Source organism: Shumkonia mesophila (assembly GCF_026163695.1).
GTDB classification, from domain to species: Bacteria; Pseudomonadota; Alphaproteobacteria; order Rhodospirillales; family Shumkoniaceae; genus Shumkonia; species Shumkonia mesophila.
In genome coordinates, this window is record NZ_JAOTID010000001.1 from 397,516 (window position 1) to 509,648 (window position 112,133).

Sequence of the window (112,133 nt, forward strand, 5' to 3'; positions counted from 1 at the left end):
GCGCGAAAAACGCCTTTCGCCCGCCGGCACGTGACGATCCGGCGAAACTGGCGTACGGTGCGGGGGTGCGTGGGTGCGGCCGGGTTGGCGTCAGGCGATGAGCGAGGCTGGGCGAAGATTTCCGTTGCGGGTGGCACTGGCCGTCCTCGCGCTGGCCGTCCTCGCGCTGGCCATCGTCGCCAGCTACGGCGTTTACCGTCAGGCCTGGCCGCCCGAACGGCGGCCCCTGGCGACGGCCGACCTGGTGGCCATCGGCGGCCCGTTCAGCCTGATCGACCACACCGGCCGGGCGGTGACGGAGAAGGATTTCGCGGGCCGGCTGCTGCTCGTCTATTTCGGCTATACCTACTGTCCGGATCTCTGTCCGACGGCGCTCACCACGATGGGCCAGGCGATCGGCCTGCTGGGCAACGACGGGGCGCCGGTGGTGCCGCTGTTCGTCACCCTCGACCCGGCCCGCGACACACCCGAACACTTGGCAATGTACGTCGGCTATTTTCACCCCCGCTTGGTCGGCCTGACCGGCACCGCCGAACAGGTCGCCGCTGCCGCCCAAGCCTACCAAATCGATTTCGTCCGGCTGCCCGGCAAGAGCGGCGACGACGAGGACTACCTGATGGACCACACAGCCATTATCTATCTGATGGGACGGGACGGCCGTTTCCGCGCCCACTTCACGCTTGAAACCCCGGCGGCGGACATCGCCGCCCGCATCCGCGAGTATCTTTGACCCATGGCCGACGTCCCCTTCTGGAAGCGCAAGACCCTGACCGAGATGACCCGCGAGGAGTGGGAATCGCTCTGCGACGGCTGCGCCCGCTGCTGCCTGGCCAAGCTGGAGGACGAGGACACCGGCGAGATCGCCTACACCAACGTCGCCTGCCGGCTGCTCGACCACGAAACCTGCCGGTGCACCAAGTACGCCAAGCGCAGCCTGTTCGTTCCCGACTGCATCACCCTGACGCCCGAAAACGTCACCCGCCTGCGCTGGATGCCCTCCACCTGCGCCTACCGCCTGCTGGCCGAGGGCAAGGATCTGCCGGCCTGGCATCCGCTGGTGTCGGGAGATCCCGACAGCGTCCATTACGCCGGCATCTCGGTGCGCGGGCGGGCGGTGCCGGAGCGCCGGGCCCTCGACCTCGAAGATTACATCGTCACATGGCCGGCCTGAGCTTTTTCCGGGCGGGGCGGCGCAAACCCCGGCCCATCCGCGAGGAGCGCACCGTCGTCGAACTCGACGGACGCGAGGTGCCCCTGTGCATCCGCCACCACCCGCGGGCCCGGCGGATGACGCTGCGAATCGATCCGGTGGGCGGCGGCGCCGTCGTCACCCTGCCGGCCTCGACGCCGGCCGACGAGGGAATGGCCATGGTGCGGCGCAAGGCCGGCTGGCTGATCGGCCGTCTGGAGGCGCTGCCGCCGCGTTCGGTCCTTGCCGACGGCGCGATCGTCCCTCTTTTGGGCGCCGAACTCACCGTCCGCCACCGTTCCGAGGCCCGCGGCGTGGTGCGCCGCGAGGGAAATGCCCTGATCGTCGCCGGCCGCCCCGAGCACCTGGCCCGCCGCCTGACCGACTGGCTGAAGGCCGAAGCCCGGCGCGAGTTCGCCGCCCGCGCCCGGGTCAAGGCCGAAGCCCTGGGCTGCCCCATGGGCCGGGTCACCGTGCGCGACACCCGCACCCGCTGGGGGTCGTGCTCGGCCAACGGCAACCTGTCCTTCTGCTGGCGGCTGGTTCTGGCGCCCCCTTTCGTCGTCGACTACGTGGTGGCCCACGAGGTCGCCCATCTGGCGGTGCGCGACCACAGCCCGCGCTTCTGGAAAACGGTGGCGACGCTGACCGGGGAAGCCGAGCGGGCCCGCGCCTGGCTGAACAGCCACGGCGAGGCCCTGCATCGTTTCGGCTAGGCGGTTTGAGCGCAGGGTTCGGATAGATTTTCTCCGCCGGCGGCCTAGATTGAGGGTCATGAGCCAGAACCCATCCCATCCCGCGACGACCAACGCCCAGCGCTGGCGGGCCGTCGCCACCCGCGACGCCGCCTTGGACGGCGCCTTCGTCTATGCCGTCGCCTCGACCGGCGTCTTTTGCCGGCCGTCCTGCCCAAGCCGGCGGCCCAAACGCGACAGGGTACGCTTCTTCGACGACGCCCCCGCCGCCATGGCCGCCGGCTTCCGCGCCTGCCGGCGCTGCCGGCCGGAGGCGCCGGCCGCCGCCGACCCCGAGCGGCGCATCGTCGAGGCGGTGTGCAAGGCCATCGCCGAGGCCGAGGACGCGATCCCGACGCTGGACGCCCTGGCCGCCACGGTCGGCGTCAGCCCGCATCACCTGCAACGCGTCTTCACCCGGGCCACCGGCCTGTCGCCCCGCCGCTACGCCGAAGCCCGGCGGCGGGAGCGCTTCGCCGCCGGCCTGCGCCAGGGCGTGCCGGTGACGGCGGCGCTCTATGACGCCGGCTACGGCTCCTCCAGCCGGCTTTATGAAAAGTCGAACGCCCATCTCGGCATGACGCCGGCCTCCTACGCCAAGGGGGGCGCGGGGGCGACGATCGCCTTCAGTTTCGCCAATTCGCCGCTCGGCCGCCTGCTGGTGGCGGCGACGGACAGGGGAGTGTGCGCCGTCTGCCTGGGCGATGCCGACGACGCGCTGGAGGCCGAATTGCGCCGGGACTTCCCGGCCGCCACGATCCGCCGCGACGACGGCGCGCTCGCCGCCCACCTGGCCGCCGTGCTCGACCATCTGGCCGGCCGCCTGGCGCGCCTCGACCTACCGCTCGACGTGCGGGCCACCGCCTTCCAGTGGCAGGTGTGGCGGGCGCTGGCCGCCATCCCGCGCGGCGAGACCCGCACCTACGGCACCATCGCCGCCGGTCTCGGCAGGCCGACGGCGGCACGCGCCGTGGGAAGGGCCTGCGGCCTTAATCCGGTGGCCCTCGTCGTGCCCTGCCATCGGGCGGTCGGCGGCGACGGGACGCTGACCGGCTATCGCTGGGGCATCGAGCGCAAGCGCCGTCTGCTCGACCTCGAAAAAGTGAAAAAGGCGGGCAAAGCGCGCTGATCGCCTTTGCCCGGCGGGCGCCATTCCGCCTATAAAGCGCCATGGCTTGGCCACGCACCCAACCCGATCCCGCGTCCATCGCCGTCGGCGGCCTGCTGACGGCGATGATCGCCATGGGCCAGATTTCGACGGCCATCTACGCCCCGTCGATGCCCTCGCTGGTCGCCGGGCTTTCCACCACGCCCGAGATGGTCAGCCTGACGCTGACCGTCTTCCTGGCCGGATTCGCCGTCTCCCAGATGGTCTTCGGCCCGCTTTCCGACCGCTTCGGCCGGCGTCTCGTGCTGATGGCCGGCGCCGTCATCTTCGTGGCGGCCAGCCTGGCCTGCGCCCTGGCGCCGACCATCGGCGTGCTGCTCGTCGCCCGCTTCTTCCAGTCGATGGGAGCCTGCGCCGGCGCCGTGGTCGGCCGCGCCGTGGTGCGCGACGTCTATGGCCGCGAGCGGGCCGCCCGGGCGCTGGCCTTCATCGGTGTCGCCTTTTCGGTGTCGCCGGCCATCTCGCCGATCATCGGCGGCTATCTGCAGGTGTGGTTCGGCTGGCGCTCCAGCTTCACCTTCCTGGCCCTGGTCGGCCTCATCCTCGGCGCCGCCACCTGGACGATGCTGGCCGAGACCAACCGCCACCCCGACCCCCACGCGCTCAATCCGGTGGCCATGGTCCGCAATTTCGCCACCCTGTTGAAAAGCCCGGTCTACATCGGCTACATGCTGGCGCTGTCTCTGGTGTTCGCCGGGCTGATGGCCTTCGTCACCGCCTCGCCGTTCCTGCTGATCGACGGGCTTCGCCTGTCGCCCGCCCATTATGGCCTGCTGGTGGCGCTGCCGACCGTCGGCACCTTGGCCGGCAACCTGTCGGCCGGCGTGCTGACCTTGCGGCTGGGTGTGGACCGCATGGTGCTGATCGGCACCCTGCTGGCCTTCGCCGGCGGCGTCGCCATGGCCGCCGGCGGCTGGACCGGCCATTTCGCGGTGATCCCCATCCTGGCCGCCGTCGCCGTCTTCCTGCTCGGCATGGGTATCGTCATGCCCAACGCCATGGCCGGCGCCATGGCCCCCTTCCCGCGCATGGCGGGCGCCGCCTCGGCGCTGCTGGGCTTCGCCCAGATGGGGGTGGGCGCCCTGGCCAGCCTGACCGCCGGTTCCCTGCCGCACACCGCCTCGCAACTGCCGCTTGGCCTGGTGATGACGGGGCTCGGCGCCGGCGGCCTGGTGGCTTTCCTGACCTTGGTCTGGCCGCGCCGCCATGGCGCGACCCCACCGCCAGCGGCAGCCCCGCCGGCTGCGGGCGGTTGATTCCACCGGCCATCGGCGTATATCACACCCGGCGCCGCCAGCCGGCCGCCATATTTTTTCTCTCGATCAAGGACACGCCTCCGTGCTGAAAGTCGTCCGAGCCAAGCTCCATGGAATCCGGGTGACCGGCGCCGACCTCGATTACCACGGCTCCATCACGCTCGACCCCGAACACTGCGATGCCGCCGGGATCTACCCGCTCGAATTCGTCGAGATCTGGAACAAAAATTCGGGTGCCCGGCTTTCGACCTACGTCATCTTCGGCGAGGCGGGGTCGCGCTGCTGCGTGCTCAACGGCGCGGCGGCCCGCACCTGCCAGGTCGGCGACGAGGTGATCATCGTCGCTTCCGACTACATCGAGGCCAAGGCGCTGCCGGAGGTCCGCCCGAAGGTCCTGACCTTCACGCCGGACAACCGCATCGACCAGGTCCTGCGCTACGATGTGTTCGCCAGCGACAAACGAAAGTTCGATTTCCGCATCCTCGACGAGACGCCATGAGGCAGACGCAGCAGACGATCACCGTTCGCACCCCCGGCCAGGGCCTTCACGAGGTCACCGGCGAGATCGCCCGCTGGGTGGCCGATCAGGGCATCGAACAGGGGCTGCTCACCGTCTTCTGCCAGCACACCTCGGCCAGCCTGACCATCCAGGAGAACGCCGACCCCGACGTCAGGGCCGATCTCGAAAGCTTTTTCAAGCGCCTGGTCCGCGAGGACCCGGCGCTCTATCGCCACACCGTCGAGGGCCCGGACGACATGCCGGCCCATATCCGCGCCGCGCTGACCGCCGTGTCGCTTTCCGTGCCGGTGACCGCCGGGCGACTGGCGCTCGGCACCTGGCAGGGCATCTACTTGTTCGAGCACCGCCGAGGGCAGCACCAGCGCCGGCTGGCGCTTCATCTTGCCGGCGATTGAACGCGCTCTCGCTTTGCATCGCCGATGGAAATCGGGGTAAAAGGGAGGCCGGCGGCCGAACCGACGGCGGGAGGGAAAAGCGTGGCGGCACGGACAGGCATCGACCTGGAGGCGTATTTCACAGCCGAGATGGACAGCCACCAGCGCACCCTGGAGGCGACCCGCCAAGTCCTGTTCGAGCCCTTCGCCCGGCTGGTTGCGGCGTGCGCCGAATCGATCCGGCGCGGCGGCAAGATCCTTTTCTTCGGCAACGGCGGCAGCGCCGCCGACGCCCAGCACTTGGCCACCGAGCTGGCGGTGCGCTATCAGCGGGACCGCGCGCCGATCGCCGGCCTGGCGCTGACCACCGACACTTCGGCCTTGACCGCCATCGGCAACGACTTCGGCTTCGAGGCGCTGTTTTCGCGCCAGATCGAGGCCTTGTGCCGGGCCGGCGACGTGGCCATCGGCTTCTCGACCTCGGGCAACAGCGCCAACGTGAACAACGCCCTTAAGACGGCCCGCGCGCTGGGCGCCGTCGCCGCCGGCTTCGGCGGGCGCGACGGCGGCGCCATGCGCGGGCTGGCCGATCCCTTCCTGTGCGTGCCGGCCGCCGAGACCGCGCGCATCCAGGAAATGCACATCACGCTGGGCCACATGCTGTGCGGGGCCCTGGAGCGGGAGCTGGGGCTGCTATGACCGACCGCGCCCAGCTGGTTCCCCTGGTCGAGGCGTTCGGCGCCGCGCGCGTGCTCGTCGTCGGCGACATCATGCTGGATCGTTTCGTGACCGGCGCGGTCGAGCGCATTTCGCCGGAAGCCCCCATCCCGGTGCTGCGCGTCGAGGCCGAGTCGGCGATGCTGGGCGGCGCCGGCAACGTGCTGCGCAATCTGGCGGCGCTCGGCGCCTCCTGCCGCTTCGTGGGCGCCATCGGCGACGACGAGGCCGGCCGCGAGGTGCTGGCGCTCCTGGCCGAACACCCGACCGTCGCCCCCGAGCTGGTGGTCGAACCGGGCCGGCGAACGTCGATCAAGACCCGCTTCGTCGCCGGCACCCAGCAGATGCTGCGGGCCGACCGCGAGGATACGGCGCCGCTGTCGGCGACGGCCGGCGAGGCCGTGGTCACCGCCGTCAACCGGTCGCTGGGCGAATGCGACCTGGTGGTGCTGTCCGATTATGGCAAGGGCGTGTTGGGCGGCGGCATTGCCGCGCGCATCATCGCCGCCGCCCACGAGGCCGGAAGGCGGGTCATCGTCGATCCCAAGGGCACCGATTACAGCCGTTATCGCGGCGCCCACCTGCTGACCCCGAACCGCGCCGAGCTGGCCCAGGCTACCGGCATGCCCACCGCCACCGACGCCGACATCGTCGCCGCCGCCCGCGCGCTGATCGCCGGCTGCGGCGTCGACGCCGTGCTGGCCACCCGCAGCCGCGACGGCATGACCCTGGTGTTCGCCGACGACGCCCATCACCTGCCGACCGAGGCGCGCGAGGTGTTCGACGTGTCGGGCGCCGGCGACACCGTGATCGCCGCCGTGGCCGCCGCGCTGGCGGTCGGCGCCGACCTGGCGAAGGCGGCGCGCCTCGCCAACGTCGCCGCCGGCATCGTGGTCGGCAAGGTCGGCACCGCCGCCGCCTACACCGCCGAGGTCGTCGCCGCCCTGCATCGCCAGGATCTCTCCAGCGCCGAGGCCAAGGTCCTGAGCCTGCCCCAGGCCCTCGATCGCATCGCCGTGTGGCGGCGCACCGGCCGCAAGGTGGGCTTCACCAACGGCTGCTTCGACCTGCTGCATCCCGGCCACGTGGCGCTGCTCGCCAAGTCGCGCGCCGCTTGCGACCGGCTGGTGGTGGGGCTCAACAGCGACGCCTCGGTGGGCCGCCTCAAGGGCCCGGAACGCCCCATTCAGCCCGAGGCGGCGCGGGCCGCCGTGCTGGCCTCTCTGGCCTCGGTCGATCTGGTGGTGATCTTCTCCGAGGACACGCCGCTGGCCCTCATCGAGGCGATCAAACCCGACGTCCTGGTCAAGGGCGCCGACTACACGGTGGAAACCGTGGTCGGCGCCGACGTGGTGCAGGCCAACGGCGGGCGCGTGCTGCTGATCGAGCTGGAGCCCGGCCACAGCACGACGGCCACCATCGCCCGCATGAACGGCAAGGCGGCTTCGCCGTCGTGACGCCGCTGGCCGGCCACCTGGCCTATGCCCTGGCCTGGCTGTCCTTCGGCGCCCTCCATTCGCTGCTCGCCCGTTCCTTCGTCAAGGATCGTCTGCGCCCGCTGTTCGGCCCGTGGTATCGGCTTGCCTACAACGGCCTGTCGGTGGCCCATATCGCCGCCGTGTGGGCCGTCGGCTGGTTTGCCTTCGCCGGGGCCGGGGCCTTCGGCCTTCCCGGCTGGGCGCGGGGCCTGCTGCTCGCCGTCGAGATCGCCGGCTGGGGACTGATGGCCGCGGCGCTCGCCGGCTACGACCTGGGGCGCCTTGGCGGCATGAGCCAGATCCGCCACCATCGGCGGGGCGTCGCCGAGCCCGAGGACGAGCCGTTGCGCACCGACCGCCTGCACCGCTTCGTGCGCCATCCCATCTATTCGGCGGGATTCCTGATCCTGTGGGGACGCATCGGCAACGAATTCGAACTGGCGACCGCCATCTGGGGGTCGCTCTATCTGGTCATCGGCGCCCTCTTCGAGGAACGCTGGCTGCTGACCCATTACGGCGCCGCCTACGCCGACTATCGCCGCCGGGTGCCGGCCTTCGTGCCGTGGAAAGGCCGGGCCATCTAGCCGGCTTCAGCCCTGGACGCCGAGGGTGGAGAGCAGGCGGCTCCAGAAGCCGTCCTGGGGCGCTTTCGGCGCCGACTCGCCGCCGCCGTCCTGCAGCGGACGCGCCGGGACGTCGCGGTGGGCGGCCGTCATGAAGGCCTGCCAGACCTTGGCCGGCAGGCCGCTGCCGGAAACCTTGCGCATCGGCGCGCCGTTGTCGTTGCCCATCCACACCCCGGCCACCAGCTGGGGGGTGTAGCCGACGAACCAGGCGTCGCGGAAGTTCTGGCTGGTGCCGGTCTTGCCGGCGGCCGGGCGGTCGAGCGCCGCCGCCCTGCCGGTGCCCTCGGTCAGCACCCGCTCCAGCATGCGGTTCATGGCCGCCACGTGGGCGGCGGAGGCCACCGGCCCCGGCCCCGAGCCGGCGCGCCGGTAGAGTACGGCGCCGCGGCTGTCCCTGATCTCGCGGATGCCGTAAGTCCAAACCCCGCGGCCGCCGTTGGCGAACGCCGCAAAAGCCGCCGTCAACTCTGAAAGCGTCACCTCGCCGGTGCCGAGCGCGAGGTCGAGGGTCGGCTGCAACGGACTGGTGATGCCGAGCCGGCGGGCGGCGGCAACCACCGCCGGCGGACCGGCCCGCTGGGCGACCCGGACCGAGACGGTGTTGAGCGAACGGGCCAGCGCCTGGGTCATCGACACCTCGCCCATGAAGCGGTTGTCGAAATTGCCGGGAGTCCAGCCGTCGATGGAGATGGGGGCGTCCATCAGGCGGCTGTCCGGCGTCAGCCCGGCCTCGAGGCCGGCCAGAAAGACGATGGGCTTGAAGGCCGAGCCCGGCTGGCGCAGGGCCTGGGTGGCGCGGTTGAACTGGCTCACGCCGTAATCGCGGCCGCCGACCATGGCGCGCACGGCGCCGTCCGGGGCCATCGCCAACAGGGCCGCCTGGCCGATGTCGAGCCCGGCCGCCGGCCCGTCCAAAGCCTCGCCAACGGCACGCTCGGCCATTCCCTGGAGCAGCGGGTCGAGCGTGGTGAAGACCATCAGGTCGCTGTCGCCCGGCGCCACGAAGCCCGACACCTGTTCCATCAGCCAGTCGGTGAAATAGCGGGCGGCCGGCCCGTTGGCGGCGATGGTGCCGCGCCCGGTCTTGGCCGCCCGTTCGGCCTCGGCCTCGCTCAGGGTGCCGGCGTCGACCATGGCGGCCAGCACCACCCGGGCGCGCGCGCCGGCCTTCCCGGGATCGTTGGCCGGGTTGAAGCGCGACGGCGCCTTGAGCAGGCCGGCCAGCATGGCCGACTCGTAGACGGTGAGGTCGCGCGCCCTGTGCCCGAAATAGCGCCGCGCGGCAGCGTCGACGCCATAGGTGCCGGCCCCCAGATAGACGCGGTTGAGATAGAGGGTGAGGATCTGGTCCTTGCTGAAGCGCTGTTCCAGCCACAGCGCCAGCAGCACCTCCTGCACCTTGCGCTTGATCGAGCGTTCCGGCGTCAGGAACAGGTTCTTGGCCACCTGTTGGGTGATGGTGCTGCCGCCCTGGACGATGCGCCCGGCCCTGGCGTTGGCGACCATGGCGCGCGCCAGACCGATGACGTCGAGGCCGAAATGGTCGCGGAAGCGGCGATCCTCGATGGCCAGCACGGCGTCGGGCATGGAGGCCGGCAGGTCGGACAGGCGCACCGGGGCGCCGTGCACCTCGCCCACCGTGGCCAGCGTGGTGCCATCGGCGGCGATGAAGGTGACGGTCGGCTGGCGGGTGGCCTCCAGCGCGGCGTCGATGTCGGGCAGGTCATAGGCATAGAAGGCGGCGACGCCGGTGGCGGCGATGACCCCCCACACGGCGGCGATGGCCGTCCACTTGGCGGCGAACAGCACCAGGCGGGCCGGCAGCGAGGGCCGCCGCGAACGCGGCGACGCCTGCCGGGCCGCCTTGCGGCCCCGCGGGGGGTGAGGTCGTGCCATGGCCGATTATGCGATCCGTTATGGTTAGGATTGGGTTAACGGCCGCCGATTTCCGCCGCTCTCCGCCCCCTCAGACGTCCAGATTCGCCACCTTGAGCGCGTTTTCCTGGATGAACTCGCGGCGCGGCTCGACCAGGTCGCCCATCAGGGTGGAGAACACCTCGGTGGCCTCCTCGGCGTGGGCGACGCGGACCTGCAGCAGCGAACGGACGTTGGGATCGAGCGTGGTTTCCCACAGCTGCTCGGGGTTCATCTCGCCCAAGCCCTTGTAGCGCTGCATGGCGATGCCCTTGCGGCCGAGCTCGGTCACCGTGTCGACCAGGGCGACCGGCCCGGCGATGGTGAAGTCCTGCCCCTTGGCGGTCAGCTTGGCGTGCAGGCGATAGGTCTTCTGCAGGCTGCCGGCCAGCTCGTCCAGGCGCCTCGCCTCGCTGCTGCGCACCACCGCCGAACCGACGACGTGGCGCTCGGCCACGCCGCGCAGGGTGCGGATGAACTCCAGCCCGCCGTCGGGAAGCGGCGCCCCCGTCCAGCCGCGCTCCAGCAGCGGCTCCAGATGGTCGAGGCGGCGCGCCACATAGGTGGCGGTTTCCCCGGCATGCGCCGGATCGGACAGGATTTGAGGGTTCAACGCGCCGGTAATGGCGACCTGCTCGACCACCCGCACGGGCACCCGGTGCGACAGGTTGGCGAGCAGGCCCTTGACCATGCGCGCCTCCTCGACGAGGCCGCGCAGGTCGTTGCCGGCGACCTGGGCGCCGTCGTGCAGCGTCAGCACGCACTCCTCGTCGAGCACGGCGCCGAACAGATAATCCTCCAGCGCCCGCTCGTCCTTGAGGTAGACCTCGGAACTGCCGCGTTTGGCCCGGAAGAGCGGCGGCTGCGCGATGTAAAGATAGCCGCGCTCGATGATCTCGGGCATCTGCCGGTAGAAGAAGGTGAGCAGGAGCGTACGGATGTGGCTGCCGTCGACGTCGGCGTCGGTCATGATGATGATTTTGTGGTAGCGGCATTTCGAAGCGTCGAAATCCTCGGGCCCGATGCCGGTGCCGAGCGCCGCGATGAGGGTGCCGATTTCGGCCGAGCCCAGCATCTTGTCGAAGCGCGCCCGCTCGACGTTGAGGATCTTGCCGCGCAGCGGCAGGATCGCCTGATGGGCGCGGTCGCGCCCCTGCTTGGCGGAACCGCCGGCCGAATCGCCCTCGACGATGAAGATCTCGGAAAACGCCGGGTCGCGTTCCTGGCAGTCGGCCAGCTTGCCGGGCAGCGACGCCATGTCGAGCGCGCCCTTGCGACGCGTCAGCTCGCGGGCCTTGCGCGCCGCGTCCCGCGCGGCGGCGGCCTCGATGATCTTGCCGATGACCTTGCGGGCCTCGCCGGGGTTTTCCTCGAAATAGCGGTCGAGGCCCTCGGCGACCAGATTCTCGACCACCGGGCGCACCTCGGAAGAGACCAGCTTGTCCTTGGTCTGCGACGAGAACTTGGGGTCCGGCACCTTGACCGACAGCACGCAGGTCAGGCCCTCGCGGGCGTCGTCGCCGGTCAGGCTCACCTTGGCCTTCTTGGCCAGCCCGCTGTTGGTGGCGTAGGAGTTGATGGTGCGCGTCAGCGCGGCGCGGAAGCCGGCCAGGTGGGTGCCGCCGTCGCGCTGCGGGATGTTGTTGGTGAAGCACAGCATGGTCTCGTGGTAGCTGTCGTTCCACTGCAACGCCAGCTCCACGGTGATGCCCTGGCTTTCGCTGCTGACGTAGATCATCGGCTTGTGCAGCGCGGTGCGCGAACGGTCGAGATAGGCGACGAAGGCCATGAGCCCGCCCTCGTAGTGGAGATCGACCTTCTTGTCGTCGACATGCCGGGCGTCGGTAAGCGCCAGCGCCACGCCGGAGTTGAGGAAGGCCAGCTCGCGCAGCCGCCGCTCCAGGGTGGCGAAGTCGTATTCGGTCATGGTGAAGGTTTCGGTCGACGGCAGGAAGGTGATCTCCGAGCCGGTAAAGGTCCCGCCATCGGCTTTCGAAGGCGCCTCGCCGACTTCCTTCAGCGGCGACTCGGTTTCGCCGTGGCGGAAGCGCACGAAGTATTCCTTGCCGTTGCGCCAGATGCGCAATTCCAGCCATTCGGAAAGCGCGTTGACCACCGAGACGCCGACCCCGTGCAGGCCGCCCGACACCTTGTAGGAATTCTGGTCGAATTTGCCGCCGGCATGGAGCTGGGTCATGATGACCTCGGCCGCCGAGACGCCCTCCTCCTTGTGCAGGTCGACGGGGATGCCGCGGCCGTTGTCGCGCACGGTGACCGAGCCGTCGCCGTTCAGCGTGACGTCGACGCGGTCGCAATAGCCGGCCAGGGCCTCGTCGATGGCGTTATCCACCACCTCGTAGACCATGTGGTGCAGCCCCGAACCGTCGTCGGTGTCGCCGATGTACATGCCGGGCCGCTTGCGCACCGCGTCGAGGCCGCGCAGGACCTTGATCGATTCGGCATCGTAGACGTTGCCGGGGACGGGAGAGGTTTCCTTGGTTTCGTCGGTCATCATTGATCTTCCGGTCGTTTTCAGGACGCCGGCGCCACTTGGGCGTCGGCCACGCGGAAAAACTGCGCTTCGCCGGCCAGGGGCCGGAACACCTCGGTCTCGGTGCCGGTCATCCAGACCTGGGCCCCGAGGCCGAGCAATTCCTCGAACAGCGCCTGCCGGCGCCGCTGATCCAGATGCGCCGCCACCTCGTCCAGCAGCAGCAGCGGCACCGAGCCGCGTTCCAGGGCCTGCATGCGCGCGCTCGCCAGGACGATGGCGATGAGCAGCGCCTTCTGCTGGCCGGTGGAGCACTGGCCGGCCGCCACCCCGGTGGCGACATCGTGCACCACCAGATCGCTGCGGTGCGGCCCCACGCCGGTGGTTCCGCTGTCGGCGTCGGCGGCCCGCCCGGCGGCGAGCGCGGCGCGGAAACGGTCCTCGGCGGCCAGCGCCGGACCGTCGTCCAGCCACCCCTCGACGGCGCCCGCGAGCCCGATGCCGGCGGCCGGGAAGGGCCCCGGCGACTCGGCGCAGAAGGCGGCCAGGCGCGCCGCCATGTCCTTGCGCGCCGCCGCCACCGCAACGCCGCGCGTCGCCATGGTGTCCTCCAGCGCGTTCAACCAGGCGCCGTCGGTCCGCCGTCCCGAGGCCGCCTCGCGCAGCAGCCGCGCCCGTTCGCGCAGCGCCTGCTCGTAGGCGGCGACGCGGCCGGCGTGGGCGGCGTCGAAGCCGAACACCAGCCGATCGACGAAGCGCCGGCGGGCCGAACCGCCCTCCGAGAACAGCCGGTCCATGCGCGGCGTCAGCCAGACGGCGGCGAAATGCAGGGCGAGTTCCGCCTGGCTGCGCACCGTCTCGCCGTCGATGCGCACGACGCGGCGCTCGCGCCCGCCGGCGGCGAGGCCGGCGGCATCACGCCCGGTGCCGAGGTCGACGACGCCCTGCGGGCCGCGCACCCCGGCGGCAACCGCCCAGGCCCGCCCCGAATCGTCTTCCGGCTCGCCCGCCTCGCGGCGCGCCACCTCGCCCAGCCTGGCGTTGCGCAGGCCGCGGCCGGGCACCAGGAACGACAGCGCCTCGAGCAGGTTGGTCTTGCCGGCGCCGTTGGCCCCGGTCAGCACCACCGGGCGGGCATCGGTTTCCAGGCGCAGGTGGCCGTAGGAGCGGAAATCGGTGAGCGCGAGACGCGCCACCGAAAATTTCGCCACCGCCACGGCCGCTCCGACGGAGCACCCGACCCTTGCCAAACCGCGCGATTCGCTCAGGGCCGCACCCCCCTAGACGCGCATGGGCATCAGCACATAGAGAGCGCTGGCGTCGCCGACCTCGCGCACGATGGTGGGCGAGGCCGAATCGGACATGACGAACTGCGCGGCGTCCCCTTCGATCTGCTGGGTGATGTCGAGCAGGTAGCGGGAATTGAAGCCGATTTCGATGGCATCCGCGGCGTAGGCCACCTCCAGCTCCTCGCTGGCGGTGCCGTTGTCCGGGCTGTTGGCCGACAGCACCAGATGGCCGCCGCCGACCGCCAGCTTCACCGCGCGCGACTTCTCGGTGGAGATCGCCGACACGCGGTCCACCGCCTCGGCGAACTGCTTGCAGTCCACTTCCATGATCTTGTTGTTGTCCGACGGGATAACCCGCTCGTAGTCGGGGAAGGTACCGTCGATCAGCTTGGAGGTCAGCACCGCGTCGTCGAAGGAGAAGCGGATCTTGGTCTCCGACAGGGCGATCGCGATGTCTTCGCCGGTCTCGTCGATCAGCTTGCGCAGCTCGGCCACCGTCTTGCGCGGCACGATGACGCCGGGCATGCCGGTCGCCCCCTCGGGCAGCGGCATTTCCACGCTGGCCAGGCGATGGCCGTCGGTGGCCACCGCGCGCAGCACGTCGACGCCGTCGCGCTGGCTGGCATGCAGGTAGATGCCGTTCAGGTAGTAGCGCGTCTCCTCGGTGGAGATGGCGAAGCGCGTGCGGTCGACCAGGCCGCGCAGCTCGGCCGCCGGCAGCTTGAATTCCTGGGGCAGGTCGCCGCCCGCCATCACCGGGAAGTCCTCGGTCGGCAGGCACGACAGCGTGAAGCGCGAGCGACCGGAGCGCAGCGTCAGGCTGTCGCCGTCGGCGGTTTCCAGCTCCACCTGGGAGCCTTCCGGCAGCTTGCGCACGATTTCATAGAGCGTGTGGGCCGGCGCCGTGGTTTCGCCCGGCGTCGCCACCTCGGCCGCGACCGATTCGGCGATGTCGAGATCCATGTCGGTGGCGTTGAGGCTGAGCCGGCCGTCCCTGGCCGTGACCTTGACGTTGGACAGGATCGGAATGGTGTTGCGGCGCTCGACCACGCTTTGGACGTGTCCCAGCGATTTCAGCAAAGCGGCACGCTCGATGGTCAGTTTCATGGCACCAACTTATCCAAAGTGTGGCCTTCCCCCCACGGGCGAATCCCGACGCCCGTCAGTTCCCGCATGGTGGTCGCCGAAGAGTACCGTGAAGGGCCCCCGCAGAGGGCGGCCATTATAACAAAAGTGCTTGGAATCAAAAGCACATTCGACCGCGCCCACGACCGCCCGGGCAGCCCCTTCCGGGACCCGCCGCGGGAAGGGCCGCAGGGCCCGCTCAGCCCTCCAGCATGCGGCGCAGAAGCTCGACGTCCTCGGCGAATCCGGCATCCCTCTCGCGCAGCTCATCGACCTTGCGCACGGCATGCATGACGGTGGTGTGGTCGCGCCCCCCGAACTTGCGCCCGATTTCGGGCAGCGAGCGGGTGGTGAGCTGTTTGGCCAGGTACATGGCGACCTGACGGGGCCTCGCCACCGAACGGGCGCGGCGGGCCGAGTGCATGTCGGAAATGCGGATGTTGAAATGCTCGGCCACCCGCTTCTGGATCTCCTCGATGGTCACCCGGCGGTCGTTGGCGCGCAGCAGGTCGTGCAGGACCTCCTGCGTGGTCTCCAGCGTGATCTGGCGGCCCACCAGCTGGGCGTGGGCGACGATGCGGTTCAGCGCCCCTTCCAGTTCGCGGACGTTCGAGGTGATCTTGTGGGCGAGGAATTCCAGCACGTTGCGCTTGACCTCGACGCCCAGCTGGTCAGCCTTCGACTGCAGGATGCCGAGACGCAGCTCGTAGGTGGTGGCGTGGATGTCGGCGACCAGTCCGCAGTTGAGGCGCGACTTCAAGCGCTCCTCGATCCCCTCCAGGTTGGAGGGCGACTTGTCGGCCGACAGCACGATCTGCCGGCCCTGGTCGACCAGCGCGTTGAAGGTGTGGAAGAATTCCTCCTGCGTCGAGTCCTTGCCGGCGATGAACTGGACGTCGTCGATCATCAGCACGTCGACCGAACGGAACTGCTCCTTGAAGTCGACCGTGTTCTGCTCGCGCAGCGCCCGGATGAACCGGTACATGAACTTCTCGGCCGACAGATAGATGACGTTGCGGGTGGGGTCGCTCTGGCGGATGCGCCAGGCGATGGCGTGCATCAGATGGGTCTTGCCCAGCCCGACCCCGCCATAGAGGAACAGCGGGTTGAAGGACACCTGGGTGGCGTCGGCCACCCGCTGCGCCGCCGCGTAGGCGAACTCGTTGGGCTTACCGACCACGAAGCGTTCAAAAGTGAAGCGCGGGTCCAGCGGCGCGCCGATGTCGACCACCGCCTCCTCGGCCGACCCCATGCGCCGGGCGGTCGGGACGGTCGGCAACGGCGCGACGACGGCGGGCTTCTCGACCGCCCGCGCCGGGCGATCGCTCAGCACCACGACGTCGACGCTGCGGATGCCCGGATTCTCCCCCTGCCAGAGCATGCACAGCCGGTCGGCGTAGTGGGTGACGATCCAGTCCTGCATGAACCGGGTCGGCACCGACAGCCGCACTTGGCCGTCGGCCATTTCGCGCACCGTGATGGGTTTCAACCAGCTCTGATACGCGGCTTCTCCGATCTCGGAGCGCAATCGTCCGCAGACCGCCTCCCATTGCGAATGCAATCGGATCTCCCCCATTCCGTCGTTCATCCTCAGGTGCCCCCAAACTCTCAGTCGTCGTGGCCGTCGGACTTATCGGCCCCCACCGTCATCGCCCGCCCGACCCGCGAAGAGCGAACTCCACGACGAAGCAATCACCAACATCATCCCGGCAGGGAACCCCCCGCCGAGCATTTTCGAGGAACACCACGCCCCCAGGAATTCGGGTGGTTATCCCCCTTTCAAGCCTTCGGCTCCTCCTCAGACCGGAACCCCAGCCGAACGGGCACACCCCTCAAGACCCTGTTGTATTCGCGAAATCTTTTGTCGATTTCTTACGAGCCCCGTTTTGAATTTCTTCCCGGAGCATACCTTGCTTCTAATGAAGCAAAAACATTCTTGCCGCAACTCTTAATATTGCGTCAGCTTTGTCTGTAATTTTACCTTTAAATTCTGACGCGTCCCAAATTGAATACTGAAAACACCATAAATTGTAGGGTTCCCAGTCCATCGGGGTGACCGACACTGTACCGGCCACCCTCCGGTCATGCAATAAGACCGAAAAGCGAACGTCGAAAAAAATTCGCTTGACTCACCCCACCCTGCAGAGTCCCCGAACGGCACCCCGCAGGCACGAAAAAGGCCGCGTCCCAGGGGGTCGCGGCCTGCTTGGATTCGAGAGTGGATCAGGCGGTCATCGCCTTGATCCGGCGGGACAGCCGCGACACGCGGCGGGCCACCGTATTGCGATGCAGAAGGCCCGACTTGGCGCCACGCATCAGCTCCGGCTGGACCTCGCGAAGAGTCCCCGCGGCCGCTTCCTTGTTGCCGCTGGCAATCGCTTCCTCGACCTTGCGGACGAACGTGCGAATCCGGCTGACCCGCGCGCGGTTCACCTCGGTGCGACGCTCGATCTGGCGGATGCGCTTCTTCGCCGACGAATTATAGGCCATGCGTTCAATCCTGTTCTTCGTGTTCCCGGAAAGATCGCAGGCTTATATATCCCTCAGCCCGGGCCCGTCAACCCTTGGCGTCGCGAGTCGCCCTCACGGACCGGCGGGCGACAGCACAAAGCGCACCACCACCCCGCCTGGCCTCTCGGCGATTTCCAACGTGAGGGTTTCGCGCTGACGGGCGAATGCGGCCTCGCCCTGGCGGTGCCATCCCAATTCGGGAAGCGTCGCCACGTAGAAGGCCATGACCTCGGCCCGCGACAGCGCGCCCGAGGCCTCGCTCTCGACGATCCGCCCCGAAGGCGAATCGAAAACCAGGGCGCTGCCGGGCTGCTCGACAAGACCCGCCATCAGGGGCAGGTCGTCGATGCCGCTGACGAAGGCGGTGTCGGCGGCGCCGGCTGCCGCCGTCGCCACCGTCAACAGGAACGCCAGCGCCCCCGTCTTCCAGCGTCGTCGAATGCCTGTCATCATTCCCGGTGGTACCTCATCGCTGGCGCTTCGCACAATAGAAAGTCGAACGGCCGCCCTGGATGATTCGCCGGATGCCCCCGGTCGCCGCGGAGTCGCAGTCGCAGCCCGGGCAAGCCTGCCCTTCCCGGTCGTAGACGGCGAAGCTGTGCTGGAAATAGCCGAGCTCGCCCGACGGCCGGCGATGGTCGCGCAGCGACGAACCGCCGGCGGCGATGGCCTCCTCCAGCGTCAGGCGAATCGCCCGGACCAGCCGCTCCGCCCGCCGCCCGGTCACGCTGGCGGCGGCGCGCAGCGGCGACAGCCCGGCCCTGAACAGCGCCTCGCTGGCGTAGATGTTGCCGAGCCCGGCGACCACCGACTGGTCCAGCAGCGCCACCTTGAGCGGTCCCCGCCGCCCGGCCAGGCGGGCCGCCAGGGCCGCCCCGTCGAAGCCGTCTCCCAGCGGTTCGGGGCCAAGGCCGGCCAGCAACGGATGGGCCGCCAGGGCGTCGGCGCGGGCCAGCGCCATCAGGCCGAATCGGCGGGGATCGTTGAAGCGCACCGAATAGCCGTCGTCGGTTTCGAGCACCACGTGGTCGTGGCGCTCGGGCTCCGGGACCGGTGGGGCGAACACGCAGATGCGCCCGGACATGCCGAGATGGCCGATCAGGCAGTCGCCCGAGTCGAGGAAAACCAGCAGGTACTTCGCCCGCCGGCCGAGCGCCGTCACCCGCCGCCCGGTGAGGCGCGCCTCGAAGTCGTCGGGCAGGGGCTGGCGCAGGTCGCGCCGGCGCGCCAGCACCCGCACGAGGACACGCCCCAAAAGGGCGGGTTCGAGGCCGCGGCGCACGGTTTCCACTTCGGGCAGTTCGGGCATGGCGTGAACGACTTTCGGGGTTGGCGCGGCCGGTTCTAGCGTAGCGCGTGCCCGTGGCTTAGGCTATCTTTCCGCGTCATGTCGAAGAGATCGCGATCCCCGGCCGGTTCGCCCGGCCCCGCCGACGAGGCGACCACCCATTTCGGCTTCCGCGCGGTGCCGGTGGCGGAGAAGGCGTCGCTGGTGCGCGGCGTGTTCGAAAGCGTGGCGCCACGCTATGACCTGATGAACGACCTGATGAGCTGGGGCGTGCACCGGCTGTGGAAGTCGGCGTTCGTCGACAAGCTGAACCCGCAGCCCGGCATGCGGCTGCTCGACGTCGGCGGCGGCACCGGCGACATCGCGTTCGCCTTCCTCAAGCGGGGCGGTGGCGACGTCACGGTGTGCGACATCAACGCCGAGATGCTGGGGGTCGGCCGCCGGCGCGCCGTCGACCGCGGCATTCTTTCGGGCGGCCCGGCCTGGGTATGCGGCGACGCCGAGCGCCTGCCCGTCGGCTCCTCCTCGGTCGACGCCTACACCACCGCGTTCTGCATCCGCAATGTCACCGACATTCCCGCCGCGCTCGTCGAGGCGCGGCGCGTGCTGAAGCCGGGCGGACGCTTTCTCTGCCTCGAGTTCAGCCAGGTGGTGCTGCCGGTGCTCGATCGCCTGTACGACGCCTATTCCTTCCGCGTGCTGCCGCTGATTGGACAGGTCGTCGCCCAGGACCGCGACGCCTACCAGTATCTGGCCGAGAGCATCCGCCGCTTTCCGCCGCAGGAGAAATTCGCCGCCATGATCGCCGAGGCGGGGCTGGAGCGGGTCCGTTATTGGAACCTGTCGGGCGGCATCGCCGCCATCCATTCGGGGTGGCGCCTATGATGCGGAGCCTCAGGAACGTCGCCCGGCTGCTCCGGATCGCCCGCATCCTGGCCCGCCACGACGCGCTGTTCCTGCTGGAGCGGACCGACGTGGTGCGCGGCGTGGTGTGGGCCGCCCGCCTGCTCGCCCACCGGAGCCGCCAGGGCCGTCCGGGCCAGCGCCTGGCCGCGGCGCTGGAGGAGGCGGGCCCCAGCTTCATCAAGATGGGCCAGGCCCTTTCCACCCGGGCCGACCTGATGGGCGACGAGATCGCCGCCGACCTCTCGGCGCTGCAGGACAGCCTGCCGCCCTTCCCCGGCGAATTGGCGCGCGCCGCCATCGAGGCCGAATTCGGCAAACCCGTCGATGCCCTCTTCCGCTCGTTCGACGACAAGGCGGTCGCCGCCGCCTCCATCGCCCAGGTCCATTTCGCCGTTACCACCGATGGCCGCGAGGTGGCGGTCAAGGTGCTGCGCCCGGGCATCGAGGCCAAGTTCGCCCGCGACCTCGACCTTTTCTATTGGGGCGCCGAACTGGCGCTGGCGGCCCGGCCGGCGCTGCGCCGCTTCAAGCCCGTCGAATCGGTGCGCACGCTGGCAGACACCGTGGCGCTCGAAATGGACCTGCGCTACGAGGCGGCCGCCGCCTCGGAGCTGGCCGAGAATTTCACCGACGATCCCACCTTCCACGTTCCCTCGATCGATTGGGCCAGGACCGGCCGGAGGGTACTGACCACGGCCAGGGTCAGCGGCATTCCCATCGACGACCGCGAGGCCATCCTGGCCGCCGGCCACGACCCCGAGGTGGTGCTGAAGAATGCCGGCAACGCCTTCTTCAGGCAGGTCTTCCGCGACGGCTTCTTCCACGGCGACCTGCACGCCGGCAACCTGTTCGTGCAGACCGACGGCAGCATCGCCGCCGTCGATTTCGGCATCATGGGAAGGCTCGACCGCCCCAACCGGCGCCACTTGGCCGAACTGCTGCTGGCTTTCCTCACCCGCGACTACCGGCGGGCCGCCGAGGTCCACTACGAAGCGGGATGGATTCCGCCGGTCAGCTCGGTCGACGCCTTCACCCAGGCCTGCCGCTCGATCGCCGAGCCGATTCTCGACAAGCCGCAGAACGAGATTTCCATGGGCCGGCTGTTGGGCCAACTGTTCCAGGTCGCCGAGACCTTCCAGATGGAGGCCCAGCCCCAGCTCCTGCTGCTCCAGAAGACCATGCTGGTCGGCGAAGGCACGGCCCGCCGCCTGAGCCCCGATTCGAACATGTGGTTCATGGCCCGCCCGCTGGTCGAGGACTGGATGGCCGAACTGATGGCCCCCGACGCCCGCCTGCGCGAGACGCTGGGCGAACTGGTCAAGGCCGGCGAGCGCCTGCCCCGCGTGCTCGACAGCATCGAGCGCAGCATTTCGATGATCGCGTCCGGCGAGCTCAAGCTGCATCCCGAAACCCTGCACGCCCTGCGCGGCGGCACGCCGGGCCGGTTGCCGCTGATCGCCGCCTGGGTGGCGATCGCGCTTCTGGCCGGCGCCCTGGCTTTCCTGTCCCTCCCATAGGGTGAAAACGCCGGGATCGAGCTTGCATCCCGTTACGGCGTAGACTAGGTTCTAACCACACCATTTTTTCCGTGATTTTTTTTGGAATAGGCCGTGCTTCAGGGACAACGCATTCTTTTAATCGTCGCCGGGGGAATCGCCGCCTACAAGTGCCTCGATTTGATCCGCCGGCTGCGCGAGCGCGGCGCCTCGGTGCGCTGCGTGCTGACGCGGGCCGGCGAACAGTTCGTCACTCCCCTTTCGCTGGCCGCCTTGAGCGAGCATGCGGTGCATCGCGACCTCTTCTCGCTGACCGAGGAGAGCGAGATGGGCCACATCCAGTTGTCGCGCGAAGCCGACCTCGTGCTGGTGGCGCCGGCCACCGCCAACATCCTGGCCAAGATGGCGGCGGGGCTGGGCGACGACCTGGCCAGCACCCTTCTGCTGGCGACCAGCGCGCCGGTGATGGTGGCCCCCGCCATGAACGTGCGCATGTGGGAGCATCCGGCCACCCAGGCCAACCTCGCCACCCTGCAAGGGCGCGGCATCCATCGGGTCGGCCCGGCCGAGGGCGCCATGGCCTGCAACGAATTCGGCATGGGGCGAATGGCCGAGGTCGACGACATCCTGGCGGCGATGGAGGCCTTCTTCGGCGGCCACGGCCGCCTGGCCGGGCGTCGCGCCCTGGTCACCAGCGGCCCCACCCATGAGCCGATCGATCCGGTCCGCTACATCGCCAACCGCTCGTCGGGCAAGCAGGGGCATGCCATCGCCGCGGCGCTTCGACGGCTGGGCGCCGACGTCACGCTGATTGCCGGTCCGACGCTCGAGCCCGATCCGCTTGGGGTGACGGTGGTGCGGGTCGAATCGGCGGCCGACATGCTGGCCGCCTGCCAGGCTGCCTTGCCCGCCGACGTCGCCGTCTGCGCCGCCGCCGTCGCCGACTGGCGGGTCGCGGAGCCGGCGGCCGGCAAGATCAAGAAGACCGCCGGCGGCAAGCCGCCGGTCCTCAAGCTCACCGAGAACCCCGACATCCTGGCGACCTTGGCCGCCAAGGGCCCCCACCGCCCGCGTCTGGTCGTAGGCTTCGCCGCCGAGACCGAGCAGGTGGTCGAGAACGCCCGGGAAAAGCGTTCCCGCAAGGGCTGCGACTGGATCGTCGCCAACGACGTGTCTGCGGCCGCCGGCACCTTCGGCGGCGACGAAAACCGCGTCCACCTGATCACCGCCGACGGTCCGCAGGCCACCGAGGCCTGGCCGACCCTTTCCAAGCGCGAGGTCGCCGAGCGGCTGGCCGAGCGCATCGCCACCGCCCTGGAGACGGCGTCGTGAGCGGGGTCGCCGTCGCCGTGCAAAGGCTGCCGCACGGGGCCCACCTGCCGCTGCCGGCCTACGCCACGCCGGGCAGCGCCGGGGTCGACCTGATGGCGGCCATCGCGGCGCCGCTGGCCCTGGCGCCGGGGGCCCGCCGGCTGGTCCCTTCCGGCATCGCCATCGCGCTGCCCGAGGGGTATGAGGCGCAGGTGCGGCCGCGCTCGGGCCTGGCCATCAAGCACGGCATCATCCTGGTCAACTCGCCCGGCACCGTCGATGCCGACTACCGTGGCGAGATCATGGTCATCCTCGCCAACATCGGGGCCGAGACCTTCACCGTCGAACCGGGCATGCGCATCGCCCAGATGGTGGTCGCCCCGGTCAGCCACGTCGCCTGGGAACCGGTCGACGCCCTTCCGGAAAGCGGACGGGGCACCGGCGGTTTCGGCTCGACCGGCCTCCACGCAAAGGGTTGAACCCATGTTTCGTGTGTCCAAGAAAATGCTGTTCGCCATCGAGGCGGTCCTCGACATCGCCTATCACGCCGGCAGCGAGCCGGTGCAGAGCCGCGAGATCACGCGCCGCCAGGGCATTCCCCGGCGCTATCTGGAACAGGCCCTGCAAAACCTGGTGCGCGAGGGCGTGCTGATCGGCGTCCGGGGGCCGCGCGGCGGCTATCGGCTGGCCCGCGAGCGGCGGCGCATTTCGGTCGGCGACATCGTCAGGGTGGTGCGCGCCATGGACGGTTCGGAGGACCCGCTGGAGGACGTCGGCGGCTCCAGCCTGGGGCACGACGTCATCCGCCCGATGTGGCTGGAACTCCAGCAGTCGGTGCTGGTTTCGCTCGACGAAATCACCATCGATTCGCTGTGCACGCGGGCCGACGAGGCGGGAATCGTCAGCGAAGGCCGGCGCAATCTCGATTTCACCATCTGAGGCCCCCATCTGCCTTGGATCGATGTCGCATGGCGGCCGTCGGGAAACCACATTCTCCTTGACGGAATTGCCTGGAAATAACATTTTTTTTGAGGATATTCATTAGCCACGGAAGGGCCTGACCCATGAGCACTCGCCCCAGCGTCGTTTCGGAAGCCGCTTTCACGTCGGAATTTCGCGGACGCATCTACGACAGCATCGTCGATACCATCGGCGCCACGCCCCTGGTCCGCCTCTCCAAGCTGGCCGAGGACGCCGGCAGCAAGGCGATCATCCTCGGCAAGTGCGAGTTCTTCAATCCGCTGGCCTCGGTCAAGGACCGCATCGGGCTGGCCATGGTCGAGGCGGCCGAGGCCGCCGGCCGCATCGGGCCCGGCACGCTGCTGGTCGAGCCGACCTCGGGCAACACCGGCATCGCGCTGGCCTTCGTCTGCGCCGCCAAGGGCTACCGGCTGATCCTCACCATGCCCGAAAGCATGTCGGTCGAGCGGCGCAAGATGCTGGCCCTGCTGGGCGCCGAGCTGGAACTGACCCCCGCCGCCAAGGGCATGACCGGGGCGATTGCCCGGGCCGCCGAGATCGTCGAGCAGAACCCCGTCGCCATCATGCTCCAGCAGTTCGAGAACCCGGCCAACCCGGCCGTGCACCGCCTGACCACCGCGGAAGAGATCTGGACCGACACGGCCGGCAAGGCCGATGTGCTGGTATCGGGTGTCGGCACCGGCGGCACGCTGACCGGCGTCGGCGAGGTCCTGAAGGCGCGCAAGCCTTCCTTCAAGGTCGTCGCCGTGGAGCCCGAGGACAGCCCGGTGCTGTCGGGCGGCGTGCCGGGGCCGCACAAGATCCAGGGCATCGGGGCCGGATTCGTGCCCAAGATCCTCAACGCCTCGATCATCGACGAGGTCTTGAAGATCGGCAACGAAACCGCGTTTGCCACCGCCCGCAAAGCGGCCCGCCTGGAGGGGCTGCCGGGCGGCATCTCGTCGGGCGCGGCGCTGGCCGCGGCGCTGGAGTTGGGCCAGCGGCCCGACATGGAAGGCAAGATGATCGTCGCCATCCTGCCCTCGTTTGCCGAGCGCTATCTGTCGACCGCCCTTTTCGACGGCCTCGGCGTCGAGTAGAAAGGCTTCCGGCCACGCCGGACGACACCATGGATTTCACCGAGGAACAGATCAACCGCTACGCCCGCCACATCCTGCTGCCCGAGGTCGGCGGCGAGGGCCAGGCCCGCCTGCTTTCCTCGCGCGTCCTGGTGGTCGGGGCCGGCGGGCTGGGCTCGCCGCTGCTGCTCTACCTGGCGGCGGCGGGAGTGGGGACGTTAGGCGTGGTCGACGACGACGCCGTCGACCTCACCAACCTGCAGCGCCAGATCGTGCACAGGACGGCAAGCGTCGGCCGGATGAAGGCCGACAGCGCCGCCGAGACGCTGGCGGCCGTCAACCCGGGGGTGAAGGTGATCCGCCATCCGGTGCGCTTCACCGCCGCCAACGCGGAGGAGCTGATGGCCGGCTACGACGTGGTGGCCGACGGCAGCGACAACTTCGAGACCAAGTTCCTGCTCAACGACGCCTGCTACTTCGCCAAAAAGCCCCTGGTCGGCGGCGCCATCCTGCGCTTCGCCGGCCAGGTCTATACCTTCAAGGCCTACGAGGAGGGCGACGGGCCCTGCTATCGCTGCATCTTCCGCGAGCCGCCGCCGCCCGATTCGGTGCCGACCTGCGCCCAGGCCGGCGTGCTGGGCGCGCTGTGCGGCCTGGTCGGCTCGACCCAGGCGGTCGAGGTGCTCAAGGAACTTCTGGGCATCGGCGAAAGCCTGGCCGGCTCGCTTTTGGTCATCGACGCGCTGACCACCACGTTTCGCAAGATCCGCGCCAAGCGCGACCCCGGCTGCCCGCTGTGCGGTGCCCACCCGTCCATCCGGGATCTTTCGATCCATGCCCACTGAGGCCAGCCCGGACAAGCTTTCCCTCGTCGTCTTCTCGGGCGACTTCGACAAGGTCCACTACGCCCTGGTGCTGGCCAGCGGCGCCGCCGCCATCGGCAAGGCGGTGACCCTTTTCTTCACCATGGAGGCCAGCCGCGCCCTGATGAAACCGGCCGCCGACGGTACGCCTTCGTGGCGCGCACTGCCGGTGGCGAGCGACGGTTGGGCCGACGCCGGGGCCATGGACGACGCCTTCGCGGCCAGGGGCGTCGCCACCTTCGAGGAACTGCTGACGGCCTGCCCGGAACTCGGCGTGCGCTTCCTGGTCTGCGAGATGGGCCTGAAGGCGATGGATCTCTCCCGCACCGACCTCCGGGGCGACATCCCGATCGAGGACGGCGGCGTCGTCACCTTCGTCACCGACGCCTCGGCCAAAGGCGCCATGCTGTTCATTTAGGGCCTTTCCCGCCCCAGGACCAGGCCGCCCAGCGACGCCCACACCGGGCCCGGCCGGCCCCGGCCCACCGGCCGGTCTTCGAGTCGCACCACCGGGCGGATGCCGGTGACGTTGGTCAGAAAAATCTCCGATGCGGCTTCGAGATCGGCCGCGGTCAGGCTGCGCTCCGTGGCGTTCAGCACATCGCGCGCCGCCGCCCGCATGAGGCCGGGCAGCGCCCCGTCGGCGATGGGGGGCGTGACCGCCACGCCCTCGATCACCGCGAACAGGTTGGCCGCCGTCGCCTCGGCCAGCGTGCCGGCGGTGTTGAGCAGCAGCGCGTCGTCGGCGCCGCGGCGGTGGGCTTCCATCAACGCAATGATCCCGTCCAGGTAGTTGAGCGACTTGAGGCGCGCCAGCGGGGAATGGGAATTGCGCCGCGTCGTGGCGGCGATCACCACGGCGGCCGGCGCGGGTGGGGCCAGGGAGGCCGGAGTGGCGGTGATCAATACCGTGGGCAACGGCTTTTCGGGTGGCTTGAGGCCACGCGGCGCCGGGCCGCGGCTGACGGTGAGCCGCGCGGTGCCGGTTTCCATCCCCGCCGCCACCCGGGTCAGCGCCTCGGCAAGAGCGTCATCGCCGTAGGGAAGCGGCAGGGCCAGCTCGGCGCAGCCCGCGCGCAGGCGGGCGAGATGGGCGGGCACGCGCAAGACCGTTCGATCGCGGATGGCCAGCGTCTCGAACAGGCCGTCGCCCAGGGTGAAGCCGCGATCGTCCGGGCGCAGGCGGGCCGATTCCAGGGGGATGAGCGTGCCGTCGAGCCAGATCGTCATCGGATGCCGCCGCCTTTCCGGGGGTCCAGGCATGCCATCAGGGGTCTGGCCTTGTCCAGCGTCTCCTCGTACTCGGCCGCCGGCTGCGAATCGGCGACGATGCCGCCGCCGGCCTGCAGGATGACATCGTCGCCGTCGACGACCAGGGTGCGGATGACAATCGAGGAATCCATCGCCCCGTCGAAGCCGATCCAGGCGATGGCCCCGCAATAGGGGCCGCGCCGGGCCGGCTCCAGCTCGCGGATGATCTCCATGGCGCGAATCTTCGGCGCCCCGGTGATCGAGCCGCCGGGAAAAGCGGCGCGCAGGAGATCGACCGGCCCCAGCCCGGGCTTAAGCCGGGCCTCGATGACCGACACCAGGTGATGGATGGAGGCGAAGCTTTCGAGTTCGCAGAGCGCCGGCACGCCGACGCTGCCGGTCACGGCGACGCGCGACAGGTCGTTGCGCAGCAAATCGACGATCATCAGGTTCTCGGCCCGATCCTTGGCGCTGGCCATCAGCTGGCGCGCCAAGGCCGCGTCCTCGGCGGCATCGGCGCCGCGCCGCCGGGTGCCCTTGATGGGGCGGGTCTCGATGGCGCCGTCGGCGGCGAGCCTGAGGAAGCGCTCGGGCGAGGCCGAGACGACGGTCTGCCCCGGCCCGCAGGCCAGCAGCGCCGCGAACGGAGCCGGGCTGGCGGCGCGTACCCGCCTGTGCAGCAGATAGGGCGTGAGGCCGGGCGGGCGGGGGGCGAGGAAGCGCTGCGACAGGTTGGCCTGATAGATGTCGCCGGCCCGGATGTAGTCCACCGTGCGCGCGACCTTGGCCTCGTAGTCCGGGCGCGGTGTTTCGGCCCGCCAGGAGGACGCGGTGCCCGGGTCGTTCGGCGGCGCCGGCGCGGCGGCCAGGCGCGCGGCAAGCGCCTCCAGGCGGCGGCCGGCCGGCGGCCGCGGGCCGGCCGCCGCGACGTCGGCGGCGATCGCCCAGGCCTTGCGGTCTTCGAGATCGAAGGCGGCGACGGTGTCGTAGAAGGCGAAGAAGAGATCGGGCAGCGCCGGCCCGGCGGCAGCGGGCGGCGCCAGCCGCTCGAGCGTCCCGGCCAGCTCGTAGCCGAGGAAGCCGACGGCGCCTCCCTGAAAGGGCGGCAGGCCGGGGTTGGCGGCCAACGGCCGGCCGGCCAGCCCGGCGGCGAGAAGGGCCAGCGGGTCGCCGGCATCGCCCCACCGCCAGGTCAGCACGCGAAACGGATCGGCGGCGATATAGGCATAACGCCCACGGCCGCCGGCCGGCGCCGCCGAGTCGAGCAGCGCGGCAACGGGATCGGCGGCGAAGGCGGCGAAGGCATCGGCCGGCTCGACGAAGGGAATGGCCCGGGCCAACGGCCGCGGCGGGGCGGCGGCGGACATGGAGGCGGTCGCCGGCGGGCTCAGGGCGCGTCGAGAAGGACGCGATCGGGCGGCGGGTTGCCGTCGACGAAGGACTTGATGTTGATCAGCACCCTCTCGCCCATGGCGACGCGCCCCTCGATGGTCGCCGAGCCCATGTGCGGCACCAGGACGACGTTGTCCAAGGCCAGCAGCTTGGGGTTGACGGCGGGCGCGTTCTCGAAGACGTCGAGCGCGGCGCCGGCGATCTCGCCGGCCGCCAGCATGCGGGTCAGCGCGCTTTCGTCGATGACCTCGCCGCGCGAGGTGTTGACCACGAAGGCCTGCGGCGCCAGCAGCCGCAGCCGGCGCGCCGACAGCAGGTGATAGGTGGCCGGGGTGTGCGGGCAGTTGACCGAGATGATGTCCATGCGGGCCAGCATCTGGTCCAGGCTGTCCCAATAGGTGGCCTCCAGCTCGGCCTCGATGTCGGGATGCACCCGATGGCGGTTGTGGTAGTGGATGGACAGCCCGAAGCCGCGGGCCCGCACCGCCAGCGCGCGGCCGATGCGCCCCATGCCGACGATCCCCAAGCGCTTGCCGTTGATGCGCCGGCCAAGCATCCAGGTCGGCGACCACCCCGACCATTTGCCGGCCCTGAGAACCCGCTCGCCCTCGCCCAGGCGGCGCGCCACCGCCAGGATCATGGCCATGGCCATGTCGGCGGTATCCTCGGTCAGCACGTCGGGCGTGTTGGTGACGACGATGCCGCGCGCGGCGGCGGCGGCCAGGTCGATGTGATCGACGCCGGTGCCGAAGTTGGCGATCAGCTTGAGGTTCGGTCCGGCCGCCGCGATGATCTCGGCGTCGATGCGGTCGGTGACGGTGGGGGTCAGCACGTCGGCGTCCTTGACCGCCTCGATAAGCTGAGTCCGGGTCATCTGCGTGTCGTCGAGATTGAGGCGCGCGCTGAACAGCTCCATCATCCGCGTTTCGATGGCGTCGGGAAGCTTTCGGGTAACGACGACGACGGGCTTGGTCTGCGCCATTCACGGCCCTCCGGTCTGCAACCTCCGGTCAGGCCATAGCAGCATGCCAGGGCCTTGTCCAGCCTTGCGTATTTACGACCGGCCGGCGTCCCGGCCGCGACGGCCGGCTTGACCCGGCGCGCGCGCTTCGCCCTATAATGGGCCCGCCAACCCGCCCTGAAAGGTCACCTCCCGGTGCCGAGATCGATCCGCCCGCTTTCCCTTGCGCTTGCCGTCTTTTTCCTGCTGGGGACCGGGGCGCCGGCCCTCGCCGCCGCCGAGGGAACCGGCCTGCCGCTGCCCCGCTTCGTCAGCCTGCGTTCGGAAAAGGCCAAGCTGCGCACCGGACCGGGGGTCCAGTACCCGGAGGACTGGGTCTATCTGCGCAAGGACGTGCCGCTGGAGATCATCGCCGAGCACCATACCTGGCGAAAGGTCCGCGACTGGCAGGGTACCCAGGGCTGGATGCACCAGAGCCTGGTCAGCGGCAAGCGCACGCTGATCGTCACCGGCGCCACCCGCACGCTGCGCAGCAAGCCCGATTCCGACAGCCGGGCGGTGGTCCGCGCCGAAGCCGGCGTCGTCGGCTTCCTGCTGGGCTGCCCGGGCGGCAGCGCCTGGTGCCAGGCCGAAATCGACGGCTTCAAGGGATGGCTGCGCCGGGTCGAGTTCTGGGGGGCGTACGCGGACGAGGCCGTCGAATAGACAGCCTTCGCGGCGGCCATTGACCGCCCATCGCGAAAAAGAAAACCGGAACCTCGCCTCGGAGAGGCTCAGTGCCTCTCGAGGCCGACCCGCACGATGACTTCGACGCGCTTGATCTGCTTGCCTTGCGGAACCGCCGGAAGCCGGGACACCACGATCTGGTCGCCGGGGATGTCGAGCAGCTCGCCGCCGTCTTCCATGTAGAAATGGTGATGCTCGGACATGTTGGTATCGAAGTACGAGCGCGAGGCGTCGACCACGATTTCGCGGAGCAGCCCGCACGAGGTGAACTGGTGCAGGGTGTTGTAGACCGTGGCCAGCGACACCCGCACGTTGGCGTTCAAAACCTCGGCATGCAGCATTTCCGCCGTCACGTGGCGGTCGCCGCCATCGAACAGCAGCTTGGCCAAGGCCAATCGTTGCCGCGTCGGCCGCAGGCCGGCGGCGCGCAGACGATCGATGACATGGCTGTAGGGGCGTATTTTTGTCATGTTTCTTATATAGCTATTTTGTTGTTTGAAATAAGCATAATTCGAATACGATATCGGAGTTCACTCCCGGTATCAACACAAAAATTATGGGTATTTTGCCCGGACCCGCCCCTCAGTCGCCGCTGGCCATCCGCTCGACCAGCTCGCCGACAGTGGGAATGAAGCCGTTGCCATAAAACGGATCGTCGGCGAACCGATAGCCGTTGTGCCCGGAAAACATCAGGTTGCTGTCGGTGTCGCCGCCGTGGGCGACGTCCTGCAGCGTCTTCTGGATGCAGTACGAGCGGGGGTCGGCCAGCTTGCCGGTGCTGCCGATCTCGTTTTGGGCCCAGTTGCTGAACCGGCAGGCGGAAAGGCAGCCCATGCAGCCGCTCTGATCGGCGCGGATCTGCTCGGCCTTTCCCGGGGTCACGAAGACGAGGGTCGAATCGGGGGTCTGCATCGGCGTGACGTAGCCCTCGGCGATCCAGCCCTCGGCCCGCACCTTGTCGGCGGCGGTCAGGTAGAACAGGCGGCCGCGCGCGCCCACCGACAGCGCCTCGGTATGCTCGCCCAGCGGCTCGCGGGTGAACGCCACCTGCCGCTCGCTGCGCCCGCGCAGTTCCTGGATGAAGCTGTTGTTGACGGCCGACGAATAGAAGCCGGTCGGGCTGAAGCGATTGAGGAAGACCTCGCCCTTCTTGAGGTTGAGCAGCCGCTTCTTCCAGGCCTCCGACACCGGGCTTTCGCGGGTCAGGATGGCCCGGGTGCCGATCTGGAAGGCCAGCGGCCCGATGTCGGGATTGTCCAGCCAGTGCTCCCACTCGCGCAGGTACCAGACGCCGCCGGCCATGAAGACCGGCGTCGCGTCGAGGCCGAATTCGCGCATGGTGGCGCGCAGTTCGACCACCCGCGGATAGGGGTCCTGGGGCGCCTCGGGGTCCTCGACGTTGCTCAGTCCGTTGTGACCGCCGGCCAGCCAGGGGTCCTCGTAGACGACGCCGCCCAGCCATTCGGCGTACTTGTGATAGGCGCGCTTCCACAGCGCCCGGAAGGCCCGGGCCGAAGACACGATGGGATAATAGTAGACGCCGTAGTGCGACGCGATCTCGGCCACCTTGTAGGGCATGCCGGCGCCGCAGGTGACGCCATGCACCAACCCGCGCGCCCCCTCGAGGATGCCGTGCATCACACGTTCCGTGCCGCCGGCCTCCCACAGGATGTTCATGTGGATGGGGCCGCGCCCGCCCGAAACCTCGTGGGCGCGCTGCGCCTGGACGATGCCGCCGTGGATGGCGTAGGCGACCAGTTCCTCGAAACGTTCCCGCCGGTTCTTGCCCAGATAGTCCTGGAAGATGGGCCGCCCCTGGCTGTCGTAGGTATCGGCGTTGGTGGCCGAGAAAGTGCCGACGCCGCCGGCCGCCGCCCAGGCGCCGGCGCTTTCGCCGTTGGAAATGGACACACCCTTGCCGCCTTCGACGAGCGGCAGCACCTCGAAGCCGGAAATGACCACAGGCTGAAGCGGCTTCACATCAAGTCTCCTCGCCGGACATTCCATCCCTGCCCCGGACTCGCGGCGGGACTGGCCGCGGCCGGGTTGTTTTTCATATGGGGACAATCGAGCCGGCGTCACGGATTTTTCCGCCGACGCCGGCCCGTCCGGCGGCGTCCCGCGCCGCCGGATCGCCGTCATACCGTCAGTGCGCGGCCTCCTCGGAGGACGCCTTTTCGGGCGTCACTTCGGCGCCGGTCTGCTGATCGACCGACTTCATCGACAGCTTGACCTTGCCGCGATCGTCGATGCCGATGAGCTTGACCTTCACCTGGTCGCCGACGTTCACCACGTCGGACACCTTGCCGACCCGGCGCGGCGCCAGTTCGCTGATGTGAACCAGGCCGTCGCGGCTGCCCAGGAAGTTCACGAAGGCCCCGAAGTCGACCACCTTGACGACCTTGCCGTCGTAGATGGCGCCCACCTCGGGCTCGGCCGCGATGCCGCGGATCCACTGGATCGCCGCCTCGGCCGCCTTCTGGTCGACCGCCGCCACCTTGATGGTGCCGTCGTCCTCGATGTCGACCTTGGCCCCGGTCACCTCGCAGATCTCGCGGATCACCTTGCCGCCGGAGCCGATCACTTCGCGGATCTTGTCCTTGGCGATATGGATGACGGTGATGCGCGGCGCCTTTTCGCTGACCGCCTGGCGCGAACCTTCGATGGTCTTGGCCATCTCGGCCAGGATGTGGAGCCGGCCCTGCTGGGCCTGTTCCAGCGCCGTCTTCATGATCGCCTGGGTGATCGAGGTGATCTTGATGTCCATCTGCAGCGCGGTGACGCCGCGCTCGGTGCCGGCGACCTTGAAGTCCATGTCGCCCAGGTGGTCCTCGTCGCCCAGGATGTCGGACAGCACGGCGATGCCGTCGTCCTCCTTGATCAGGCCCATGGCGATGCCCGCCACCGGGCGCGCCAGCGGAACGCCGGCATCCATCATCGACATCGACGAACCGCAGACGGTCGCCATCGAGGACGAGCCGTTGGATTCGGTGACCTCGGAGACGACGCGGATGGTGTAGGGGAAGTCCTCCTTCGCCGGCAGCAACGGACGGATGGCCCGCCACGCCAGCTTGCCGTGGCCGATCTCGCGGCGGCCCGGCCCCCGCATGAAGCTCGCTTCGCCCACCGCGTAGGGCGGGAAGTTATAGTGCAGCATGAAGTGCTCGCGGTATTCGCCGACCAGCGCGTCCATGATCTGCTCGTCCTGGCCGGTGCCCAGCGTGGTCACCACCAGGGCCTGGGTCTCGCCGCGGGTGAACAGCGCGCTGCCGTGGGTGCGCGAAAGCACGCCCACCTCGGTGGCGATCGGACGGACCGTCTTGGTGTCGCGTCCGTCGATGCGCCGCCCGGTTTCCAGGATGGCCCGCCGGACGATGTCCTTCTCGAGGTCCTTGAACAGGCCCGGCAGGACGTCGGCCACCAATTTGGCGTCCAGCGATTCGTCGGCGGCGAGGGCCTGGACGACCTGCTCGCGGATCGCCTCGATCTTCTTGTGGCGCTCGGTCTTGGCGGTTTCGCCATAGGCCTCGCGCAGGCCGGCTTCGGCCATCTCCTTGACACGGGCCGCGATGGCGTCCTTGCCGGCCGGCGCCTCGGGCACGTCGCGCGGCTCCTTGGCGCACACCTCGGCCAGGTCGATGATGGCGTCGATCACCGCCTGATAGGCCTCGTGGCCGAACATGACGGCGCCCAGCATGACCTCCTCGGACAGCTCGTGAGCCTCCGATTCGACCATCAGCACGCCTTCCTGGGTGCCGGCGACCACCAGATCGAGGTCGGTCACCGCGATTTCGTCCAGCGCCGGGTTGAGCACGTACTTGCCATCGATGTAACCGACGCGGGCGCCGCCGATGGGGCCGAGGAACGGCAACCCGGAGAGGGTGAGCGCCGCCGAGGCGCCGACCATGGCGACGATGTCGGGGTCGTTCTGCATGTCGTGCGACAGCACGGTGCAAATGACCTGGGTCTCGTTGCGGTAGCCCTTGGCGAAGAGCGGCCGGATCGGCCGGTCGATGAGGCGCGACGTCAGGGTTTCCTTTTCGGAGGGGCGGCCCTCACGCTTGAAGAAGCCGCCGGGGATCTTGCCGCTGGCGAAGGTCTTCTCCTGGTAGTGGACGGTCAGCGGGAAAAAATCGATGCCCGGCTTGGGGTTCTTGTCGCCGACCACGGTGCACAGCACGATGGTGTCCCCATAGGTGGCCAGCACCGCGCCATCGGACTGGCGCGCGATCTTGCCGGTTTCGAGAACGAGGCGGCGTCCGCCCCAGTCGATTTCCTTGCGGAATTCCTTAAACATGTTCGTCACGGTGAATTTCCTTCCATCCGTTCCCGCACCGCACTTCCATGCGGCGGTGAAGGCGCGCCAACGCCGCCACGCCGGCGGTATACCCGTCCCCATCGGGACGGGTCCGGCCGGCAATGGCGGACACGCACGCCGCCACGGCAAGCGGATTCTTGCCCGGCGTCTTCACTTGGTCTTGAATTTCGCGGGATAACCCGCTCCGGACACGGCCCCGAAGGCCCGGCCGGGAAAAGGCCGTCGACATGCGGCGGCCTTAGCGGCGCAAGCCCAGTTCCTTGATGAGGGCCTCGTAACGCGCCGTCTCCTTGTTCTTGACGTAGTCAAGCAGACGACGGCGCTGGCCGACCATCATCAACAGACCGCGCCGGGAGTGGAAGTCCTTCTTATGGGTCTTCAGGTGCTCGGTCAGATTGACGATGCGCTCGCTCAGAATGGCCACCTGGACTTCCGGCGACCCGGTATCGCCCTCCTTGAGGGCGAATTTTCCAATCAGTTCCTGCTTCTTCTCGACGGTAATCGACATCGGGATCTCCACATCTTCCGTCAAAGGTTCAAAATACGAAGGGGGCGGATTTCGGCCCCCCGGATCTGGGCCAGAGCCACAGGCCTGCCGCCGGCCATGGCGCAAACGACGACGCCCTGGCCCAATTCTGCGGAAGCCGACCGCGTCATCACCGGCAACGCCGGGACGGCTCGGCCCTGTCTGAGGCTTGACCCTTCTGCTTCGGTCAGGGCCAGCGCCGGGATGTCGTCCAGCGCGGTCTCGACCGGGAGCAGGTACTTGGAAAGCGGCGCACTATGCCCCAGGGTCATCAGGTTTTCCAGCGAAATCGCGTCCTTTTCATGGAAGGGGCCAACCGCGATGCGCCTGAGCGCCGACACGTGCCCGACGGTGCCCAGCGCCAGGGCCAGGTCGCGGGCAAGGCTGCGCATGTAGGCGCCCTTGCCCGCCTTCACCTCGAATTCGGCGTGGTCGGCGTCGGCCTGGCCGATGAGCCGGAAATCGTCGATGCGCACCCGCCGCGGCTCCAGCGTCACCGGCTGATCGGCGCGCGCCAGGGCATAGGCCCGCTGCCCCTCCACCTTCACCGCCGAATAGATCGGCGGCACCTGCTCGATGGTGCCGATGAAGGCGGGCAGGACGGCCTGGATGCGGGCCGCGTCGGGGCGCACGTCGCTGGTGGCCGTCACCTCGCCCTCGGCGTCGTCGGTCGCCGTCGCCTGGCCCCAGCGGATGGCGAAGCGATAGATCTTGGTGCCGTCCATGGCGTAGGCGACGGTCTTGGTCGCCTCGCCCAGGGCCAGGGGCAGGACGCCGGTGGCCAGCGGGTCCAGCGTGCCGCCGTGGCCGACCTTGGCGGCGCCGGTAAGGCGCCGCACCTTGCCGACGACGCCGGCCGAGGTCACGCCCAAGGGCTTGTCGATGATCAGCCAGCCATTGATCGGCGTGCCGCCGCGCCGCCTACTCATCGTCGGCCTCGCCGTCCTTGGGCTCCGTCTCGTCCGTCAGGTCGCGGGCCACCGCCGGGTCGGCCAGCAGGGCGCCGATATGGCCGGCATAGTCGAAGGATTCGTCGATGCGGAAGGTCAGGCTGGGGGCATACTTCAGGTTCACCGTCTCGGCGACGCGCCGGCGCAGGAACGCCGCGGCGCGGCCCAGGGCCTCGACGATGGCATCGGCCTCGCCGCCGCCCAGCGGCGTCACGAAGGCGATGGCGTTGCGCAGATCGGGGGTGACCTTCACCTCGGTCACCGTCACCGAGACCCCGCTCAGCGACGGGTCGCGCAGCAGCCCGCGCTCGAAGACCTCGGCCAGGGCATGGCGAACCGCCTCTCCGACGCGGAGTTGACGCTGGCTCACCGGTTTTTCGGAACGCTTGGTCATGGAATCCTCGCCGCTTGCCCGCGGCGGCCGCGCCCATCGCGGCCGTGGGCGCCGAACCGGCCGGAGGGGAGAGGGCGGCACCGCCGCCCGTCGCCCTAGAGCTCGCGCGCCACCTCTTCGACGTCGAAGCACTCGATGAAGTCGCCGACCTGGATGTCCTGGTAGTTGGCGAACGCCATGCCGCACTCCATCCCGTCCTTGACTTCCCTGGCATCGTCCTTGAAGCGCTTGAGCTGCGAGAGGCTGCCCTCGTGGATCACCACGTTGTCGCGCAGCAGGCGGACCTTGGCGCCGCGCCGCACGATGCCTTCGGTGACCATGCAGCCGGCGACCTTGCCGACCTTGGTGATGGAGAACACCTCGCGGATCTCGGCATAGCCCAGCAGGTTCTCGCGCAGCGTCGGCGCCAGCATGCCGGACAGCGCCTGCTTCAGGTCGTCGAGCAGGTTGTAGATGATCGAGTAGTAGCGGATCTCCAGCTTCTCGCGTTGCGCCATATCGCGCGACTGGGCGTTGGCGCGCACGTTGAAGCCGATGATCAGGGCCTCGGACGCCTTGGCGAGCGTCACGTCGGACTGGTTGATGGCGCCGACCCCGGCGTGCAGGATGTCGATCGCCACCTCCTCGGTGGCCAGCTTGCGCAAGGCCGTCGAGATGGCTTCGACCGAGCCGTGCACGTCGGCCTTGAGCACGATCGGCAGCCGGCGCGTCTGGCCCTTGTCGATGTTGAGGAACATCTGCTCCAGCGAAATCCGCCCGCTCGCCTGGACCCGCACCTTGCGGGACTGGCTTTGGCGATACTCGCTGATCTCGCGGGCCCGCTGGTCGTTCTCGACGACGATGAAGTCGTCGCCGGCCGCCGGCGTCGAACTCAGGCCCAGCACCTCGACCGGCACCGACGGCCCGGCCTCGTCGACCTGGCTGCCGTGGGCCGAAACCAGGGCGCGCACCCGGCCCCATTCCTCGCCGGCCACGAAGACGTCGCCGACCTTGAGCGTGCCGCGCTGCACCAGGACGGTGGCCACCGAACCGCGGCCCGCCTCGATCTTGGCCTCGATGATGGCGCCCTCGGCCGGGCGCTCGGGGTTGGCCTTGAGGTCGAGCACCTCGGCCTGGAGCAGGATGGCTTCCTCCAGCTTGTCGAGGTTCATGCGCTTCTTGGCCGAAACCTCCACCGCCAGCACGTCGCCGCCCACCTCTTCGAGGAGGACCTCGTGCTGCAACAGGTCGTTGCGCACGCGCTTGGGGTCGGCACCCGGCAGATCCATCTTGTTGATGGCGACGATGATCGGCACCCCGGCCGCCTTGGCGTGGCTGATCGCCTCGATGGTCTGCGGCATGATGCCGTCGTCGGCGGCGACCACCAGGACCACGATGTCGGTGACCTTGGCGCCGCGCGCCCGCATGTCGGTGAAGGCGGCGTGGCCGGGGGTGTCGATGAAGGTGATCTTGTGGCCGGCCTTGGTCGTTACCTGATAGGCGCCGATGTGCTGGGTGATGCCGCCGGCCTCGCCGGAGACGACATCGGTTTCGCGCATGGCGTCCAGAAGCGAGGTCTTGCCGTGGTCGACATGGCCCATGACGGTCACCACCGGCGCCCGCGGCTGCAGGCTGGCGGAATCGTCCTTCTCGCCCTTGAGCCCGATTTCGACGTCGGAGTCGCTGACGCGCTTGATGTTGTGGCCGAACTCGGTGGCGACGACTTCCGCCGTATCGGCGTCGATGGTCTGGGTGGCGGTGGCCATGACGCCCATGCGCATCAGGGCCTTGACGACGTCGACCCCGCGCACGGCCATGCGGTTCGCCAGTTCCTGGACCGTGATGGTTTCCGGAATGATCACGTCGCGAATTACCTTTTGCGGTTCATTGCCCTGGGTGCGCCGTTTCTGCCGTTCCTTCTCGCGGGCACGGCGCACGGAAGCCAGGCTGCGCGTTCTCTCCTCGTCCTCGCTCAGGGCTTCGGCGATGGTCAGCTTGCCGGCCCGCCGCCGGCGTTCGCCGGCCCGCTTGCCGGGCGCGGCCGGCCGTTTGACCTCGACCTTGGCGGCGCCGCGCTTCGATTTGGCAAGCTCGTCTTCGTCCTCTTGCTCGCCCTTCACCTTGTCGGCCTTGCGGGGCGCGACCTGGGCCTCGAGCGTCTCGTCGGGGAGCGCGACCGGGATGACGGGAGCGGCAGCGGGCGCCGCCGGCTCTTCCGCGGCGCACGGCGTCGCCGCCGCGCCTTCGGGTTCGTCGGCCTTGCCCTCGCTCCGCCGCAGGGCCTCCTCCTCGGCGCGCAGGGCCGCCTCGGCGGCCTCGCGCTCGGCGCGTTCGGCCGCTTCCTTGGCTTCCTCGGCTTCGCGGACGGCCCGTTCCTCGGCCTCCTGGACGGCGCGCTTGCGCGCCTCCTCGTCGGCCTTGCGGGCATCGTGCAGCGCCTTGAGCCGCGCCGCCTTTTCCTCTTCGGTCAGGTTGGGCACCCGCGCCAGCTGCGCGGCGTCCTCCGCGGCGTGGTCGATCTCGACCGTCTCGACGCCGGCGGGAAGCCCCTCCGTTCCCTCTTCCTCGGGCCCGACCTTCTTGAGGCGGCCGTCGGCGTCCTGCAGGTAGGTACGCTTCTTGCGCACCTCGACCGTCACCGACTTGGAGCGGCCCCGCGAAAAACTCTGACGGACCTGGCCGGCCTCAATCGTCTTGTTGAGCACCAGCTTGCCGGGTCGTGAAAGCCCCAGCCGTCCCTTCTTTTCTTTGCCCGTGGTCTCGGTCATCTCAATCCGTTCGCGTTACCGTCCGGCTCCGTGTTGCACACTCGTCCCGCCCCCGGCTCGGCGGCGCCGGGCGAACGGAACCCCGCCAGCCTCGCCGCCTCGCTCAGCAGCTTGTCGGCGATCGGTCCCGGCGCCAGCACCGCATGCACGGCATGTTGGCGCCCCAGGGCCGCCCCCAGCTCCTCGCCGGAAAAAAGCTCGATCACCGGCACGTCCGGCGCCAGCGCCGCAATCTTCTCCCGCCCGTTCGCCGCGCCCTCGGCAGCCGCCAGTACGACGCCGGCCCCGGCTCCGCGCAGGTAACCCTTCACCTTCTCGAAGCCCACCACCGCCTGGCCGGCCCGCCTGGCCATCCCGATAAGGTCGAGACACCGCCTAGCCAGGAGACGCTCGATCTCCGCATCCAAGTCCGCCGCTACCGTCACCGGCGCACGGGCGGCCTTGGCAAAGAGCTTCTTCGCGCAGGCTGTCTTAACCGTATCGCGCCTTGCGCTCAACCAAAATCCCCGACCCGGCAGACGCCCGGCCACATCCGGGACCACCGAACCGTCCGGCGAAACGACGAAGCGGATCATCGTTTCGACCGGCCGCGTCGCCCCCTCGACCAGGCACCGCCGCCACGGCCCCGGACCTTCCGGGTCGGCGGCGGGGGCAGCGTTTCGCTTGCGGGCGGAGTGCGCCATAGGCTGTGCCGCCGGACCGGTCAGGCGGCACCCTCCGCCTGTTCGTCGGCGCCGCCCTCGGCCGGTTTTTCCTCGCCTTCGAACCAGTGGGCGCGGGCCGCCATGATCGCCTTGTCGGCGGCCTCGGCGTTCATCGCGCCATTGGGCGCGATCTCCAGCAGTTCATCGCGCGCCAGGTCGGCCAGGTCGTCCAGCGTCTTGACCCCGGCCTCGCCCAGCGCCACCAGGATGGCGGCGGTCAGGCCCTCGATCTTGGCCAGGTCGTCGCTGACCTCAAGCTCGCGCCGACGGCGCGTCATCTCTTCCTCCTGGGTGGCCAGATAGGCGCGCGCCCGTTCGCGCAGTTCCTCGGCGATGTCCTCGTCGAATCCCTCGATTTCCGTCAGGTCCTCGACCGGCACGAAGGCCACCTCCTCGATCGAGGAGAACCCTTCCGTCACCAGAAGATGGGCAATCACGTCGTCGACGTCGAGGGCCTCGGCGAACAACTTGGACAGCGCGTTGAATTCCTCCTGCCGGCGCTCCGATTCCTCGGCCTCGGTCAGGATGTCGATGTCCCAGCCGGTCAACTGCGAAGCCAGCCGCACGTTCTGGCCGCGCCGGCCGATGGCCAGGCTCAGCTGGTCGTCCGGCACCACCACCTCGATGCGATGCGCCTCCTCGTCCAGCACCACCTTGGCCACCTCGGCCGGGGCCAAGCCGTTGACGATGAAGGTGGCGGGATCGCCCGACCACTGGATGATGTCGATTTTCTCGCCCTGCAATTCACCGACCACCGCCTGCACGCGCGAGCCGCGCATGCCGACGCAGGCGCCCACCGGGTCGATGCCCGAGTCGTTGGACAGCACGGCGATCTTGGCGCGCGAGCCGGGATCGCGGGCCACCGACTTGATCTCGATGACGCCGTCGTAGATCTCGGGCACTTCCTGGGCGAACAGCTTGGCCATGAACTGCGGATGGGTGCGCGACAGGAAGATCTGCGGTCCCCGCGCCTCCTCGCGCACGTCCATGATGTAGGCGCGCACCCGGTCGCCGTTCGAGAAGTGCTCGCGCGGGATGCATTCGTCGCGCCGGAGCAGCGCCTCGGTCCGCCCGAGGTCGACGATGACGTTGCCGAACTCGACCCGCTTGACCAGGCCGTTGACGATCTCGCCGATGCGGTCCTTGAATTCCTCGAATTGGCGTTTGCGCTCGGCCTCGCGCACCCGCTGAACGATCACCTGCTTGGCGGTCTGCGCGGCGATGCGTCCGAAATCGATGGGCGGCAGCGGATCGATCAGGAATTCGCCCAGCGCGGCGTCGGCCTTGCGCTTGCGGGCGGCCTCCGGGGTGATCTGGGTGGCCTCGTTCTCGACCGGGTCGGCGACCTCGAGGTAGCGGGCCAGCGCGATGGCGCCCGTCGAACGGTCGATCGTAGCCCGGATGTCGTGCTCGTGGCCGTATTTCGAACGGCCGGCCTTCTGGATCGCCTGTTCCATGGCCTCCAGAACTTCGTCGCGCTCGATGCCCTTGTCCCGGGCCACGGATTCCGCGACCTGCAGGAGTTCCGGGCGAGCGTGCACGGCATCGGTTTCAATGGTGCTTTTGCTGCTCATCGTCCCTGTCGTCCTTCTGACATCCCGAGCAATTCCTCGGTCAAAACCAGCTTCGCCTTGCTGATGGCGGAAAAGGGCACGGCGATATCCTCGCCCTCCACCGACACGCGCACGACATCCCCCTCTACCCCCAACACCCGGCCGCGAAAGCGGCGGTGGCCGCTGACGGATACGTTCGTCTCGATCCGCGCCTCGTGCCCGGCATACCGCTCGAAGTCGCGGAGCCGCACCAACGGGCGGTCGATTCCCGGCGAGCTTACCTCCAGCGTGTAGGCCTCGACGATCGGGTCCTCGACATCGAGGATCGCCGAGATGGCGCGGCTGAGGTCGGCGCAATCGTCGACCACCATGGCCTGGCCGTCCTGACGTTCGGCCATCACCTGGAGCCGCAACCTGTCGCCACCCGACAGCTGCACGCGGACGATGGAAAAGCCCATCCCCTCCACCGCCGGGGCGATCAACTGCTCGATGCGCTCCGTCACGCTCATTCTACCACAGTCCTTCCCCCAAGGGGATCGAACGTCCTTGCCTAAAACACGAAAGGCGGGCCGCCGGCCCGCCCCATCAAACCCACCTATGTACGAGTTCAACGAGACTTCTATTAAGCATCGTTGGCGCAAATATAGTCATCCGCCCCGCAAACTCAAGAGCTTTATGGGCGCGTCCGGCGCCGAAAGGTAAGGTAGACGCAGCGCCGGCCGGCAGCCTTGGCCTTGGCCTCGTAGCGGGTTTCGCACCATCCCGGCGGCGGCCGCCGCCAGTCGTCCGGCCGCACCGCCGTCCACGCGAAGGCGGGATGACCAAGAAGCCTCTCCAGGGCCCAGCGGATATAGTCCATGTCGTCGCTGGCGAAGCGCAGCTCGGCCCCGTCGGCCATGACCCGGGAGAGGGCGTCGAGAACCTCCGGCCGGATGAACCGGCGCTTGGCGTGGCGCGCCTTCGGCCAGGGGTCGGCGAACAGCACGAAGACCCGGGCGATGCCGGCGTCCGGCAGGCGGTCGATGACCAGCCGGGCGTCGTCGTCGAGCACGCGCACGTTGGCAAGGCGGCGGGCCTCGATCTGGGCCAGCAGGCTGGCCACCCCGTTGACGAAGGGCTCGCAGCCGATGAAGCCGACCTCGGGGTGGGCCTCGGCCTGGGCCGCCAGGTGCTCGCCGGCCCCGAAGCCGACCTCCAGCCACACGGCCTCGGGCCGGCCGGGGAACAGCGCCCGGGGGTCGATGCCGCCCGCGTCCGGCAAAGGAACCCTGAGCACCGGCAACACCTCGTCGAGAAGCTGCCGGCGGCTCGGCTTGAGGCTGCGGCCGTAGCGGCGGCCGTAGGACCGGTTGGCGAGGCGGGGGTCCGGAACGGCGCTCACTTGGCGCCGAAGGCCGCCTTCAGGTCGTCGACCAGGTCGGTCCGCTCCCACGAGAAGCCGCCGTCGGCCTCGGGCGTCCGGCCGAAATGGCCGTAGGCTGCGGTCCGGGCATAGATCGGGCGGTTCAGCTTCAGGCGCTCGCGGATGCCGCGCGGCGACAGGTCGACCATGTCCTGCAGCACCGTGGTCAGGCGGCCGTTGTCGACCTTGCCGGTGCCGTGGGTCTCGACATAGACCGACAGCGGCTTGGAGACGCCGATGGCATAGGCCACCTGGATGGTGCATTTGTCGGCCAGACCGGCGGCGACCACGTTCTTGGCGACGTAGCGCGCCGCATAGGCGGCCGAGCGGTCGACCTTGGTCGGGTCCTTGCCCGAGAAGGCGCCGCCGCCGTGGGGAGCCGCGCCGCCATAGGTGTCGACGATGATCTTGCGGCCCGTAAGACCGCAGTCGCCATCGGGCCCGCCGATGACGAAGCGGCCCGTCGGGTTGACGTAGAAGTCGGCTTCCGGGCACATCCAGCCCTTGGGCAGCACGTCCAGCACGTACGGGCGGACAATCTCGCGGACCTGATCCTGATCGAGCGCGTCGGCATGCTGGTGCGACACCACCACCGAGGTGGCGCGGACCGGCCGGCCATTCTCGTAAAGCAGCGTCACCTGGCTCTTGGAATCGGGCAGCAGGCCGGAAATCTTGCCGGACCGGCGGTCGTCGGCCAGGCGCCTGAGGATGGCGTGGGCGTAGAAGATCGGCGCCGGCATCAGCGCCTCGGTCTCGGTGCAGGCATAGCCGAACATCATGCCCTGGTCGCCGGCCCCCTCGTCCTTGCCCGCCGCGGCATCGACGCCCTGGGCGATGTCGGCCGACTGCGAATGGACGTGAACCTGGACCTCGGCCTTCTGCCAATGAAAGCCGTTCTGCTCGTAGCCGACCCCGCGCACCGCGTTGCGCGCGATGTCTTCCAGCCGCTGGCGGGTGATCGAGCTTGGACCGCGCACCTCGCCCGACAGCACGATCAGGTTGGTGGTGCACAGCGTCTCAAGGGCCACCCGCGACGCGGGGTCTTCCTTGAGGAAAGCATCGACGACGGAATCCGAGATCAGGTCGCAGACCTTGTCCGGATGGCCCTCGGAGACGGATTCACTGGTGAAGAGATAGTGGGATTGCGACACGGCCAAAACCCTCCTGTGCCCGGTTTCAATATCCTGGACCGAGGGCTTTGGCATCTCTTCGGCATGGGCATGAAGATGCCTTCAGGGCCCACTTAGCACCTGTTTTTTACGTGGCGGCAAGCGGTCCAAATCCATCCACGGCCGCGCGCAAGGTCGCGCGGCGGGCGATTTTGTCGCAGGGTTTAACCCATGCGTCAAGAGGTTTCGCCCGCCGCGTGCGACGGCGTTCGGTTGCCCGAAAAACGGACCCGGACCGGAACCCGGACTTACTCTTCGACCAGGGCGCCGGACAGGGACTTCGTCAGCTCGAAAAGACGCTTGCGAACCTTGGGGTCCAGGATCTTGTAGTAGGCACGGACAAGTTCCAGGGTTTCCCGTCGGGCCAGCGGATCGGGCTCGTAGGTCGACTGTTCGTGCTCCTCGAGGGCCCGCGCGCGGACCCCTTCGGGTGTCTTGATGTCGTCCGGCATGTCGTCGAAGAAGAACGACACCGGCACATCGAGAACACGGCTCAGCTCGAACATCCGGCTGGCGCCGATGCGGTTGGCCCCACGCTCGTACTTCTGGATCTGCTGGAAAGTCAGGTTGACTGCCTCGCCAAGCTTTTCCTGGCTCATGCCAAGGAGGGTTCGGCGCAGCCGGACCCTGGAACCGACATGAACATCGATGGGATTGGCGACGCCGGGCGGCAGTCTTTTTTCCTTGAAGTTGCGGCGAGTTGCCCGGGCCCCGCTTTTCGCGGTGGTAATTTTGTTGTTCATTTTATTAAAACTTTTCAATCTTGAACGGTGGTTGAAATGCCACTCTCAGGCGGCCGCAAGATAGGAGAAAAGGACGGCTCGGGTCAATACGATAATGAATCCGGAAATCTGCAAGAAACGGCGGTCTTTCTACCGAAAGTTCAAGCCGGCCGCCGCCGCGAGCCCCACCAGCCGGCGGCGGCCGCCCCACCGGCGAGGGCCAGGACCAACAGACCGCCGAAGCGGGCATAGGGCGGCGGAACGGCAAGGGCGACGGGAAGCGGCGCGTCCAGCACGCCGGTCTCGCCGAGGCCGAGGCGGGCCACGGTCCGCCCGTGGGCATCGATCACCACCGAGATCCCGCCGTTGGCCGCCCGCACCAGGGGCAGGCCCTCCTCGACGGTGCGCATGCGGGCCGCCGCCAGGTGCTGGTAGGGCCCCGAGGAGAGGCCGAACCAGCCGTCGTTGGTCAGGTTCAGCAGCCATTGCGGCCGGGCGTCGCGGCTGGCCACGGCGCCGGGAAAGATGACCTCGTAGCAGATCAGCGGGCTCACCGGCGGCAGCCCCGGCAGGCTCAGCGTTTCCAGCCCGCGGCCGGCCGAGAAGTCGGTGCGCCCGGCGGTCAGCTTCTTGAAGGGAATGAGGCCGCGCAACGGCACGTATTCGCCGAACGGCACCAGATGGACCTTGTCGTAGGTGCCGACGATGCGTCCTGTCCCGTCCAGCGCCTCCAGGCTGTTCCACACCTCGAATTGCGGCTGCGGGGCGGCCGTGGTGCGCGGCGCGCCGACGATCAGCAGGCCGCCTTCCGGCACCGCCCGGGCCAGGAAGGCCCGCCGCTGGGGGTCGTTGGCAAGGAAGAAGGGAACCGCCGTCTCGGCCCAGATGACATGGGTCGGCGGAACCGCCGGGGCACCGTTGCCGGGGCCGCGCCGGCTCATCTCGACCTGACGCACCAGATGGCGGTCGCGCAGTTCGGGGACCCACTTGAGCTGCTGGGGAATATCGGGCTGCACCAGGCGCAGCCGCACGCCCTCGACCATCGCCGCCGGGCCGGCTCCGGCCAGCCGGGCCTCGCCGCCAACCCACAGCAGGGCCAGCGCGGCGCCGCCGGCGGCCAGCAGGGCCAGGCGCCGGCGGGGCGCCAGGGCGTCGTCGCCGGCCACCGCCGGCAACGCGGCGAGAACGACGGTGATCAGGCCCAGGCCGTAGGTGCCGATGACGGCCGCCGACTGCAGCATCGGCGGCCACGCCGCCCACACGGTGCCGGTCAGGTTCCAGGGAAAGCCGGTGAAAAGCCAGCTGCGCACCCACTCGCCCAGGGTCCAGGCGGCGGCCAGCAGAAGAACGGCGCCCGGCCCCCTTCCCTTCAGCGCCCGCACCAGGGCGGCGGCGGCGGCCGGAAACAGCGCCATGCCGGCGGCGATGCCGCCGATGGCGAACGGAATCAGCCAGCCGTACGTCTCGGGTTCGACCAGAAGCGCATGGGCGATCCAGTAAAGGCCGACGGCGAAATGGCCGAGGCCGAACCACCAGCCGATGGCGAAGGCGGCGCCGACGCCCGGGCTGGCGACGATCAGCCACAGCCAGCCGGCGAAGGCCGGCACCAGCAGCGGCACGGCGTGCAGGGGCGGCAGGGCGGTCGCCGCCAACGCGCCCAACAACACGGCCAAACCCCGGCGGCGCCATCCGCCGAGGCCGGTCAGCCGGCGGCTGAGGCCGGCGCAGGCTGGCCAGGCCTCCATCCGTTCAGCCCGCCGCGCCCGGGATTTGCGGGCGGCGCACGCGCACCCGCTTGACGCGGCGCGGGTCGGCCTCGACGACCTCGAACTCGATGCCCGACGGGTGGCCGATCAATTCGCCGCGCATGGGCACGCGCCCGGCCAGGGCGAAGACGAGGCCGCCGATGGTGTCGACCTCTTCGCGCTCCTCTTCGCTGACGAAGGGGCCGACCAGCTTTTCCAGGTCCTCGAGCGAGACGCGGGCCTCGGCGTCGAGGATGCCGCCGGCGCGCTCGATCAGGGCCGGCTCGTCGTGGATGTCGTGCTCGTCCTCGATCTCGCCGACGATCTCCTCGACCAGGTCCTCGATGGTGAGCAGTCCGTCGATGCCGCCGAACTCGTCGACGACGAGCGCCATGTGGCAGCGCTTGACGCGCATCTCGAGCAGCAGGTCGGGCACCCGCATGAACGGCGAGACGAACAGCACGGGACGCATGGTCTGGGCCAGCGAGAACTCGGCCTCGCGGCCGTGCCAGGCGACGACGTCCTTGATGTGGACCATGCCGCGGGCGTCGTCCAGGGTCTCGTGATAGACCGGGATGCGCGAATGCTCCTCGCGGATCATCAGTTGGATCAAGTCCTCGTAGGGAGTCTCCATCTCGACCGCCACGATGTCGGCGCGCGGCACCATGACGTCGCGCACGTCGCGGTCCCTGAGGTCGAGGATGTTGGCCAGCAGCCGACGCTCGTCGGCGTTGATCGGCATCTCGGCCTCCTCGCGCTCCTCGATCAACTCTTCCAGGGTGTCGCGGGCCGAGATGTCGCCGTTGCGGCGAAACCGGCGCAGCCAGCCGCGCAGGGCATCGAGGAAACTGGCGTCGTGGGAGGTCCCGGGCTCGCCGGGCCGACTAGGGCACGCTTCGTCGTTCATTGGGTCATTACTGTCCTTCGGCGCCTTCCGCGTAGGGGTCGGCCACGCCAAGCCCCTTCAGGACCCGGATCTCGAGTCCTTCCATTTCTTCCGCCTGGGCCGCACTCGTGTGGTCGAAGCCGAGCAGGTGAAGCATACCATGGACGACGAGATGACTGAAATGGTCGGCCAGCGGCTTGCCCTGGGCCGCTGCCTCGGCCGCCGTGGTCTCGTAGGCGAGCACGATGTCGCCCAGCAGTACCGGCGCCCCGCCGGGGGCCGGGCCGTCGCCGTCGAGGTTGGCGAACGTGAGCACGTTGGTCGGTTTGTCCATGCCCCGATAGTCGCGATTGAGGCCCTGCACCAGCGCGTCGTCGGCCAGCACCAAACTGGCCTCGGCCGGCAGCCCGGCGCCGCGGCCGGCCGCGCGGGCGGCGGCAAAGGCGGCCAGTGCCGCGGCGCGGCCCCGCGCCTCGGCGTCGGGCAAGGCCTCGATCCACGACGGGCACGGGGCCGCGACGTCGATCTCGGGACCGTCAGTCGTCGTCGGCGTCATGGTTACCGTTCTTCTTCTCATAGCGGGCGGCGGTGCGCCGCTTGGCCTCTACCGCCTCGTAGGCCTCGACCATGCGCGCCACCAGCGTATGGCGCACCACGTCGGCGGCGCCGAAGCGCACGAAGGCAACGCCTTCGATCCCCTCCAGCACCTCCAGCGCGTCGCGCAGGCCCGAACGGGTGCCGCGCGGCAGGTCGACCTGGGTGAGGTCGCCGGTCACCACCATGCGCGAGTTCTCGCCCAGGCGGGTCAGGATCATCTTCATCTGCACGGCGGTGGTGTTCTGGGCCTCGTCGAGAATGACGAAGGAATTGGCCAGCGTGCGGCCGCGCATGAAGGCCAGCGGCGCCACCTCGATCTCGCCGTTCTCCAGGCGCTTGGCGACCTGGGTGGACGGCATCATGTCGTGCAGCGCGTCATAGAGCGGCCGCAGGTAGGGGTCGACCTTCTCGCGCAGGTCGCCGGGCAGGAATCCCAGCTGCTCGCCGGCTTCCAGGGCCGGGCGCGACAGGATGATGCGGTCGACCTCGCCCTTGATCAGCCGCTCGACCGCCTTGGCCACCGCCAGATAGGTCTTGCCGGTGCCGGCCGGGCCCAGCCCGAACACCAGCTCGCAGGCATCGATGGCCTTGAGGTAGTCGGCCTGGGTCGCCGAGCGCGGCGAGATCAGGCGCTTACGGGTATGGATGACGAGGTCGTCCTCGGGGCGCGCCGCGCCGCCGTTGCCGACCGCCAGGCGGACCGCCGCGTCGACTTCGTCGCGGCCGACCGGCAGGCCGCGCCGCAGACGGTCGTAAAGGCCGGTGAGGCCGGCCTTGGCGGTGGCCACCGCCTCGGGGGCGCCGACGATGGTGGCCTCGTTGCCGCGCGTGTGGATGGCGACGTCGAGGCGCTGCTCGATGCGCGCCACATGGGTGTTGTGATAGCCGAACAGCTGGATGACCAGGGCGTTGTCTTCGAATTCCAGGTGTTCGGTCCGGGTTTCCTCGGCGACCGGCATCGGATGGCGCGAGCGCGGGTTCACGCGGCGGCTCCCACGGCGATGGGCACACCGGCCAAGCTGTTGGCGTAGCCGGCCTCGATACGCAGATCGACGATGGCCCCCGAGAAGGCGCTCGGCACCTCGGCGTGCACCGGCTGCATGTAGGGGCTGCGCCCCAGAAGCTGGCCGGCATGCTTGCCGGGACGGTCGAAAAGGACCGGCAGCACGCGGCCGACACAGCCGCGGTTGAAATCGAGCTGCTGGGCGTTGAGCAGATCCTGCAGGGCCGCCAGGCGCTCCTCCTTGACGGTCTCCGGCACCTGATCCTTCATCGCCGCGGCGGGGGTGCCGGGCCGCGGGCTGTACATGAAGGAATAGGCCTGCGCGAAGCCGACGTCGCGAACCAACCCCAGGGTTTCCTCGAAATCGGCCTCGGTCTCGCCCGGGAAGCCGACGATGAAGTCCGACGACAGCCCGAGGTCGGGACGCGCCGCGCGCAGCCGCTCGACCAGGCGGCGGAAGGCGGCGGCGTCATGGCGGCGGTTCATCGCCGCCAGGATGCGGTCCGAGCCCGATTGCACCGGCAGATGCAGGAAGGGCATCAGCGCTGGCACCTCGGCGTGCGCCGCGATCAGCTCGTCGGTGACGTCGGCCGGATAGGAGGTGGTGTAGCGGATGCGGTCCAGCCCGGCGATTTCGGCCGCCGCGCGGATCAGCCGGCCCAGGCCCCATTCGCCGCCGTCGGGCGCCTGGCCGTGGTAGCTGTTGACGTTCTGGCCCAAGAGCGTGATCTCGCGGGCGCCGGCCGCCACCAGGCGCCGGGCCTCGGCCAGCACCGCCGCCGCCGGGCGCGAGTATTCGGCGCCGCGCGTATAGGGGACGACGCAGAAGGTGCAGAACTTGTCGCAGCCCTCCTGGACGGTGAGGAAGGCCGCCGCGCCGTCCACCCGGGCGGTTTCCGGCAGGTGGTCGAACTTCGGCTCGGAGGGAAATTCGGTGTCGAGCTGGGCGCCGCCGGCCCGGCTGGCGCGGGCCACCATCTCGGGCAGGTGGTGATAGGCCTGGGGGCCGAACACCATGTCGACATAAGGCGCGCGGGCCAGGATCTCGGCCCCCTCGGCCTGGGCGACGCAGCCGGCGACGGCCAGGATCAGGCGGCCGCGCCCGGCCGGCCTTTCGGCCTTCAGGCGGCGCAGCCGGCCCAGTTCGGAATAGACCTTCTCGGCCGCCCGCTCGCGGATGTGGCAGGTGTTGAGGATGATCATGTCGGCGTCGTCGGGCGTTTCCGTCGCGATGAAGCCAAGCGGCGCCAGAACGTCCGCCATGCGGGCGGAATCGTAGACGTTCATCTGGCAGCCGTAGGTCTTGATGTGCAGCTTTTTCGACAAGGAAATCAAACATGTCCCGGGGCGCTGGCGGCGCCCCCGTCGGTCATTCCCTCCGTAGTGCGTTCCCTCGACGGATCATCCGGCCGGGGGCGGAGCCGTCGGCCGCGGTGGATGCAATCGGCCGTCACGGCTTCTTGGCGTCGAGCGGCACCCCGTACAGTTCCAGCCGATGGCCGACCAGCCGGAAGCCGTGCTCGGCGGCGATCTTTTCCTTCAGCGCCTCGATCTCGTCGTTCTGGAATTCGATGACGCGGCCGCTTTGGATGTCGATCAGATGATCGTGGTGCGAATCGGTGATCTCCTCGTAACGGGAACGCCCGTCACCGAAATCGTGCCGCTCCAGGATGTTGGCTTCCTCGAACAGGCGGACGGTGCGGTAAACCGTGGCGATGCTGATGCGCGGATCGGCCTGGGTCGCCCGCCGGTAAACCTCCTCGACGTCGGGATGATCCTCGGCGTCCGAGAGAACGCTGGCGATGACCCGGCGCTGGCCGGTCATCTTCATTCCTTTTTCAATGCACAGTTGTTCGATTCGCGATGGCGCTGCCATATCCATTCACCTCGTCGAGGAAAACCAGTTGCGAGACATTATTACATCATGGCGCGGAGTGCCAGCCCGGACCGCCGGCACTCGGGCCCCGGCCTTTTCACGCCTTGCCGCCCTGGCCCTTCCTGGCCTTGGTGCCCAGGCCGATTTCCTTGGCCAGGGTGCTGCGGTGCTTGGCGTAATTGGGGGCGACCATCGGATAGTCGGCCGGCAAGCCCCATTTCTCGCGGTATTCCTCGGGTGTCATGTTGTAGGCGGTCTTGAGGTGCCGTTTGAGCATTTTCAGCTTCTTGCCGTTTTCCAGGCAAACGATGTAGTCCGGGAAAACGGAGCGCTTGATCGGCACCGCCGGCTTGGCGGCTTCCGGCACTTCCGGGACCTCGCCCAGGCTGCTCAAGGTCCTGTAGACATCGCCGATCAGACCCGACAGGTCGCCGACCGGGAGTGTATTGCTGCTGACATGGGCAACAACAATCTCGGTGGTCAGCTCAAGCAACTCGTTCAATGAAGGTTTTTCCGACATTCGAAATTCTTCCGCTGGTGAGGAATATACCGCGTATATAAATACTATCTCTTCCCCGGGCAACACAATCGGACACGAAATACAGCACTCGCCATGAAAAAAGACGATGTTGACTTTCACCTGGACATCACCGGCCAAGTCTGTCCGCTGACCTTCGTGCGCACCAAGCTGATGATCGAGCGCATGGCGCCCGGCCAAGTCCTGGCGGTGCGCCTCAAGGGGGCGGAACCCTTGAAGAACGTCCCGCGCTCGGTGGGCGAGCTGGGCCATACGATCCTCTCGCTGGCCCCCGAGACCCCCGGCGGCGGCGACGGCGACGTCCATCTGCTGGTGCTGCGCAAGGAAAAAGGCGCCAAGGGCGCCTAGCCGGCAAGGTCGAGGCTCAGCACGAGGGCGTCCTCGGCCGCTTCGTCCGGCCGCGCGTAATAGGCCGGCCGGCGCCCGGCCTCGCGAAAGCCGCGCGAAAGGTAGAGGGCCCGCGCCGCCCGGTTGCCGACGGCGACTTCGAGGAACACCCGGCGGATGCCGGCGCCGCCCAGGCGGGCCAGCGCGGCGTCGAGCAGACGGCCGCCGACGCCGCCCTGCCGTTGCGCCGGGCGCACGCCGACCGACAGCACCTCGGCCTCGTCGGCGGCCGCCCGGATGAGGATGAAGCCGGCCGGCCCGTCCGCCGCCTCGGCGATCAGGGCGAAGGTGCCGGGCGTGCCGAGGAGGGCGCCCAAGGATTGGGCGCTCCAGCCGCCATCTGCGAAGCATTCGGCCCGCAACCGGGCGAGGAGGGGGGCGTAGGCGGGGCCGGCCTCGACGACCGCAAGGCCGCCCCCCCGGTCCGGCGACGGCGGCGCCATGGCGTCAGCCCCTCAGGCCGCGGCTGTTGGCCGACAGCGTGACGTCGGGCGCCCGCAGGTAGAGCGGCTCGGGCGGCAGCGCCGGCCGGCCGGCCTGGCTGCGGCCGGCGGCGATGGCGGCGACCCGGGCGGCGTCGGGAAGGCCGGGGGCGGCGCTCACGCGGGCCTCGATGCCGGCCCCGGCCAGCGCCTCGGCGGCGCGGAGGGCGGCGTCGCCGGCGACGACGACGGGCCCGCCCGCCAGCAGGCCGGCGAGATCGGCGGGCAGCACGGCCCCGGGCTCGGTGAGCGGGACGAGAGCCGCCGAGAAGACCTGGGCGTAAACGTCGGCCCGCTTGGCGTCGAGCGCGACGAGGACGGCGGCGCCGTCGCGCTCGGATTCGGGCACGTTGGCGGCGACGGCCTCGAGCGTTGTGACGCCAAGGCACGGCAGATTTGCCGCCAGCGCCATGGCGCGCGCCGCCGCCAGGCCGATGCGCAGGCCGGTGAAGGCGCCCGGCCCGACGGTGGCGGCCACCGCGTCGAGGTCGGCGAAGGTGAGCCCGGCCTCGGCCAACGCGGCGACGACCATCGGCATCAGGGCCTCGGACTGGCCGCGTACCATCGGCTGCAGGCGCCGCGCGCGGATCGTCCCGTCCGCCCAGACGGCGACCGAACAGGCGGCGGTGGCGGTATCGAGGGCGAGGATCTTCATCGGCTTTGCGTCAGCGGTGGCCAAGGGAACCCCATCCTAGAGGATCGCCAGGTGGCGCGTCACCAGGATCACCGCGGCCAGCAGCGCGGTGCCGGCGACGCCGTAGGGGCCGCTGCAGAACCACGAGATCCGCCAGGCCGACAGGCCGCCGACCCGGCGCATGAAAAGCGTCGTCCCCGAGAACGGCGACACCACCGCGCCCAGACCCCACATGGTGACGAGGGTGGCGCAGAAGAGGGCCGGCGGCAAGCCGAGCAGGGTGGGCGGCAGCACGTCGCCGATCACCACCACCGGCACCAGCGGATGAATGCCGGCCAAGCTGAGCAGCAGCATGGCCGCCAGGACGAGGACGATCAGGCTGTCCGGCGACAGCTGGGCGGCCTCGATGGCCCGGCCGACCAGTTCGGCCGGCAGGGCGGCGACGACGCCGGCGCCGAACAGGTTGGCGGCCAGGAACAGCAGGATCTCGCCGCGCAGGCCCGGCAGGCCGCCGACCACGCGCCTGGCCAGGTCGGCCACCGCCGCCGCGGGCGGGGCCCGCCCGGCCGTCAGGCTCACCGTCCAGACGGCGGCGTAGACGGGCACCACCAGCCCCAGCGCCACCGGAATGGGCATGGCCCAGGCCTCGATCAGGCCGATGACGATGACGAACAGGCTGACCGGAACGGCCGCCATCCGCCAGCGGAAGCGGGGGACCGGCGCCGCCGGGCCGGGATGCGCGCCGACGCCGTCCGGCCGCCGGTAGAACAGCCGGTCCATGATCCAGCTCAGCGCCGTCAGCATCAGGGCGGCGGCAAAACCGAGGGGGGCGACGTCCGACCACGCCAGACCCGGCACCACGGAGAGGCCGACGCTCATCGCCACGAAGAAGGGCGTCCAGCACGAGGCGGCGGTGAAGCCCTGGGTCAGGGCGCGGGTGAACCGATCGCGCAGGTTCTCCGAGGTCGCGCCCTGAAGGACGCCTGCCATCAGCGAGATGCCGGCCAGGTTGAGCACCGAGCCCAGGGCGTGCGCCACCGTCAGCAGGACCGGGAAACGGCGGCCGGCCGGCTGGCCGAGGGCCAGTTCCTGGGCCGCGCGCAGGCTGGGGCTGGCGTTCGCCGGCACCCGCAGCCAGGCGATGGCGGCGAACAGCAGGAAGAACGGCTGGGTGCGGTGGATGGCGGTAACGATGGCCCGTCCCGGCTCGCCGCCGGCCACCGCCGCCGCCAGCCCGGCGGCGCCCAGCGCGCAGGCGGCGACGATCTCGGCCATCGGCGCGCGGCGCACCTCGAGGAGGACGAACAGCACCAGCAGGGCCATCGGCACATAGCCGACGGCGGCGACGCCCAGGAAATGGTCGGCGATCGTCAGCACGAAGACGAAGACGGCAACCCAGGAAGAAAGGGTGAGCGGGGTCATGGAAGGTCCTGCGCGAGCGGTCGTCCGGCCGGGGCGGGTTCGGTGCCGATCGATGCAATCGGGGCCTACCCTCGTTCCCCTACTCCGTTATACTGCGGCTCCGCAACCCCGAAACAGCAGGGAACCCGCCGGTGGACACGCATACCGACTGCCAGCTTGTCGAAGTCACGCCACAAACCCACGGCGTGCTTCTCTATCTCGCCTACGCCACGCCCGACAACTTCACCGGCCAGCCGGTCTACCGGCGCGCCGCCTGCTATCTGCACGCCGACGCCGAGAAGCGCCTGCGCCGGGCCGCCGAACTGGCCGCCGCCCTCGGATACCGGCTCAAGGTGTTCGACGGCTTCCGCCCGTCGGAAGCCCAGTGGGTGCTGTGGAACCACACGCCGGACCCCGATTTCCTGGCCGATCCCCGGCGCGGCTCGCCTCATTCGCGGGGCGTCGCCGTCGACCTTACCCTGGTCGACGAAAGCGGCCGGCCGCTCGACATGGGCACGGCCTTCGACGCCTTCACGCCGCTGTCCCATCACGGCGACACCGAAATTTCGCCGGAGGCCCAGCGCAACCGCTTCCTGCTGCTCGGCCTGATGAGCGCCGCCGGCTGGGCCTTCTACGGCAACGAATGGTGGCACTACCAGCTGCCCGACAGCCGCAACTATCCGGTGCTGTCCGACGAATCCCTGGGCCTGGGAATGATGTAGGAGGGATTTCGGGATTTCAGGGACACCATACTTAATTCAGGGGATTTCGGGGACACCATACTTAATTCCACGCCTGAATTAAGTATGGTGTCCCCGAAATCCGCGAAGTATGGTGTCCCCGAAATCCGAAATCATCAAAGGACGGCGCAGGCGTCCTCGAAGGAGAGGCGGGGCGCCCGCGGCCGAAGATGGCTGCGCTCGCCGTAGCCGAGATTGCAGAGGAAGTTGGAGCGGACGGTGCCGCCGGCGAAGAAGGCGGCGTCGACCTTGGCGTTGTCGAACCCCGACATCGGCCCGCAGTCGAGGCCGAGGGCGCGGGCCGCCAGCATGAAATAGGCGCCTTGCAGCGAGCCGTTGCGAAAGGCGGTCTCGGCGATCAGTGCGTCGTTGCCGACGAACCACGAGCGGGCGTCGTTGTGCGGCGAAAGTTCGGGCAGGCGGTCGTAGAACGCGAGGTCGTGGCCGATGATGGCGGTGGCCGGCGCCACCATGGTCTGCCTGACGTTGCCGGCCGAGAGGCACGGCCTGAGCCGATCCTTGGCCTCCGGCGACACCACGAAGACCAAGCGCGCCGGGCTGCAGTTGCCGCTGGTCGGCCCGAGGCGCGCCAGGGTCCAGACCTCGCGCAGCAGGTCCTCGCCGATGGGCCGCTCGACCCAGTGGCGGAGCGTACGGGCCTCGCGGAAGACGAGGTCGAGGGCGGTGGCGTCGGCACGTGTCGGCACGGCTTGCTCCTTCGGGAAAGACCCATGCGGCCGCGACCCGGTGGGACCGGAGGGCGCGCCGTCGCGGGTACGGCGTTTGTCTTTCCAACCAAAAATGGTTAGAAACGGAGGTCCGATCAAGCCAGGGAGGCCGGGTCCCCATGGGTTATCGTATCCGTTTCGTCGCGCTTTCGGCCGTGGCGGCGCTTTGCCTGCCCGTCCTTCCCGGCGCGGCGTCGGCGGCGGAGTCCGCCGTCATCCTGATGTATCACCGCATCGGCGACGACCGCTATCCAACGACCAACATCCGGATCGATCAGTTCGAGAGCCATTTGGCCGAACTGAAGGCCGGCGGCTATCACGTGCTGCCGGTTCCCGAGATCGTCGCCGCCATCCGCGAGGGCAAGCCGCTGCCGGATCGCGCCGTCGGCATCACCATCGACGACGCCTATCGCTCGGTCTTCGAAAACGGCTGGCCGCGCCTCAAGGCGGCCGGCTTTTCCTTCACGCTGTTCATGGCGACCGATCCGGTAGATCAGGCCTCGGCCGGCGCCAATTCGGAATACATGACCTGGGATCACGTGCGCGAGCTGGTGGCCGGCGGCGTGACCGTCGGCAACCACACGGCCTCGCACCTGCACATGGCCGACGCCAGCCCCGAGCAGAACCGCCGCGAGATCGAGCGCGCCGCCGCCCGCTTCCAGGAAAATCTTGGGATGAAGCCGGCGCTGTTCGCCTATCCCTACGGCGAGGCCGGCCTGGCCACCGCCCGCCTGGTCGCCGACATGGGCTTTCCCATCGCCTTCGGCCAGTTTTCCGGCGCCATCGGCCCCGATCCCGAACTCTATTACCTGCCGCGCTTCGCGCTGAACGAAACCTATGGCGACATCAAGCGTTTCCGGCAGGTCGCCAGCGCCGTGGCGATGTCGGTCACCGACGTCACCCCGGCCGATCCCCTGGTCGGCGCCATCAATCCGCCGGCCATCGGTTTCACGGTGCGCCGGCCGACCCAGGGCCTGGAGCGCCTGACCTGCTACATGTCGTCGGAGAAGTCCAACCTGGAACGCCTGGGCGACACCCGCTTCGAGGTCCGCGTCCAGAAGCCGTTCGCCAAGGGACGCGCGCGCCTCAACTGCACGATGCCGGCCGCCGATGGCCGCTGGTACTGGTATGGACGGCAGTTCTACGTCGGCCGATGAGGTGACGGCGGACGCCGTCAGATGGTTCCGTCGCTCCCGGCCGTCTGCATGTCCTTCGGCGCCGCCGGTTCGTCCCCGGCGACCTGCAGGCCGCTGTCCTCGTGGTCGCGCAGGCGGACCTCGTCGGCCCGGTCCAGATCGTTGATCGTCATGATCTGGTGCAGATTCCTGAGATAGTCGACGCCCCGCTCCGAATAGGCGGTCAGGGTCGGCAGCAGCGGCATTCCGGTCAACGGCCGGCCCTCGCCACGCAGGCTGGCCCGGACGCGACGGAAGTCGCGGTAGGCGCTGTGCGTGTTGAGATTGAGCGCATAGGCGCGCACCGATTCGAGCAGGTTCTCGAACGTGCGGATGCGGTGCTTCTGGCCTTCGGCGCGCTCGCGGGGCGTCAGGCCGCGACTGCGCGGCGAGAATGTCCACTGGCCGAAAATGGCGTTGCCTTCGCGGGCGAACCGCGAGGTGCCCCAGCCGCTTTCCTCGGCCGCCTGGGCCAGCGCGATGGACGGCGGCACGATGTCGATGCGGGCAAGCAGGGCGTCGAGGTCGCCGCGGCCGACCTTGTAGCGGTCGGAAGCGACGGCGATCCACAGGCGGTCGAGGGCGTCCAGTTTGCGCCCCGAGGCCTTGGCGACGCGGATTTTCCAGAGACGCTGGCGGTCCTTGAGGATCTCTTCGTTGACCTTGAGGACCAGCGGAAGGACGGTTTGCACGAAAAGGGCTTTGCGGACCTTGGCCTCGGCGACATCCTCGAGGCCGGCGGGAATGCTGGCCAGGATGAGCCGTGGCACCGGGTCGCGGCCCGACAGCACCGCATCCAGGTGATAGCCCATTTCGGCGAACGTGGTGAACACCGTCTCGACGGTGTCCCTGGGCTGGACCGGCTTGGCCTCGGGGACGGCGGCGGCCTGACCGCCGAAATCGTCGAGGCGGAAGTCGTAGCGGGGCGGAATCGGCGCCGAGGCGGCGTCGAGGAAGGTCGCCTTGGGCGCCACCGTCCTGATGTCCAGCGGTATATGCACGGCCGCCCCGATAAGCACGACAATCATCGCGCCGAGTAGCGCCACCGCGCATCGCTCGAAGTATGTCATTGCCGCACTGCCCGGCCAACCGGCCGGTTCCCCCTCGTAGAGCTGTCTAAGTGCCCGGTCTCCAACCGCCCATCGCGCGCCAATTCTTGGCCGGGCGGCGTCCCTAGTCTCCCCAGTAAAGTGTAGGTGGAGGCGCGGGTCTTCGCGAGTCGTTTTTTTCCACAGGCCCGGCCGGCTAGTCGACGGCCCTGACTTCCATGACCTGCGGGATGTAGTAGCGCAGCATGTTTTCGATGCCGTGCTTGAGCGTGGCGGTCGAGCTCGGGCATCCCGAGCAGGCGCCCTGCATGTGCAGATAGACGATGCCGTTCTTGAAGCCGCGGAAGATGATGTCGCCGCCGTCCTGGGCCACCGCCGGGCGCACCCGGGTGTCCAGCAGGTCCTTGATCTGGGCGGTGGTTTCGTCGTCCACCTCGCCGCCGGCCGCCTCCTCGCCGCCCGCCTCGATGACCGGCTGGCCGGAGGTGAAGTGCTCCATGACGGCGGCAAGGATGATCGGCTTCATCGCCGTCCAGTCCTGCTCCGCCGCCTTGGTCACGGTCACGAAATCGGTCCCGAGGAAAACACCGGTGACACCGCCGATGGCAAACAGCCGGGTGGCCAGGGGCGACCGCTGGGCAGCCTCTGCGCCGGTGAAGTTGGCCGTGCCTTCCTTCATCACCTCGCACCCGGGAAGAAACTTGAGCGTCGCCGGATTGGGTGTGGTTTCCGTCTGGATAAACATCGGGAGTTCCTTTTTGTCCTTATTCATGGACGCGCCATCCCCCGAAGATGGGTTCTTCGCGGCGCTCAATCAAGCGCGCCGGCCCATCGGAGGGCGGAGGCGGCGTTCAGGGGCGCACGAAGCCGACGATGTCTTGGACCTCGCGCAGGATGGGAGCGGCCAGCGCGCGGGCCCGCCCGGCGCCGTCGCGCAGCGCGGCGTCGACGGCGCCGGTATCGGCCAAGAGACGCCGCATCTCGTCCTGGATGGGGGTCAGCACCGAAACCGCGAGGTCGGCCAGCTCCTTCTTGAAGTCCGAGAAGGGCCGGCCGCCGAAGCGGGCGCACACCTGATCCAGCGTCAGATCGGCGAGGCCGGCGTAGATGCCCATCAGGTTGGCCGCCTCCGGCCGTCCCTCGAGGCCGGCCAGCGTCGCGGGCAGCGGCTCGGGGTCGGTCTTGGCCTTGCGGATCTTCAGCGCGATGGCGTCGGCGTCGTCGGTCATGTTGATGCGCGAGTAGTCCGAGGGGTCGGACTTGCTCATCTTCTTGGTGCCGTCGCGCAGGTTCATGACGCGCGCCGCGGTGCCGAAGATCAGCGGCTCGGGCAGCGGGAAGAAGTCGACGCCATAGTCGCCGTTGAACTTCTGCGCGGTGTCGCGGGCCAGTTCCAAGTGCTGCTTCTGGTCCTCGCCGACCGGCACGTGGGTGGCCTTGTAGAGCAGGATGTCGGCGCTCATCAGGTTGGGATAGGCGAACAGCCCGACCGAGGCGTTCTCGCGATCCTTGCCGGCTTTCTCCTTGAACTGGGTCATGCGGTTGAGCCAGCCCATGCGGGCCACGCAGTTGAAGATCCAGGCCAGCTCGGCATGGGCCGGAACCTGGCTCTGGTTGAACAGGATGTGCTTGTTCGGGTCGATCCCGGCGGCGATGAAGGCGGCGGCCACCTCGCGGATGTGGGACCGCAACTGCGTGGGTTCCTGCCACATGGTGATCGCGTGCATGTCGACGACGCAGAAGATGCATTCGTAGTCGGTCTGCAGGCGCACCCAGTTGCGGATGGCGCCCAGATAGTTGCCGAGATGCAGATTGCCGGTGGGCTGAACGCCCGAGAAGATCCGATTCATTCTTGCTTGCTCTGCAATGTTCCCTAAGAAAACGGCCGTCGTTATGGCCCGTCGGGGCGGTCGGGTCAAGCCGCGTCCTTGCGCAGCATGCGCCTGACGTCGGCAAGGGCGGCGGCGCCGGTCGCCTGGGCGAAGACGCCGAAGGCGGCCAATCCGGCGGCCACCAGGGCGGCCAACGCGGCGATGCGGGCCGGCATCGAACCGGCCAGCGCGCCCTCGAGCGCGAGGCCGCCGAGGAAGAGGACGCCGGCCATCAGGGCGGAGGCCAGCACGATGCGCGGCAGCCGGCGGCTGAGCCGGGCGTCCAGCCTGAGGAAGCCGCGGCGGTGCAGGACCAGCCACAGCAGGCCGGCGTTCAGCCAGGCGGCCAGCGCGCCGGCCAGCGCGATTCCCACGTAGGCCCACACCTGCATGAGGACGACGTTGAGCACGATGTTGGCGGCCATCGCGGCGGCGGCGATGCGCACCGGCGTCGCCGTGTCGTCGCGGGCGAAGAAGCCGGGCGCCAGCACGCGGACCAGCACGTAGGCCGGCAGGCCGGCGGCATAGGCGGCGAGCGTCGCCGCGGTGGCCGCCGTGTCGGCGGCGGTGAACTGGCCGCGCTCGAACAGTACGGCGATGATCGGCCCGGCGATGACGACCAGCGCGGCGGCCGCCGGCAGGGTCAGCAGCAGGGCGAACTCCAGCCCGCGGTTCTGGGTGGCCAGCGCCGCCTCGCCGTTGCCGGCCTTGATCTGGCGCGACAGCATGGGCAGCAGCGCGGTTCCCACCGCCACCCCGATGACGCCGAACGGCACCTGGGCGACGCGGTCGGCGTAGGACAGGTACGAGATGGCGCCCTCGGCCAGCAGCGAGGCCAGAATGGTGCCGATCAGCTGGTTGATCTGATAGAGGCTGGCCCCGAATACCACCGGTCCGATGCGCCGGCCGAGCTGCCTGACCCCGGGCGACAGGCGCGGCCGCGCCAGGGCGACCGGCAGGCCGGCCCGCTTGCAATGATGGGCCAGCCAGGCGAACTGGATGACGCCGGCCGCCGACAGCGCCCACGCCAGGGCATGGCCGGCCGCTTCGGCGGAGCGGCCGAAAACGAGGACGGCGGCGATCAGCGTGAGGTTGAGCAGGATCGGCGCGGCGGCGGCGGCGGCGAAGCGGCCGAGCGAGTTGAGCACGCCCGATTGCAGCGAGACCAGCGAGATGAACAGCAGGTAGGGAAAGCTGATGCGCGACAGCTCGGTGGCCAGCTCCATCTTGCCGGGCACCGCGTCGAAGCCGGGGGCGAGGCCATACATCGCCCACGGCATGGCCGCCTCGAACAGCAGCGTGAAGGCGAGAAGCACGAGGGCCAGCACCGAAAAGGCCTCGTCCGCGAACGCCTTGGCCGCCGCCTTGCCCTCGGTTTCGACCAGGCCGGAGAAGATCGGCACGAAGGCGGCGGAAAAGGCCCCCTCGGCGAACAGCCGGCGGAACAGGTTGGGCAGCCGCAGCGCCACGAAATAGCAGTCGGCCACGGTGCCCGCGCCAAGAACGGCGGCGATCAGGACGTCGCGCACAAGGCCGGCGACGCGGCTGACCATGGTATAGCCGCCGACGGTGGTGATGGCGCGCAGCAGATTCATGGCTTCCTGGGTTCCACCGATCGAGTCCCGACGAAGAGAGGTCACCCCCTCCCCACCCCTCCCCCGTCGAGGGGGAGGGAGATGGTCCCTCGTCCCGCTTCATCGTTCCCTCCCCCCTTTGCGGGGGAGGGATAGGGAGGGGGGCGATCCGCCCATCGTCGATTCGAGTACTAGCCGGTTTTTGCGGCGGCGGAAAGGCGCGAAAGAGGCGGCAAAACGACGGCCCGGCCGCCGGTCAGCCGGCGGCGGCCTCGGCCTTGGGTTCGGCGGTGTCGGCCGGCGGCGGCGCGATCGCCTCGCGCAGGCGCTGCTCGATCTCCTTGAGCTTGCCTTCGCGTTCGACCTTCAGCCCGAACACGTCCTTGACGTAGAAGACGTCGACCACCCGCTCGCCATAGGTGCTGATGTGGGCGCTGGCGATCTGCAGGCCCAACGCGGTGAGCGCCGCCGTGACGTCGTAGAGAAAGCCCAGCCGGTCGCGGCCGTTGACCTCGATCAGGGTGTGCTGGTTGCTGGCCTTGTTGTCGATGACGACATGCGGGGCGACGGTGAACACCCGGGTGCGGCTGGGCAGGGCCGAGGCCCGCTGCGCCTCCAGCTCGCGGGCCAGGTAGAGGCGCCCCGAGATGGCCTCGGTGATGCGCCCCTGCAGGATCTTCAGGGCCCTGGGGTCGCTGAACGGGCCGCCCTTCGAATCCTGGATGCCGAAGGTGTCGAGTGCCATGCCGTTGGTCAGCGTCACGATCTTGGCATCGACGATGGAGGCCCCGGAAAGCGCCATGGCGCCGGCGATCTGCGAGAACAGGCCGGCGTGGTCGGGAGCGTAGATGACGATTTCGGTGACGTCGCGCCCGGCGTCGATGCGCGTCTCGATGTGCAGGGCCCGCCCCTCGGCCTCGGCGGCGCGGATCATGCGCGCGTGCTCGAACTGGGCGTCGGTGTCGAAGGCCAGCCAGTAGCCGGAATAGCCGCGCGCCAGGTGGTCGGCGATCTCGGCCGGGCTCCAGTCGGCGAGGCGGGCGGCCAGCGCGGCCTTCGCCTCCTCGACGCGGGCGCCCCGCCGTTCGGCCGGCAGGCCGCCGGTCATCAGCTCGGCGGCCCGGTAGTAAAGCTCGCGCAGCAGCGTCGCCTTCCAGCCGTTCCAGACGTCGGGGCCGACGGCGCGGATGTCGGCGACGGTGAGCACCAGCAGCATGCGCAGGCGCTCGGGCGACTGCACGGCCTCGACGAAGTCGGCCACCGTCTTCGGGTCGTCGATGTCGCGCTTGAAGGCCGTGCGGCTCATGGTCAGGTGCTGGAGGATCAGCCACGAGGCGGTCTCCGTCTCCCAGGCGTCGAGGCCGAGGCGCGGGCCCAGCTTGCGGGCGACGCGGGCGCCGATTTCGGAATGGTCGCCGCCGCGGCCCTTGGCGACGTCGTGCAGCAGCAGCGCGACATAAAGCGCCCGGCGCGACTGCACCTCGCCGATCACCGAGGTGGCGACCGGATGCAGGCTGGCCAGTTCGCCCTTCTCGATGGCGTTCAGGATGCCGATCGCCCGGATGGTGTGCTCGTCGACCGTATAGACGTGGTACATGTCGTACTGCATCTGGGCGACGACGCGGCCGAAGTCGGGAATGAAGCGGCCGAAGACGCCGGCCTCGTTCAAGCGCTTGAGCGCGGTCTCGGGGTCGCGCCCCTCGGTGAGCATCTCCATGAACAGCCGGTTGGCCTCGGGGTCGGCCCTGAGCTTGGCGTCGATCAGGCCGAGGTTCTGGGTGACCAGCCGCAGGGCCTTGGGATGGATGTCGAGGTTGCCGCGCTGCGCCTCGTGGAACAGCCGGATCAGTTTCACCGGGTCGCGCTTGAAGGCGCCGTCGTCGGCCACCGTCAGGCGCTCACCGTCGACCGCGAAGCCGTCCGGCGAGCGGCGGCCGAGGCGCAGACCGGCGAGCAGGCGGAAGCGGCGGCGGGTCTTCTTGTGTTCGTCCTCCCACACCGCGCACAGGATGCGCGTCAGGTCGCCGACGTCCTTGGCGACCAGGAAGTAGTGCTTCATGAAGCGCTCGACGCCGCGCGCCCCGGCGCGGTCGGCATAGCCCATGCGTTCGGCGATGGCGCTCTGCACGTTGAAGGCGACGCGCTCCTCCGGCCGGCCGGCCAGATAGTGGAGATGGCAGCGCACCGTCCACAGGAAATTGCGCGCCTTGCGAAAGCGCCGGGCGTCCGCGGCGGTCAGCGCGCCGCGCTTGACGAGGTCGCGCACGTGATCGACGCCATAGAGGAACTTGGCGATCCAGAACAGCGTCTGGAGGTCCCTGAGGCCGCCCTTGCCCTCCTTGACGTTGGGCTCCAGCACGTAGCGGCTGTCGCCCATGCGGTCGTGGCGGGCGTCGCGCTCGGACAGCTTCTCCTCGACGAAGGCGGCGCCGAAGGGCGCCACCACCTCGGCGTGGAAGCTTTTCTCGAATTTGGCGAACAGCGCCTTGTCGCCCCACAGGAAGCGCGAATCGAGCAGGCTGGTGCGGATCGTCAGGTCGCTCTTGGCAAGGCGCACGCAGTCCTCGATGGAGCGCGTCGCGTGGCCCACCTTGAGGCCGAGATCCCACAGCGTGTAGAGCATGTACTCGGCGATCTGCTCGGCATAGGCGGTGCGCTTGTAGGGCATCAGGAACATCAGGTCGATGTCCGAGAAGGGGGCCAGCTCGCCGCGCCCGTAGCCGCCGGTGGCGGCCACCGCGATCTGTTCGCCGCGGGTCGGGTTGGCCACCGGATAGACGTATTTGACGGTGAAGTCGTAAAGGGCGCCGATGAGGTCGTCCATCAGCTCGGCGATGGCCACCACCACGTCGTCGCCGGGCAGCCGCTCGCTTTCGAAGGCGGTGCGGACGGTGGCGCGCCCCGTGGTCAGCGCCTCCTTGAGGATCTCCAGCACCCTGGTGCGGGCCTTGCCGGTGGCGCCCGACCACGACGCCAGTTCTTCGAGCTGGGCGCTCAGGGCTTCGCGATCGATGATGTCGAGCCGTTTGGTCATTGGGGTGGGTGGCTTCCGGTACGGCCGGCCGTCCATCGCGCCGGCATCCGATGCCCCTCTATATAAAGCGGCGCGATCGATCCGCCCAGGGCCTTCGCGGCACCCGCCCGACGGCGATTCGCCTCGTTCCGGGTCGTCGTGCCCCGGCGACAGTCCCTACGGGATGCACGCATCTCGGACATCGTGCTCATCTCCCTCTCCGCCCCCTGGGGGCGGAGAGGGTCGGTCCAGCGGAGCCGGATCAAGGGAGGTGAGGTGGGGATTTCGGGCATTCCCCCCGCGAACACGATGGCGGCACCTCCACCTCACCCTCCCCATCGCTGGCGCGATAGGTCCCCTCCCTCTCCCCCGCCGTGCGGCGGAGAGGGCGAATTTATGCGGCTTTCGCTACCAGCCGAGATGTGTGAATCCCGTAGGGCGACAGTCCGGGGCATCCCGACGCCGGCGCCATCGATGGCCCGGGCGGAGCCGGGCCATGACGGGCGGGAGGCGTCGGTCAAACCCGTGAGCTTGGCAATGGCGGCCTGGTGGGGCCGCTATCCCGGCTTACCGCCCGGCGCCGTCGTCGAGCAGGCTTCTGAGCTGGTAGACGAGTTCGAGCGCCTCGCGCGGGGAGAGGCCGTCGGGATTGAGGCCGGCCAGCGCGGCCTCCACCGCCGAGGGCCTGGCCGGCGCCGGTCCCGCCTTCGGCGCCGCGGCGAACAGCGGCAGGTCGTCGGCCAGCCGGGTCAGCGCCGAGGCCTGGTCGCCCTTCTCGAGCGTCGCGAGGATCTGTTCGGCGCGCTTGACAACGGCGCCGGGCAGCCCGGCCAGGCGGCCGACGTGGATGCCGTAGGAGCGGTCGGCGGCGCCCGGCGCCACCTCGTGCAGGAAGATGACGTCATCCTTCCATTCCTTGACCCGCATGGTGTGGCAGGCCAGCCCCGGCAGCTTGGCGGCCAGCGCGGTGAGCTCGTGGTAGTGGGTGGCGAACAGCGTGCGGCAGCGGTTCTCCTCGTGCAGGTGCTCGACCACCGCCCAGGCGATGGACAGGCCGTCGAAGGTGGCCGTGCCGCGCCCGATTTCGTCCAGGATGACCAGCGCGCGCGGCCCGGCCTGGTTCAGGATGGCGGCGGTTTCCACCATCTCGACCATGAAGGTCGAGCGGCCGCGCGCCAGGTCGTCGGCGGCGCCGACCCGCGAGAACAGGCGGTCGACCACCCCCAGCCGGCAGGATTCGGCCGGCACGTAGGCGCCCATCTGGGCCAGCACGGCGATCAGCGCGGTCTGCCGCAGGAACGTGCTCTTGCCGGCCATGTTGGGCCCGGTCAGCAGCCACAGACGGGCCCCGTCGCCGAGTCGGCAGTCGTTGGCGACGAAGCCGCCGGCCTGTTCGTCGGCCAGCGCCGCCTCGACCACCGGATGGCGGCCGGCTTTAATTTCGATATCGAAACTATTGTCCAGAACGGGGCGGCAGAATCGCCGTTCGACGGCCAGCCGGGCCAGCGCCGTGGCGACGTCGAGTTCGGCCAGCGCGCGGGCCGCCGCGGCCACCGCCTCGGCCCGCGCCGTCACCTCGCCGGCCAGGGTCTCGAACAGCCGCAACTCCAGGGCCAGACTCTGATCCGCCGCCCGGGCGATGCGTCCTTCCAGGTCGCCCAGCTCGACCGTGGTGAAGCGCATGGCGTTGGCCATGGTCTGGCGGTGGATGAACGGCGCCCCCTCGCCGGTGGGCAGGCGGTCGGCGTAGCGGGCCTGGATTTCGACGTAGTAGCCGAGCAGGTTGTTGTGGCGGATCTTGAGCGACGGCAGATTAGTTTCTTTAGCGTAACGATCCTGCAGAGCGGCGATCAGCTTGCGGCTTTCGTCGCGCAGCGTGCGCAGGTCGTCGAGTTCCGGCGAGAAGCCGGCGGCGATGAAGCCGCCGTCGCGGGAACTCGGCGGCGCCTCGGCGGCCAGCGCCTCGGCCAGGCGGGCCACCAGGTCGGCGTGGCCGTCGAGCGCGGCGACGGCGCCGGCAATCGCCGCCGGCATGCCGGCCAGGCTGGCCGCCTTCAGCGCCTCGTGGAGGGCGCCGGCCTCGCCCAGCCCGTCGCGCACCGCCGCCAGGTCGCGCGGGCCGCCGCGCCCCAGGGTCAGGCGCGACAGCGCCCGCTCGATGTCCGGGCAGCGGCCGAGCCCGGCGATCAGGCCGTCGCGCCTCTGGCCGTCCTCGACGAAGAACTGCACGGCGTCGAGCCTGCCGTCGATGGCGGCGATGTCGGTCAGGGGCGCCGCCAGGCGGGCGGCCAGCAGCCGGGCGCCGGCTCCGGTGACGGTGCCGTCGATGACGCCCAGCAGGCTGCCGCGGCGCGTCCCGAGGAGGGTTTCGGCGAGTTCGAGGTTGCGCCGGGTGGCGGCGTCGATTTCCATGACGTCGCCGCCGCCCAGCCGCCGGGGCGGCGCCAGGCGGGGCAGCCGGCCCTTCTGGGTCAGCTCGACATAGTCGACCAGCGCGCCGCCGGCCGCCAGCTCGGGCCGTCCGAAGGCGCCGAAGGCGTCCAGCGTGCCGACCGCGAACAGCCCCTGCAGGCGCCGGCGGCCGTTCTCGCTGTCGAAGCGGCTGGCCGGCAGCGGGGTCAGGCGCTCGCGCCAGTCGCGCCACACGGCGGCAAGGCCGTCGCGCTCCACCAGGCGGTCGGCCACCAGCACCTCGCCGGCGTCGAGTCGGGCCAACGCGGCCGCCAGATTGCGCGCCTCGATCGGCTGCATGAAGAAGTCGCCGGTCGACACGTCGACCCAGGCCAGACCCAGGCCGCCGGCCGCCTCGGCCAGGGCCGCCAGGAAATTGTGGCGCCGCGCGTCGAGCAGCGTGTCCTCGGTCAGCGTGCCGGCGGTGACCACGCGGATGACGTCGCGGCGCACCACCGCCTTGCCGCCGCGCTTCTTGGCCTCGGCGGGGTCCTCGATCTGCTCGCAGACGGCCACCCGGAAGCCCTTGCGGATGAGCCTCACCAGATAGGCCTCGTGGCTGTGCACCGGCACCCCGCACATCGGGATGTCGTCGCCCAGGTGCTTGCCGCGCTTGGTCAGCGTGATGTCCAGCGCCGCCGACGCCTTGACGGCATCCTCGAAGAACATCTCGTAGAAATCGCCCATGCGATAGAACAGCAGGCAGTCCGGATAGTCGCGCTTGATCGCCAGATATTGGCTCATCATCGGCGAGGAACGCTCGGCCGCCGGATCGGCGGCGGCGGCGGGCGCGGGGCAATTGGGATTGGCGCTCGGTGAAGTCACGGGCGGTTCCGACTGGGTCCGGCATCGATGGGCAAGAAAGGCGGGGGAACCATATCATGGCGTCCGGGCTTGGGGCTATGATTCGGCAGGCCATTGGAGCAAAATGGAGGCCTTCCCGGACACCACGCGGCATGGGAGGGGCAAATGAACCAGAACAACCCGTCCGACCCGCCGAAACGAGAGGTCGTCGGGGTCTTCGCCGATCGCGAACAGTTCGAGGCCGCCATTCGCGCGCTGCTGGCCGCCGGCTATGAGCGGCGCGATCTCAGCGTGCTGGCGTCCCACGAATCGCTGGATGCCGCCGGCAAGCCTTCCAAGCCGTGGAAAGACGCCGTTACCGCCTTGGTCGGCGAGGTGAAATACGAAGTTCCGCTGGTCGCGTCCGGCGCCATTCTCCTGGCCGGCGGTTCGGTGGCGGCGCTGATCGCCGGGCTGGTCGGGGCGACCGTGGGCGGCATGGCCGTCAAGGAGGTGCTCGACGAGGTGACATCCTCGCCCCATACCGACGACTTCGCGCGGGCGTTGAACGCCGGCAGCGTGATTCTCTGGGTGCAAATTCCACATGGCGAAAAAGAATCCATTTCCGCTACCATCTTGGAGGAATGCGGCGCCGCCAATGTGCATACTCACGCCCATTCTTCCCTTTAAACTCTCCGAACGTCCGGAAAGACCAAGAAAGATCAAAAGAGATGAACAAGGTAGTCAAACGCGATCTGAGTGAAGAGGCGCTGGAACTCCACGCCTCCGGGCGGCCCGGCAAAGTCGCCCTGCTGGCCACCAAGCAGCTGACCAACCAGCACGAGCTGGCTCTCCTCTATTCCCCCGGCGTCGCCGCTCCCTGCCTCGCCATCGCCCGCGACCCCTCGCTCGCCTACAAGTACACGGCGAAAGGCAACCGCGTGGCCGTCGTCTCGAACGGCACGGCGGTGTTGGGCCTCGGCAACCTGGGCGCGCTGGCCGGCAAGCCGGTGATGGAAGGCAAGGCGGTCCTCTTCAAGTGCTTCGCCGACATCGACGGCGTCGACATCGAGCTGGACAGCACCGACACCGAGGAACTGATCCTCGCCACCAAGCTGCTGGCCCCGACCTTCGGCGGCATCAACCTCGAAGACATCAAGGCGCCCGAATGCTTCGTCATCGAGCAGCGCCTGCGCAAGCTGATGCCGATTCCGGTCTTCCATGACGACCAGCACGGCACCGCCATCATTTCGGCCGCCGGCCTGATCAATGCCTGCCACCTGACCGGCCGCAAGCTGGAGACCGTCAAGATCGTGGTCAACGGCGCCGGCGCCGCGGCCATTTCGTGCACCTCGCTGTTCAAGCTGCTCGGCGTGAAGAACGAGAACGTCATCATGTGCGACTCCAAGGGCGTCGTCTATGAGGGCCGCACCGAGGGCATGAACGAGTGGAAGGCCATTCACGCGACGAAGACCAAGCACCGGACCCTGGCGGAAGCCATGGTCGGCGCCGATGTCTTCGTCGGCCTGTCGGTCAAGGGCGCGGTGTCCCAGGCGATGGTCAAGTCGATGGCGGCCAAGCCGATCGTCTTCGCGATGGCCAATCCCGATCCGGAAATCACCCCGGAAGACGCGGTCGCCGTGTGCCCGGATGCCATCACCGCCACCGGCCGTTCGGACTATCCGAACCAGATCAACAACGTGTTGGGCTTCCCCTACATCTTCCGCGGCGCCCTGGACTGCCGCGCCAGCACCATCAACGACGAGATGAAGCTGGCCGCCGCCCACGCCCTGGCCCAGCTCGCCCGCGAGCCGGTGCCGGAGGAAGTGAGCAAGGCCTATGGCGAGAAGCTCAGCTTCGGCCCGGGCTACATCATCCCGACGCCGTTCGATCCGCGCCTGATCGAGATCGTGCCGCCGGCCGTGGCCCAGGCCGCCGCCGACACCGGTGTCGCCCAGAAGCCCATCCAGAACATGGACGCCTACCGGCTCGAACTGCGGGCCCGGTTGGCTTCCGTGCGTAAACCGCACAGTGCCTAGGATGCGCGGCAAGACGCACGTTCTAGTTCTCGACTGACTCGGGATGGGACCCCGGCGACGCTTGGCGTTGCCGGGGTCTCGCCTTTCAAGGAGGTAGGCAGCCCATCTGCCCCAATCGTGAAACGTACGTAACAACGTGCACCACTGGTTCCGGGAGATGAAGATCATGGACGCTAAAGCCAGACAGGATCTGCAACGGGAAGCGCTCGTCGTTCACGCGTCGGGCCGTCCGGGAAAGATCGAAATCCGCGCCACCAAGCCGCTGACCACCCAGCGCGACCTCTCGCTTCTTTATTCGCCCGGCGTCGCCGCGCCCTGTCTGGAGATCCAGCGCGATCCGTCGCTCGCCTACGACTACACCGCCAAGGGCAATTTCGTGGCCGTCATCTCCAACGGCACGGCGGTCCTGGGCCTGGGCAACCTGGGGGCGCTGGCCGGCAAGCCGGTGATGGAAGGCAAGGGCGTCCTCTTCAAGCGCTTCGCCGACGTCGACGGCATCGACCTCGAGGTCGACACCGAGGACGTCGACGAGTTCGTCAACTGCGTGCGCTTCCTCGGCCCCGCCTTCGGCGGCATCAACCTCGAGGACATCAAGGCGCCGGAATGCTTCATCATCGAGGAGCGCCTGCGCGAGCTGATGGACATCCCGGTCTTCCATGACGACCAGCACGGCACCGCCATCATCTCGTCGGCCGGCCTCATCAACGCGCTCCACCTGACCGGCAAGGACATCAAAAAGGTCCGCCTGGTGGTCAACGGCGCCGGAGCCTCGGCGGTGGCCTGCACCAATCTCTTCAAGATGCTGGGCGTGCGCCACGAGAACGTCATCATGTGCGACACCAAGGGCGTCATCTACCAGGGCCGCACCGAGGGCATGAACCAGTGGAAATCGGCCCATGCCAACAAGACCAAGGCACGCACGCTCACCGAGGCGATGGAAGGCGCCGACGTCTTCGTCGGCCTGTCGGCCAAGGGCGCGGTGACCCAGGAGATGGTCAAGAAGATGGCCGACAAGCCGATCATCTTCGCCATGGCCAACCCCGACCCCGAGATCGCGCCCGAGGAGGCCAAGGCGGTGCGCCCCGACTGCATCATGGCGACCGGCCGCTCGGACTATCCCAACCAGGTCAACAACGTGCTGGGCTTCCCCTACATCTTCCGCGGCGCGCTCGACGTCAGGGCCAGCACCATCAACGACGAGATGAAGCTGGCCGCCGCCCACGCCTTGGCCGAACTGGCCCGCGAGGACGTGCCCGACGAGGTGAACGCCGCCTATTCGCGCGAGCTGCGCTACGGCTCGGAATACATCATCCCGTCGCCGTTCGATCCGCGCCTCATCGAATACATCCCGGCGGCGGTGGCCAAGGCGGCAATGGATTCGGGCGTCGCCCGGCGGCCGATCGTCGACATGGACGCCTATCGCACGGAACTGCGCTCGCGCCTCGATCCGTCGGTGGCCAGCCTCAACCTGATCTTCGAGCAGGTGCGCGCCAAGCCGCGCCGCGTGGTGTTCGCCGAAGGCGAGGAGGAGAAGAGCGTGCGCGCCGCGCTGGCCTTCCGCACCGCCGGCTACGGCACGCCGGTGCTGATCGGCCGCGAGGAACGGGTCAAGCAGACCATGGAGCGCATGGGGCTCAGTTCCGACGAGGCCCTGGAAACCCACAACGCCCGCCTGAGTTCGGCCAACAAGGCCTACACCGACTTCGTGTACGCCCGCCTGCAGCGCAAGGGCGCGCTTTATCGCGACTGCCAGCGCATGGTGAACCAGGACCGCAACATCTTCGGCGCCTGCATGGTGGCGATGGGCGACGCCGACGCCATGGTCACCGGGCTGACGCGCAACTACTACGGCGCGCTGGCCGACATCCGCAGCGTGCTCGACCCCAAGGCGGGCAACGAGGTCCTTGGCCTCACCCTGCTGCTGGCCAGGAACCGCACCCTTTTCCTGGCCGACACCGCGGTCCACGAACTGCCGACGTCCGAACAACTGGCCGACTTCGCCGTGCAGACGGCGGCGGCGGCCCGGCGTTTCGGGCACGACCCGCGCGTCGCCCTGATCTCGTTCTCCAACTTCGGCAATCCCGACATCGACCGTTCGCACATCGTGCGCGACGCCGTGGCGGTGCTCGATTCGCGCAAGGTGGACTTCGAGTACGACGGCGAGATGGGGGCCGACGTCGCGATCAACCCCGAGCTGATGCGGCTCTATCCGTTCTGCCGGCTGTCGGGGCCGGCCAACGTGCTGATCATGCCCGGCCTGCATTCGGCCCACGCCTCGACCCGCCTGATGCACGAGCTGGGCGGCGGCACGGTGATCGGGCCGATCCTGGTCGGCCTGTCGAAGCCGGTGCAGATCCTGCCGCAGGGCGCCACCGTGAACGACATCGTCAACATGGCGGCGATGGCGGCGCACGACGCCTGAATTCCGGCCTTTTCCCGGTTGGGCCCCGGCGCTCCGGCGCCGGGGTCTTTTCTTGTCCGCCTGTCGAAAAACCGCAATAAAACCGTCATAAAACTGTTGTCTTCGGCCGGACGCCCGCTTACTCAGGGCGCCCGGGACCATTGACATCACGAGAGGCATCGTCATCCTGCCCGCTCCTTCTCCCGAAGCCGGGAAGACGCCGTTCTGGGCGACCTGGCCACCGGCCGAAAGCGCCATCCGCCACGTCTCGCGATTGCGGCGCGCGGCCGGGACCGAAGGGCACGTCGCCGTCCGTCTCGGCCTGGCCGGCGCCTTTCTCCTGGCCGTTCTCGCCTTCACCGCCGTGGTCGCCGGCGGCTTCGGCGGCACCGCCGCCGCCATCGTCGGCGCCGGCGTCGTCGGCGGCTACATGGCGCTCAACATCGGCGCCAACGACGTCGCCAACAACATGGGCCCGGCGGTCGGCGCCCGGGCCGTGACCATGGCCGGCGCGCTGGTCATCGCCGCCGTCTTCGAGACGGCGGGCGCCGTGCTGGCCGGCGGCGACGTGGTGGCGACCATCGCCAAGGGCATCGTCGACCCCGTCGCGATGGCCGACGCCGGCGTCTTCGTCGTGGCGATGATGGCGGCCCTTTTGGCCGCCGCCCTGTGGCTCAATCTCGCCACCTACATCGGCGCCCCGGTTTCCACCACGCATGCCATCGTCGGCGGCGTCATGGGGGCCGGCATCGCCGCCTCCGGCATGGCCGCCGTCAACTGGCCGACCATGGGGGCGATCGCCGCCAGTTGGGTGATCTCGCCCCTGATGGGCGGCGCCGTGGCGGCGCTCTTCCTGTCGCTCATCCGCCACACCATCGTCTTCCAGGAGGACCGCATCGCGGCGTCCCGCCGCTGGGTTCCGGTGCTGATCGGCGTCATGGCCTCGACCTTCGGCGCCTACGTGCTGCTCAAGGGCCTGGGCCAGGTCTGGAAGCCGTCGGCCGGCACGGTGGCGGGCGCCGCCGTCGGCCTTTTCGTGACCGGCTGGCTGGTCGCCCGCCCGCTGATCGCCCGCCAGTCGGCCGGGCTGGAGAACCGCAAGAAGGCGGTGCACGGCCTGTTCTCCGTCCCCCTCATCTGCGCCGCCGCGCTTTTGTCTTTCGCGCACGGCGCCAACGACGTCGCCAACGCGGTGGGGCCACTCGCCGCCATCGTCTATGCCCTGTCCGCGGGCGGCGTTGCCGCCGAGGTGGGGATTCCCTACTGGGTGCTGATCGTCGGCGCGCTCGGCATTTCGGTCGGCCTGGCGCTGTTCGGTCCGCGCCTCATTCGCACGGTCGGCGAAAAGATCACCAAGCTCAACCCGATCCGGGCCTTCTGCGTCGCGCTGTCGGCGGCGATCACGGTCCTCATCGCCTCGGCCCTCGGGCTGCCGGTCAGTTCCACCCACATCGCGGTCGGCGGCGTCTTCGGCGTCGGCTTCCTGCGCGAGATCCTGCACAACCGCCTGCGCCGTCGGATGGCCCGGGAAGCGGCCGCCAAGGCCCCGCCGGCTGCCGCCACGGAGAAGGCCCCCGACGGCGACGCGGCGGCGCCCGCCAAGAAGAAGAAAAAGAAGAAGCTCAAGCTGGTGCGGCGCAAGCACCTGGGCACCATTGTCGCCGCCTGGGTGGTGACGGTGCCGCTGGCCGCCGCGCTGGCCGCCCTTCTCTTCTTCCTGCTCGCATGGGGCCGCGCGGCCCTGCTCTAGCCCCGGCCCCGGCCCGCCAGGGCGGCATCGTGCAGCGCCGCCGATCCGGCGGAAAAGCAGCAGAAGATCACCCGCTCCAGCGTGCCGTCGCCGGCCAGGAAGGCGGCGACCGTCGCCACCGCGATCCCCGCCGCCCGTTCGCCCGGAAAGCGATAGACGCCGGTGCCGATGGCCGGAAAGGCGAGGCTTTTCAGCCCATGGGCGACGGCGATTTCCAGCGGGCGGCGATAGCAGCCGGCCAGCAGGGCGTCCTCGCCGCGCCCGCCGCCCTGCCACACCGGACCCACCGTGTGGATGACGTGGCGGGCCTTGAGGTCGTAGCCGCCGGTGATCCTGGCCTCGCCCGTCTTGCAGCCGCCGAGGGTGCGGCATTCGGCCAGCAACCCGGGCCCGGCGGCGCGATGGATGGCGCCGTCCACCCCGCCGCCGCCCAGGAGCGACTCGTTGGCGGCGTTGACGATGGCGTCGACGTCCAGCGTCGTGATGTCGGCCACGATCACGCTTATACGCGGGTCCATGGGCCCTTCTCCGGCTAGTTGCCGGCCGCGGCCGCCGCGCGCTCGGGCGGGAAGCGGCGCATCATCCACAACAGCAGCGCCAGCCCCGGCAAGGCGGCAACCGTGGAAAAAAGGAAGAAGTCGATCCAGCCGACCGCTTCCACCACATACCCCCCCTGGGCGGCCAGCACGGTGCGGCCGAGGGCGGCCAGGCTGGACAGCAGCGAATACTGGGTGCCGGTGTAGGTCAGGCTGCACAAGGCCGAGATGTAGGCGACGAAGGCCGCCGAGCCCATGCCGCCCGACACGTTCTCGATGGAGATGGTGGCGGTCAGCCACAGGCGGTCGGCCCCGACGTGGGCCTGCCAGGCGAACATCAGGTTGGAGGCCGCCTGCAGGACGCCGCAGACGAGCAGGCTGCGGGCGATGCCGATGCGCGCCACCAGGATGCCGCCCATGGCGGCGCCGGCGATGGTGGCGACGAAGCCGTAGAGCTTGGAGATCTCGGCGATATCGACCTTGGTGAAGCCGATCTTGACGTAGAACGGATTGGCCATGACGCCGGCCATGGCGTCGCCCAGCTTGTAGAGCACGACGAAGGCGAGGATCGCCGCCACCGTCCAGCCGTGGCGCTTCAGCATGTCGGCGAAGGGGCCGACGAAGGCGTCCTGCGCCCACGCCACCAGGCCGGGCGCCGGCTTCACGACCGAGGCGGGAGCGGCCGGCTCGCGGCTGAAGAGGATAGTCAGGACGCCGACGCCGACCAGGGCGGCCATCGTCGCGTAGACCCAGAACCACGGCATGACGCTGGCCAGCAGCAGGGCGCCGGCCCCCGAGACCAGCATGGCGGTGCGATAGCCGAACTGCACGGCCGCGGCGCCCGCCCCGTATTGCCGTTCCTCGAGGATCTCGACCCGGTAGGCGTCGATGACGATGTCCTGGCTGGCCGAGCAGAAGGAGACGACGAGGGCCAGCGCCGCCACCCGCCACGGATCGGCCGCCGGATCGCAGGCGCCCAGCGCCAGCAGGGCGGCGATCAGCGCGCCCTGGGTGGCCAGCGCCCAGCCGCGGCGGCGCCCGAACAGCCGGGTCATCAGCGGCAGCGGCGCGCGGTCGACCAGCGGCGCCCACAGGAACTTGAAGCTGTAGGGAATGCCGACCATGGCGAACAGGCCGATGGTGGCCAGCGACACCCCCTCCTCGGTCAGCCACAGCGAGAGGGTCGAGCCGGTGAGGATCAACGGCAGGCCCGACGAGAAGCCCAGCAGCAGGACCACCAGGATGCGCCGGTCGGCGTAAACGGCGAGCGACTGGCGCCACGTGGTCACGGCCGCGACCCCGTTACGGCACGGCAACGAATCGGCGCGGCGGGAAGATGGAGCATGGCCGGCAGCCTAGCCCGCCGCCGCGCCTCTGGAAAGCATGAAAAGCCACGGATGGACACCGATGAACGCCGATAGGGGAGTGCGGCCAGGCGACCGCATACGGTGCTGCGAAGACGGGCCGAGGGATCGTCCATGTCCATCGGTGTTCGTCGGTGTTCATCCGTGGCGAAAGAACCGCCCCGCCTATTCGTCGGCCGCCCGTTCGGCCTTTTTGCGGGCGTGGGGGTCGAGGTGGCGTTTGCGCAGGCGGATGTATTTCGGCGTCACCTCCACCAGCTCGTCCTCGGCGATGTAGGCGACGGCCTGTTCCAGCGCCAGCCGCTTGGGCGGGCTCAGGCGGATGGCGTCGTCCTTGCCGGCGGCGCGGATGTTGGTCAGGTGCTTGGTCTTCAGCGGGTTGACGATGAGGTCGTTCTCGCGGGTGTGCTCGCCGACGATCATCCCCTCGTAGACCTTGGTGCCCGGCTCGACGAACAGCGGCCCCCGGCCCTCCAGCCCGCCCAGGGCATAGGTGACGGCGGTGCCGGTGGCGCTCGACACCAGCACGCCGACGCGCCTGGCCGGCACCGGCCCCTTGAAGGGGGCATAGCCGTGGAACATGCGGTTGAGCACGCCGGTGCCGCGCGTCTCGGTCATGAACTCGCCGTAATAGCCGATCAGGCCGCGCGACGGGGCCAGGAAGGTCAGCCGGGTCTTGCCGCCGCCCGAGGGGCGCATTTCGGTCATCTCGGCCCGGCGCACGGAAAGCGCCTCGACGACGATGCCGGCGAAGGCGTCGTCGACGTCGACCTGCACCTCCTCGATGGGTTCCAGGCGCGCCCCGGTCTCGGGGTCCTTGCGATAGAGCACGCGCGGCCGGCTGATCGACAGCTCGTAGCCCTCGCGGCGCAGCGTCTCGATCAGCACGCCCAGCTGCAATTCGCCGCGCCCGGCCACCTCGAAGGCGTCCTTGTCGGAGGTCTCGGTGACGCGGATGGCGACGTTGCCCTCGGCCTCGCGGGTCAGGCGGTCCCTGATCATGCGCGACGTCACCTTGTCGCCGTCCTGGCCGGCATAGGGCGAATCGTTGATGGAGAAGGTCATGGAAAGGGTCGGCGGATCGACCGGGGTGGCGGCGATCGGCTCGCTGACGGCGGCGTCGCAGATGGTGTCGGCCACCGTCGCCTTGCTCAATCCGGCCAGCGCCACGATGTCGCCGGCCTCGGCCTTCTCGACGCCGATGCGCTTCAGGCCGCGGAACACCAGCACCTTGGAAAGCCGCCCCTGCTCGATCAGGCGGCCGTCCGGGTGCAGCGCCTTGACCGTCATGTTGGGGCTGACCGAGCCGGCATGGATGCGCCCCGTCAGCACGCGGCCCAGGAAGGGGTCGTATTCCAGCGTCGAGGCCAGCATCTGGAAGGGACCGTCGGGCTCGGCCTCGGGCGGCGGCACGTGATCGACGATGAGGTGCAGCAGCGGCGTCAGGTCGGTTCCCGTCTCGCCCGCCGTCAGGCTGGCCCAGCCTTCCTTGGCCGAGGCGTAGATGACCGGGAAGTCGAGCTGCTTGCCCTGGGCCTCCAGGGCGACGAACAGGTCGAACACCTCCTCGTGCACCTGCTCGGTCCGCGAATCGGGGCGGTCCACCTTGTTGATGACGACGATGGGGTTGAGGCCCAGCTTCAGCGCCTTGGCGGTGACGAACTTGGTCTGCGGCATCGGCCCCTCGGCGGCGTCGACCAGCAGCAGCACGCCGTCGACCATGTTGAGGATGCGCTCGACCTCGCCGCCGAAGTCGGCGTGGCCGGGGGTGTCGACGACGTTGATGCGATGGCCCTGCCACTCGATGGAGGTGCATTTGGACAGGATGGTGATGCCGCGCTCGCGCTCCTGGTCCAGGGAATCCATGGCCCGCTCGGCCACGTGCTGCTTGGCGTGGAACGAGCCACCCTGGCGGAGCAGGCCGTCGACCAGCGTGGTCTTGCCGTGGTCGACGTGGGCGATGATGGCGATGTTGCGCAGGTTCAAGGACGGAACGCCTTCTGGTTCGGCCGGACACGGAAATGGGGGCCGTGGCGCGGGCCCGGCGGCCCGGCGGCGGCGGCCGGCAGTATAGTCGCCTTGCCGGCCGGGGCAAGGGCCAGCCGATTCGCGAAACCCTCGGCGGCTCCGCCCCCTCCCTGTCCCTCCCCCGCAAAGGGGGAGGGAACGCCGTCTTTATTCTCCCTCCCCTCGACGGGGAAGGAACGCGATCTTTTTCTCCCTCCCCCTGGATGGGGAAGGAACGCGATCTTTTTCTCCCTCCCCCTGGATGGGGAAGGAACGCGATCTTTTTCTCCCTCCCCCTCGATGGGGGAGGGCCGGGGAGGGGGTGAAGCCCCGCCCCCCGCACCCGCGAGGAGAAAGGGAACGCCGTCTTTTTCTCCCCCCCCCTCGACGGGGGAGGGCCGGGGAGGGGGTGAAGCCCCGCCCCCCGCACCCGCGAGGAGAAAGGGAACGCCGTCTTTCTCTCCCTCCCCCTCGACGGGAAAGGAACGCGATCTTTTTCTCCCTCCCCCTCGATGGGGAAGGGCCGGGGAGGGGGTGAAGCCCCGTCCCCCACAGCCGCGGGTGGACAAACGGCCGCCGGCCCCGTACATGTCTTGGCGTTTCATCGCGAGAGAGAGGGAGACACCCCATGAGCGAGACCCCGCGGGTCGCCATCGTCACCGGCGCCGGTTCCGGCATCGGCCGCGCCGTCGCCCTGGCGCTTCTCAACGACGGCTACGCCGTGGTGCTGGCCGGCCGGCGCCACGACGCCCTGGCCGAGACGCTGGCCTCGGCCGGCCCGCAGGCCAAGCGCGGCCTGGCGGTGCCGACCGACGTTTCCGATCCGAAGTCGGTCGACGCGTTGTTCGCCAGGACCAAGGAAACCTTCGGGCGCCTCGATCTGCTGTTCAACAACGCCGGCACCGGCACGCCGGCCATCTCGTTCGGCGACCTGACGTGGGAACAGTGGAAAGGGGTGATCGACGTCAACCTCAACGGCGCCTTTCTGTGCGCCCGGGCGGCCTTCGCCATGATGCGCGAGCAGCGGCCGATGGGCGGGCGGATCATCAACAACGGGTCCATCTCGGCCCACGCGCCGCGCCCCGGCTCGGCCCCCTACACGGCCTCCAAACACGCCATCACCGGGCTCACCAAGACCATCTCGCTCGACGGCCGCCCCTTCGACATCGCCTGCGGCCAGATCGACATCGGCAACGCCGTGACGCCGATGACGGCGCGCATGGCCGAAGGGGTGCCCCAGGCCAACGGCACCATCGCGCCGGAGCCGCGCATGGCGGTCGAGCACGTCGGCCAGGCGGTGGTGCAGATGGCCGCCCTGCCGCTCGAAACCAACGTCCAGTTCATGACCATCATGGCCACCAAGATGCCGTTCGTCGGACGGGGGTAGGCCGAACCTTCCCGAACCCGAGTCTCCTCTCCGCCAGCCAGCGGCGTGGGCTGACGAGGGCCTGAACCGGATATATCGTTGACAGGTTTCCTTGTCGGCAAAGGGGAGCTTTGCCAGTAGACTTGATTGATAAACGCGGCCTAGCGATTATAACCTTCGCAAACCTTTGGGCGAAAACTGGTCGGATACGGATTGCCCACTCAATATCCGGAAAATGTTGGGCATTTTCCGAAACATGGGCACAAGATGTTGATCAGAAAGAAAGCTCAGGATCGTTTTTTCTTGCCAGATTGGTAAGTTACGATTTACGTTAGGCTCTAATACACAACAGTTTGTTGGATTGGTGGCCCCGGTCGGACTCGAACCGACAATTCCCTGGCAGGAACCCCGATCCCAGATCGGGGGCGTTTACCGATTTCGCCACGGGGCCAATTAAGTGATGTGGGGTGAGCCGGTGCAAACGACTCACCCCGATGTCACCCGACGGTGGCTGCGAGCGGTAGCGGATCTTAACCCCTACCGTTCGGGTGGTAGTACTCTGTGGCCGCTAGTTAGGGTCGAGGCGCCAACCGAAGACCCTAGCTAGCCCACCCCGCACGCCACGGGGGTAGTTCATCAGATCCGCAGAGTGGTGCGTCGAGGCGGTCTGGGCAGATATCAGGCGGCGGCATTTGATGTCTCCTAAAAGGCAAAAGGGGACTCCTAGAGCCCACAGCGTGTCGGCCTCCATCGTCCCCTGATTGCGGGTCTACGCGCCCGCGTGCATCAAATCTGCCCGAGAGCGGTTCTCATCGCAACAACATTTCGTACCGAGTCAGGTAAAAATAGGCTTGATCTAGTGGCGGGATCTGGATATGGCGGAATCGGCTTGGCTGGCGTATACTGAAGCCATGATCAATCTAAGCCAGAAACAAAGCAGGCAGCCGAAAAGCCGACCAGCCTAAAGCCGCTCAAATTCGAGGAAGCGGTGGCGGATTTGCTGTGGGTAAAGCCACGGAACGACGACGATAACGCGGGGGGAAATGGCAACGGGGGCGGCAAACGACGCAAGCGTTGACGCCGTTGCGATGGCGGCTCAGCTGGGGCGCTTAGATCTCGTATCTGTCCTCTTGGCAATCGTGGCTATTTTGCTGGCGATTGGTGGCTTTGTGGCCTTTTTTAACGTTAGGGGCATTGCCCGGCGTCATGCCGAAGAAGAGGCGCGGGAGGTGGCTGAAAAGGCTGCAAACGACTACTTGCAAAGGGAAATGCCGTTAATAATTAAGGAGTATGGTGAGCTTTTTGAGAACGCGGGAGCCGATAAGCAGGCGGACGAGATAGCGGAAGCTCAGGAAAAGTCGGGTGGAGGTGAGCTATGACTCTTTCAGAGCAACTTAGCGTGATCAATAGGTTCAGGAAGCAAGCTCCCGTTGATGTTGAGGCTTTGGCTAAGGCGCTCGGCATCGGCGTTAGGTATGCATTTCTCGACGCGGAAGTGTCCGGAATGATTGAACGGTCGAAGGATGGCCGTTGCGTGATCACCGTAAACGCAGCAGATCCGCCAACTCGCCAGAGATTTACGTTGGCTCACGAAATCAGCCATTACATGCTCCATCGTCACCTGATTGGCGACGGGTTGGATGATGACCGAGCTTACAGAAGCACTGCGGTCGGCAAGTACCACAACACGAACATTGGTCCAAAGCATGAAACAGAGGCCAACAAGCTTGCGGCCTCAATTTTGATGCCGCACGAACTGATTGATGATCTCAAGAGGAAGGGGCATCAGAACCCGGCCCAACTCGCGCGCGCCTTGAATGTGTCTGAGCACGCGATGTCGATCCGCATTAGCGTTCCCTATGATGGTTGACGGTAGATCAGCCGCTTTCCCGCGCCCCTGATTGCCGCAACGGTCCGCGCGCCGTTATCGTCGAGCCGCGCATGGCGGTCGAGCACATCGGCCAAGCGGTGGTGCAGATGGCCGCCCTGCCGCTCGAAATCAACGTCCAGTTCATGACTATCATGGCCACCAAGATGCTGTTCGTCGGAAGGGGGTAGGGCGCCCCGTAGTGAACGAAATAGCAGGCATGGCGTAGCACCCCCCGGCGGTTGCCAACGGCACGCTGTACCTAACGGTCGCTGGCGGCCTGCCTTGGGGGCATCTCGTGTCGCAGGAATGAAGGGTTATTGGCAGTGACTAAGATGGATTCCTTTTAGAATCGAAACGGTCGCCAAAAAGCAATAAAAGAATCGAGGGAAGGTGCTATATTGTAGGGTAGCCATGATGACCAGGGAGGTTTATGGCCGATATGGCTATTTCATCTTTACGCGATGCTCTTAGGTGGATGTTCGGACGTGGCAAGAAGGAAAAATCTCCCTTTGCCAGCGAGCAGGAAGCTTATGAGTTTTGCCAGAAAGTATATAAGGAAACCGGCGGCGTAACGCCTGAATTGCGGCGCGCCTACGATTTTTACAAAAATAATTTCAACGATGAATGTTCCCCGGCCGGTGGACGTTAAGAATCTAGTTATATTGCCGCTCCCGGATGATTTATGTCTGAAAGACTTTGATTCCGGAGAACATGAAGTAGATCGCCATATTAATAAATGTCACGAATGGCATCATAAATATCAACGGCGAGTGTTCTGCGGCTTCTTCCCATCAAGGACAGAAGCCGTTGGTTTTTATTGCCTAAGTATATCGGCATCACAATCAAAATATCTTTCAGAAGAGATCATTAATTCTAGTGAGGGGTATGCATATGTTCCCTTCATTTATATTAACTATCTTGCGGTTAGAAAAGAATATCAAAACAATAAAATTGGAACCATTCTTCTTTTAAATGCTCTCGAAAAGTGTGCACATACTGTTAAAAATATTGGGATTTATGGTGTATCGCTCAATGCATTGACGGACCGAGCGGCTGGGCTATATGACCGCTACGGCTTTAGGGAATATGGAGGAAGGTCTAGTCATCCATTTATGGTGCTTCCTGCACGATCTCTACTCGATCTTTTCTCCTAAAAATGCCTAACGTCTCCCAAATCTAATACTGCCGCCCGGCCAACAACAAATCGACCACGACGGCTCCCCCCGTTGGTGAGAGAACGTTAGCAAGGTGCTTGCTACGTAATGTCGTGGATTCTTGACTAGGTCGTCATCGCCGCACTTGACAAATTCACCGCTATTGATTATATTCCTATAAATAGCTTTATTTCCTTCCCGGGGGCGGGGCTGCCGCGTCGGCCGCGAGTGTTTACGGCCCTGACGCCGGAAAATGTGCCCCCATCATAGCCATTTAAGTTTTTGATTTTGAAGGATAAACCGGCAAAATGACGAGGTTTTTTTCCGTTACGGCCGCCGCGGATGCCGGAAAAGCCATGGTGAATCAATCCGTTAGACGGCGATCGCCCGCCGAACGCAGGGGCCGGAATCTCGTCATTTCCGCCGTCCCCGCCTGCCCCCTTGCGGCGGCCGGGCGGCGGGGCTAAACAGGCCGCCGCCATCCCCCGCCGCAGAAAGGTCCCGTCCGTTCATGCTTTCCGCCTTCGCCAAGGCCTTCGCCCAGTTGCCCGACCGCCCCATCCGGCGGCTGGTGCTGGCCTGCCTGGGCGGCGCGATCCTGGTGTTCGCGGCCCTGTTCGCCCTGATGGGGTGGACGCTGGGCCACACGGTGCTGTTCGACAGCGGGTGGCTGGAAGGGGTCGTCGACGGGCTGGGGGCGCTGGCCACCCTGGCCCTGACCTGGTTGCTGTTCCCGGCGGTGGCGAGCGCGCTGATCGGCCTTTTTCTCGACCGCGTCGCCGGCGCGGTCGAGGCCCGCCACTATCCCGGGCTGGCCGCCGCCCGGCCCATCGGGTTCCTCGAGAGCCTGCTGACCGCCGGCAAGCTGGTGGCCGCCATGCTGGTTCTCAACATTCTGGCCTTGCCGCTTTATCTGTTTCCGGGGATAAACCTGCTGGCCTTCTATGGCCTGAACGGGTACCTTCTGGGGCGCGAGTACTGCGAGCTGGCCGCCCTGCGCCGGATGGACGGCAAGGCGGCGCAACGTCTGCGCAAAGCCCATGGAATTCGCGTTTTCCTGGCGGGCGTCGTCATCGCGTTCCTGCTGACGCTGCCGGGGATCAACCTCATCGCCCCGGTCGTCGGCACCGCCGCGATGGTGCATCTGGTGGAGGCCTGGCGGCCGCGTACGCGGGAAGGCGGCCGATAGGGCCGTCCCCGGTTTTCTTTATTGTCGAGGAGGGGAACAGCTGATCATGTTCCGCAAGAAGCAAGACGAAAACGACGGCTCGATGAAGCCCGTCCACGAAGGCGACCGGCACGACCAGGCGGCGCCGCCGCTGAAACCCTTCAGCCGCAAGGGATCGCACATGCCGATCAAATCCGCCGCCGTTCCCCCGGCCCGCCCCGAGATTCCCAGGCGTCCGGTCGACCAGCCGCCGGCCTCGCCGCCCCGCCGCTTCGAGCGCCAGAAACCCAACGACGACAACAAGAAGCTGACGGTCGGGCGCGACATCTGCCTCAAGGGCGAGATCACGTCGTGCAACAAGCTGATCGTCGAGGGCCAGGTCGAGGCCGAACTGGCCGACGCCCGGGCCATCGAGGTCGCCCCCACCGGCTATTTCAAGGGCAGCGCCAACGTCGAGGAGGCCGACATCAGCGGCCTTTACGAGGGCGAGCTGCTGGCCCGCGAGATCCTGACCGTCCGGGCCGGCGGGCGCATCCACGGCACGGTGCGCTACGGGCGCGTCGTCATCGAGGCGGGGGGCGAGATTTCCGGCGACATGCGGGCATTGGCCCCGGGCGAGGCCGATGCCCTGCGCGCCGACGACGCCGCGGCCGCCGAGGAGCCCGCCGCCGAGGCGGCGCCGGTCGACGACCTGCGCCCGTGGCCGCGGGACGACGGCGAGACGACGCCCCCGGCCGCCACGGGGCCGGACGATCCGTCCGGCCACACGCTCTAGGCCGGCCGGAAAAAGGGGGGGGATGATGCACCGACCCGCGGGTTGGCGCGCCTGGGCGGCAGCCGGCGTCGCGCTGCTGGCGCTGAGCGTTGCCGCCTGCGGCACGCCCCGCTACGCCGAATCGCCCGCCGCCGATCCGGCCGAGACGCTTCCATCCGCCGTCGAGACGCCGGCGCGCCCGGGCGTGCTGCCCGAGGGCGAGCGCCTGGCCGCCGCCTCGCCCGCCGACGTGGCGCTGCCGGCCTCCGCGCTGCCCGGGCCGGAGCGCCTGGCCGGGCTGACGGCGCCCGATGTTGCCGCCCTGCTGGGATCGCCCGGCTTCGTCAGGCGCGACCCGCCGGCCGAGGTCTGGCAGTACCGCACCGAAACCTGCGTGCTCGACCTCTTCCTCTACGCCGACGGCGCCGGCCAGCCGCAAAAGGTCAGCCATTTCGAATTCCGCGGCCGCACGGTCACCGGCGTGGCGGCGGGCGAATGCTACCGCGAGCTTCTGGCCGTCCGCCCGCGCAGCCCGGCCGGCTGAAGGCGTTTAGAGTTTTGGGGACACCATAAAGTATGGTGTCCCCAAAACTCATGTCCCCAAAACCAGGCGCGCTACGCCGCCATCGTCTTGGCGGGGTAGGCGCAGAGGTCGGCCACCGGGCAGGCCGCACAGGCCGGCTTGCGGGCCATGCAGACATAGCGGCCGTGCAGGATCAGCCAATGGTGGGCATGCCGCTTCCAGCGGGCCGGCGTCGCCTTCTCCAGGCCCTGCTCGACCTCGAAGGGGGTGGCGCCGGGGGCCAGCCCGGTGCGGTTGCCGACCCGGAAGATGTGGGTGTCCACCGCGATGGTGGGTTCCCCGAAGGCGACGTTCAGCACGACGTTGGCGGTCTTGCGCCCGACCCCGGGCAGGGCCTCCAGGGCGGCGCGCTCCGCCGGCACCTGGCCGCCGTGCCGCTCGACCAGGAGGCGCGACAGGCCGATGACGTTCTTGGCCTTGGCGTTATAGAGGCCGATGGTCTTGATGAAAGCCTTGAGGCCGTCCTCGCCCAGGGCCAGCATCTTCGCGGGCGAATCGACGACCTTGAAAAGCGGCCCGGTCGCCTTGTTGACGCCGACGTCGGTGGCCTGGGCCGACAGCACCACGGCGACCAGCAGCGTGTAGGGGTTGACGAAGTCGAGCTCGCTTCTGGGCTCGGGGTTGGCGGCGGCCAGGCGGCGGTAGAATTCCTCGACGTCGGCTTTCCTCATGGCCTTCCTCCTCTCTCCCCCGGGCGCCGCGTCCAGCTTAGCGGCGCCAATGCCGGCGGCAAGGATTTCCTGGGCCGCCGGCCGATCCCATCCCATATGTAATGCCTGTCCCCGAACGGCCCGATGGAGGCCCGATGAGCGACCGGCGGCCCGATGCCCCGCCCCTCCTCTTCCATGCCGTGCTGCGCCCGCGCCGCAGCGCCGGGGCGCGGGGCGCTGGCGTCGCCGTCGGGCTGCTGGCCGGCGGGCTGGCAGTGGCCGGGCTGGGCTTCGGGCTGGCCGGCGCCTGGCCGGTGGTCGGTTTCGGCGGCCTGGAGGTGGCGCTGCTGTGGGCGGCGTTCTCTTTGCACGGCCGGGCGGCCCGCGTCGTCGAGGTGCTGTCCCTGACCGAGGATGCGCTGACGCTGATCCGCGAAGACCCCGGCCGGCCGCCGCGCCAATGGTCGTTTCAGCCCTACTGGCTGCGCGTCGTCGTGGCGGGCGGGGCGGAAAGCGGCGTCATCGAGCTGCGCTCGCACGGCCGCTCGCTGGCGATCGGCGCCTTCCTGGGAGCGGCGGAGCGGCAACGGCTGGCCGCCGATCTCGTCCGCGCGCTGGCCCCGCTGTCGGGCTTGGCGCCGGCGGCGGTGCCCCGGCCGCGGGCCGAAGCGGTCCCCTGCACGCCCTGCCGTCCGGCCTCGGCCTAGGCGAGCCCCAGCACGTCGCGCATGGAATAGAGGCCGGGGGTGCGGCCGGCCACCCAGGTGGCGGCCCGGATGGCGCCCTTGGCCAACACGGCGCGCGAGGTCGCCTTGTGGGTCAGGGCCAGTTGCTCGCCCTCGCCGGCGAACAGCACGGTGTGATCGCCGACCACGTCGCCGCCGCGCAGGGAGGCGAACCCGATGTCGCCCCGCCGCCGGGCCCCGGTGTGGCCGTCGCGCGCCCGTTGCGCCACGGCGTCGAAATCGACCCCGCGGCCGGCGGCGGCGGCCTTGCCAAGGGCCAGCGCGGTGCCGGACGGCGCGTCGACCTTGTGGCGGTGGTGCATCTCGAGGATCTCGATGTCGAACTCCTCGCCCAGCGCCTTGGCGACCTGGGCGGTCAGGCCGAGCAGCAGGTTGACGCCGATGCTCATGTTGGCGGCCTGCACGACGGCGGCCTTGCGGGCCAGGATGTCGATCGCCGCCTGGTGCTGGGGGCCGAGCCCGGTGGTGCCGATGACCATGGCGGTGCCGGTCTCGGCGGCCAGCCCGGCGTGGAAAACGGTGGCCGCCGGCATGGTGAAGTCGGCGATGACGTCGGCCGCCGCGAACAGCGCCCGGGCGTCGTCGGTGACCTTGAGCCCCGACGGTTGGCCGCCGCCCAGGACGGCGACGTCCTGGCCGAGCGCCGGGCTGTCCGGCCGCTCGCTGCCGCCGGCTAGTTCGCAGCCCGGGCCGGCCAGCACCTCGGCCACCAGCAGGCGGCCCATGCGCCCGGCGCATCCGACGATACCGATCTTCATGGCTTCCCCCTTGAAACGTTGCGGCGGCGCTTCTTGCGCCCCCCGTTCGTCCGCCCTCAGTCCTTGAGGTCTTCCCACAGCTCCTTGACCTTGGAGAAGAAGCCGGCCGATTCGGGGCTGGTCTTTTCGGCGCTGCCGGCCCCCTCGAACTCGCGCAGCAATTCGGCCTGCTTCTTGGTCAGGTTCATCGGCGTCTCGACCATGGTCTGCACGAACATGTCGCCGTGCGCCGAGGAGCGCAACACCGGCATGCCCTTGCCGCCGAGGCGGAATTGATGGCCGCTTTGGGTTCCGCCCGGGATGTTGATGCGGGCCCGCCGGCCGTCCAGCGTCGGCACCTCGACCGAGCCGCCCAGGGCGGCCGTGGTCATCGGAATCGGCACCCGGCAATAGATGTTGGCGCCGTCGCGCTGGAAGAAGCGGTGCGGCGCCACGGTCAGGAAGATGTAAAGATCGCCCGCCGGCGCGCCGCGCATGCCGGCCTCGCCCTCGCCGGCCAGGCGGATGCGGGTGCCGTCTTCGACGCCGGCCGGAATGTTGACCGACAGCGTCTTCTCGCGGCGCACCCGGCCGGTGCCGCCGCAGGAGCGGCAGGGGTCCTTGATGACCTGCCCCACCCCCTGGCAGGTCGGGCAGGTGCGCTCGACCGTGAAGAAGCCCGACTGCGCCCGCACCCGGCCGTGGCCGTGGCAGGTCGGGCAGGTCACCGGGGCGGCGGCGCCGGCGGCGCCGGAACCGTTGCAATCCGAACAGGCGATGGAGGTCGGCACCCGGATCTGTGTCTTGGCGCCGTGGAAGACCTGCTCGAGCGAAACCTCGAGGTTGTAGCGGAGGTCGGCGCCGCGCGCCGCGCCGCCGCCGCGCCGGCCGCCGCCACCGACGAAGTCGCCGAACATCTCGTCGAAGATGTCGGCGAAGCCGCCGGCCGAGAAGCCGCCGAAGCCGCCCGCCCCGCCGGGGCCGCCCGGCCCGCCCTGCTCGAAGGCGGCATGGCCGAAGCGGTCATAGGCGGCGCGCCGCTGGTCGTCCTTGAGGACGTCGTGCGCCTCGTTGATCTCCTTGAACTTCTGCTCGGCGGTCTTGTCCCCGGGGTTGCGGTCCGGGTGGTACTTCATCGCCAGCTTGCGGTAAGCCTTGCGGACGTCGTCCTTCGACGCGCCGCGCTCGACCCCCAGGGCCGCGTAATAGTCCTGTTTGGCCATCAGTTGGGACCCGCATCCTGCGGCCGTCCCGGCGCGCGGTCAGCCGCGCGCCGGGCGTGCCATCTTTTCCCGCGGAAGATTCCGGCCATTGCGGCCGCTATTTCCGCTTGCCGGCGTCCGGATCGACTTCCTCGAAGTCGGCATCCACCACGGTATCGTCGGGCCCGCCCGAGGACTTGCCCGACGACGGCCCGGCCTGCTGCTCCCCGGCACCGCCGGCGGCGGCCCCCGGCCCGGCCTCCTGGTTGGCCTTGTACATGGCCTCGCCCAGCTTCATGGAGGCCTGCGTCAGAACCTCGGTCTTGGCCTTGATGGCGTCGGCGTCCTCGCCGGTGAGAGCGGCCTTGAGATCGGCGATGGCCGTCTCGATGGTCTGCTTCTCGGTGGCCGACACCTTGTCGCCGAACTCCTTGATGTTCTTCTCGGTGCTGTAGACCAGGGAATCGGCGTGGTTCTTGGCCTCGACCAGCTCCTTGCGCTTCTTGTCCTCGCTGGCGTGCTGCTCGGCGTCCTTGACCATGCGGTTGATGTCGGTATCCGTGAGCCCGCCCGAAGCCTGGATGCGGATCTGCTGTTCCTTGCCGGTCGCCCGGTCCTTGGCCGACACGTGGACGATGCCGTTGGCGTCGATGTCGAAGGTGACCTCGATCTGCGGCACGCCGCGCGGCGCCGGCGGAATGCCCATGAGGTCGAACTGGCCCAGCAGCTTGTTGTCGGCCGCCATCTCGCGCTCGCCCTGGAAGACGCGGATGGTCACCGCGTTCTGGCTGTCCTCGGCGGTCGAGAAGACCTGGCTCTTGCGGGTCGGGATGGTGGTGTTGCGGTCGATCAGCCGGGTGAACACCCCGCCCAGGGTCTCGATGCCCAGGCTGAGCGGCGTCACGTCCAAGAGCAGCACATCCTTGACGTCGCCCTTGAGCACGCCGCCCTGGATGGCGGCGCCGACCGCCACCACCTCGTCGGGGTTGACGCCCTTGTGCGGCTCGCGGCCGAAGAAATTCTTCACCGTCTCGATGACCTTGGGCATGCGGGTCATGCCGCCGACCAGGATGACCTCGTCGATCTCGCCGGCCGTCACGCCGGCGTCCTTGAGCGCGGCGCGGCAGGGACCGACCGTGCGCTGGATCAAGTCGTCGACCAGGGCCTCGAGCTTGGCGCGCGTCAGCTTGATGTTGAGGTGCTTGGGCCCCGAGGCGTCGGCGGTGATGAACGGCAGGTTGACCTCGGTCTGCATCGAGCTCGAGAGCTCGATCTTGGCCTTCTCGGCGCCTTCCTTGAGGCGCTGCAGGGCCAGCTTGTCCGAGCGCAGGTCGATGCCGTGCTCTTTTTTGAACTCGTCGGCCAGGTAGTCGATGATCTTCTTGTCGAAGTCCTCGCCGCCCAGGAAGGTGTCGCCGTTGGTCGACTTCACCTCGAAGACGCCGTCGCCGATTTCGAGCACCGAGATGTCGAAGGTGCCGCCGCCCAGGTCGTACACGGCGATGGTGCCGGCGCCCTTCTTCTCAAGCCCGTAGGCGAGCGCGGCGGCGGTCGGCTCGTTGATGATGCGAAGCACCTCGAGGCCGGCGATCTTGCCGGCGTCCTTGGTGGCCTGGCGCTGCGAATCGTTGAAGTAGGCGGGAACCGTGATGACGGCCTGCGTCACCGGCTCGCCCAGATAGCGCTCGGCCGTTTCCTTCATCTTTTGCAGGATGAAGGCGGAAATCTGGCTGGGACTGTACTTCTGGCCGTCGAGCTGGACCCAGGCGTCGCCGTTGTCGGCCTTGACGATCTTGTAGGGAACCAGGCCCATGTCCTTCTTGGTCAGCGGGTCGTCGAAGTTGCGCCCGATCAGCCGCTTGATGGCCGATACCGTATTCTCGGGGTTGGTCACCGCCTGGCGCTTGGCCGACTGGCCGACCAGGCGTTCGCCGCCCTCGGTAAAGGCGATCATCGAGGGCGTGGTCCGCGCCCCCTCGGCATTCTCGATGACCCGCGCGTCGGAGCCGTCCATGACGGCGACGCAGGAGTTGGTGGTCCCCAGGTCGATCCCGATAACCTTGCTCATTGTAACCTCGTTCGTTGCGGCAGGTCCCGGCGGCCACATGCGGCACCGCAGAAACCCCCTTTGTTGGATTTCAAAAAGTCCGCCTCGGCGCGGACGTCTGGGCGATATATATGTCCACGCGAAATGGCACGCAACTGCCGGCGTGCCCCGGCGGGCGATGGGCGGCGCTTTTGCCGGGCCGGGCCGCCGGCGAGGAAGCCCCCATGATCGTCTCGGCCAGCTATAAGACCGACATTCCCGCCTTCTACGGCGAATGGTTCATGCGCCGGCTTGCGGCCGGCCATTGCCGGGTCGCCAATCCCTATGGCGGGCCGCCGTTCACGGTGCCGCTGGGGCCGGCCGCCGTTGACGGCTTCGTCTTCTGGACGCGCAACCTGGAGCCCTTCCTCGACCGGCTGGAGACCGTGACCGCGCGCGGCTTTCCCTTCGTCGTGCAATACACCGTCACCGGCTATCCGCGGGTATTGGACGCCGCCACCATCGGGGCGGAAGTGGCGGTCGACCATATCCGCGCCGTCGCCACGCGATACGGCCGGCGTGCCGCCGTCTGGCGCTACGACCCCATCGTCTTTTCCTCGGTGACCCCGCCCGCCTGGCATCGCGAAACCTTCGCCTGCCTGGCCGGCCAGATGGTCGGCGCCGTCGACGAGGTCGTGGTCTCGGTCGCCCAAATCTATCGCAAGTCGGCCCGCAACCTGACCGCCGCCGCCCGCCTGCACGGCTTTACGTGGGACGACCCCGGACCCGGAGAAAAGCGCGCCCTGATCGCCGACCTCGCCGCCATCGCCGGCCGGCATGGCCTGAGGCTCGCCGTCTGCGGCCAGCCCGAACTGATCGTCCCCGGCGCCGCCGAGGCCCGCTGCATCGACGCGGCCCGGCTTTCCGACATCGCCGGCCGGCCGCTGGCGGCGGCGCACAAGGCCCATCGCGCATGCGATTGCGATGCGTCCCGCGACATCGGCGACTACGATACCTGCCCGCACGGCTGCGCCTACTGCTACGCGGTGCAAAGCCGGTCGCTGGCCAAGCGCCGTTTCGCCGCCCACGACCCGGCCGGCGAGTTCCTGTTTCCGCCGCCGGGGGCGGCAAGGCCCGGCGGCGGCGAACAGGGATCGTTGCTTTAGGAAGGCCCGGTCGGGACGCCGGGCGCCGCGATCAGAGCTTTTCGTCGAGCTTGGCGCCCTTGGAACCGGCGGCCTCGCCCTGGGCGTCGGTCTGCTTCTCGTAGGCGGCGCGGTGTTCCTTGGCCGCCGCCTTGGCATCGGGCGAGGGAGCGGCCTCGGCGCCGCCGTTGGGCTGGCGCGGCCCGCCCCTCGATACCCCGACCCGGGCCGGGCGCAGCAGGCGGTCGTCCAGCACGTAGCCCTTCTCCATCTCGTGGACGACGGTGCCGGCCGGCTGGGCCGGGTCCTCGACCTCGAACATCGCCTCGTGCAGATTGTGGTCGAACTTCTGGCCCAGCGACTCGATCGGCCGGATGCCGAAGCGCTCGAAGGCGGCCAGCATGGCCCGTTCGGTCATCTCGACGCCGGCGGCCAGCGATTCCAGCAGCTCGTCCTTCTGGCGGGCGTCGGGCGCCACGTGCTCCAGCGCCCGGCGCAGGTTGTCGGCGACGACGACCATCTCGCGGGCAAAGCTGCTGATGGCGTATTTCGACGCCTCCTCGCGATCGCGCTGGCCGCGGCGCCTGACGTTCTCGGTCTCGGCCAGGGCGCGCAGCAGCTTGTCCCTGAGGTCGGCGGCCTCGGCTTCCAGCTCTTCCAGGCGGGCCCGGGGATCGACGGGGGCGGCCTGCGGCCCGGTCGCTTCGGCCGCCAGGGCGTCGTCGTCGGACGGCATCGGGATGCCCCCGTCGTCTTCTATTTCCGGGGCCTCGGCGGCCTGGGTGTCCTCGGGATTCTTCTGCGCGTCGTCTGCCATGTCTCTTCCGTTTCCTTATCCGATCAGTCGGCCGATCATCTTGGCGGTGAAATCCACCATCGGGATGATGCGGGCGTAATTCATGCGAGTCGGCCCGATGACGCCGATGGCGCCGAGCACGTGGTTGCGGCTGTCCTGGTAGGAACCGACGATCATCGAACAGCCCGACATGCTGAACAGCTTGTTGTCGGAGCCGATGAAGATCTGCACGCCCTGCGCCGAATCGGCGAGCGACAGCATCTTCAGCATGGTTTCCTTGGTTTCCAGCGCGGCGAAGAGGGCGCGGATGCGCTCGAGGTCGGCCACCGCGGTGACGTCGTCCAGCAGATTGGCGCGGCCGCCGATGATCAGCCGGCGCTCGTCCTCGCGGCCGGCCCAGATGGCCAGGCCCTCCTCGACGACGCGGGTGGTCAGCGAATCAAGCTCGGCCTTGTGCGCCTCCAACTCGGCGATGATCTCGTCGTAGGCCTCGTTCAGCGTGCGCCCGACCAGGCGGGCGCTGAGATAATTGCTGGCCTCGACCAGCGCCGAGGGGCGCAGCGTCGGCGAGGTCTCGATGATGCGGTTCTCGACCAGGCCGTTGTCGCCGACCAGGACGACCAGGGCGCGCCCCGGGTTCAACGCCACGAACTCGATGTGGCGCAGCGCCGCGTTGCTCTTGGGGGCCAGCACCAGGCCGGCGCAGCCGGTCAGCCCCGAGAGCGTGTTCGTCACCTCCTCGAGCAGGCCCTGCAGGCTGTGGCCGGAACTGTCGCAGTGCCTTTCGATGTCGCGGCGCTCGGCCTCGGCCAGGGTGCCGACCTTGAGCAGGCCGTCGACGAACAGGCGCAGCCCCGCCTCAGTCGGCAGCCGCCCGGCCGAGGCGTGCGGCGCGTACAGCAGCCCGGCCTCCTCGAGGTCGGCCATGACGTTGCGTACCGTGGCCGGCGACAGCATGACGCTGAGGCGGCGCGAGATGGTACGCGAGCCGACCGGCTCGCCGGTTTCCATGTAGGCGTCGACAATGTGACGAAAGATCTCGCGCGACCGGTCGTTGAGTTCGGTAATCATGTACTGACCTGCTTTCGCTTGCCGGGTTAACTTAGTGACCGCCCCGGCCACCGTCAACGCGCCCAGGCCCGCGGAGGCTTTACGCCGGGGATGGGGCGGGTTAGCTTGACGCCCCGTGTTTCCAGGATGAGAAAAGGCCCCTTCATGAGACCTTCCGGCCGTGCCGCCGACCAGATGCGCCCCGTCACCCTCGAACCCGACGTCAGCAAGCACGCCGAAGGGTCCTGTTTCGTCCGCCTGGGCGATACCCACGTGCTGTGCACGGCCACCGTCGAACAGCGCCTGCCCCACTGGCTCAAGGGCTCGGGCAAGGGCTGGATCACCGCCGAGTACGGCATGCTGCCGCGCGCCACCGGCACCCGCACCGACCGCGAGGCGGCGCGCGGCCGCCAGTCGGGCCGCACCCACGAGATCCAGCGCCTGATCGGCCGCTGCCTTCGGACCATGACCGATCTCACCGCCATCGCCGACATTCAGGTCCGCCTCGACTGCGACGTCATCCAGGCCGACGGCGGATCGCGCACCGCCTCGATCACCGGCGCCTACGTCGCCCTCTATCGGGCCTTCGCCAAGGTCCAGGGCCTCGGGCTCATCAAGGCGATGCCGCTCAAGGGCCAGGTGGCGGCGGTGTCGTGCGGTATCGTCGGCGGGGCGCCCGTGCTCGACCTCGACTACGCCGAGGACAGCACCGCCAGCACCGACGCCAACTTCGTGCTCGCCAGCGACGGCGGCCTGATCGAGGTGCAGGCCACCGCCGAGGCCGAGCCGGTGAACGACGGACAGTTCTCGGCGCTCCTCGGCCTCGCCCGCCAGGGCGCCACCGAGCTGATGGCCCTGCAGCGCAAGGCCCTGGGGCTGGAGTGAGGCGCGTGGCCCGCCGGTTCGACGGCCCCCGGCTGGTCATCGCCAGCCACAATGCCGGCAAGGTGCGCGAGATCGGCGACCTGCTGGCGCCCCATGGGGTCGAGGTGGTGTCGGCCGGCGACCTCGATCTCGCCGAGCCGGAAGAGACGGGCGCCACCTTCGTCGAAAACGCCGTCATCAAGGCCGAAGCGGCGGCCCGCGCCGCCCGGCTGCCGGCCCTGGCCGACGATTCCGGGCTGGCGGTGCACGCCCTGGGCGGCCGGCCCGGCATCCATTCGGCCCGCTGGGCCGGACCCGGGCGCGATTTCGCCCTGGCCATGCGCAAGCTCGAAGACGCCCTGGTGGGGCACGCCGACCGCACCGCCCATTTCGCCTGCGCCCTTGCCTTGGCCTGGCCGGACGGCCATGTGGAGACGGTCGAGGGCACGGTCCACGGTACCCTGGTATGGCCACCGCGCGGCGGCAACGGGTTCGGCTACGACCCCATGTTCGTGGCCGACGGCCGGGATCGGACCTTCGGCGAGATGGAGCCGGCGGCCAAGCATGCCATCAGCCACCGGGCCGATGCCTTCCGCAAACTGGTCGCTATTTGTTTCGATACAAGAACAAAATAGCTGGGGCGCGACGGGTCGCGCCGGACACCGCCCATGGACGACACCCTCTCTCTCTATGTCCACTGGCCGTTCTGCCGGTCGAAATGCCCGTACTGCGACTTCAACAGCTATGCCGTCGAGGCCATCGAGCAGGAGCGTTGGCGGGCGTCCCTGCTGCGCGAAATAGAATATTTTGCTAACGAAACGAATGGCCGTAGGCTGGCCAGCGTCTTCTTCGGCGGCGGCACGCCGTCGCTGATGGCGCCGGCCACGGCGGCGGCCGTCATCGCCGCCGCCAAGCGCCATTGGCCGACCACGGACGATCTGGAAATCACGCTGGAGGCCAACCCGACGTCGAGCGAGGCCGGCCATTTCGCAGGCTTGGCCGAGGCCGGCGTCACCCGCCTGTCGCTGGGCGTGCAGTCCTTCGACAACGCCGCGCTGGCCTTCCTGGGCCGCGCCCACGACGCCGCCGAGGCCAAGCGGGCCATCGCGCTGGCCGCCGCCACCTTCGAGCGGTTCTCCTTCGACCTCATCTATGCCCGGCCCGGCCAGACGGTGGACGCCTGGCGGCGCGAACTCGAGGAGGCCCTGGCCTTCGGCCCCGAGCACCTGTCGGTCTACCAGCTGACCATCGAGCCCGGCACCCGCTTCCATGACGATGGCGTCGGCGCCGCCGACGAAGAAACGGCGGCGGCCCTGTACGAGGCCACCCACGAGGTGCTGGCGGCGGCCGGCCTGCCGGCCTACGAGATTTCCAACCACGCCCGGCCCGGCGCCGAATGCCGGCACAACCTCGCCATCTGGCGGGGCAGCAATTACGTGGGCGTCGGCCCCGGCGCCCACGGCCGGCTCTCCGGCCCCGGCGGCACCGAGGCGCTGCGCCAGATCCACACCCCCGGCCGCTGGCTGGCCGCCGTCGACCGCCAGGGCCACGGCACCGTGGAGCGTATTCGCCTGGAGCCGCGCCAGCGGGCCGACGAACTGGTCATGCTGGGGTTGCGCACTACGGAAGGAATCAACCGGGCCCGCTTCACCCGGCACAGCGGCCTCGCCCTTGAGGATGCCGTCGATGCTGGCGCCTTGGCTGAAATGATCGACGGCGGCTTCCTGGAAGCCGACGGCAAAAGCCTGCGCGCCAGCCCCGCCGGCCGCCAGCGGCTCAATGCGGTGCTGGCCCACCTGTTGGCCTGATCCTCAGAACATCGGCGTCGCGAAGCTTTCCGGCGCCTTGTCGACGACACTGAAGCCCTGTCGTCCGACCTGCAGGATGGCGAGTCCCCGTTCGGCCTGGCCGTCCCGGCGCAGCCGGAAAATGCCGTCGCGCCCGAAGAAGCCGCTGGGCTGGGTCAGCGCCTCGATGTCGAAGCGGGCGCCGCCCTCGGAGCGGGCCAGGATCGCCGCCAGCGCCGTGGCGTCGTAGGCCAGCGTTGCCAGGCGCGGCGGCTTGCGGCCGTAGACGTCGTCGTACTGCTTCTCGAATTCGGCCCGCGCCTGGGGCGTGGGCGAGGCGAACCAGCCGCCGACCAGGGCCGGCTCGGCGCCGACTCCCGGCTCGTCCCACTGGCCGGTGCCCAGCATGCGCACGCGGGCCGGATCGATATCGTAGAACGGCAGGTGCGCGGCGATGGCCTGCAGGCGCTTGCCGCCGTCGGCCACCAGCAGGGCGTCGAACGGCAGGTCGCCGATGGTCTGCAGGCTGTTCAGCCGCTGGAGGGCCCGCTGCGCCACCTCGTCGTTGCGCTTCTCCAGTTCGGCGCGCTGCTGGGCCAGGGCCTGGCGGCGCGATTCGAAGCTGGCCAGCTGGCGGACCACGGCGGCGAAATCCTGGGCGTGCGGGTTGTAGTACTGGACCCGCACGACGAGGCCGCCGCCGGCATCGGCGGTGCGCTGCAAGGCGCCGACCACGGCGGCGCCGTATTCGTTGTCCGGCACCAGGGCGGCGAAGCGCAGGAGGCCTTTCGTGCGGGCGTATTCGACCACCCGGCGCACCTCGGTTTCGGGATAGAAGCCCATGGTGAAGATGCCGTCGCCAGCCACCAGGCGGTCGCTGGAGAACGCCACCACCGGCACGCGCGCCGTCCGCGCGATCGGCGTCACCGCCTTGACCGAACTGGACAGCAGGGGTCCCAGGATCAGGGCGGCGCCTTCGCCGATGGCCGTCTCAGCCGCCTGGGCGGCGCCCTCCGGGGTACCCCTGGTGTCGTGAACCAAGAGCTCGAAGTTTTCGTCGGCGAAGTCGAAGATCGCCATCTGGGCGGCGTTCAGCAGGCTCTTGCCGAGCCCCGATTGCGGCCCGCTGAGCGGCAGCAGCAGCGCGACGCGCGGCGCCTGCGCCGACGGAATTCCCGGCATGGCGCCGGCCTCGGCGCCGGCACCGCCGCCCGGCGTCTCGATGCCCGGCGGGCTCAGCAGCGGCGCCAGCGAAGGCACCGGCGGCCTGGCCCCGGGCGCCGAAGGTTGCGGGGCGGCCTGGGTGGGCGGGCCGATCTCGCCTTGCATCCACGGCGGCAATCGGGAAGACTCGCAGGCACCCAGCACCATCACCAAGGCCAACAGGCATGGCGCGGCAGCGAAGCGTTTCAACACATGCGGAAGTCGAGTCATCGGGCGGGGCCAAGTCTCCGAAAATAAAAAGCGCACGTTTCGGCGAAGAGCCTAGCGGGCGCACCGGCGCGAGTAAACCGTCCGTTGCGGCGCCGCGCGGACTTACCCTTGTCGCCACCCCGATCGGCAACGCCGCCGACATCACGTTGCGGGCGCTTGCCGTGCTGGCCGGTGCCGACATCGTCGCCTGCGAGGATACCCGGGTGACGGGCAAACTGCTGGCCATGCACGGCGTTTCGGCGGCCCTCACGCCCTATCACGAGCACAACGCCGCCAAGGTCCGCCCGATGCTGATCAGGCGACTCAAAAATGGCGAAAGCGTGGCGCTGGTTTCCGACGCCGGCACGCCGCTGGTGTCCGATCCCGGCTATCGTCTGGTCCGCGCCTGCCTCGAGGAAGGGATTCCGGTGACGGCGGCGCCGGGCGCCTCTTCCGTGCTCACCGCCTTGCAGCTTTCCGGCCTGCCCAGCGACCGTTTCCTGTTCGCCGGCTTCCTGCCGACCAAGGCCGTGGCCCGGCGGCGCGCGCTCGCCGAGGTTGCCCAGGCGCCGGCCACCCTGGTCTTCCTGGAAAGCGCCAAGCGGCTCGAGGCCGCGTTGGCCGACATGGCCGACGTGCTGGGCGGGCGCGAGGCCGCCGTCGCCCGCGAGCTGACCAAGATGTTCGAGGAGGTGCGCCGCGGGCCGCTGGCCGAGCTGGCCCGTCATTATGCCGAGGCGGGACCGCCCAAGGGCGAGGTCACCGTCGTGGTGGCGCCGCCGCAACCCGAGGCGGAAGCCAGCGAAGCGGCCGTCGAGCGCCTTCTTGCCGAGGCCCTGGCCAGCCAGAGCCTGCGCGACGCCGTCGACGCCGTCGCCGCCGCCACCGGCTGGCCGCGCCGTCGGGTCTACGCCCGCGCCCTGGCCCTCACCGGCGAAAGCGGATGAGGCCGGGCGCCGAACCGGCGGAGGTCGACAGCCGGCGGTTGCGGGCCTGGCGTTACGGCTGGCTGGGCGAGACGCTCGGCGCTCTTGTGCTTGCCGCCAAGGGCTATCGCGTACTGGCCCGCCGCTGGAAGACGGCCGCCGGCGAAATCGACATCGTCGCCCGCCGCCGCGGCGTGCTGGTCTTCGTCGAGGTCAAGGCCCGCCGGGACGCCGACAGCGCCATCGCCGCCATCGGGCCCCGCCAGCGCCGCCGCATCGAGCGGGCCGCCGGGGCTTTCGTCGGCCGGCGGCCGGAGCTGGCCGGCCTGGACTGGCGCTTCGACGTCATGCTGGTGACGCCGTGGGGCCTGCCCCGCCACCTGAAGAACGCCTGGCGGCCCGAGTGAGGACCGCTTTTTTGTATCCGCCCCTCTTCCGGCCCGCCCCGGGCCCCATTAGAATGCAGCGCCGATCAGGCCTGCCACCGCACCGGAGTGTCCCGCCATGAAGCGTTCCCGCGCCGTTACCGCCCTTCGACTTGCCCTCATGTTGGCCGCCGCCGCCAGCCTGCCGGGCTGTGCCGGCGTCCTCGTCGGCGGTGGCGCCGCGGTCGGCACGGCCGCCTATTCGGACCGTGGCGTCGACGGCGCCGCCAGGGACATGAAAATAGGGACCACCATCTACACCCGATTTTTCGACTTCAGCCAGGACCTGGCGATCAAGATCGGCACCGAGGTCTACGACGGGCGGGTGCTGCTGACCGGGGTCGCCGCCAACGAGCAGATGCGGGCCGATGCCGTGCGCATCGCCTGGACCGTCGGCGGCGTCAAGGACGTGCTGAACGAGATCCAGCTGACCGGGGGCAGCGCAGGCGACCTGAGCCGCGATTCGTGGATCACCACCCAGCTCAAGTCCAAGATCACCTTCGACAAGGAGATCATGGCGGTCAACTATTCCATCGAGACGGTCAACCAGACCATCTACCTGATCGGCCTCGCCCAGTCGCGGGCCGAGATGGACCGCGTGATGGCCCACGCGCGCTCCATCGAGTACGTGAAGGACGTGGTCAGCCACGTCAAGATCAAGGGAGCGTCGTGAACCCCGGCCGGACCCCACGCGAACACCTGGCCCGCCTCGGCGGTCTTGCCGACGACGACATCGATCTCGCCGAAGCGGCCCTGACGTTGGCCGCGCTGGAGAGGCCGCGCGTCTCGCTCGAGCCTTATCGCCGCCACCTCGGCAAGGTGACCGCCGAGGCCGGCGCCTATGCCGCCGCCGCCCGCCTGGAGCTGGACGTCAAGGGGCGGGCCGAGGCCCTGGCCCACATCATCGGCCGGCGCTACGGCTACGGTTGCGACGCCGAGAGCTACAACGACCTCGACGCGGCCAACCTGATGCGGGTGATCGACAACCGCCGCGGTCTGCCGGTGGTGCTGGGCATCCTTTACATCCACGTGGCGCGCCGGCTCGGCTGGACCGTGACCGGCCTCGACTTCCCGTCGCGCTTCCTGGTCCGCCTGGAGCACGACGGCCGGCGGCTGATCCTCGACCCGGCCGACGGCGGCGTGGCGCTCGACCCGACGGCGCTGCGCGCCCTGCTGAAGACGGTCGCCGGCAACGACGCCGAGCTGACCCCGGACCACTACCGGCCGGCCGGCAACCGCGCCATCCTTTATCGCATGCAGAACAACATCAAGGTGCGCCTCTTGAAGGACGGCAAACTCGAGGAGGCGCTGCGCGTCATCGAGGCGATGGCGCTTTTCGCCCCCGCCATGCCCGAGTTGTGGCGCGAGGCCGGGCTGATCAACGCCCGTCTCGACAACCTTCGCGCCGCCGTCGCCGCGCTCGAGGAGTTCCTTCGGCGCGGCAGCGGAGACCCCGAGCGCCACAAGGCCACCGCGCTGTTGCAGGAACTGCGCGGCCGCCTCAACTGAACCCCGGACCCCCCCCTTTTACCGCCGAGGACGCCCATGGCCCTGACCGTCGCCATCCAGATGGACCCGATCGCCGGCATCAATATCGATGCCGACAGCACCTTCGCGCTGGCCCTCGAAGCGCAACGGCGCGGGCACAGGCTGTTCTACTACCTGCCCGCCGACCTCGCCTACGGGGCCGGACGGCTGATGGCCTTCGCCCGCCCGCTGACAGTGCGTCGCGAGCGGGGCAACCACTTCACCCTCGGCGAAGCGGTCGACTTCGATCTCGGCGCCGAGGCCGACGTCGTGCTGCTGCGCCAGGACCCGCCGTTCGATCTCGCCTACATCACCACCACTCACCTGCTGGAGCTGATCCACCCCCGCACCTTGGTGGTCAACGATCCGGCCCAGGTCCGCAATGCCCCCGAGAAGCTGCTGATGCTGCGCTTCCCCGAGCTGCTGCCGCCGACGCTGATCACCCGCGAGCGGGCCCGCATCAAGGCCTTCCGTGCCGAGCACGGCGACATCGTCGTCAAGCCGCTCTACGGCAACGGCGGCTTCGGCGTCTTTCACCTCAAGCCCGAGGACGACAACCTGAATTCGCTGCTCGAGATGTTCGAGGGGCTGTCGCGCGAGCCGGTCATGGTGCAGCGCTACATCCCCGAGGTGCGCCAGGGCGACAAGCGCGTCATCCTGGTCGACGGCGAGCCGGCCGGCGTACTGCTGCGCGTGCCGCAGGCCGGCGAGGCGCGATCCAACCTCCACGTCGGCGGCACCGGCGTGAGGGCGGCCCTCACCCCCCGCGACCGCGAGATCTGCGCGGCCATCGGTCCGACGCTCAGGGAAATGGGCCTGATCTTCGTCGGCATCGACGTCATCGGCGACTATCTCACCGAAATCAACGTCACCTCTCCGACCGGCATCCAGGAGATCGGCCGCTTCGACGGCACCTCCATCGAGGCGCTGATCTGGGACGCCATCGAGCGCCGGCGGGCGGCGGCACGGAGATAGACGCCCCTACGCCGCCTGCTTCACCCGATTGCGGCCGGCGGCCTTGGCGGCGTAAAGGGCGATGTCGCAGCGCTTGACGAGGTCGCCCTGCCGCTCGCCCGGGCGTAGCTCGGCGATGCCCAGGCTGACGGTGACGCGGATTTCATCGCGCCCATAGGTGACCGGCCGGTTCTCGACGGCAAGCCGGATCTTCTCGCCCAGTTCGAGGGCCTTTTCGGCACCGCAGTCGGGCAGCAGGAACAGGAATTCCTCGCCCCCCCAGCGGCAGATGACATCGGTTTCGCGGATGCATTCGCGCGCCGTCTCGGCCACCGCCTGGAGCACCAGGTCGCCGGCCTGGTGACCGTAATCGTCGTTGACCTGCTTGAACTGGTCGAGATCGCACATCATCACCGATATCGTGCCGTCCCGCCGCTTCGCCGATTTCAGCACCTGGTCGAACATGAGGTCGAAAACCTGGCGGTTGGCCGCCCCGGTCAGCGGATCGGTGGTCGCCATCTCCTCCAGGCGGCGCTGATAGCCGCTGAGGGTGAAGTTGGCGACGAACAGCACGACGCCGGTGATGGCGAGACAGACCAGCAGGTTGCCGAACAGCGTGTGGAGGATGCGCGACTGCGCCAGGTCCTCCACCTGCTCGACCAGCAGGTACCACTGGAACTCGGGGACCAGCCGGCTGTTGAGGAAGACCGTCTCGCCGTTCCGCTTGTAGGTGAAGGAGCCGCTGGGGGTGGCCAGGATCTGGGTGGCCAGCGCGGCCAGCCCGGGGGTGTCGCGCAAATTGGCGGGGCCGTCGTAGCTGGAGCCGCGCAGGGTGACGTTGCCCTGGCGATCGGTGAAATAGATGCGCCGGCCATAGCGGTTCTGGTAGGTCTCCAGCAGCTTTTTCACCGCCGACACCGACAGCCCGACCCCGGTGGCGCCGATGTACCGGCCGGCGTAGTCGCGGACGCGGTAGTTGATGAAGATGGTGATGGCGTCCTGGTGGGCCTCGTCGGTGTCGACGTTGACCTCGTACTCCTCGCTCATCGCCCGCACGCGGAAGTACCAGGCGTCGCGCGGGTTCTCCTCGTCGACCTCGCGGCGCATGCCGTCGGTGTAATAGTAGAAGCGCGTTCTGTCGGACACGAAGAAGCTTGTCACGGCATCGTAGCGATCCTTGATTTCCTTGAGGTAGCGGACGATCCGGTCGGGGTTTTGCTCGCCGTCCAGCGTCCAGTCGCGCACGAAGGTGTCCTGGGCCATCAGCGAAGAGATGAAGATGGGCCGAAGCAGGTCCTGCTGGATTTCCGAATAGATGTTGTCGCTGGTCAGCGGCAGCGTGCTTTCGGCGATTTGTTCGGTCAGCGAATCGTGGGCGACGAAATAGCTGACGAAACTCGTGGCGAGAAAGCCGACGGCCAGCAGGACGTTGAGCGTGGCGATGAACTGTTTCTTCTTTGATAACATGATGTTGTCGTATCCACACTCAAGATGCCGGACGCCGTCGCCGCATTTCGATGACGTGGCGTTTCCGCCCGGTTGGCCGGCACATTAGCAAACCCTGTACGCCCTGACCATTTCTCGCTTGCCGGTGGCCGGTCGCGGCGTGCGCTTTTTGGTGCCTCGTTCGGCAGGCGGTGCTATGTCTGGGCCTCTTTTCCGCCGCGACGCCGGAGTGGACGACGTCTTGCGGCAAGACCCCGTCCTCGCATGATCCAACTCGACATCCGCACCCTTTTTTTCATTTCGACCCTGACGATGGTATTCATGGCCATCGCCATGGTCGTGCTGTGGCGAACCATTCCGCACGAGCGGGCCTGCCGTCCCTGGGCGCTGGGCGCTGCCCTGGTCGCCGCCGGTTTTTTGTTGATCTGGCTGCGCGGGCTCATCCCCGACTTTTTCTCGATCGTCGTGGCCAACGTGGTGTTCGTCGCCGGATACGGCCTGGCGGTCGTCGGCGTCAACGCCTTCACCGGGCGGCGGGGCAGCGTCGGCTGGGTGGCCGTCGCGACCCTCGCGATGTTCGCCTCTTCGCTCTATTTCACCTATGGGGCGGAGAACATCGGCGCCCGCGTCGTCGTCATCTCCGCCCTGCTCGGGGCCATGGCGCTGTGGTGCGCCGGCCGGCTGGTCGTCGGCGCGCCGCCCGGGATGCGCCTCACCCAGGGGCTGACCGCGGCGGTGTTCGTGCTGCACGGGGTTCCGCTTCTGATCCGCGCCGGGGCGGTCCTCGCCGACGGCACCATGGAAGGCCTGTTCGCGCCGAGCACGCTGCATGCCATCGTCTTCGTCGACGTCACCCTGGCCTCGCTCGGCCTCACCTTCGGGTTCGCGGCGATGACCTCCCGGCGCCTGCATCTCAATCTCGAGCGGCTGGCCAGCCACGACCCGCTGACCGGCCTGCTCAACCGCCACGCGCTCGAGGCCGCCATCGCGCGCGAGATGGCGCGCAGCGCCCGGCACCTCTATCCGCTGTCGGTCCTGGTCATGGACCTCGACCACTTCAAGCGGGTCAACGACACCTACGGCCACGACGCCGGCGACGCCGTGCTCAAGGCCTTCGCCCGGACGGCGGCGGAGGCCTTGCGCCGCGACGACGTGCTGGGCCGCCAGGGCGGCGAGGAGTTCATGGCCCTGCTGCCCGGCTCCAACGGCGCCGCGGCCCGGCAGGTCGCCGAGCGCCTGCGCGCCGCCGTCGCCGCCCTTTCGGTCCCTCACGACGGGCGGACCATCGGGGTGACGGTCAGCATCGGGGTCGCCACCGCCGAGGACGGCGGATCGTGGCAGGCCGCCACGCGGACCGCCGACGCCGCCCTCTACGAAGCCAAGCGCAGCGGCCGCAACCGGGTGGTCGGCTGAGGCCGTTCCCTCGGCCTGCCCTCCGTCGAGGTTACTTCCCGTGCTTCCCGATCAGTTTGGTCAGGTCCTCGGTGTCCTTTTTCCGGTCCCTGATCGTCTTCTCCGCGTTCTTCCTGATGTCGCCGTCCCTCGAGTGCTTGAGAACGGTTTCGGCCATGTCGATGGCGGGACGTGGCGAGCGCAGCCATGGATAACTCGGAGGGGAACGCCGGTTCCGCGCGGGCACGCCGCCCCACCCGCAACCGCGCGGGTGGAGCGGCAAAAGCCGGTATCGGCCGTGGCGCTCGACGGACCTGCCGTTCAGGCCTGCTTCCGATGCGTCTTCTTGTGCCTTATCAGCCCGTAGGCCAGCGACATGAGGGCCAGGATCAGGAACGCCAGCGAGATCGGCTTCTGGTAGAAGATCTCCAGCGTGCCGTTGGAAATGGTGATGGCGTTCCGGTAGGACTCTTCGGTCATGCCGCCCAGGATCAGGGCCAGGACCAGGGGCGGGATGGGAACCGACAGCATGCTGAGAACATAGCCGGCCAGCGCGAAGATCGAAACCAGGATGAAATCGAAAGCGCTGTAGTTGAGGAAATAGGTCCCCATGTAGCCCATGCCGAGAATAAGCGGCAGCATGATGCGCGGCGGAATCTTGAGCAGCCGGACCAGCGGCACGGCCAACGGCAGGTTGATGATCAGCAGCATGACATTGCCGACCAGCATCGAGGCGATGACCCCCCACGCGATCTCGGGGTGCTGCTGGAAAAGGATCGGGCCGGGGCGGACGCCCAGCATCATGAGCGCGCCCAACATCACCGCGGTCGTCCCCGATCCGGGGATGCCCAGGGTCAACAGGGGGACCAGCGCGCCGCAGGAACAGGCGTTGTTGGCCGCCTCGGGGCCGGCCAGGCCTTCGATGGCCCCTTTGCCGAACTTCTCGGGATGCTTGCTGAAAGCCTTCTCCACCGCATAGGACATGAAGGTGGCGATGGTGCCGCCGGCGCCCGGCAGGACGCCGACCAGGAATCCCATCGGCGAAGCCCGCATCATGGGCATGAACGATTGCTTGAACTCGGCCATCGTCACCCACACCTTGCCGATCTTCCTGTGATCGACGTCGAAGACGAAATCGAGCGTTTTATAGTTCTTGAAGACCTCGGAGACCGCATAGAGCCCGATCATGACGACGAGAAAGTCGATGCCGTCCTGCAGGTCGTTGATGCCCATGGTGAAGCGAATGGCGCCGGACTGGCCGTCGATGCCGATGGTGGCCAGCATGAAGCCGAGCCCCATGGCCAGAAAGCCCTTGATGATGCTGCCTTCGGCGAGCGTGATCGTGGCGGTCAAGGCGAACAGCATGAGCGAGAATTTTTCCGCCGGCCCGAATTGCAGGGCCGCCATGGCGACCGGTTCGGTCAGGAAGATGAGGAAAACCATGCCGATCATGCCGCCGACGAAGGACGCGATGGCCGAAATGGCCAAGGCCGTTCCCGCGCGGCCGCTCTTGGCCATGGGGTAGCCGTCGAAGCACGACACGATGGCCGACGCGTCGCCGGGGGTGTTGATCATGATCGAGGCGCGGGATCCTCCGAACATGGCGCCATAGTAAATGGCGCACATGGTGATGAGCGCGGTCCCGGGGTTCATCCCGTAGGTGATCGGAATGAGGATGGCAACGCCGGTGGCCGGGCCGAGGCCGGGCAGCATGCCGATGATCGTTCCCAAAAGCCCGCCGATGAACACCCAAACGAGGTTGGAGGCTGTGACCGAGACGTCGAGGCCGAGCAGCAGATTATGAAAAATGGCGTCCATGGTTCATCCCCCGTCAGAATGGCAGAACGGCGCCAAGAATGCCCCGTGGAAGGCTGAGTTTCAGGAGCAGGGCGAAGGAGACGAAAGTGACGATGGGAAAGGCTGTCGCAATGATCAGGTTCTGTCTGTGTCGGCCGATGTTGATCAGCTCGCACACGAATATCATGAACAGGAAGGTGGCGATGAGGTACCCGAGGCCGTCGAGAACGAGCCCGTAGCAGATGCCCGCGGCCATCGTCAGCAGGATGCGGACCCACACCCACCGGTCGGCGATGAAACCCCACGAGAAGGGCTGCCGGTTCTTGCTCAGGAATTCCTTCGCGAGCAACCAAAGGCCGCAACCGATCACCAGCACGGCGATGATGTACGGGAAAACCCTAGGTCCGACCTGGTCGCCCGCCGCCGTGATGGGGATGGTCGTTGTTGAAATCAGATAGACGGACCCAACAACGACCGAGAAGACACCCGTAATGGTGTCCTTCGTGAATCGGTTCTCCATTCTCGACACTCCCCGTATGTCTGTGTCCGCCCACATCGTCGGGGCAGGACGGGCTTCTGCCCCGTCCTGCCGGCCGACAAACGGAATGACCTTTACTTGCTTATTTGACGAGACCGACGTCCTTCAGGCTGGTCTTCATCAACGTGTCCTGGTCCGCGAGGAACTTCGTGTACTCCTTGGCGGGCTGGAAATAGGATTCCCAGTTGAGGTTCTTGAGGGTCTTCTTCCAGGTCTCCGTCTTCACCATCTTGGCCACGGTGTCCGACCAGAACTTCTGCTGTTCGGCCGACAGGCCCGGCGCCGCCTGGAGGCCGCGCCAGTGCGGGAACACGAAGTCGACGCCCTGTTCCTTCCAGGTCGCAACGTTGGGAATCTCGGCGACCCGCTCGGGCGAACTGACGCCCAAGAGACGGATGTTGCCGGCCTTAACCTGCTCCATGACCTCGGCCATGCTGATGGTGATGGCCTTGATGTGGCCACCCAGCAGGGCGGGGATCTGTTCGGCCGCGGTGTTGGGGTAGACCACGAACTTGATGGCCTTGGGATCGGCGCCGAAGGCTTTGGTCAGCGTCAGGAACTGGATGTGGTCGTCGTTGCCCAGCGCCGGGCCGACGCCGACGTGCATGCTGCCGGGGTCTTTCTTCATGGCCTCGAAGAACGATTTCCCGTCTTTCCACGGCGCATCGGCCTTGACCGCCACGACTTCCCACTCGGTCATCAGGTTGGCGACCATGAAGAAGTCCTTGAAGGTCAGTTCGCTCTTGCCGAGGATGTTGTTCTGCAGGATGAGCGGCGAGTTGGCGGCAAGGAATTCGCCCTGCCCCGACTTGCCCTTGAGGTACGTCCATCCCGAGGCGCCGCCGCCACCCGGCTTGTTGGTGACGAGAACCGGCTGATCCACCAGCTTCTCTTCGGTCAGCGACTTCTGGACGGCGCGGGCCAGCAGATCCCATCCGCCACCCGGCCCGGCCGGCGCGATGATCTCGATCGGCCGTTGGGGTTTCCAGTCTGCCGCCATAGCCATGCCCGAGGCATCGAGCATCAGAACCGATGCCGCCAGGCTACTGAACAATGTCCGTTTGACGTTCATTTGGTCTCCCTCCTCGCTAAGTGTGCTCTCGTCGAAATGTTGCCGAAACAGAAAACCGCCGCGCGACGAGGCCCCCGGCGGCCTAACGCTAGGTCGAACTCGTGTTGGCGCAGGCGTCGACGCCGCCCGGCATCGACGTTACTTCCGTCCGCTTCGCGAAAAGCCTGGCGGGCCATCCAGAGGGGATGCCGCCGCCCGATCGGCGATGGCGGGGACGCCGGAAAGGACGCCGGAACGCGCCGTCAATAGGTCCATGATGTCGATCCCTGTCATTGGCCGCCCTTATTCCGAGGCGGTTCCATTGGCGCGAGTATAACAGCCGAACCTGTCATCATCCTGTCGCGGCGACGGGCCCCGGTCTTCCCCAAACGCGAATTCCCCTGGCCTTTGTCGCCCGTCCCGGCTAGAACGGAAGGGCAACACTGGGAGTTTTCGCATGGTCGCCAGGGTCGGCTCCGTCGCCTTTGCCGGCATCGAGGTGCTGGATGTCGACGTCCAGGTGCAGCTGGCTTCCGGCCTGCCGGCCTTTTCCGTAGTCGGCCTGCCCGACAAGGCGGTGGGGGAAAGCCGCGAGCGGGTGCGCGCCGCGCTGCACGCCCTGGGGCTGGCGCTGCCGCCCAAGCGCATCACCGTCAACCTGTCGCCGGCCGATCTCGTCAAGGAAGGCAGCCACTTCGACCTGCCGATTGCATTGGGCGTGCTGGCCGCCATGGGGGCGTTGCCGGCCGACGAGCTCGCCGGCTATGTGGCGCTGGGCGAACTGGGGCTCGACGGCGCGCTGGCTGCGGTGTCGGGCGTGCTGCCGGCGGCCATCCACGCCAATTCCCGCGAGTGCGGCCTGATCTGCCCGGCCTCCCAGGGCGGCGAGGCGGCGTGGGCGGGCGATCTGGCGGTGCTGGCGCCTTCCAACTTGCTGGCCCTGATCAACCATTTCAAGGGAACCCAGCTGCTGGCCCGGCCACAGCCGAGGCTGGCGGCGGATCACGCGCACTACCCCGACCTCGCCGACATCAAGGGCCAGGAAACCGCCAAGCGGGCGCTGGAGATCGCCGCCGCCGGCGGGCATAACCTGTTGATGGTCGGCCCGCCGGGGGCCGGCAAGTCGATGCTGGCGGCGAGACTCCCCGGCCTGCTGCCGCCCTTGGACGCCGCCGAGGCGCTGGAGGTCAGCATGATCCACAGCCTGGCCGGCACTTTTTCCGAGGACGGGCTGGTGCGCCGCCGGCCCTTTCGCGACCCCCACCATTCGGCCTCGCTGCCGGCCCTCATCGGCGGCGGCCAGCGCGCCCGGCCGGGCGAGGTGTCGCTGGCCCATCTCGGCGTTCTTTTCCTCGACGAGTTGCCGGAATTCCAGCGCGCCGTGCTGGAATCCCTGCGCCAGCCCCTGGAAACCGGGCGCGCCACGGTGGCCCGGGCCAACGCCCACGTCACCTATCCGGCCCGCTTTCAGTTGGTCGCCGCCATGAATCCCTGCCGCTGCGGCTACCTCGACGATCCGGCCCAGGCCTGCGCCCGGGCCCCCAAGTGCGCGCAGGAATACCAGGCCAGGATCTCGGGGCCGCTGTTCGATCGCATCGACCTCAACGTCGAGGTGCCGGCGGTGAGCCCGGCCGACCTCGCCCTGCCGCCCGCCGCCGAGGGCTCGGCGGCGGTGGCGGCCCGCATCGCCGCCGCCCGGGCGTGCCAGAAGGCGCGCTACGCCGGAAACGGCGGCGACGGGCCGACGCCGCGCACCAACGCCGAGGCCGACGGCCGCCTGCTGGAACGGGTCGCCGCCCCCGACGAGGCCGGCCGCCGGCTGCTAAGCGAGGCCGCCGAGCGGCTGAAGCTGACGGCGCGTGGCTATCACCGCGTGCTGCGGGTGGCGCGCACGCTGGCCGACCTCGACGGGGCCGAGGGCGTCAGGCGCCTGCACGTCGCCGAAGCGCTTTCGTACCGCCGCATCGTACCGGGACGGGCGTTGGCTGGCGCCGGGCGCCCCTGAGGCGGGGCGCGCTTGCTATTCCTTCCGGCCTATCACACTTAAGCAGCGGGAGCGCCGCGTTGTGTCAGGAGGGATGCCCATGCCATTCGTTGACCGCCCCTGCCGCCGGGGACGCCATGTGGCCGGCGCCGCCATAGCCTGTCTCGCGCTTGCCGCCGCCGGCTGCGCGGCCGACAGCACCGGTCTGGGGTTGCGCCTGGTCCCCGAGGAGCAGGTGGTGGCGATGGGCCAGCAGAGCTGGGAGCAGCTGCGCAAGGAGGAACCCGCCAGCAAAAACGCCGCCTATCAGCGGACGGCCCAGCAGGTGGCCGCCCGGCTGCTGACCGCCAGCGGCCGGAATCCGGCCGAGTGGGAGATCGTCGTCTTCGCCAGCCAGGAGGTCAACGCCTTCGCCCTTCCCAACCGCAAGATCGGCGTCTACGAAGGCATGATGAAGCTGGTCGCGGGCGAGGCCGAACTGGCCGCCGTGATGGGCCACGAGATCGGTCACGTCGACGAGAATCACGCCGCCGAGCGGGTCAACTCGCAGGCGGCGACCGAGCTGGGCGTCAACCTGGCTGGCATCGCCCTGGGCTCGGCCAGCGGCACCGATCCGCAGGCGGTCGCCAGCCTGCTGGGGATGGGGGCGCAGGTCGGCCTGTTGCTGCCCTATTCGCGCAACCAGGAGCTGGAGGCCGATCGCCTCGGCCTTACCAGCATGGCGAAGGCCGGCTACGACCCACGCGCCGCCGTCGCGCTATGGCAGAAGATGCAGGCCCAGGGCGACCGGCCGCCGGTGTTCATGTCGACCCACCCCGGCCCCGAGCAGCGCATCCAGCGCCTTCAGCAGCTGATGCCGCAGGCGCTGGAGACCTACCGGCGAAGCGGCGGGAAGACTTGAGCGCCGCCCTTGGCGGATGCCCCATCCGGTCAGGACGAATGCACGGACTCCCGTTGTCGGTCCGCGGCGAGGATCAGAAAGGGCGGGCGGCGGCGATGCAGCTCGATCTCCGGGATTGCTTTTGAGGATGGGCCGTCGACGGGCTCCGGTTCCTTCAGTCCCCGGATGGCAAAGCCGGCCTTGATGAGCCCGTTCACATAGGTCTCGATGGTGCGGTGATACTTGACCACCCCATCCACGAACCACCGGGTCCTTCGTTCACCCTCCGACCGATAGTCGTCGACCGGCCAATAGAGCGCATTGCCGAGGTCGTCGCGTACCCATCGCTGCCGGGCAAGGGCGGTGCAGATGGGGTGCTCGACCGAAAAGACGAACCGTCCGCCCGCGACGAGGACGCCCGCCACGCGCGCAACGGCGGCGGCATAATCCCTGATGTAGTGGAGGGCCAAAGACGACACCACCACATCGAATGGTTCCCCCTCCGGATCGAGCCGCTCGATGCTTTCGCAGCGGTATGCGATCCCGGCATCGCGGGTCTGCTCGGCCGCGCAGGCCAGCATTCTTGCCGAAATATCGACGCCCACCACCGAGCGCGCGCCCAACCCCCGCGCCTTCCTGGCAAAATCGCCGAACCCGCATCCCAGGTCGAGCACGCGCAGGTCCTCGAGGGAGTCCGGCAGCATCGACCATAGGGCGGGTTGCTCGAGAACGTCGTTCAACCCCGTGCCCGTCCGCCGCAGGTTCCTATAGCCCGCGAAGAACTCGGGATCGTCGTAGATGTTCTGGGGCTCCGACCCCTCCCTGTGTCCCATCGGCAGGCTCAATGCACATTCGGGATTGCGGCGGCTCAGGCCCCGGTCGGCCCCACCCTCTGCGCCCGCTTCACCACCAGCCACAGGGCATGGACCATGCCGGGCACGAAGAAGAAAAGCGTCAGGATGAGGTTGAGCCAGAAGTGGAGGCCGAGTCCGACCGTGAGGAACGCCGCCACCGGCGGCAGGAAGATCGCGAGGACGATGCGAACGACGTTCATGGGAACCCCTCTCCTCGTTGTCCGGCCCGGCCGCAGGCTGCCGCCGGGCCGGGCTGTTATCATACCATGGGATACGCGCCTGACGCCTACTTCTTGCCCTTCTCGGTCTTGACCTTTTCCGTCTTTTTCGCCTTTTCCGTCGTCTTCGCTTTCTCGGTCTTCTCGGCCTTCGCCTTGGCGCCGGCCTGCTTGACGCATTCGTCCTTGGCCTTGGGATCGGCCAGCTTCTTGCATTCGGCCAGGGCCGCCTTGTCCTTGTCGGACTGGGCGAAGGCCGGTGTGCTGATCGACACGCCGCCGACGGACAGCGCGAAAGCCATGGCCGTGGCAACCAACAGAACTTTCTTCATGACATTCCCTCCGTGACAGAACGCAATCGCCGACACCTGATGCGCCAGCCGACCGACCGCCTATCTTGGGCCGGCCCCATTTCCTACGCAAGCCATGTGCCAATGGCGGCCGGCAAGGGCTTTGACACGATCCTCCGCCGGCGCTACCAAGAAGGCATGCCCGTCCTGGCCCATTCCGGTTACCGGCCGCCGTTCGTCCTGTGGAACGGCCATGTGCAGACCGTCTATCCCGTGCTTTTCCGGCCCATGCCGAAGGTGAGCCCGGCCCGCGAGCGCATCGCCACGGCCGACGGCGACTTTCTCGACCTCGACTGGCATCGGGCGGAAGGCAAGGGGCCGGCGCGCCTGGCGGTGATCCTGCACGGGCTGGAAGGCCACGCCCGCAAGAAGTACGTGGCCGGCATGGCCCGCGCGCTGACCCGCCGCGGCTGGGACGTGCTGGCCTGGAACTTCCGGGGCTGCAGCGGCGAACCCAACCGCCTGCCGCGCTATTACCACAGCGGCGACACCGCCGACCTGCATGCCGTGCTGGCCCACGGGCTCGGTCGGCGCGCCTATGCCGACGCCGTCCTGGTCGGTTTCAGCATCGGCGGCAATCAGGTGTTGAAATACCTGGGCGAGGATCCCGACCGGGTGCCGGCGGCGGTCCGCGCCGCCGTCGCCTTTTCGGTGCCCTGCGACCTGGCCGGCGGCGCCCGCGTGCTGGCGCGCCCGTGCAACCGGCTCTACATGGAGTACTTCCTGCGCAGCCTCAGGGCCAAGGCCCGTCTGAAGCACCGGCTGTTCGGCGGCCTGGATCTCGCCGGGCTCGACGCCATGACCACGTTCGACGCCTTCGACGAGCGCTTCACGGCGCCGCTGCATGGCTTCGCCGGGGCCGCCGACTACTACCGCCGGGCCAGCAGCCTGCCGCACCTGGCCGCCATCCGGGTGCCGACGCTGCTGGTCAACGCGCGGGACGACCCCTTCCTGTCGCCGAGCTGCTATCCGGCCGAGGCGGCGGCGGCCAACGAACGGCTGTTCCTGGAAACGCCGATCAGCGGCGGCCACGTGGGGTTCGTCGAGCGCAACCGCGACAACCTCTACTGGTCGGAGCGCCGCGCCGTCGCCTTCCTCGAGGCCGCCGCCTGAGCGGCTAGTTGGCCTTCTTCTCGACCTCCTCGCCGGCCTCCTCCATGGCGTCGCCGGCGTCGTCGACCGCCTCGTCGACTTTCTCCCCGACCTGTTCGGCCGGGCCGTCGTCGCATGCGGCGACGGTAAGCGACACCGCCGCCATCACGGCTGCGAAAGGCAACAGAATTCTCCGCGTCGGTTTCATGATCTCGTTCTCCGGTTTGGGGGGGACCGCACACGCCAGC

At 68.7% G+C, this 112,133-nt stretch carries 106 protein-coding genes, 1 tRNA gene and 1 pseudogene; 48 read left to right on the top strand and 60 right to left on the bottom strand.

Annotated elements, in window-relative coordinates; translation table 11 throughout:
- The first annotated feature begins 130 nt into the window (after positions 1-130).
- The 10 genes from ODR01_RS01700 (at position 131) to ODR01_RS01745 (ending at position 8,020) form a co-directional block, all read left to right on the top strand.
- Entirely contained in the window at positions 131-730 is a 600-nt protein-coding gene (locus ODR01_RS01700; protein WP_316975859.1) for an SCO family protein, read from the top strand.
- Positions 731-733: 3 nt separating this feature from the next.
- Positions 734-1,171, top strand: coding sequence for a YcgN family cysteine cluster protein (locus tag ODR01_RS01705; RefSeq protein ID WP_316975860.1), 438 nt, complete (start codon positions 734-736; stop codon positions 1,169-1,171).
- The gene (locus tag ODR01_RS01710) at positions 1,159-1,905 is read left to right on the top strand and encodes a M48 family metallopeptidase (RefSeq protein WP_316975861.1); all 747 of its coding nucleotides are present in this window, start codon (positions 1,159-1,161) and stop codon (positions 1,903-1,905) included. The genes ODR01_RS01705 and ODR01_RS01710 overlap by 13 nt, the downstream gene beginning before the upstream one ends.
- A gap of 58 nt (positions 1,906-1,963) precedes the next feature.
- Complete coding sequence (ada, locus tag ODR01_RS01715) at positions 1,964-3,052, top strand: bifunctional DNA-binding transcriptional regulator/O6-methylguanine-DNA methyltransferase Ada (RefSeq protein WP_316975862.1); 1,089 nt, start codon at positions 1,964-1,966, stop codon at positions 3,050-3,052.
- Between the two features lie 41 nt (positions 3,053-3,093).
- On the top strand, positions 3,094-4,347 hold the full coding sequence (locus ODR01_RS01720; protein ID WP_316975863.1) for a multidrug effflux MFS transporter: 1,254 nt from the start codon (positions 3,094-3,096) through the stop codon (positions 4,345-4,347).
- Between the two features lie 82 nt (positions 4,348-4,429).
- Positions 4,430-4,846 (top strand): aspartate 1-decarboxylase, encoded by a 417-nt coding sequence (panD, locus tag ODR01_RS01725; RefSeq protein ID WP_316975864.1) that lies wholly within the window; start codon positions 4,430-4,432, stop codon positions 4,844-4,846.
- The gene (locus tag ODR01_RS01730; RefSeq protein ID WP_316975865.1) at positions 4,843-5,262 is read left to right on the top strand and encodes a secondary thiamine-phosphate synthase enzyme YjbQ; all 420 of its coding nucleotides are present in this window, start codon (positions 4,843-4,845) and stop codon (positions 5,260-5,262) included. The genes panD and ODR01_RS01730 overlap by 4 nt, the downstream gene beginning before the upstream one ends.
- 81 nt (positions 5,263-5,343) lie before the next feature.
- Positions 5,344-5,940 (top strand): D-sedoheptulose 7-phosphate isomerase, encoded by a 597-nt coding sequence (locus tag ODR01_RS01735; protein WP_394356796.1) that lies wholly within the window; start codon positions 5,344-5,346, stop codon positions 5,938-5,940.
- Positions 5,937-7,415, top strand: coding sequence for a D-glycero-beta-D-manno-heptose-7-phosphate kinase (gene rfaE1 / locus ODR01_RS01740; protein WP_316975866.1), 1,479 nt, complete (start codon positions 5,937-5,939; stop codon positions 7,413-7,415). Before ODR01_RS01735 ends, rfaE1 begins: the two co-directional genes overlap by 4 nt.
- Positions 7,412-8,020, top strand: a complete 609-nt coding sequence (locus ODR01_RS01745) for a methyltransferase family protein (RefSeq protein ID WP_316975867.1) — start codon at positions 7,412-7,414, stop codon at positions 8,018-8,020. The genes rfaE1 and ODR01_RS01745 overlap by 4 nt, the downstream gene beginning before the upstream one ends.
- Positions 8,021-8,026: 6 nt before the next feature.
- Here the strand turns inward: ODR01_RS01745 and ODR01_RS01750 are convergent, their stop codons facing one another.
- From ODR01_RS01750 to mutM, 8 genes are all read right to left on the bottom strand, one after another.
- Positions 8,027-9,958: a transglycosylase domain-containing protein gene (locus ODR01_RS01750; protein WP_316975868.1), complete on the bottom strand. Its 1,932-nt coding sequence runs from the start codon at positions 9,956-9,958 to the stop codon at positions 8,027-8,029.
- A 70-nt stretch (positions 9,959-10,028) separates the two neighbouring features.
- Positions 10,029-12,488, bottom strand: coding sequence for a DNA topoisomerase (ATP-hydrolyzing) subunit B (gyrB, locus tag ODR01_RS01755; RefSeq protein ID WP_316976203.1), 2,460 nt, complete (start codon positions 12,486-12,488; stop codon positions 10,029-10,031).
- 20 nt (positions 12,489-12,508) lie between these two features.
- Entirely contained in the window at positions 12,509-13,684 is a 1,176-nt protein-coding gene (gene recF, locus ODR01_RS01760; protein ID WP_316975869.1) for a DNA replication/repair protein RecF, read from the bottom strand.
- Positions 13,685-13,747: 63 nt separating this feature from the next.
- Positions 13,748-14,863 carry a DNA polymerase III subunit beta gene (gene dnaN, locus ODR01_RS01765; RefSeq protein WP_316975870.1) on the bottom strand — a complete coding sequence of 372 codons (1,116 nt, stop codon included), beginning with the start codon at positions 14,861-14,863 and terminating at the stop codon, positions 13,748-13,750.
- 217 nt (positions 14,864-15,080) lie between these two features.
- On the bottom strand, positions 15,081-16,457 hold the full coding sequence (dnaA, locus tag ODR01_RS01770) for a chromosomal replication initiator protein DnaA (RefSeq protein WP_394356797.1): 1,377 nt from the start codon (positions 16,455-16,457) through the stop codon (positions 15,081-15,083).
- A 647-nt stretch (positions 16,458-17,104) separates the two neighbouring features.
- Positions 17,105-17,371: a 30S ribosomal protein S20 gene (gene rpsT / locus ODR01_RS01775; RefSeq protein WP_316975872.1), complete on the bottom strand. Its 267-nt coding sequence runs from the start codon at positions 17,369-17,371 to the stop codon at positions 17,105-17,107.
- Between the two features lie 93 nt (positions 17,372-17,464).
- Complete coding sequence (locus tag ODR01_RS01780; protein ID WP_316975873.1) at positions 17,465-17,845, bottom strand: hypothetical protein; 381 nt, start codon at positions 17,843-17,845, stop codon at positions 17,465-17,467.
- Positions 17,846-17,858: 13 nt separating this feature from the next.
- Positions 17,859-18,701 carry a bifunctional DNA-formamidopyrimidine glycosylase/DNA-(apurinic or apyrimidinic site) lyase gene (gene mutM / locus ODR01_RS01785; protein WP_316975874.1) on the bottom strand — a complete coding sequence of 281 codons (843 nt, stop codon included), beginning with the start codon at positions 18,699-18,701 and terminating at the stop codon, positions 17,859-17,861.
- 78 nt (positions 18,702-18,779) lie between these two features.
- Here mutM and ODR01_RS01790 point away from each other — a divergent pair, with 78 nt between their 5' ends.
- From ODR01_RS01790 to ODR01_RS01825, 8 genes are all read left to right on the top strand, one after another.
- Complete coding sequence (locus ODR01_RS01790) at positions 18,780-19,565, top strand: class I SAM-dependent methyltransferase (protein WP_316975875.1); 786 nt, start codon at positions 18,780-18,782, stop codon at positions 19,563-19,565.
- Positions 19,562-21,103, top strand: a complete 1,542-nt coding sequence (gene ubiB / locus ODR01_RS01795; RefSeq protein ID WP_316975876.1) for a 2-polyprenylphenol 6-hydroxylase — start codon at positions 19,562-19,564, stop codon at positions 21,101-21,103. Before ODR01_RS01790 ends, ubiB begins: the two co-directional genes overlap by 4 nt.
- Before the next feature lie 93 nt (positions 21,104-21,196).
- Complete coding sequence (gene coaBC, locus ODR01_RS01800; RefSeq protein WP_316975877.1) at positions 21,197-22,414, top strand: bifunctional phosphopantothenoylcysteine decarboxylase/phosphopantothenate--cysteine ligase CoaBC; 1,218 nt, start codon at positions 21,197-21,199, stop codon at positions 22,412-22,414.
- Positions 22,411-22,872 (top strand): dUTP diphosphatase, encoded by a 462-nt coding sequence (gene dut, locus ODR01_RS01805; RefSeq protein WP_316975878.1) that lies wholly within the window; start codon positions 22,411-22,413, stop codon positions 22,870-22,872. The genes coaBC and dut overlap by 4 nt, the downstream gene beginning before the upstream one ends.
- Before the next feature lie 4 nt (positions 22,873-22,876).
- Complete coding sequence (locus ODR01_RS01810) at positions 22,877-23,332, top strand: RrF2 family transcriptional regulator (protein ID WP_316975879.1); 456 nt, start codon at positions 22,877-22,879, stop codon at positions 23,330-23,332.
- Between the two features lie 125 nt (positions 23,333-23,457).
- A complete protein-coding gene (gene cysK / locus ODR01_RS01815; RefSeq protein WP_316975880.1) occupies positions 23,458-24,453 on the top strand; it encodes a cysteine synthase A in 996 nt (331 codons plus the stop codon).
- A gap of 29 nt (positions 24,454-24,482) precedes the next feature.
- On the top strand, positions 24,483-25,277 hold the full coding sequence (locus tag ODR01_RS01820) for a HesA/MoeB/ThiF family protein (protein WP_316975881.1): 795 nt from the start codon (positions 24,483-24,485) through the stop codon (positions 25,275-25,277).
- Positions 25,267-25,713 carry a DsrE/DsrF/DrsH-like family protein gene (locus tag ODR01_RS01825; RefSeq protein ID WP_316975882.1) on the top strand — a complete coding sequence of 149 codons (447 nt, stop codon included), beginning with the start codon at positions 25,267-25,269 and terminating at the stop codon, positions 25,711-25,713. The genes ODR01_RS01820 and ODR01_RS01825 overlap by 11 nt, the downstream gene beginning before the upstream one ends.
- Here the strand turns inward: ODR01_RS01825 and ODR01_RS01830 are convergent.
- From ODR01_RS01830 to ODR01_RS01840, 3 genes are read right to left on the bottom strand one after another with little or no spacing between them, the layout of a single operon-like run.
- On the bottom strand, positions 25,710-26,525 hold the full coding sequence (locus ODR01_RS01830; RefSeq protein ID WP_316975883.1) for an aminotransferase class IV: 816 nt from the start codon (positions 26,523-26,525) through the stop codon (positions 25,710-25,712). The two genes, ODR01_RS01825 and ODR01_RS01830, sit on opposite strands and share 4 nt — an antisense overlap.
- Positions 26,522-27,913 (bottom strand): aminodeoxychorismate synthase component I, encoded by a 1,392-nt coding sequence (gene pabB, locus ODR01_RS01835; RefSeq protein WP_316975884.1) that lies wholly within the window; start codon positions 27,911-27,913, stop codon positions 26,522-26,524. Before pabB ends, ODR01_RS01830 begins: the two co-directional genes overlap by 4 nt.
- 20 nt (positions 27,914-27,933) lie before the next feature.
- Positions 27,934-28,920 (bottom strand): 2-hydroxyacid dehydrogenase, encoded by a 987-nt coding sequence (locus ODR01_RS01840; RefSeq protein ID WP_316975885.1) that lies wholly within the window; start codon positions 28,918-28,920, stop codon positions 27,934-27,936.
- Positions 28,921-29,094: 174 nt separating this feature from the next.
- Between ODR01_RS01840 and ODR01_RS01845 the strand changes: the two genes are divergently transcribed.
- Positions 29,095-29,604, top strand: a complete 510-nt coding sequence (locus ODR01_RS01845; protein ID WP_316975886.1) for an SH3 domain-containing protein — start codon at positions 29,095-29,097, stop codon at positions 29,602-29,604.
- 68 nt (positions 29,605-29,672) lie between these two features.
- Here ODR01_RS01845 and irrA read toward each other — a convergent pair whose 3' ends face one another.
- The 20 genes from irrA to ODR01_RS01945 form a co-directional block, all read right to left on the bottom strand.
- Entirely contained in the window at positions 29,673-30,095 is a 423-nt protein-coding gene (gene irrA / locus ODR01_RS01850; protein ID WP_316975887.1) for an iron response transcriptional regulator IrrA, read from the bottom strand.
- A gap of 112 nt (positions 30,096-30,207) precedes the next feature.
- Positions 30,208-31,605, bottom strand: coding sequence for an NAD(P)H-dependent flavin oxidoreductase (locus ODR01_RS01855; RefSeq protein WP_316975888.1), 1,398 nt, complete (start codon positions 31,603-31,605; stop codon positions 30,208-30,210).
- A 166-nt stretch (positions 31,606-31,771) separates the two neighbouring features.
- On the bottom strand, positions 31,772-33,922 hold the full coding sequence (pnp, locus tag ODR01_RS01860) for a polyribonucleotide nucleotidyltransferase (RefSeq protein WP_316976204.1): 2,151 nt from the start codon (positions 33,920-33,922) through the stop codon (positions 31,772-31,774).
- 259 nt (positions 33,923-34,181) lie between these two features.
- Positions 34,182-34,451 (bottom strand): 30S ribosomal protein S15, encoded by a 270-nt coding sequence (gene rpsO, locus ODR01_RS01865; protein ID WP_316975889.1) that lies wholly within the window; start codon positions 34,449-34,451, stop codon positions 34,182-34,184.
- 20 nt (positions 34,452-34,471) lie between these two features.
- On the bottom strand, positions 34,472-35,398 hold the full coding sequence (gene truB, locus ODR01_RS01870; RefSeq protein WP_316975890.1) for a tRNA pseudouridine(55) synthase TruB: 927 nt from the start codon (positions 35,396-35,398) through the stop codon (positions 34,472-34,474).
- On the bottom strand, positions 35,391-35,813 hold the full coding sequence (gene rbfA / locus ODR01_RS01875) for a 30S ribosome-binding factor RbfA (RefSeq protein ID WP_316975891.1): 423 nt from the start codon (positions 35,811-35,813) through the stop codon (positions 35,391-35,393). The genes truB and rbfA overlap by 8 nt, the downstream gene beginning before the upstream one ends.
- 95 nt (positions 35,814-35,908) lie before the next feature.
- The gene (infB, locus tag ODR01_RS01880) at positions 35,909-38,560 is read right to left on the bottom strand and encodes a translation initiation factor IF-2 (protein ID WP_316975892.1); all 2,652 of its coding nucleotides are present in this window, start codon (positions 38,558-38,560) and stop codon (positions 35,909-35,911) included.
- Entirely contained in the window at positions 38,557-39,243 is a 687-nt protein-coding gene (locus ODR01_RS01885) for an RNA-binding protein (RefSeq protein ID WP_316975893.1), read from the bottom strand. The genes infB and ODR01_RS01885 overlap by 4 nt, the downstream gene beginning before the upstream one ends.
- A 20-nt stretch (positions 39,244-39,263) precedes the next feature.
- Positions 39,264-40,838 (bottom strand): transcription termination factor NusA, encoded by a 1,575-nt coding sequence (gene nusA / locus ODR01_RS01890; protein WP_316975894.1) that lies wholly within the window; start codon positions 40,836-40,838, stop codon positions 39,264-39,266.
- Complete coding sequence (gene rimP, locus ODR01_RS01895; protein WP_316975895.1) at positions 40,835-41,326, bottom strand: ribosome maturation factor RimP; 492 nt, start codon at positions 41,324-41,326, stop codon at positions 40,835-40,837. The genes nusA and rimP overlap by 4 nt, the downstream gene beginning before the upstream one ends.
- Positions 41,327-41,490: 164 nt before the next feature.
- The gene (trmB, locus tag ODR01_RS01900) at positions 41,491-42,198 is read right to left on the bottom strand and encodes a tRNA (guanine(46)-N(7))-methyltransferase TrmB (RefSeq protein ID WP_316975896.1); all 708 of its coding nucleotides are present in this window, start codon (positions 42,196-42,198) and stop codon (positions 41,491-41,493) included.
- On the bottom strand, positions 42,195-43,370 hold the full coding sequence (metK, locus tag ODR01_RS01905; RefSeq protein ID WP_316975897.1) for a methionine adenosyltransferase: 1,176 nt from the start codon (positions 43,368-43,370) through the stop codon (positions 42,195-42,197). The genes trmB and metK overlap by 4 nt, the downstream gene beginning before the upstream one ends.
- 266 nt (positions 43,371-43,636) lie before the next feature.
- On the bottom strand, positions 43,637-44,131 hold the full coding sequence (locus ODR01_RS01910) for a helix-turn-helix domain-containing protein (protein WP_316975898.1): 495 nt from the start codon (positions 44,129-44,131) through the stop codon (positions 43,637-43,639).
- A gap of 140 nt (positions 44,132-44,271) precedes the next feature.
- Entirely contained in the window at positions 44,272-45,855 is a 1,584-nt protein-coding gene (gene lnt / locus ODR01_RS01915; RefSeq protein ID WP_316975899.1) for an apolipoprotein N-acyltransferase, read from the bottom strand.
- Positions 45,856-45,859: 4 nt separating this feature from the next.
- Positions 45,860-46,762 (bottom strand): hemolysin family protein, encoded by a 903-nt coding sequence (locus ODR01_RS01920; RefSeq protein WP_316975900.1) that lies wholly within the window; start codon positions 46,760-46,762, stop codon positions 45,860-45,862.
- Positions 46,763-46,769: 7 nt separating this feature from the next.
- On the bottom strand, positions 46,770-47,297 hold the full coding sequence (gene ybeY / locus ODR01_RS01925; protein WP_316975901.1) for an rRNA maturation RNase YbeY: 528 nt from the start codon (positions 47,295-47,297) through the stop codon (positions 46,770-46,772).
- The gene (locus ODR01_RS01930; RefSeq protein WP_449441444.1) at positions 47,278-48,321 is read right to left on the bottom strand and encodes a PhoH family protein; all 1,044 of its coding nucleotides are present in this window, start codon (positions 48,319-48,321) and stop codon (positions 47,278-47,280) included. The genes ybeY and ODR01_RS01930 overlap by 20 nt, the downstream gene beginning before the upstream one ends.
- Positions 48,318-49,667 carry a tRNA (N6-isopentenyl adenosine(37)-C2)-methylthiotransferase MiaB gene (gene miaB / locus ODR01_RS01935; protein WP_316975902.1) on the bottom strand — a complete coding sequence of 450 codons (1,350 nt, stop codon included), beginning with the start codon at positions 49,665-49,667 and terminating at the stop codon, positions 48,318-48,320. Before miaB ends, ODR01_RS01930 begins: the two co-directional genes overlap by 4 nt.
- A gap of 124 nt (positions 49,668-49,791) precedes the next feature.
- A complete protein-coding gene (locus ODR01_RS01940) occupies positions 49,792-50,172 on the bottom strand; it encodes a transcriptional repressor (protein WP_316975903.1) in 381 nt (126 codons plus the stop codon).
- A 142-nt stretch (positions 50,173-50,314) separates the two neighbouring features.
- Positions 50,315-50,737 (bottom strand): MucR family transcriptional regulator, encoded by a 423-nt coding sequence (locus ODR01_RS01945; RefSeq protein WP_316975904.1) that lies wholly within the window; start codon positions 50,735-50,737, stop codon positions 50,315-50,317.
- Positions 50,738-50,830: 93 nt separating this feature from the next.
- Between ODR01_RS01945 and ODR01_RS01950 the strand changes: the two genes are divergently transcribed.
- Positions 50,831-51,103 carry a sulfurtransferase TusA family protein gene (locus ODR01_RS01950; protein ID WP_316975905.1) on the top strand — a complete coding sequence of 91 codons (273 nt, stop codon included), beginning with the start codon at positions 50,831-50,833 and terminating at the stop codon, positions 51,101-51,103.
- Here the strand turns inward: ODR01_RS01950 and ODR01_RS01955 are convergent.
- From ODR01_RS01955 to ODR01_RS01965, 3 genes are read right to left on the bottom strand one after another with little or no spacing between them, the layout of a single operon-like run.
- The gene (locus ODR01_RS01955; protein ID WP_316975906.1) at positions 51,100-51,585 is read right to left on the bottom strand and encodes a GNAT family N-acetyltransferase; all 486 of its coding nucleotides are present in this window, start codon (positions 51,583-51,585) and stop codon (positions 51,100-51,102) included. The genes ODR01_RS01950 and ODR01_RS01955 overlap by 4 nt on opposite strands.
- Positions 51,586-51,589: 4 nt before the next feature.
- Positions 51,590-52,303, bottom strand: a complete 714-nt coding sequence (gene tsaB, locus ODR01_RS01960; protein ID WP_316975907.1) for a tRNA (adenosine(37)-N6)-threonylcarbamoyltransferase complex dimerization subunit type 1 TsaB — start codon at positions 52,301-52,303, stop codon at positions 51,590-51,592.
- Positions 52,304-52,315: 12 nt separating this feature from the next.
- Positions 52,316-53,680, bottom strand: a complete 1,365-nt coding sequence (locus ODR01_RS01965) for a hypothetical protein (RefSeq protein WP_316975908.1) — start codon at positions 53,678-53,680, stop codon at positions 52,316-52,318.
- A gap of 131 nt (positions 53,681-53,811) precedes the next feature.
- On the opposite strand from ODR01_RS01965, the gene ddpX reads away from it, so the two are divergent.
- Positions 53,812-54,381: a D-alanyl-D-alanine dipeptidase gene (gene ddpX / locus ODR01_RS01970; RefSeq protein ID WP_316975909.1), complete on the top strand. Its 570-nt coding sequence runs from the start codon at positions 53,812-53,814 to the stop codon at positions 54,379-54,381.
- Between the two features lie 134 nt (positions 54,382-54,515).
- Here the strand turns inward: ddpX and ODR01_RS01975 are convergent, their stop codons facing one another.
- Positions 54,516-55,106, bottom strand: a complete 591-nt coding sequence (locus ODR01_RS01975; protein WP_316975910.1) for a malonic semialdehyde reductase — start codon at positions 55,104-55,106, stop codon at positions 54,516-54,518.
- A gap of 140 nt (positions 55,107-55,246) precedes the next feature.
- Here ODR01_RS01975 and ODR01_RS01980 point away from each other — a divergent pair, with 140 nt between their 5' ends.
- Complete coding sequence (locus tag ODR01_RS01980; protein ID WP_316975911.1) at positions 55,247-56,284, top strand: polysaccharide deacetylase family protein; 1,038 nt, start codon at positions 55,247-55,249, stop codon at positions 56,282-56,284.
- A 17-nt stretch (positions 56,285-56,301) separates the two neighbouring features.
- On the opposite strand, the gene ODR01_RS01985 is transcribed toward ODR01_RS01980, so the two are convergent.
- From ODR01_RS01985 to mutS, 6 genes are all read right to left on the bottom strand, one after another.
- Complete coding sequence (locus tag ODR01_RS01985; protein ID WP_316975912.1) at positions 56,302-57,372, bottom strand: glucosaminidase domain-containing protein; 1,071 nt, start codon at positions 57,370-57,372, stop codon at positions 56,302-56,304.
- Positions 57,373-57,547: 175 nt separating this feature from the next.
- Positions 57,548-58,096 (bottom strand): NifU family protein, encoded by a 549-nt coding sequence (locus ODR01_RS01990; RefSeq protein WP_316975913.1) that lies wholly within the window; start codon positions 58,094-58,096, stop codon positions 57,548-57,550.
- 106 nt (positions 58,097-58,202) lie between these two features.
- Entirely contained in the window at positions 58,203-59,201 is a 999-nt protein-coding gene (gene trpS, locus ODR01_RS01995; protein ID WP_316975914.1) for a tryptophan--tRNA ligase, read from the bottom strand.
- A 65-nt stretch (positions 59,202-59,266) separates the two neighbouring features.
- A complete protein-coding gene (murJ, locus tag ODR01_RS02000) occupies positions 59,267-60,817 on the bottom strand; it encodes a murein biosynthesis integral membrane protein MurJ (protein ID WP_316975915.1) in 1,551 nt (516 codons plus the stop codon).
- 235 nt (positions 60,818-61,052) lie between these two features.
- The gene (locus ODR01_RS02005) at positions 61,053-63,830 is read right to left on the bottom strand and encodes a [protein-PII] uridylyltransferase (protein WP_316975916.1); all 2,778 of its coding nucleotides are present in this window, start codon (positions 63,828-63,830) and stop codon (positions 61,053-61,055) included.
- 546 nt (positions 63,831-64,376) lie between these two features.
- Positions 64,377-67,007, bottom strand: coding sequence for a DNA mismatch repair protein MutS (gene mutS / locus ODR01_RS02010; protein ID WP_316976206.1), 2,631 nt, complete (start codon positions 67,005-67,007; stop codon positions 64,377-64,379).
- A gap of 222 nt (positions 67,008-67,229) precedes the next feature.
- Here mutS and ODR01_RS02015 point away from each other — a divergent pair, with 222 nt between their 5' ends.
- From ODR01_RS02015 to ODR01_RS02030, 4 genes and pseudogenes are all read left to right on the top strand, one after another.
- Positions 67,230-67,733: a hypothetical protein gene (locus ODR01_RS02015; protein WP_316975917.1), complete on the top strand. Its 504-nt coding sequence runs from the start codon at positions 67,230-67,232 to the stop codon at positions 67,731-67,733.
- A gap of 41 nt (positions 67,734-67,774) precedes the next feature.
- Positions 67,775-69,052 (top strand): annotated as a pseudogene (locus ODR01_RS02020) (malic enzyme-like NAD(P)-binding protein); the annotation flags it as partial.
- Between the two features lie 196 nt (positions 69,053-69,248).
- The gene (locus ODR01_RS02025; protein WP_316975918.1) at positions 69,249-71,504 is read left to right on the top strand and encodes an NADP-dependent malic enzyme; all 2,256 of its coding nucleotides are present in this window, start codon (positions 69,249-69,251) and stop codon (positions 71,502-71,504) included.
- A gap of 253 nt (positions 71,505-71,757) precedes the next feature.
- A complete protein-coding gene (locus ODR01_RS02030; protein ID WP_316975919.1) occupies positions 71,758-73,233 on the top strand; it encodes an inorganic phosphate transporter in 1,476 nt (491 codons plus the stop codon).
- On the opposite strand, the gene ODR01_RS02035 is transcribed toward ODR01_RS02030, so the two are convergent.
- The 3 genes from ODR01_RS02035 to typA form a co-directional block, all read right to left on the bottom strand.
- A complete protein-coding gene (locus ODR01_RS02035) occupies positions 73,230-73,751 on the bottom strand; it encodes an O-acetyl-ADP-ribose deacetylase (protein WP_316975920.1) in 522 nt (173 codons plus the stop codon). The genes ODR01_RS02030 and ODR01_RS02035 overlap by 4 nt on opposite strands.
- 14 nt (positions 73,752-73,765) lie before the next feature.
- Positions 73,766-75,058: an AmpG family muropeptide MFS transporter gene (locus ODR01_RS02040; RefSeq protein ID WP_316975921.1), complete on the bottom strand. Its 1,293-nt coding sequence runs from the start codon at positions 75,056-75,058 to the stop codon at positions 73,766-73,768.
- Between the two features lie 240 nt (positions 75,059-75,298).
- Positions 75,299-77,119 (bottom strand): translational GTPase TypA, encoded by a 1,821-nt coding sequence (gene typA / locus ODR01_RS02045; RefSeq protein ID WP_316975922.1) that lies wholly within the window; start codon positions 77,117-77,119, stop codon positions 75,299-75,301.
- 649 nt (positions 77,120-77,768) lie between these two features.
- Between typA and ODR01_RS02050 the strand changes: the two genes are divergently transcribed.
- Positions 77,769-78,527, top strand: coding sequence for an SDR family oxidoreductase (locus tag ODR01_RS02050; RefSeq protein ID WP_316975923.1), 759 nt, complete (start codon positions 77,769-77,771; stop codon positions 78,525-78,527).
- 341 nt (positions 78,528-78,868) lie between these two features.
- Here ODR01_RS02050 and ODR01_RS02055 read toward each other — a convergent pair.
- Positions 78,869-78,957: transfer RNA gene (locus tag ODR01_RS02055), tRNA-Pro, on the bottom strand.
- A gap of 637 nt (positions 78,958-79,594) precedes the next feature.
- On the opposite strand from ODR01_RS02055, the gene ODR01_RS02060 reads away from it, so the two are divergent.
- From ODR01_RS02060 to ODR01_RS02090, 7 genes are all read left to right on the top strand, one after another.
- Entirely contained in the window at positions 79,595-79,885 is a 291-nt protein-coding gene (locus ODR01_RS02060; RefSeq protein ID WP_316975924.1) for a hypothetical protein, read from the top strand.
- On the top strand, positions 79,882-80,376 hold the full coding sequence (locus ODR01_RS02065; protein ID WP_316975925.1) for an ImmA/IrrE family metallo-endopeptidase: 495 nt from the start codon (positions 79,882-79,884) through the stop codon (positions 80,374-80,376). Before ODR01_RS02060 ends, ODR01_RS02065 begins: the two co-directional genes overlap by 4 nt.
- A 439-nt stretch (positions 80,377-80,815) precedes the next feature.
- A complete protein-coding gene (locus ODR01_RS02070) occupies positions 80,816-81,025 on the top strand; it encodes a hypothetical protein (protein WP_316975926.1) in 210 nt (69 codons plus the stop codon).
- Positions 81,015-81,530, top strand: coding sequence for a GNAT family N-acetyltransferase (locus tag ODR01_RS02075; RefSeq protein ID WP_316975927.1), 516 nt, complete (start codon positions 81,015-81,017; stop codon positions 81,528-81,530). Before ODR01_RS02070 ends, ODR01_RS02075 begins: the two co-directional genes overlap by 11 nt.
- Before the next feature lie 511 nt (positions 81,531-82,041).
- The gene (locus tag ODR01_RS02080) at positions 82,042-82,719 is read left to right on the top strand and encodes an EI24 domain-containing protein (protein WP_316975928.1); all 678 of its coding nucleotides are present in this window, start codon (positions 82,042-82,044) and stop codon (positions 82,717-82,719) included.
- Positions 82,720-82,765: 46 nt separating this feature from the next.
- Positions 82,766-83,473, top strand: a complete 708-nt coding sequence (locus ODR01_RS02085) for a bactofilin family protein (protein ID WP_316975929.1) — start codon at positions 82,766-82,768, stop codon at positions 83,471-83,473.
- Between the two features lie 22 nt (positions 83,474-83,495).
- Positions 83,496-83,996: a hypothetical protein gene (locus ODR01_RS02090; RefSeq protein ID WP_316975930.1), complete on the top strand. Its 501-nt coding sequence runs from the start codon at positions 83,496-83,498 to the stop codon at positions 83,994-83,996.
- A 71-nt stretch (positions 83,997-84,067) separates the two neighbouring features.
- On the opposite strand, the gene nth is transcribed toward ODR01_RS02090, so the two are convergent.
- On the bottom strand, positions 84,068-84,706 hold the full coding sequence (nth, locus tag ODR01_RS02095) for an endonuclease III (RefSeq protein ID WP_316975931.1): 639 nt from the start codon (positions 84,704-84,706) through the stop codon (positions 84,068-84,070).
- A gap of 134 nt (positions 84,707-84,840) precedes the next feature.
- Here nth and ODR01_RS02100 point away from each other — a divergent pair, with 134 nt between their 5' ends.
- A complete protein-coding gene (locus tag ODR01_RS02100; RefSeq protein WP_316975932.1) occupies positions 84,841-85,392 on the top strand; it encodes a DUF2244 domain-containing protein in 552 nt (183 codons plus the stop codon).
- On the opposite strand, the gene dapB is transcribed toward ODR01_RS02100, so the two are convergent.
- The 3 genes from dapB to dnaK all read right to left on the bottom strand — a co-directional run bounded on the left by dapB (position 85,389) and on the right by dnaK (position 89,438).
- Positions 85,389-86,189: a 4-hydroxy-tetrahydrodipicolinate reductase gene (gene dapB / locus ODR01_RS02105; RefSeq protein WP_316975933.1), complete on the bottom strand. Its 801-nt coding sequence runs from the start codon at positions 86,187-86,189 to the stop codon at positions 85,389-85,391. The genes ODR01_RS02100 and dapB overlap by 4 nt on opposite strands.
- A gap of 56 nt (positions 86,190-86,245) precedes the next feature.
- A complete protein-coding gene (dnaJ, locus tag ODR01_RS02110; RefSeq protein WP_316975934.1) occupies positions 86,246-87,391 on the bottom strand; it encodes a molecular chaperone DnaJ in 1,146 nt (381 codons plus the stop codon).
- A gap of 97 nt (positions 87,392-87,488) precedes the next feature.
- A complete protein-coding gene (gene dnaK, locus ODR01_RS02115; protein WP_316975935.1) occupies positions 87,489-89,438 on the bottom strand; it encodes a molecular chaperone DnaK in 1,950 nt (649 codons plus the stop codon).
- Between the two features lie 110 nt (positions 89,439-89,548).
- On the opposite strand from dnaK, the gene ODR01_RS02120 reads away from it, so the two are divergent.
- Complete coding sequence (locus ODR01_RS02120) at positions 89,549-90,562, top strand: DUF1848 domain-containing protein (protein ID WP_316975936.1); 1,014 nt, start codon at positions 89,549-89,551, stop codon at positions 90,560-90,562.
- A 31-nt stretch (positions 90,563-90,593) separates the two neighbouring features.
- Here ODR01_RS02120 and grpE read toward each other — a convergent pair whose 3' ends face one another.
- Both grpE and hrcA read right to left on the bottom strand, forming a co-directional pair.
- Complete coding sequence (gene grpE, locus ODR01_RS02125; protein ID WP_316975937.1) at positions 90,594-91,358, bottom strand: nucleotide exchange factor GrpE; 765 nt, start codon at positions 91,356-91,358, stop codon at positions 90,594-90,596.
- A 15-nt stretch (positions 91,359-91,373) separates the two neighbouring features.
- On the bottom strand, positions 91,374-92,408 hold the full coding sequence (hrcA, locus tag ODR01_RS02130; protein WP_316975938.1) for a heat-inducible transcriptional repressor HrcA: 1,035 nt from the start codon (positions 92,406-92,408) through the stop codon (positions 91,374-91,376).
- 144 nt (positions 92,409-92,552) lie between these two features.
- On the opposite strand from hrcA, the gene rph reads away from it, so the two are divergent.
- From rph to hemW, 3 genes are read left to right on the top strand one after another with little or no spacing between them, the layout of a single operon-like run.
- On the top strand, positions 92,553-93,272 hold the full coding sequence (gene rph, locus ODR01_RS02135; protein WP_316975939.1) for a ribonuclease PH: 720 nt from the start codon (positions 92,553-92,555) through the stop codon (positions 93,270-93,272).
- Between the two features lie 5 nt (positions 93,273-93,277).
- Positions 93,278-93,886, top strand: coding sequence for an RdgB/HAM1 family non-canonical purine NTP pyrophosphatase (gene rdgB / locus ODR01_RS02140; protein ID WP_316975940.1), 609 nt, complete (start codon positions 93,278-93,280; stop codon positions 93,884-93,886).
- A 33-nt stretch (positions 93,887-93,919) separates the two neighbouring features.
- Complete coding sequence (gene hemW, locus ODR01_RS02145) at positions 93,920-95,059, top strand: radical SAM family heme chaperone HemW (RefSeq protein WP_316975941.1); 1,140 nt, start codon at positions 93,920-93,922, stop codon at positions 95,057-95,059.
- A gap of 3 nt (positions 95,060-95,062) precedes the next feature.
- On the opposite strand, the gene ODR01_RS02150 is transcribed toward hemW, so the two are convergent.
- Positions 95,063-96,472, bottom strand: a complete 1,410-nt coding sequence (locus ODR01_RS02150; RefSeq protein ID WP_316975942.1) for a penicillin-binding protein activator — start codon at positions 96,470-96,472, stop codon at positions 95,063-95,065.
- Here ODR01_RS02150 and rsmI point away from each other — a divergent pair.
- From rsmI to gshB, 5 genes are all read left to right on the top strand, one after another.
- A complete protein-coding gene (gene rsmI / locus ODR01_RS02155; protein ID WP_394356799.1) occupies positions 96,427-97,398 on the top strand; it encodes a 16S rRNA (cytidine(1402)-2'-O)-methyltransferase in 972 nt (323 codons plus the stop codon). The genes ODR01_RS02150 and rsmI overlap by 46 nt on opposite strands.
- Positions 97,395-97,784, top strand: a complete 390-nt coding sequence (locus ODR01_RS02160; RefSeq protein WP_316975943.1) for a YraN family protein — start codon at positions 97,395-97,397, stop codon at positions 97,782-97,784. The genes rsmI and ODR01_RS02160 overlap by 4 nt, the downstream gene beginning before the upstream one ends.
- A gap of 97 nt (positions 97,785-97,881) precedes the next feature.
- Positions 97,882-98,475, top strand: coding sequence for a BON domain-containing protein (locus tag ODR01_RS02165; RefSeq protein ID WP_316975944.1), 594 nt, complete (start codon positions 97,882-97,884; stop codon positions 98,473-98,475).
- Positions 98,472-99,311 carry a SirB1 family protein gene (locus ODR01_RS02170; protein ID WP_316975945.1) on the top strand — a complete coding sequence of 280 codons (840 nt, stop codon included), beginning with the start codon at positions 98,472-98,474 and terminating at the stop codon, positions 99,309-99,311. The genes ODR01_RS02165 and ODR01_RS02170 overlap by 4 nt, the downstream gene beginning before the upstream one ends.
- A gap of 36 nt (positions 99,312-99,347) precedes the next feature.
- Positions 99,348-100,304 carry a glutathione synthase gene (gshB, locus tag ODR01_RS02175; protein WP_316975946.1) on the top strand — a complete coding sequence of 319 codons (957 nt, stop codon included), beginning with the start codon at positions 99,348-99,350 and terminating at the stop codon, positions 100,302-100,304.
- 6 nt (positions 100,305-100,310) lie between these two features.
- On the opposite strand, the gene ODR01_RS02180 is transcribed toward gshB, so the two are convergent.
- Positions 100,311-101,750, bottom strand: a complete 1,440-nt coding sequence (locus ODR01_RS02180) for a sensor domain-containing diguanylate cyclase (RefSeq protein ID WP_316975947.1) — start codon at positions 101,748-101,750, stop codon at positions 100,311-100,313.
- 243 nt (positions 101,751-101,993) lie between these two features.
- Between ODR01_RS02180 and ODR01_RS02185 the strand changes: the two genes are divergently transcribed.
- Entirely contained in the window at positions 101,994-103,142 is a 1,149-nt protein-coding gene (locus ODR01_RS02185; RefSeq protein ID WP_316975948.1) for a GGDEF domain-containing protein, read from the top strand.
- Positions 103,143-103,442: 300 nt separating this feature from the next.
- Here the strand turns inward: ODR01_RS02185 and ODR01_RS02190 are convergent, their stop codons facing one another.
- The 3 genes from ODR01_RS02190 to ODR01_RS02200 all read right to left on the bottom strand — a co-directional run bounded on the left by ODR01_RS02190 (position 103,443) and on the right by ODR01_RS02200 (position 106,528).
- Complete coding sequence (locus ODR01_RS02190) at positions 103,443-104,939, bottom strand: tripartite tricarboxylate transporter permease (protein ID WP_316975949.1); 1,497 nt, start codon at positions 104,937-104,939, stop codon at positions 103,443-103,445.
- A 13-nt stretch (positions 104,940-104,952) separates the two neighbouring features.
- Positions 104,953-105,438, bottom strand: coding sequence for a tripartite tricarboxylate transporter TctB family protein (locus tag ODR01_RS02195; protein WP_316975950.1), 486 nt, complete (start codon positions 105,436-105,438; stop codon positions 104,953-104,955).
- Between the two features lie 100 nt (positions 105,439-105,538).
- On the bottom strand, positions 105,539-106,528 hold the full coding sequence (locus ODR01_RS02200; RefSeq protein ID WP_316975951.1) for a tripartite tricarboxylate transporter substrate binding protein: 990 nt from the start codon (positions 106,526-106,528) through the stop codon (positions 105,539-105,541).
- A 436-nt stretch (positions 106,529-106,964) separates the two neighbouring features.
- On the opposite strand from ODR01_RS02200, the gene ODR01_RS02205 reads away from it, so the two are divergent.
- Together ODR01_RS02205 and ODR01_RS02210 are read left to right on the top strand one after the other, a co-directional pair.
- The gene (locus tag ODR01_RS02205) at positions 106,965-108,512 is read left to right on the top strand and encodes a YifB family Mg chelatase-like AAA ATPase (RefSeq protein ID WP_316975952.1); all 1,548 of its coding nucleotides are present in this window, start codon (positions 106,965-106,967) and stop codon (positions 108,510-108,512) included.
- A 79-nt stretch (positions 108,513-108,591) separates the two neighbouring features.
- Positions 108,592-109,392, top strand: a complete 801-nt coding sequence (locus tag ODR01_RS02210; protein WP_316975953.1) for a M48 family metallopeptidase — start codon at positions 108,592-108,594, stop codon at positions 109,390-109,392.
- A 29-nt stretch (positions 109,393-109,421) separates the two neighbouring features.
- Here ODR01_RS02210 and ODR01_RS02215 read toward each other — a convergent pair whose 3' ends face one another.
- The 3 genes from ODR01_RS02215 to ODR01_RS02225 form a co-directional block, all read right to left on the bottom strand.
- Complete coding sequence (locus ODR01_RS02215) at positions 109,422-110,204, bottom strand: class I SAM-dependent methyltransferase (protein WP_316975954.1); 783 nt, start codon at positions 110,202-110,204, stop codon at positions 109,422-109,424.
- A 35-nt stretch (positions 110,205-110,239) separates the two neighbouring features.
- A complete protein-coding gene (locus ODR01_RS02220) occupies positions 110,240-110,425 on the bottom strand; it encodes a YqaE/Pmp3 family membrane protein (RefSeq protein ID WP_316975955.1) in 186 nt (61 codons plus the stop codon).
- Between the two features lie 86 nt (positions 110,426-110,511).
- Positions 110,512-110,775, bottom strand: coding sequence for a hypothetical protein (locus ODR01_RS02225; protein ID WP_316975956.1), 264 nt, complete (start codon positions 110,773-110,775; stop codon positions 110,512-110,514).
- 12 nt (positions 110,776-110,787) lie between these two features.
- On the opposite strand from ODR01_RS02225, the gene ODR01_RS02230 reads away from it, so the two are divergent.
- Complete coding sequence (locus ODR01_RS02230; protein ID WP_316975957.1) at positions 110,788-111,906, top strand: YheT family hydrolase; 1,119 nt, start codon at positions 110,788-110,790, stop codon at positions 111,904-111,906.
- A gap of 4 nt (positions 111,907-111,910) precedes the next feature.
- Here the strand turns inward: ODR01_RS02230 and ODR01_RS02235 are convergent, their stop codons facing one another.
- Complete coding sequence (locus ODR01_RS02235; protein WP_316975958.1) at positions 111,911-112,069, bottom strand: hypothetical protein; 159 nt, start codon at positions 112,067-112,069, stop codon at positions 111,911-111,913.
- Positions 112,070-112,133 lie beyond the last annotated feature (64 nt).

Bases quoted from the DNA above. Each gene is read 5' to 3' on its own strand.
- ODR01_RS01705 (WP_316975860.1), top strand. From the start codon at position 734: ATGGCCGACGTCCCCTTCTGGAAGCGCAAGACCCTGACCGAGATGACC.
- ODR01_RS01710 (WP_316975861.1), top strand. From the start codon at position 1,159: ATGGCCGGCCTGAGCTTTTTCCGGGCGGGGCGGCGCAAACCCCGGCCC.
- ada (WP_316975862.1), top strand. From the start codon at position 1,964: ATGAGCCAGAACCCATCCCATCCCGCGACGACCAACGCCCAGCGCTGG.
- ODR01_RS01720 (WP_316975863.1), top strand. From the start codon at position 3,094: ATGGCTTGGCCACGCACCCAACCCGATCCCGCGTCCATCGCCGTCGGC.
- ODR01_RS01730 (WP_316975865.1), top strand. From the start codon at position 4,843: ATGAGGCAGACGCAGCAGACGATCACCGTTCGCACCCCCGGCCAGGGC.
- rfaE1 (WP_316975866.1), top strand. From the start codon at position 5,937: ATGACCGACCGCGCCCAGCTGGTTCCCCTGGTCGAGGCGTTCGGCGCC.
- ODR01_RS01750 (WP_316975868.1), bottom strand. From the start codon at position 9,958: ATGGCACGACCTCACCCCCCGCGGGGCCGCAAGGCGGCCCGGCAGGCG.
- gyrB (WP_316976203.1), bottom strand. From the start codon at position 12,488: ATGACCGACGAAACCAAGGAAACCTCTCCCGTCCCCGGCAACGTCTAC.
- dnaN (WP_316975870.1), bottom strand. From the start codon at position 14,863: ATGAAACTGACCATCGAGCGTGCCGCTTTGCTGAAATCGCTGGGACAC.
- dnaA (WP_394356797.1), bottom strand. From the start codon at position 16,457: ATGGGGGAGATCCGATTGCATTCGCAATGGGAGGCGGTCTGCGGACGA.
- rpsT (WP_316975872.1), bottom strand. From the start codon at position 17,371: ATGGCCTATAATTCGTCGGCGAAGAAGCGCATCCGCCAGATCGAGCGT.
- ODR01_RS01780 (WP_316975873.1), bottom strand. From the start codon at position 17,845: ATGATGACAGGCATTCGACGACGCTGGAAGACGGGGGCGCTGGCGTTC.
- mutM (WP_316975874.1), bottom strand. From the start codon at position 18,701: ATGCCCGAACTGCCCGAAGTGGAAACCGTGCGCCGCGGCCTCGAACCC.
- ODR01_RS01790 (WP_316975875.1), top strand. From the start codon at position 18,780: ATGTCGAAGAGATCGCGATCCCCGGCCGGTTCGCCCGGCCCCGCCGAC.
- ubiB (WP_316975876.1), top strand. From the start codon at position 19,562: ATGATGCGGAGCCTCAGGAACGTCGCCCGGCTGCTCCGGATCGCCCGC.
- ODR01_RS01810 (WP_316975879.1), top strand. From the start codon at position 22,877: ATGTTTCGTGTGTCCAAGAAAATGCTGTTCGCCATCGAGGCGGTCCTC.
- cysK (WP_316975880.1), top strand. From the start codon at position 23,458: ATGAGCACTCGCCCCAGCGTCGTTTCGGAAGCCGCTTTCACGTCGGAA.
- ODR01_RS01820 (WP_316975881.1), top strand. From the start codon at position 24,483: ATGGATTTCACCGAGGAACAGATCAACCGCTACGCCCGCCACATCCTG.
- ODR01_RS01825 (WP_316975882.1), top strand. From the start codon at position 25,267: ATGCCCACTGAGGCCAGCCCGGACAAGCTTTCCCTCGTCGTCTTCTCG.
- ODR01_RS01830 (WP_316975883.1), bottom strand. From the start codon at position 26,525: ATGACGATCTGGCTCGACGGCACGCTCATCCCCCTGGAATCGGCCCGC.
- pabB (WP_316975884.1), bottom strand. From the start codon at position 27,913: ATGTCCGCCGCCGCCCCGCCGCGGCCGTTGGCCCGGGCCATTCCCTTC.
- ODR01_RS01840 (WP_316975885.1), bottom strand. From the start codon at position 28,920: ATGGCGCAGACCAAGCCCGTCGTCGTCGTTACCCGAAAGCTTCCCGAC.
- irrA (WP_316975887.1), bottom strand. From the start codon at position 30,095: ATGACAAAAATACGCCCCTACAGCCATGTCATCGATCGTCTGCGCGCC.
- pnp (WP_316976204.1), bottom strand. From the start codon at position 33,922: ATGTTTAAGGAATTCCGCAAGGAAATCGACTGGGGCGGACGCCGCCTC.
- rpsO (WP_316975889.1), bottom strand. From the start codon at position 34,451: ATGTCGATTACCGTCGAGAAGAAGCAGGAACTGATTGGAAAATTCGCC.
- truB (WP_316975890.1), bottom strand. From the start codon at position 35,398: ATGAGTAGGCGGCGCGGCGGCACGCCGATCAATGGCTGGCTGATCATC.
- rbfA (WP_316975891.1), bottom strand. From the start codon at position 35,813: ATGACCAAGCGTTCCGAAAAACCGGTGAGCCAGCGTCAACTCCGCGTC.
- infB (WP_316975892.1), bottom strand. From the start codon at position 38,560: ATGACCGAGACCACGGGCAAAGAAAAGAAGGGACGGCTGGGGCTTTCA.
- ODR01_RS01885 (WP_316975893.1), bottom strand. From the start codon at position 39,243: ATGGCGCACTCCGCCCGCAAGCGAAACGCTGCCCCCGCCGCCGACCCG.
- nusA (WP_316975894.1), bottom strand. From the start codon at position 40,838: ATGAGCAGCAAAAGCACCATTGAAACCGATGCCGTGCACGCTCGCCCG.
- rimP (WP_316975895.1), bottom strand. From the start codon at position 41,326: ATGAGCGTGACGGAGCGCATCGAGCAGTTGATCGCCCCGGCGGTGGAG.
- ODR01_RS01910 (WP_316975898.1), bottom strand. From the start codon at position 44,131: ATGAACAACAAAATTACCACCGCGAAAAGCGGGGCCCGGGCAACTCGC.
- lnt (WP_316975899.1), bottom strand. From the start codon at position 45,855: ATGGAGGCCTGGCCAGCCTGCGCCGGCCTCAGCCGCCGGCTGACCGGC.
- ODR01_RS01920 (WP_316975900.1), bottom strand. From the start codon at position 46,762: ATGAACGACGAAGCGTGCCCTAGTCGGCCCGGCGAGCCCGGGACCTCC.
- ybeY (WP_316975901.1), bottom strand. From the start codon at position 47,297: ATGACGCCGACGACGACTGACGGTCCCGAGATCGACGTCGCGGCCCCG.
- ODR01_RS01940 (WP_316975903.1), bottom strand. From the start codon at position 50,172: ATGAAGATGACCGGCCAGCGCCGGGTCATCGCCAGCGTTCTCTCGGAC.
- ODR01_RS01945 (WP_316975904.1), bottom strand. From the start codon at position 50,737: ATGTCGGAAAAACCTTCATTGAACGAGTTGCTTGAGCTGACCACCGAG.
- ODR01_RS01950 (WP_316975905.1), top strand. From the start codon at position 50,831: ATGAAAAAAGACGATGTTGACTTTCACCTGGACATCACCGGCCAAGTC.
- ODR01_RS01955 (WP_316975906.1), bottom strand. From the start codon at position 51,585: ATGGCGCCGCCGTCGCCGGACCGGGGGGGCGGCCTTGCGGTCGTCGAG.
- ODR01_RS01965 (WP_316975908.1), bottom strand. From the start codon at position 53,680: ATGACCCCGCTCACCCTTTCTTCCTGGGTTGCCGTCTTCGTCTTCGTG.
- ODR01_RS01980 (WP_316975911.1), top strand. From the start codon at position 55,247: ATGGGTTATCGTATCCGTTTCGTCGCGCTTTCGGCCGTGGCGGCGCTT.
- ODR01_RS01985 (WP_316975912.1), bottom strand. From the start codon at position 57,372: ATGACATACTTCGAGCGATGCGCGGTGGCGCTACTCGGCGCGATGATT.
- ODR01_RS01990 (WP_316975913.1), bottom strand. From the start codon at position 58,096: ATGTTTATCCAGACGGAAACCACACCCAATCCGGCGACGCTCAAGTTT.
- trpS (WP_316975914.1), bottom strand. From the start codon at position 59,201: ATGAATCGGATCTTCTCGGGCGTTCAGCCCACCGGCAATCTGCATCTC.
- murJ (WP_316975915.1), bottom strand. From the start codon at position 60,817: ATGAATCTGCTGCGCGCCATCACCACCGTCGGCGGCTATACCATGGTC.
- ODR01_RS02005 (WP_316975916.1), bottom strand. From the start codon at position 63,830: ATGACCAAACGGCTCGACATCATCGATCGCGAAGCCCTGAGCGCCCAG.
- mutS (WP_316976206.1), bottom strand. From the start codon at position 67,007: ATGATGAGCCAATATCTGGCGATCAAGCGCGACTATCCGGACTGCCTG.
- ODR01_RS02015 (WP_316975917.1), top strand. From the start codon at position 67,230: ATGAACCAGAACAACCCGTCCGACCCGCCGAAACGAGAGGTCGTCGGG.
- ODR01_RS02025 (WP_316975918.1), top strand. From the start codon at position 69,249: ATGGACGCTAAAGCCAGACAGGATCTGCAACGGGAAGCGCTCGTCGTT.
- ODR01_RS02035 (WP_316975920.1), bottom strand. From the start codon at position 73,751: ATGGACCCGCGTATAAGCGTGATCGTGGCCGACATCACGACGCTGGAC.
- ODR01_RS02050 (WP_316975923.1), top strand. From the start codon at position 77,769: ATGAGCGAGACCCCGCGGGTCGCCATCGTCACCGGCGCCGGTTCCGGC.
- ODR01_RS02060 (WP_316975924.1), top strand. From the start codon at position 79,595: ATGGCGGCTCAGCTGGGGCGCTTAGATCTCGTATCTGTCCTCTTGGCA.
- ODR01_RS02065 (WP_316975925.1), top strand. From the start codon at position 79,882: ATGACTCTTTCAGAGCAACTTAGCGTGATCAATAGGTTCAGGAAGCAA.
- ODR01_RS02070 (WP_316975926.1), top strand. From the start codon at position 80,816: ATGGCTATTTCATCTTTACGCGATGCTCTTAGGTGGATGTTCGGACGT.
- ODR01_RS02080 (WP_316975928.1), top strand. From the start codon at position 82,042: ATGCTTTCCGCCTTCGCCAAGGCCTTCGCCCAGTTGCCCGACCGCCCC.
- ODR01_RS02085 (WP_316975929.1), top strand. From the start codon at position 82,766: ATGTTCCGCAAGAAGCAAGACGAAAACGACGGCTCGATGAAGCCCGTC.
- ODR01_RS02090 (WP_316975930.1), top strand. From the start codon at position 83,496: ATGATGCACCGACCCGCGGGTTGGCGCGCCTGGGCGGCAGCCGGCGTC.
- nth (WP_316975931.1), bottom strand. From the start codon at position 84,706: ATGAGGAAAGCCGACGTCGAGGAATTCTACCGCCGCCTGGCCGCCGCC.
- ODR01_RS02100 (WP_316975932.1), top strand. From the start codon at position 84,841: ATGAGCGACCGGCGGCCCGATGCCCCGCCCCTCCTCTTCCATGCCGTG.
- dapB (WP_316975933.1), bottom strand. From the start codon at position 86,189: ATGAAGATCGGTATCGTCGGATGCGCCGGGCGCATGGGCCGCCTGCTG.
- dnaJ (WP_316975934.1), bottom strand. From the start codon at position 87,391: ATGGCCAAACAGGACTATTACGCGGCCCTGGGGGTCGAGCGCGGCGCG.
- dnaK (WP_316975935.1), bottom strand. From the start codon at position 89,438: ATGAGCAAGGTTATCGGGATCGACCTGGGGACCACCAACTCCTGCGTC.
- ODR01_RS02120 (WP_316975936.1), top strand. From the start codon at position 89,549: ATGTCCACGCGAAATGGCACGCAACTGCCGGCGTGCCCCGGCGGGCGA.
- grpE (WP_316975937.1), bottom strand. From the start codon at position 91,358: ATGGCAGACGACGCGCAGAAGAATCCCGAGGACACCCAGGCCGCCGAG.
- hrcA (WP_316975938.1), bottom strand. From the start codon at position 92,408: ATGATTACCGAACTCAACGACCGGTCGCGCGAGATCTTTCGTCACATT.
- rph (WP_316975939.1), top strand. From the start codon at position 92,553: ATGAGACCTTCCGGCCGTGCCGCCGACCAGATGCGCCCCGTCACCCTC.
- hemW (WP_316975941.1), top strand. From the start codon at position 93,920: ATGGACGACACCCTCTCTCTCTATGTCCACTGGCCGTTCTGCCGGTCG.
- rsmI (WP_394356799.1), top strand. From the start codon at position 96,427: ATGGCGCGGCAGCGAAGCGTTTCAACACATGCGGAAGTCGAGTCATCG.
- ODR01_RS02150 (WP_316975942.1), bottom strand. From the start codon at position 96,472: ATGACTCGACTTCCGCATGTGTTGAAACGCTTCGCTGCCGCGCCATGC.
- ODR01_RS02160 (WP_316975943.1), top strand. From the start codon at position 97,395: ATGAGGCCGGGCGCCGAACCGGCGGAGGTCGACAGCCGGCGGTTGCGG.
- ODR01_RS02165 (WP_316975944.1), top strand. From the start codon at position 97,882: ATGAAGCGTTCCCGCGCCGTTACCGCCCTTCGACTTGCCCTCATGTTG.
- gshB (WP_316975946.1), top strand. From the start codon at position 99,348: ATGGCCCTGACCGTCGCCATCCAGATGGACCCGATCGCCGGCATCAAT.
- ODR01_RS02180 (WP_316975947.1), bottom strand. From the start codon at position 101,750: ATGTTATCAAAGAAGAAACAGTTCATCGCCACGCTCAACGTCCTGCTG.
- ODR01_RS02185 (WP_316975948.1), top strand. From the start codon at position 101,994: ATGATCCAACTCGACATCCGCACCCTTTTTTTCATTTCGACCCTGACG.
- ODR01_RS02190 (WP_316975949.1), bottom strand. From the start codon at position 104,939: ATGGACGCCATTTTTCATAATCTGCTGCTCGGCCTCGACGTCTCGGTC.
- ODR01_RS02195 (WP_316975950.1), bottom strand. From the start codon at position 105,438: ATGGAGAACCGATTCACGAAGGACACCATTACGGGTGTCTTCTCGGTC.
- ODR01_RS02200 (WP_316975951.1), bottom strand. From the start codon at position 106,528: ATGAACGTCAAACGGACATTGTTCAGTAGCCTGGCGGCATCGGTTCTG.
- ODR01_RS02205 (WP_316975952.1), top strand. From the start codon at position 106,965: ATGGTCGCCAGGGTCGGCTCCGTCGCCTTTGCCGGCATCGAGGTGCTG.
- ODR01_RS02210 (WP_316975953.1), top strand. From the start codon at position 108,592: ATGCCATTCGTTGACCGCCCCTGCCGCCGGGGACGCCATGTGGCCGGC.
- ODR01_RS02215 (WP_316975954.1), bottom strand. From the start codon at position 110,204: ATGGGACACAGGGAGGGGTCGGAGCCCCAGAACATCTACGACGATCCC.
- ODR01_RS02220 (WP_316975955.1), bottom strand. From the start codon at position 110,425: ATGAACGTCGTTCGCATCGTCCTCGCGATCTTCCTGCCGCCGGTGGCG.
- ODR01_RS02225 (WP_316975956.1), bottom strand. From the start codon at position 110,775: ATGAAGAAAGTTCTGTTGGTTGCCACGGCCATGGCTTTCGCGCTGTCC.